General features: G+C 72.7%; 91 protein-coding genes and 2 tRNA genes (1 of these 93 running past the window's edge). 46 read left to right on the top strand and 47 right to left on the bottom strand.

All coding sequences use genetic code 11. From position 1 onward, the window contains the following. The 4 genes from ACFOSY_RS07115 to ACFOSY_RS07100 form a co-directional block, all read left to right on the top strand. A protein-coding gene (locus tag ACFOSY_RS07115) for a dynamin family protein (protein WP_394305875.1) crosses the window boundary here: on the top strand, positions 1–558 show its final stretch. Its footprint begins 1,053 nt before the window's first position; the window shows 558 of its 1,611 coding nt (coding positions 1,054–1,611); the start codon falls outside the window, past its left edge; it ends in the stop codon at positions 556–558. Positions 559–561: 3 nt separating this feature from the next. After that, complete coding sequence (locus ACFOSY_RS07110) at positions 562–2,388, top strand: GTP-binding protein (RefSeq protein WP_394305874.1); 1,827 nt, start codon at positions 562–564, stop codon at positions 2,386–2,388. A 296-nt stretch (positions 2,389–2,684) separates the two neighbouring features. After that, positions 2,685–3,239 carry a single-stranded DNA-binding protein gene (locus ACFOSY_RS07105; RefSeq protein ID WP_394305873.1) on the top strand — a complete coding sequence of 185 codons (555 nt, stop codon included), beginning with the start codon at positions 2,685–2,687 and terminating at the stop codon, positions 3,237–3,239. 279 nt (positions 3,240–3,518) lie between these two features. Beyond that, positions 3,519–4,940, top strand: coding sequence for a Cys-Gln thioester bond-forming surface protein (locus ACFOSY_RS07100; RefSeq protein WP_394305872.1), 1,422 nt, complete (start codon positions 3,519–3,521; stop codon positions 4,938–4,940). Positions 4,941–4,963: 23 nt separating this feature from the next. On the opposite strand, the gene ACFOSY_RS07095 is transcribed toward ACFOSY_RS07100, so the two are convergent. From ACFOSY_RS07095 to ACFOSY_RS07080, 4 genes are all read right to left on the bottom strand, one after another. Further along, complete coding sequence (locus ACFOSY_RS07095; protein WP_394305871.1) at positions 4,964–5,485, bottom strand: HAD domain-containing protein; 522 nt, start codon at positions 5,483–5,485, stop codon at positions 4,964–4,966. Between the two features lie 11 nt (positions 5,486–5,496). Then, positions 5,497–6,594, bottom strand: coding sequence for a cation diffusion facilitator family transporter (locus tag ACFOSY_RS07090; protein WP_394305870.1), 1,098 nt, complete (start codon positions 6,592–6,594; stop codon positions 5,497–5,499). A 131-nt stretch (positions 6,595–6,725) separates the two neighbouring features. Next, the gene (locus ACFOSY_RS07085; protein WP_394305869.1) at positions 6,726–7,268 is read right to left on the bottom strand and encodes a hypothetical protein; all 543 of its coding nucleotides are present in this window, start codon (positions 7,266–7,268) and stop codon (positions 6,726–6,728) included. Between the two features lie 88 nt (positions 7,269–7,356). Beyond that, positions 7,357–8,115, bottom strand: a complete 759-nt coding sequence (locus ACFOSY_RS07080) for a DUF6928 family protein (RefSeq protein ID WP_394305868.1) — start codon at positions 8,113–8,115, stop codon at positions 7,357–7,359. Between the two features lie 215 nt (positions 8,116–8,330). Between ACFOSY_RS07080 and ettA the strand changes: the two genes are divergently transcribed. From ettA to ACFOSY_RS07065, 3 genes are read left to right on the top strand one after another with little or no spacing between them, the layout of a single operon-like run. Beyond that, on the top strand, positions 8,331–9,995 hold the full coding sequence (gene ettA, locus ACFOSY_RS07075; RefSeq protein WP_394305867.1) for an energy-dependent translational throttle protein EttA: 1,665 nt from the start codon (positions 8,331–8,333) through the stop codon (positions 9,993–9,995). A gap of 4 nt (positions 9,996–9,999) precedes the next feature. Beyond that, entirely contained in the window at positions 10,000–10,425 is a 426-nt protein-coding gene (locus ACFOSY_RS07070) for an acyl-CoA thioesterase (RefSeq protein WP_006134697.1), read from the top strand. Then, the gene (locus tag ACFOSY_RS07065; RefSeq protein ID WP_394305866.1) at positions 10,422–11,087 is read left to right on the top strand and encodes a hypothetical protein; all 666 of its coding nucleotides are present in this window, start codon (positions 10,422–10,424) and stop codon (positions 11,085–11,087) included. Before ACFOSY_RS07070 ends, ACFOSY_RS07065 begins: the two co-directional genes overlap by 4 nt. 53 nt (positions 11,088–11,140) lie before the next feature. Here ACFOSY_RS07065 and ACFOSY_RS07060 read toward each other — a convergent pair whose 3' ends face one another. The 18 genes from ACFOSY_RS07060 to ACFOSY_RS06975 all read right to left on the bottom strand — a co-directional run bounded on the left by ACFOSY_RS07060 (position 11,141) and on the right by ACFOSY_RS06975 (position 38,679). Further along, positions 11,141–12,112: an ABC transporter ATP-binding protein gene (locus tag ACFOSY_RS07060; protein ID WP_394305865.1), complete on the bottom strand. Its 972-nt coding sequence runs from the start codon at positions 12,110–12,112 to the stop codon at positions 11,141–11,143. 97 nt (positions 12,113–12,209) lie between these two features. Then, entirely contained in the window at positions 12,210–14,963 is a 2,754-nt protein-coding gene (locus ACFOSY_RS07055; RefSeq protein WP_394305864.1) for an FtsX-like permease family protein, read from the bottom strand. A gap of 1 nt (position 14,964) precedes the next feature. Further along, positions 14,965–18,210 carry an FtsX-like permease family protein gene (locus ACFOSY_RS07050; RefSeq protein WP_394305863.1) on the bottom strand — a complete coding sequence of 1,082 codons (3,246 nt, stop codon included), beginning with the start codon at positions 18,208–18,210 and terminating at the stop codon, positions 14,965–14,967. Positions 18,211–18,475: 265 nt separating this feature from the next. Continuing rightward, the gene (locus ACFOSY_RS07045; protein ID WP_394306231.1) at positions 18,476–18,889 is read right to left on the bottom strand and encodes a globin; all 414 of its coding nucleotides are present in this window, start codon (positions 18,887–18,889) and stop codon (positions 18,476–18,478) included. 100 nt (positions 18,890–18,989) lie between these two features. Continuing rightward, positions 18,990–20,303, bottom strand: coding sequence for an FHA domain-containing protein (locus tag ACFOSY_RS07040; RefSeq protein ID WP_394305862.1), 1,314 nt, complete (start codon positions 20,301–20,303; stop codon positions 18,990–18,992). An 83-nt stretch (positions 20,304–20,386) separates the two neighbouring features. Next, positions 20,387–21,733, bottom strand: coding sequence for a vWA domain-containing protein (locus ACFOSY_RS07035; protein WP_394305861.1), 1,347 nt, complete (start codon positions 21,731–21,733; stop codon positions 20,387–20,389). 197 nt (positions 21,734–21,930) lie between these two features. Continuing rightward, positions 21,931–23,661: a protein phosphatase 2C domain-containing protein gene (locus tag ACFOSY_RS07030; protein WP_394305860.1), complete on the bottom strand. Its 1,731-nt coding sequence runs from the start codon at positions 23,659–23,661 to the stop codon at positions 21,931–21,933. A 3-nt stretch (positions 23,662–23,664) separates the two neighbouring features. Continuing rightward, on the bottom strand, positions 23,665–26,232 hold the full coding sequence (locus ACFOSY_RS07025; protein WP_394305859.1) for a serine/threonine-protein kinase: 2,568 nt from the start codon (positions 26,230–26,232) through the stop codon (positions 23,665–23,667). Between the two features lie 25 nt (positions 26,233–26,257). After that, the gene (locus ACFOSY_RS07020; RefSeq protein WP_394305858.1) at positions 26,258–27,604 is read right to left on the bottom strand and encodes a hypothetical protein; all 1,347 of its coding nucleotides are present in this window, start codon (positions 27,602–27,604) and stop codon (positions 26,258–26,260) included. Between the two features lie 63 nt (positions 27,605–27,667). Next, entirely contained in the window at positions 27,668–28,741 is a 1,074-nt protein-coding gene (locus ACFOSY_RS07015; protein ID WP_394305857.1) for a glutamate ABC transporter substrate-binding protein, read from the bottom strand. Between the two features lie 50 nt (positions 28,742–28,791). After that, the gene (locus ACFOSY_RS07010) at positions 28,792–30,243 is read right to left on the bottom strand and encodes a hypothetical protein (RefSeq protein WP_394305856.1); all 1,452 of its coding nucleotides are present in this window, start codon (positions 30,241–30,243) and stop codon (positions 28,792–28,794) included. 372 nt (positions 30,244–30,615) lie between these two features. Continuing rightward, entirely contained in the window at positions 30,616–31,584 is a 969-nt protein-coding gene (locus ACFOSY_RS07005; protein ID WP_394305855.1) for an N-acetylglucosamine kinase, read from the bottom strand. After that, the gene (locus ACFOSY_RS07000) at positions 31,575–32,831 is read right to left on the bottom strand and encodes a 6-phospho-beta-glucosidase (RefSeq protein WP_394305854.1); all 1,257 of its coding nucleotides are present in this window, start codon (positions 32,829–32,831) and stop codon (positions 31,575–31,577) included. Before ACFOSY_RS07000 ends, ACFOSY_RS07005 begins: the two co-directional genes overlap by 10 nt. Positions 32,832–32,836: 5 nt before the next feature. Beyond that, positions 32,837–33,682: a carbohydrate ABC transporter permease gene (locus tag ACFOSY_RS06995; protein ID WP_394305853.1), complete on the bottom strand. Its 846-nt coding sequence runs from the start codon at positions 33,680–33,682 to the stop codon at positions 32,837–32,839. Next, positions 33,679–34,626 carry a carbohydrate ABC transporter permease gene (locus ACFOSY_RS06990; protein ID WP_394305852.1) on the bottom strand — a complete coding sequence of 316 codons (948 nt, stop codon included), beginning with the start codon at positions 34,624–34,626 and terminating at the stop codon, positions 33,679–33,681. The genes ACFOSY_RS06995 and ACFOSY_RS06990 overlap by 4 nt, the downstream gene beginning before the upstream one ends. A gap of 4 nt (positions 34,627–34,630) precedes the next feature. Beyond that, on the bottom strand, positions 34,631–35,968 hold the full coding sequence (locus tag ACFOSY_RS06985; RefSeq protein ID WP_394305851.1) for an ABC transporter substrate-binding protein: 1,338 nt from the start codon (positions 35,966–35,968) through the stop codon (positions 34,631–34,633). A gap of 50 nt (positions 35,969–36,018) precedes the next feature. Further along, positions 36,019–37,233: an ROK family transcriptional regulator gene (locus ACFOSY_RS06980; protein ID WP_394305850.1), complete on the bottom strand. Its 1,215-nt coding sequence runs from the start codon at positions 37,231–37,233 to the stop codon at positions 36,019–36,021. A 360-nt stretch (positions 37,234–37,593) separates the two neighbouring features. Then, a complete protein-coding gene (locus tag ACFOSY_RS06975) occupies positions 37,594–38,679 on the bottom strand; it encodes a mechanosensitive ion channel family protein (protein WP_394305849.1) in 1,086 nt (361 codons plus the stop codon). 313 nt (positions 38,680–38,992) lie between these two features. Here ACFOSY_RS06975 and ACFOSY_RS06970 point away from each other — a divergent pair, with 313 nt between their 5' ends. After that, entirely contained in the window at positions 38,993–39,529 is a 537-nt protein-coding gene (locus ACFOSY_RS06970) for an HNH endonuclease (RefSeq protein ID WP_006133642.1), read from the top strand. 48 nt (positions 39,530–39,577) lie between these two features. On the opposite strand, the gene ACFOSY_RS06965 is transcribed toward ACFOSY_RS06970, so the two are convergent. Both ACFOSY_RS06965 and ACFOSY_RS06960 read right to left on the bottom strand, forming a co-directional pair. Next, positions 39,578–39,733: a hypothetical protein gene (locus ACFOSY_RS06965; protein WP_394305848.1), complete on the bottom strand. Its 156-nt coding sequence runs from the start codon at positions 39,731–39,733 to the stop codon at positions 39,578–39,580. Positions 39,734–39,782: 49 nt separating this feature from the next. Beyond that, entirely contained in the window at positions 39,783–42,659 is a 2,877-nt protein-coding gene (locus ACFOSY_RS06960) for a beta-N-acetylglucosaminidase domain-containing protein (RefSeq protein WP_394305847.1), read from the bottom strand. 267 nt (positions 42,660–42,926) lie between these two features. Between ACFOSY_RS06960 and ACFOSY_RS06955 the strand changes: the two genes are divergently transcribed. The 3 genes from ACFOSY_RS06955 to ACFOSY_RS06945 all read left to right on the top strand — a co-directional run bounded on the left by ACFOSY_RS06955 (position 42,927) and on the right by ACFOSY_RS06945 (position 45,673). Next, complete coding sequence (locus ACFOSY_RS06955; protein WP_394305846.1) at positions 42,927–43,223, top strand: hypothetical protein; 297 nt, start codon at positions 42,927–42,929, stop codon at positions 43,221–43,223. Position 43,224: 1 nt separating this feature from the next. After that, complete coding sequence (gene malQ, locus ACFOSY_RS06950; protein ID WP_394305845.1) at positions 43,225–45,306, top strand: 4-alpha-glucanotransferase; 2,082 nt, start codon at positions 43,225–43,227, stop codon at positions 45,304–45,306. Positions 45,307–45,397: 91 nt separating this feature from the next. After that, a complete protein-coding gene (locus ACFOSY_RS06945) occupies positions 45,398–45,673 on the top strand; it encodes a hypothetical protein (protein WP_394305844.1) in 276 nt (91 codons plus the stop codon). 97 nt (positions 45,674–45,770) lie between these two features. Here the strand turns inward: ACFOSY_RS06945 and ACFOSY_RS06940 are convergent, their stop codons facing one another. Both ACFOSY_RS06940 and pepN (ACFOSY_RS06935) read right to left on the bottom strand, forming a co-directional pair. Then, a complete protein-coding gene (locus tag ACFOSY_RS06940) occupies positions 45,771–46,283 on the bottom strand; it encodes a MarR family winged helix-turn-helix transcriptional regulator (protein ID WP_394305843.1) in 513 nt (170 codons plus the stop codon). Positions 46,284–46,355: 72 nt separating this feature from the next. Further along, the gene (pepN, locus tag ACFOSY_RS06935; protein ID WP_394305842.1) at positions 46,356–48,938 is read right to left on the bottom strand and encodes an aminopeptidase N; all 2,583 of its coding nucleotides are present in this window, start codon (positions 48,936–48,938) and stop codon (positions 46,356–46,358) included. A gap of 172 nt (positions 48,939–49,110) precedes the next feature. On the opposite strand from pepN (ACFOSY_RS06935), the gene ACFOSY_RS06930 reads away from it, so the two are divergent. Together ACFOSY_RS06930 and ACFOSY_RS06925 are read left to right on the top strand one after the other, a co-directional pair. After that, the gene (locus ACFOSY_RS06930) at positions 49,111–49,341 is read left to right on the top strand and encodes a ribbon-helix-helix domain-containing protein (protein ID WP_394305841.1); all 231 of its coding nucleotides are present in this window, start codon (positions 49,111–49,113) and stop codon (positions 49,339–49,341) included. Beyond that, positions 49,328–49,675 carry a type II toxin-antitoxin system PemK/MazF family toxin gene (locus ACFOSY_RS06925; RefSeq protein WP_394305840.1) on the top strand — a complete coding sequence of 116 codons (348 nt, stop codon included), beginning with the start codon at positions 49,328–49,330 and terminating at the stop codon, positions 49,673–49,675. Before ACFOSY_RS06930 ends, ACFOSY_RS06925 begins: the two co-directional genes overlap by 14 nt. A gap of 73 nt (positions 49,676–49,748) precedes the next feature. On the opposite strand, the gene ACFOSY_RS06920 is transcribed toward ACFOSY_RS06925, so the two are convergent. Then, the gene (locus ACFOSY_RS06920) at positions 49,749–50,765 is read right to left on the bottom strand and encodes an aspartate-semialdehyde dehydrogenase (protein WP_394305839.1); all 1,017 of its coding nucleotides are present in this window, start codon (positions 50,763–50,765) and stop codon (positions 49,749–49,751) included. A 333-nt stretch (positions 50,766–51,098) separates the two neighbouring features. On the opposite strand from ACFOSY_RS06920, the gene ACFOSY_RS06915 reads away from it, so the two are divergent. Further along, positions 51,099–51,632 (top strand): RNA polymerase sigma factor, encoded by a 534-nt coding sequence (locus ACFOSY_RS06915; RefSeq protein WP_394305838.1) that lies wholly within the window; start codon positions 51,099–51,101, stop codon positions 51,630–51,632. Position 51,633: 1 nt separating this feature from the next. Continuing rightward, positions 51,634–52,446: a hypothetical protein gene (locus ACFOSY_RS06910; protein WP_394305837.1), complete on the top strand. Its 813-nt coding sequence runs from the start codon at positions 51,634–51,636 to the stop codon at positions 52,444–52,446. Between the two features lie 67 nt (positions 52,447–52,513). Here the strand turns inward: ACFOSY_RS06910 and ACFOSY_RS06905 are convergent, their stop codons facing one another. After that, positions 52,514–55,828 (bottom strand): S8 family serine peptidase, encoded by a 3,315-nt coding sequence (locus ACFOSY_RS06905; RefSeq protein ID WP_394305836.1) that lies wholly within the window; start codon positions 55,826–55,828, stop codon positions 52,514–52,516. Between the two features lie 292 nt (positions 55,829–56,120). On the opposite strand from ACFOSY_RS06905, the gene ACFOSY_RS06900 reads away from it, so the two are divergent. Together ACFOSY_RS06900 and ACFOSY_RS06895 are read left to right on the top strand one after the other, a co-directional pair. Then, positions 56,121–56,579 carry an NUDIX hydrolase gene (locus ACFOSY_RS06900; RefSeq protein WP_394305835.1) on the top strand — a complete coding sequence of 153 codons (459 nt, stop codon included), beginning with the start codon at positions 56,121–56,123 and terminating at the stop codon, positions 56,577–56,579. A gap of 122 nt (positions 56,580–56,701) precedes the next feature. Next, complete coding sequence (locus ACFOSY_RS06895; protein ID WP_394305834.1) at positions 56,702–57,859, top strand: serine hydrolase domain-containing protein; 1,158 nt, start codon at positions 56,702–56,704, stop codon at positions 57,857–57,859. Between the two features lie 75 nt (positions 57,860–57,934). Here ACFOSY_RS06895 and ACFOSY_RS06890 read toward each other — a convergent pair whose 3' ends face one another. Together ACFOSY_RS06890 and pepN (ACFOSY_RS06885) are read right to left on the bottom strand one after the other, a co-directional pair. Beyond that, positions 57,935–58,987, bottom strand: a complete 1,053-nt coding sequence (locus ACFOSY_RS06890) for a hypothetical protein (RefSeq protein WP_394305833.1) — start codon at positions 58,985–58,987, stop codon at positions 57,935–57,937. A 352-nt stretch (positions 58,988–59,339) separates the two neighbouring features. After that, complete coding sequence (pepN, locus tag ACFOSY_RS06885) at positions 59,340–61,916, bottom strand: aminopeptidase N (protein ID WP_394305832.1); 2,577 nt, start codon at positions 61,914–61,916, stop codon at positions 59,340–59,342. Positions 61,917–62,052: 136 nt separating this feature from the next. On the opposite strand from pepN (ACFOSY_RS06885), the gene ACFOSY_RS06880 reads away from it, so the two are divergent. Then, on the top strand, positions 62,053–62,700 hold the full coding sequence (locus ACFOSY_RS06880; RefSeq protein ID WP_394305831.1) for a mycothiol-dependent nitroreductase Rv2466c family protein: 648 nt from the start codon (positions 62,053–62,055) through the stop codon (positions 62,698–62,700). Between the two features lie 6 nt (positions 62,701–62,706). On the opposite strand, the gene ACFOSY_RS06875 is transcribed toward ACFOSY_RS06880, so the two are convergent. From ACFOSY_RS06875 to ACFOSY_RS06835, 9 genes are all read right to left on the bottom strand, one after another. Then, positions 62,707–62,949, bottom strand: coding sequence for a hypothetical protein (locus tag ACFOSY_RS06875; protein WP_394305830.1), 243 nt, complete (start codon positions 62,947–62,949; stop codon positions 62,707–62,709). A 103-nt stretch (positions 62,950–63,052) separates the two neighbouring features. Next, a complete protein-coding gene (locus ACFOSY_RS06870) occupies positions 63,053–64,441 on the bottom strand; it encodes an amino acid permease (RefSeq protein ID WP_394305829.1) in 1,389 nt (462 codons plus the stop codon). A 123-nt stretch (positions 64,442–64,564) separates the two neighbouring features. Further along, the gene (locus ACFOSY_RS06865; protein ID WP_394305828.1) at positions 64,565–65,461 is read right to left on the bottom strand and encodes a TauD/TfdA dioxygenase family protein; all 897 of its coding nucleotides are present in this window, start codon (positions 65,459–65,461) and stop codon (positions 64,565–64,567) included. A 44-nt stretch (positions 65,462–65,505) separates the two neighbouring features. Beyond that, positions 65,506–66,846 (bottom strand): LLM class flavin-dependent oxidoreductase, encoded by a 1,341-nt coding sequence (locus ACFOSY_RS06860; RefSeq protein ID WP_394305827.1) that lies wholly within the window; start codon positions 66,844–66,846, stop codon positions 65,506–65,508. Positions 66,847–66,937: 91 nt separating this feature from the next. Further along, complete coding sequence (locus ACFOSY_RS06855; RefSeq protein ID WP_394305826.1) at positions 66,938–67,681, bottom strand: ABC transporter ATP-binding protein; 744 nt, start codon at positions 67,679–67,681, stop codon at positions 66,938–66,940. Continuing rightward, positions 67,657–68,553 carry an ABC transporter permease gene (locus tag ACFOSY_RS06850; RefSeq protein ID WP_394305825.1) on the bottom strand — a complete coding sequence of 299 codons (897 nt, stop codon included), beginning with the start codon at positions 68,551–68,553 and terminating at the stop codon, positions 67,657–67,659. Before ACFOSY_RS06850 ends, ACFOSY_RS06855 begins: the two co-directional genes overlap by 25 nt. Further along, positions 68,550–69,614 (bottom strand): ABC transporter substrate-binding protein, encoded by a 1,065-nt coding sequence (locus ACFOSY_RS06845; protein ID WP_394305824.1) that lies wholly within the window; start codon positions 69,612–69,614, stop codon positions 68,550–68,552. The genes ACFOSY_RS06850 and ACFOSY_RS06845 overlap by 4 nt, the downstream gene beginning before the upstream one ends. Positions 69,615–69,836: 222 nt before the next feature. Continuing rightward, positions 69,837–71,045 (bottom strand): ROK family protein, encoded by a 1,209-nt coding sequence (locus tag ACFOSY_RS06840; protein ID WP_394305823.1) that lies wholly within the window; start codon positions 71,043–71,045, stop codon positions 69,837–69,839. Between the two features lie 81 nt (positions 71,046–71,126). Continuing rightward, positions 71,127–71,210, bottom strand: a complete 84-nt coding sequence (locus ACFOSY_RS06835; protein ID WP_350328531.1) for a putative leader peptide — start codon at positions 71,208–71,210, stop codon at positions 71,127–71,129. 300 nt (positions 71,211–71,510) lie between these two features. On the opposite strand from ACFOSY_RS06835, the gene ACFOSY_RS06830 reads away from it, so the two are divergent. After that, positions 71,511–72,095, top strand: coding sequence for a biotin transporter BioY (locus ACFOSY_RS06830; protein ID WP_394305822.1), 585 nt, complete (start codon positions 71,511–71,513; stop codon positions 72,093–72,095). 92 nt (positions 72,096–72,187) lie between these two features. On the opposite strand, the gene ACFOSY_RS06825 is transcribed toward ACFOSY_RS06830, so the two are convergent. Beyond that, complete coding sequence (locus ACFOSY_RS06825) at positions 72,188–73,654, bottom strand: amino acid permease (RefSeq protein WP_394305821.1); 1,467 nt, start codon at positions 73,652–73,654, stop codon at positions 72,188–72,190. A gap of 205 nt (positions 73,655–73,859) precedes the next feature. Between ACFOSY_RS06825 and ACFOSY_RS06820 the strand changes: the two genes are divergently transcribed. Both ACFOSY_RS06820 and ACFOSY_RS06815 read left to right on the top strand, forming a co-directional pair. Next, a complete protein-coding gene (locus ACFOSY_RS06820) occupies positions 73,860–74,345 on the top strand; it encodes a ribose-5-phosphate isomerase (protein ID WP_394305820.1) in 486 nt (161 codons plus the stop codon). Between the two features lie 38 nt (positions 74,346–74,383). After that, the gene (locus tag ACFOSY_RS06815; RefSeq protein ID WP_394305819.1) at positions 74,384–75,205 is read left to right on the top strand and encodes an Fpg/Nei family DNA glycosylase; all 822 of its coding nucleotides are present in this window, start codon (positions 74,384–74,386) and stop codon (positions 75,203–75,205) included. 416 nt (positions 75,206–75,621) lie between these two features. On the opposite strand, the gene ACFOSY_RS06810 is transcribed toward ACFOSY_RS06815, so the two are convergent. Continuing rightward, positions 75,622–76,872 (bottom strand): GNAT family N-acetyltransferase, encoded by a 1,251-nt coding sequence (locus tag ACFOSY_RS06810; protein WP_394305818.1) that lies wholly within the window; start codon positions 76,870–76,872, stop codon positions 75,622–75,624. A gap of 164 nt (positions 76,873–77,036) precedes the next feature. Here ACFOSY_RS06810 and ACFOSY_RS06805 point away from each other — a divergent pair, with 164 nt between their 5' ends. Together ACFOSY_RS06805 and ACFOSY_RS06800 are read left to right on the top strand one after the other, a co-directional pair. Beyond that, entirely contained in the window at positions 77,037–78,215 is a 1,179-nt protein-coding gene (locus tag ACFOSY_RS06805; RefSeq protein ID WP_033276863.1) for a PP2C family protein-serine/threonine phosphatase, read from the top strand. A 41-nt stretch (positions 78,216–78,256) separates the two neighbouring features. Beyond that, complete coding sequence (locus ACFOSY_RS06800; RefSeq protein WP_394306230.1) at positions 78,257–78,700, top strand: HD domain-containing protein; 444 nt, start codon at positions 78,257–78,259, stop codon at positions 78,698–78,700. Here ACFOSY_RS06800 and ACFOSY_RS06795 read toward each other — a convergent pair. Beyond that, positions 78,697–79,884 (bottom strand): acyltransferase family protein, encoded by a 1,188-nt coding sequence (locus ACFOSY_RS06795; protein ID WP_394305817.1) that lies wholly within the window; start codon positions 79,882–79,884, stop codon positions 78,697–78,699. The genes ACFOSY_RS06800 and ACFOSY_RS06795 overlap by 4 nt on opposite strands. Before the next feature lie 635 nt (positions 79,885–80,519). Between ACFOSY_RS06795 and ACFOSY_RS06790 the strand changes: the two genes are divergently transcribed. Beyond that, entirely contained in the window at positions 80,520–80,714 is a 195-nt protein-coding gene (locus ACFOSY_RS06790; RefSeq protein ID WP_006133597.1) for a hypothetical protein, read from the top strand. Positions 80,715–80,789: 75 nt separating this feature from the next. Here ACFOSY_RS06790 and ACFOSY_RS06785 read toward each other — a convergent pair. Further along, positions 80,790–80,863, bottom strand: a tRNA-Gly gene (locus ACFOSY_RS06785). Positions 80,864–81,028: 165 nt separating this feature from the next. Here ACFOSY_RS06785 and ACFOSY_RS06780 point away from each other — a divergent pair. From ACFOSY_RS06780 to clpX, 5 genes are all read left to right on the top strand, one after another. Continuing rightward, positions 81,029–81,105, top strand: a tRNA-Pro gene (locus ACFOSY_RS06780). Positions 81,106–81,269: 164 nt separating this feature from the next. Then, positions 81,270–82,664 carry a trigger factor gene (gene tig, locus ACFOSY_RS06775; protein ID WP_394305816.1) on the top strand — a complete coding sequence of 465 codons (1,395 nt, stop codon included), beginning with the start codon at positions 81,270–81,272 and terminating at the stop codon, positions 82,662–82,664. A gap of 300 nt (positions 82,665–82,964) precedes the next feature. Continuing rightward, on the top strand, positions 82,965–83,570 hold the full coding sequence (locus ACFOSY_RS06770; RefSeq protein WP_189905509.1) for an ATP-dependent Clp protease proteolytic subunit: 606 nt from the start codon (positions 82,965–82,967) through the stop codon (positions 83,568–83,570). Between the two features lie 109 nt (positions 83,571–83,679). Beyond that, a complete protein-coding gene (locus ACFOSY_RS06765) occupies positions 83,680–84,387 on the top strand; it encodes an ATP-dependent Clp protease proteolytic subunit (RefSeq protein WP_394305815.1) in 708 nt (235 codons plus the stop codon). 182 nt (positions 84,388–84,569) lie between these two features. Then, positions 84,570–85,856 (top strand): ATP-dependent Clp protease ATP-binding subunit ClpX, encoded by a 1,287-nt coding sequence (gene clpX / locus ACFOSY_RS06760; RefSeq protein WP_006133586.1) that lies wholly within the window; start codon positions 84,570–84,572, stop codon positions 85,854–85,856. 66 nt (positions 85,857–85,922) lie between these two features. On the opposite strand, the gene ACFOSY_RS06755 is transcribed toward clpX, so the two are convergent. Then, positions 85,923–86,864 (bottom strand): hypothetical protein, encoded by a 942-nt coding sequence (locus ACFOSY_RS06755; RefSeq protein WP_394305814.1) that lies wholly within the window; start codon positions 86,862–86,864, stop codon positions 85,923–85,925. Positions 86,865–86,901: 37 nt separating this feature from the next. After that, complete coding sequence (locus tag ACFOSY_RS06750) at positions 86,902–87,930, bottom strand: hypothetical protein (protein ID WP_394305813.1); 1,029 nt, start codon at positions 87,928–87,930, stop codon at positions 86,902–86,904. Positions 87,931–88,066: 136 nt separating this feature from the next. Between ACFOSY_RS06750 and ACFOSY_RS06745 the strand changes: the two genes are divergently transcribed. The 13 genes from ACFOSY_RS06745 (at position 88,067) to ACFOSY_RS06685 (ending at position 105,463) form a co-directional block, all read left to right on the top strand. Next, the gene (locus tag ACFOSY_RS06745) at positions 88,067–90,691 is read left to right on the top strand and encodes a valine--tRNA ligase (protein ID WP_394305812.1); all 2,625 of its coding nucleotides are present in this window, start codon (positions 88,067–88,069) and stop codon (positions 90,689–90,691) included. Between the two features lie 154 nt (positions 90,692–90,845). Continuing rightward, complete coding sequence (locus ACFOSY_RS06740) at positions 90,846–91,898, top strand: acyltransferase (protein WP_394305811.1); 1,053 nt, start codon at positions 90,846–90,848, stop codon at positions 91,896–91,898. A 54-nt stretch (positions 91,899–91,952) separates the two neighbouring features. Continuing rightward, complete coding sequence (gene folC / locus ACFOSY_RS06735; protein WP_394305810.1) at positions 91,953–93,473, top strand: bifunctional tetrahydrofolate synthase/dihydrofolate synthase; 1,521 nt, start codon at positions 91,953–91,955, stop codon at positions 93,471–93,473. Between the two features lie 6 nt (positions 93,474–93,479). Further along, positions 93,480–93,830: a DUF4233 domain-containing protein gene (locus tag ACFOSY_RS06730; protein WP_394305809.1), complete on the top strand. Its 351-nt coding sequence runs from the start codon at positions 93,480–93,482 to the stop codon at positions 93,828–93,830. Between the two features lie 64 nt (positions 93,831–93,894). Continuing rightward, complete coding sequence (ndk, locus tag ACFOSY_RS06725; protein ID WP_189406143.1) at positions 93,895–94,308, top strand: nucleoside-diphosphate kinase; 414 nt, start codon at positions 93,895–93,897, stop codon at positions 94,306–94,308. 437 nt (positions 94,309–94,745) lie between these two features. Beyond that, the gene (locus ACFOSY_RS06720) at positions 94,746–95,765 is read left to right on the top strand and encodes a rod shape-determining protein (protein ID WP_006133575.1); all 1,020 of its coding nucleotides are present in this window, start codon (positions 94,746–94,748) and stop codon (positions 95,763–95,765) included. Positions 95,766–95,932: 167 nt separating this feature from the next. Next, positions 95,933–96,874, top strand: a complete 942-nt coding sequence (gene mreC, locus ACFOSY_RS06715; RefSeq protein ID WP_225655712.1) for a rod shape-determining protein MreC — start codon at positions 95,933–95,935, stop codon at positions 96,872–96,874. A gap of 13 nt (positions 96,875–96,887) precedes the next feature. Next, positions 96,888–97,556, top strand: coding sequence for a rod shape-determining protein MreD (mreD, locus tag ACFOSY_RS06710; RefSeq protein ID WP_394305808.1), 669 nt, complete (start codon positions 96,888–96,890; stop codon positions 97,554–97,556). A 114-nt stretch (positions 97,557–97,670) separates the two neighbouring features. Then, positions 97,671–100,001, top strand: a complete 2,331-nt coding sequence (mrdA, locus tag ACFOSY_RS06705) for a penicillin-binding protein 2 (RefSeq protein WP_394305807.1) — start codon at positions 97,671–97,673, stop codon at positions 99,999–100,001. Continuing rightward, the gene (gene rodA / locus ACFOSY_RS06700; protein ID WP_006135402.1) at positions 99,998–101,200 is read left to right on the top strand and encodes a rod shape-determining protein RodA; all 1,203 of its coding nucleotides are present in this window, start codon (positions 99,998–100,000) and stop codon (positions 101,198–101,200) included. The genes mrdA and rodA overlap by 4 nt, the downstream gene beginning before the upstream one ends. Positions 101,201–101,272: 72 nt before the next feature. After that, positions 101,273–102,856 (top strand): CYTH and CHAD domain-containing protein, encoded by a 1,584-nt coding sequence (locus tag ACFOSY_RS06695; protein WP_394305806.1) that lies wholly within the window; start codon positions 101,273–101,275, stop codon positions 102,854–102,856. A gap of 102 nt (positions 102,857–102,958) precedes the next feature. Further along, positions 102,959–104,938 (top strand): TIGR03960 family B12-binding radical SAM protein, encoded by a 1,980-nt coding sequence (locus ACFOSY_RS06690; RefSeq protein WP_394305805.1) that lies wholly within the window; start codon positions 102,959–102,961, stop codon positions 104,936–104,938. Positions 104,939–105,046: 108 nt separating this feature from the next. Then, entirely contained in the window at positions 105,047–105,463 is a 417-nt protein-coding gene (locus ACFOSY_RS06685) for a hypothetical protein (RefSeq protein ID WP_394305804.1), read from the top strand. A gap of 19 nt (positions 105,464–105,482) precedes the next feature. On the opposite strand, the gene ACFOSY_RS06680 is transcribed toward ACFOSY_RS06685, so the two are convergent. Beyond that, complete coding sequence (locus tag ACFOSY_RS06680) at positions 105,483–107,102, bottom strand: recombinase family protein (RefSeq protein ID WP_394305803.1); 1,620 nt, start codon at positions 107,100–107,102, stop codon at positions 105,483–105,485. Positions 107,103–107,239: 137 nt separating this feature from the next. After that, positions 107,240–108,061 (bottom strand): hypothetical protein, encoded by an 822-nt coding sequence (locus ACFOSY_RS06675; protein ID WP_394305802.1) that lies wholly within the window; start codon positions 108,059–108,061, stop codon positions 107,240–107,242. 264 nt (positions 108,062–108,325) lie between these two features. On the opposite strand from ACFOSY_RS06675, the gene ACFOSY_RS06670 reads away from it, so the two are divergent. From ACFOSY_RS06670 to ACFOSY_RS06655, 4 genes are all read left to right on the top strand, one after another. Continuing rightward, the gene (locus ACFOSY_RS06670) at positions 108,326–109,354 is read left to right on the top strand and encodes a hypothetical protein (RefSeq protein ID WP_394305801.1); all 1,029 of its coding nucleotides are present in this window, start codon (positions 108,326–108,328) and stop codon (positions 109,352–109,354) included. Between the two features lie 210 nt (positions 109,355–109,564). Beyond that, positions 109,565–110,353, top strand: coding sequence for a TIGR03936 family radical SAM-associated protein (locus ACFOSY_RS06665; RefSeq protein WP_006135407.1), 789 nt, complete (start codon positions 109,565–109,567; stop codon positions 110,351–110,353). A 261-nt stretch (positions 110,354–110,614) separates the two neighbouring features. Next, the gene (locus tag ACFOSY_RS06660; RefSeq protein ID WP_394305800.1) at positions 110,615–114,796 is read left to right on the top strand and encodes an Rne/Rng family ribonuclease; all 4,182 of its coding nucleotides are present in this window, start codon (positions 110,615–110,617) and stop codon (positions 114,794–114,796) included. 81 nt (positions 114,797–114,877) lie between these two features. Next, positions 114,878–115,343 (top strand): phosphocholine cytidylyltransferase family protein (locus ACFOSY_RS06655; protein WP_394305799.1); only part of this gene is annotated, 466 nt, incomplete at its 3' end.

Here is a 115,343-nt window from a genome sequence, read left to right as displayed (position 1 = left end):
CTCAAGCGGTGGCGCGCCTTCCCCCTCGACTGCACCCCGGGCGAGCTGCTCGACACGCTCGTGGAGAGCCTCAGCGCGCTCCTGCTGTGCGCCGTCGCCGCCGCCGACGAACGCGTCGACGAGACCTGGCGGCGCGAGCCCGCGGCCGACGCGCCCGAGCTGGCCGCCCGCGACAGCGCCCCGGAGAGCGTCGAGCACCGCATCGGCCTCGCCGTACGGCGCTGGCGGCGCGAGCTGGAGGAACTCGCCGAGGAGGAGGTGCGCGAGCTGGAGCGCTCCGTCGCCCCCGATCCCGAGACGGTCACCGCCCTCGTCGCCACGGTCCTGCTCGGCGGCCGCCGCGCCCGGACCGCCGGGGAGACCCTCGCCGAGCGGATCGGCGCCCACGGCGCGCTGCGCCTGCGCGACCGCGGCGGACGGCTCCTCGTCGCCCACGTCGACCGCATCATGCACGCCGAACGCGAACGCCGGCTCGCCCCGATCGACACGCTCGAGGTGCACGCGGAACCCCAGCCGGAACTCATCGCCGCGTTGTCCGTACTGCAGAAGGAGAGGTGACCGGTGACCGCCGTCACTGACCAGGACCACACCGAGCACCCCGAGCACCCCGAGCACAGCGACGCTTCCGAGCGCCCCGACCGCCCGGACACCCCCGGCGCCTGGGACGACGGGCTGATCGCGCGCCGGGTGAACGGCACCGCGGGCGGCGCCGCAGGGAGCGCGCCGAGGGAGGAGCAGCCCGCCGTGGCGGAACCCCGCGCCTCCACCCCGCAGAAGGTGGTCCCCCTGTCGTACGACCCGCGGCTCGCCTCACGTCTGGACGCGCTGCGCGAGCTGGTCGGGCTCTCCCGCGCCCGGCTGGACAACCGCACCCTCTCCCAGGCCGGACGCGTGCTCGACGAGGCCTCCGCGCGGCGCCGGCTCTCCGGGCAGCACACCGTCGTCGCCATCGCGGGCGCGACCGGCAGCGGCAAGTCGCAGCTGTTCAACACGCTGGCCGGGGTGCCGATCTCCGAGACGGGCGTCCGGCGTCCCACCACCGCCGCGCCCATCGCGTGCAGCTGGAGCGACGGCGCGGCGAGCCTCATCGAACGCCTCGGCATCCCGCCCCGGCTGCGCCGCCGCCCCCTCCAGGCCATGACGGACGCCGACGAACGGCTGCGCGGGCTCGTCCTCGTCGACCTGCCCGACCACGACTCGGCGGCGGTGGAGCACCGCGAGCAGGTGGACCGGGTGCTGGGGCTGGTCGACGCGGTGATCTGGGTCGTCGACCCGGAGAAGTACGCCGACGCCATGCTGCACGAGCGCTACCTGCGGCCCATGGCGGCCCACGCGGAGGTCATGTTCGTCGTCCTCAACCAGATCGACCGGCTGCCCGGCGACGCCGCCGAACAGGTCCTCGACGACCTGCGGCGGCTCCTCGACGAGGACGGCATCGTGCTGGGGGAGTACGGCGAACCCGGTACGACCGTGCTCGCCCTGTCGGCGCTCACCGGGGACGGGGTGGGCGACCTGCGCGAGGCGCTCGCCCGGTTCGTGGCCGAGCGCGGCGCGCCCGCCCGCCGGATCTCCGCCGACGTCGACATCGCCGCCGCCCGTCTGTGGCCCGCGTACGCGACGCGCCGGCGCACCGGGCTGAGCGAGGAGGCGCGCGAGGAGTTCTCCGACCGGCTCGCGGACGCCGTCGGGGCCACCGCGGCGGGCGAGGCGGCCGAACGCGCCTGGCTGCGCAACGCCAACCGCGCCTGCGGAACGCCCTGGCTGCGGCTGTGGCGCTGGTGTCAGGCGCGGCGCGAGCCGACCACCGGCAGGGTGACGCTCGGCGGCCGGCCCGATGAGGAGGTCACCGCGCGGCAGCGCGTGGAGCAGGCGGTCCGCACGGTCGCCGACCGGGCCTCCGCCGGGCTGCCCGCGCCCTGGGCGCAGGCGGTGCGGGAGGCGGCGGTGCGCGGGTCGCAGGGGCTGCCGGAAGCGCTCGACGAACTCGCCGTACGGGCCGGACTGCCGCCGGGGCGGCCGCCGCGGCCGGGGTGGTGGCCGGTGGCCGTGCTCGCCCAGGCGCTCATGACGATCCTTCAGTTCGTGGGCGGGCTGTGGCTGCTCGGGCAGATCGTCGGCGTCATGGCGCCGAACCTGGGCGTGCCGGTGCTGCTGATGGTCATCGGCATCGTGGGCGGGCCGCTCGTCGAGTGGAGCTGCCGGATGGCCGCGCGCGGGCCCGCCCGCAGGTACGGGCTGGACGCGGAGAGACGGCTGCGGGAGGCGGCGGCGGGGTGCGGGCGCGCCCGCGTGCTGGATCCGGTGGCGGCGGAGCTGCTGCGGTACCGGGAGGTGCGGGAGCAGTACGGGCGTGTGGTGGGGGTGGGAACGGGGGGCGGAGGGCGCTGAGGCGCGCTGCGCGGTTGTGGTGGGGGACCGGGGACCGGGGACCGGGGGCCGGGGGAGGGGGGAGGAAGCGGCAGGTCACTCGTTCGGGTGGCGGGGTTTTCCACAGAGTGGGGGCGGTCCACAGGGCTCGGCGGGGTCCGGCCCGGCGGAGGCAGTCTGACTGCGCGGTGACCACGGAGCGCGAGGCGGTCCGCGGTCACCGCGCCAGACGGCAGCCGTACGGGACGGGCCCGTACGCGTATCCGCCCGGCGCCGGCGCGACAGCCGGCGGGGTCCGGGCCAGGGAGGGAAACGCGATGAACGAGACGATGGTGTGCGTGGTGGGCAACGTGGCGACGCGGCCCGTGTACCGGGAGACGGTCTCCGGACCCTCGGCGAGGTTCCGGATCGCGGTCACCGCGCGCTACTGGGACCGGGAGAGGAACAGCTGGGCCGACGGCCACACCAACTTCTTCACGGTGTGGGCCAACCGGCAGCTCGCCACCAACGCCGCGGCGTCCCTGTCGGTGGGCGAACCGGTGATCGTGCAGGGGCGGTTGAAGGTGCGGACGGAGACGCGGGACGGGCAGCCCGAGTGGATGTCGGCGGACATCGACGCGGTGTCCGTCGGGCACGACCTCGCCCGCGGCACGACCGCCTTCCGCCGCACGCCGCGCCCGGAGACGAGCCCCGCGCCGGACCGCGCGGAATCGGCGCCGGATCGTGCGGAGACCGCGCTGGTCCGCGCGGAACCCGCCTGGGAGACGGACCGGGCACCGTCACCGCCGGCGGACGGGGCGGGCAACGGCGCGACCGGCGCTCCCGGCGGCGACGCGAGCCAACTGCTGCCCGAGGCAGCCATGGTGACGTGACATCAGGGGCGGCGGTCCTCGCCCCGATGGCTGTCCGAACCGAGGCTTATCGGCGGATGCGTGCCGAACAATCCCGCGTGGATTTGTCGATAAGCCCTGTTCAGCGGTGTCACGGCGATAACGATTCCGATTCGGATCACCGCTGCGACGCGATCACCGGCAAGCGCTGTCCGACGGCTCCTTAGGATGCCGGGCATGGCTCCGGGGTGCTCGGGGCCTGAAAATTCTGCTGGTGGGACCGGCCCCCCACGTAACGGGTCCTGCTCGGAAGGGAATTCGGTGTCTGTTTCGTTTTCCGCGCGGCGCCTGCGCGGACGTGGGTCGGCCCGCCTCGCGGCGGGGACGCTGGTGACGGGGCTCGTCGCCACCACCGTGCTCGCCGGTGCCGGAACGGCCTCCGCGGACGACCCCGGGACGATGCCGCAGCAGCACGGAGCAGCCGCGACGATCGACGGGCTCAAGACCTACGGCGCGGCCGTCATCCACGGGCCCGCGGGTGACACGCAGGTGTCGGCGGGGCTGTTCGAGATGTCCGTCGAGGGCGGCGGCATGCTCCAGACGTACTGCGTCGACATCCACACCCCCACCCAGCAGGACGCCAAGTACCACGAGACCTCCTGGAGCGGCACCTCGCTCGGCACGAACAAGGACGCCGGGCGCATCCTCTGGATCCTCGAGCACTCCTACCCGCAGGTGAACGACCTGGCGGAGCTCGCCGAGAAGGCGGACGTCCAGGGCCAGCTCACCGAGCAGGACGCGGCGGCCGGCACGCAGGTGGCGATATGGCGTCACTCCGACGGTGTGGACGTCGAGGCGCTCGACCCGCAGGCCGAGCAGCTCGCCGACTACCTCGGGAAGAAGGCGCGCGACACGGCGGAGCCCGAGGCGTCGCTCACCCTGGACCCTCCGGTCGTCGCCGGCCGCCCGGGCGAGCGGCTGGGCCCGGTCACCGTCCGCACCGACGCGCGGAGCGTGACGGTGTCTCCGCCCGCCGACGCGGCCACCTCCGGCGTACGGATCGTGGACGCCAAGGGCCGGCCCGTCACCACCGCCGGCAACGGCAGCAAGCTGTACGTCGAGGTCCCTCAGGACGCGGAGGCGGGCACCGCCCAGCTGACCGTGCAGGCGGCGACGAGCGTGCCGGTCGGTCGTGCCTTCGTCTCCGAGAGCCGGAGCCAGACCCAGATCCTGGCCGGGTCCAGCGAGTCGACCGTCTCCGCGACGGCCGTCGTCGGCTGGGCGGGGACCGGCGCGATACCGGCGGTCTCGGCCCGCGAGAACTGCGCCTCGGGCGCGGTGGACGTCACGGTCGCCAACGAGGGCGACGCCGCGTTCGCCTTCGAGCTGGCGGGGGCCGAGTACACGGTGGAGGCGGGCAGCTCCCACACGGTGACGGTCCCGCTGAACGAGGACCAGCCGTACGACTTCACCGTCGAGGGGCCGGACGGCTTCCAGCAGCGGTTCACCGGGATGCTGGACTGCCGGACGCGGGCCGCCGAGACGGGCACGACGACGCAGACCCTCACGGGCCCGTCCCCGACCCCGCTGTCCGCCCCGGTCACGGACACCAACCTCGCCGAGACCGGCGCCTCGAGCGCCACTCCGTGGATCACCGGTACGGCGATCGCGCTGGTCGTCCTCGGCGGCGCGGGCCTGGTCTTCACCCGCAGGCGGCAGGACGCCTCCGGCGACAACGGCTGACGGACGGAGAAGGGCTCACGTCCCTATGAGGGGCGACCGAGGGCGCCTAGCCACTCCGTGAGGGTGCGGAAGTCGGAGTCCTGGAGCCCCCTGGCCGGGTCGACGCGGTGGAGCAGCGCCGGCCCGGGGTGGGCGGCGTCGACCCACTGACGGTCCACGGCGCCGATCTCGTCGTCGACCCAGACGAACGGCCGGCCGTCGGCCCACGCGACGAGGGGCCGCGTCTTCCAGTGCAGACCTCGCGGCCCACGGCCCTCCTCGCTTTCCCCCGGCAGCCCCAGCACAGGAAGCCGCGGCAGCCCGACGCGCGGCGCGACGACCTCGTTCGCCTCCTCCCCCCAGGTGGTGGCCCACACGAGCGAACAGCCCAGGTCCAGCAGACGGGCGCCGATCCCGGGGTCGAGCCGGGCGAGCAGCGGGTTGCCGTCGTCGTCGGAGGCCGCCGGGGGAGGGGGGTACGGCGATCCGAACGGGATCAGGGGGCCGTCGACGTCGAGAAAGAGGAGAGGACGCAGGGGACGCTGACGCTCAGTGGCCGCGGTCATGGTGCGGCACCCTACTGGGGCGACGGCGAGGCGGAGACCGGGGACGGCGAGGCCCGTACCGACTCCGGGGCGTGGTGGTGGAGGGCGGCGTGGGGGTCGCCTTCGACGGCGGTGTGGTCCGTGTGGACGGTGGCGGCGGACAGACGGGGGACCGCGTGGAGGAGGGCGTGTTCGGCGGCGACGGCGATGCGGTGCGCCTCGACGACGGTCAGCCGCGCGTCGACGACGATGTCGGCCTCGGCGCGCAGGACGTGCCCTATCCACCGCATCCGCACCTGCCCGGTGCTGCGGACGCCGTCGACGCCGCGCAGCGTGGCGTGGGCCGTGGCGACGAGTTCCGGGTCGACGGAGTCCATCAGGCGCCGGTACACCTCGCGGGCGGCGTCCTTGAGGACCATCAGGATGGCCAGGGTGATGAGCAGCCCGACGACGGGATCGGCGGCATGCCATCCGAGGGCGGTGCCGCCCGCGCCCAGCAGGACGGCCAGGGAGGTGAAGCCGTCGGTGCGGGCGTGCAGGCCGTCGGCGACCAGGGCGGCGGAGCCGATACGGCGGCCGGTGCGGATGCGGTACCGGGCCACCCACTCGTTGCCGACGAAGCCGGCCAGCGCGGCGCCGGACACGGCCCACAGGTGGGTGACCTCGCGGGGATGCAGGAGGCGGTCGACGGCCGTCCAGGCGGCCAGGACGGCGGAGGCGGCGATGGTGACGACGATGAGGACGCCCGCCAGGTCCTCGGCCCGGCCGTAGCCGTAGGTGTAGCGACGGTTGGCCGCCCGGCGGCCGAGGAGGAACGCGATGCCCAGCGGGACGGCGGTCAGCGCGTCGGCCGCGTTGTGCACGGTGTCACCGAGCAGGGCCACCGACCCGGACAGGGCGACGATCACGGCCTGGACGACGGCGGTGACCCCGAGGACGACCAGCGAGATCCACAGCGTGCGCATGCCCTCCCGGGAGGCCTCCATGACCGCGTCCACCTTGTCACCGGCCTCGTGACGGTGCGGCGTGAGGAGATGGACGAGCCGATGCCTCAGCCGCTTCAGCCGCCTCATCGGCTCCGTCCGCGCCGGCCGGTCATGGTCGTGGTGTGCGTGCCGCGTCCCGTCCATGCGGCCTACCGTGACAGACGGACCGCATTGCGGCTACAGCCGTCGTACACGGCCTGACCAGGTGCGATGCACTCGCAAGAGTCGCGCGGGTGCAGTTGCACAGCGATCATCACCATCAGGCTCCCCGACGCTCACTCCCCATACGCGAGATCCCTGCCGCCGCTGGCCTTGATCAGCCAGGACAGCGAACCGCTGCCGAACGGCCAACCGGTGGTGGCCACCTCGACCCAGCCGCTGCCCGGCTCATCCGCCCCCGCGTCCCACCACCACCAACTGCGGTCGTCGCCCATGCCCTCCTCCGTTGGATCGAAGTAGTAGAGCCAACCTGAGAGCGTCCAAGGTCCTTGACTGAAGTCCGCCTTCTGCTCGGGGGACATCGCCCGCCACTTCCGGAGCCATGCCTCGGAGTCGAAAGACTCGCCGGTCCCCGACTCCGCGCGCTCCGGGGCACACCGCTGCACGAACCACGCCGGCAGCAGTTGCGGCCACCGCTCGAAGGCGGGCCAGTCATCCGTCCGCTCGACCACTGACGTCAGCACGGCGCGGGCATCCGCGATGACCCGTGCCGGATTCTCGGCGGTGAACCGGACCCGCACGAGAAACGGTCTGAGCCGACTGTCATCAGATCCGGGACCGGACCGAAGACGTCGAAGCTCGCCCTTGATGATCTCCATGACGCAGCAGTGTGAACTGTCTCCGCATTCGGCACACCTGGATTTGTCGGCTCTGCCATGGCGGGACGCTCCCTTGTGGGCTCGTGAGCTAAAGGCCCTCTCGCTCGATCAGCGAGCCGTCGGGCCCGATCGTGTACACGTGTGGCGGTTCCATGGCGTCCACCGCCCTTCGCAGCTGTGCTTCCCGCTCCGCGGGGTCAGGGCCGTGCGAGTCCCGGACGTGGAAGCCGTGCAGGCGGATGGAGTCCGCGTCGACGTCGTCCGGCTCGGGGCGGCCCTCCTGGACGAAGCCGCACAGCGCTCGCAGTGCGTCTTCGCCCAGTTCCAGAGGGTGGAACGGCAGCGGGTACGTCTCTTCGTCCTCGTCCGGCCAGGGGATGACGTCGGCCGGGCGGTCTCCGGCCCAGTAGGGAAGCTCGAAGGGGAGCGGTTCGCCGATGTTCTCGATGATGCCGCTGTCCGGAGACAGGCTCAGGGAACGGACAAGACGCCCGTCCTCCCACACGGCGAATGCCAGCCAGTCGACGACGCTGTGCATGGCGTGCAGGACGAGCCGTCGGCCGGCGCTTGCCGCAACGAGGTGTTCGGGAAGCTGGGAGGGGGCATCGATCATCACTCCCTGATCACCGATGACGTCCACGCCGGGCCAGCTGGCCGCGTACGTCATCCCCTCCGGGGGGTACACGCCGTCCCAGAGCGTCGAGCCCTCGCCCTCCTCGATCTGCCGGCCTGGGTGGAGCCGCCGCAGCATCGCGACGGTCCGGTCAAGGTCCGCAGCCCCCACGCGTCGCAGCGCCCCCGGCACGTCTCCGTCGGCGTACACCAGCAGCCCCGTCTTGGCTCCCACAACAGTCCTCCCCCGAACGTCGCCCTCGATGGCGGACGCACCGTAGCGCCACGCACTGACAACGAAGACGGACCGTGACAGCCGAGCTGGAGCCGCTGTCCGCGAAACCCCAGGTCAGGGCATCCTGGCCTAACGCGTTTCCTCCGAGGGGTGGCGGTGCGGCAAGATGGGGTGTATCTGCCCACGCCTGATTTCAAGCTGCCGGACGGTTTCTCTTGGCTGAGTACATCTACACCATGCGCAAGGCGCGCAAAGCGCACGGCGACAAGGTGATCCTCGACGACGTCACCCTGAGCTTCCTGCCCGGGGCGAAGATCGGTGTCGTCGGGCCGAACGGCGCCGGTAAGTCGACGGTTCTGAAGATCATGGCGGGGCTGGAGCAGCCGTCCAACGGTGACGCCTTCCTCAGTCCCGGTTACACCGTGGGCATCCTGCTCCAGGAGCCCCCGCTGAACGAGGACAAGACCGTCCTGGAGAACGTCCAGGAGGGTGTCGCCGAGGTCAAGGGCAAGCTCGACCGGTTCAACGAGATCGCCGAGCAGATGGCCACCGACTACTCCGACGCGCTGCTCGAGGAGATGGGCAAGCTCCAGGAGGAGCTGGACCACGCCAACGCATGGGACCTCGACGCCCAGCTGGAGCAGGCCATGGACGCGCTGGGCTGCCCGCCCGGCGACTGGCCGGTCGCCAACCTCTCCGGTGGCGAGAAGCGCCGCGTGGCGCTGTGCAAGCTGCTCCTCGAGGCGCCCGACCTGCTGCTGCTCGACGAGCCCACCAACCACCTCGACGCCGAGTCGGTGAACTGGCTGGAGCAGCACCTCGCCAAGTACGAGGGCACCGTCGTGGCCGTCACCCACGACCGGTACTTCCTGGACAACGTCGCCGGCTGGATCTGCGAGGTCGACCGCGGCCGCCTGCACGGCTACGAGGGCAACTACTCCAAGTACCTCGAGACCAAGGCCGCCCGCCTCAAGGTCGAGGGCCAGAAGGACGCCAAGCGGCAGAAGCGGCTCAAGGACGAGCTGGAGTGGGTGCGGTCCAACGCCAAGGGACGGCAGGCCAAGTCCAAGGCGCGTCTCGCCCGCTACGAGGAGATGGCCGCCGAGGCCGACAAGATGCGGAAGCTGGACTTCGAGGAGATCCAGATCCCGCCGGGCCCGCGCCTGGGCAACGTCGTCGTGGAGGTCAACAACCTCACCAAGGGCTTCGGCGAGAAGCTCCTCATCGACGACCTCAGCTTCACCCTCCCGCGCAACGGCATCGTCGGCATCATCGGCCCGAACGGCGCCGGCAAGACCACGCTGTTCAAGATGATCCAGGGCATCGAGGAGCCCGACTCCGGATCCATCAAGGTCGGCGACACCGTCAAGATCTCCTACGTCGACCAGAGCCGCGAGAACATCGACCCGAAGAAGACGCTGTGGGCGGTCGTCTCCGACGAGCTCGACTACATCAACGTCGGCCAGGTCGAGATGCCGTCGCGGGCGTACGTCTCCGCGTTCGGGTTCAAGGGCCCGGACCAGCAGAAGCCGGCCGGTGTGCTCTCCGGCGGTGAGCGCAACCGCCTCAACCTCGCGCTCACCCTCAAGCAGGGCGGCAACCTGCTGCTCCTCGACGAGCCGACCAACGACCTCGACGTCGAGACGCTGTCCTCCCTGGAGAACGCGCTGCTGGAGTTCCCCGGCTGCGCCGTGGTCGTCTCCCACGACCGGTGGTTCCTCGACCGCGTGGCCACGCACATCCTGGCCTACGAGGGCGACTCCAAGTGGTTCTGGTTCGAGGGCAACTTCGAGTCGTACGAGAAGAACAAGATCGAGCGGCTGGGCCCGGACGCCGCGCGTCCGCACCGCGCCACCTACAAGAAGCTGACCCGAGGCTGATCTCTTGCGGCACATCTACCGCTGCCCGCTGCGCTGGGCGGACATGGACGCGTACGGCCACGTCAACAACGTGGTGTTCCTCCGCTACCTGGAGGAGGCCCGTATCGACTTCCTGTTCCGCCCGGAGAAGGACTTCAAGCAGGGGTCCGTGGTGGCGCGCCACGAGATCGACTACAAGCGGCAGCTCGTGCACCGGCACCACCCGGTCGACATCGAGCTGTGGGTCACGGAGATCAGGGCGGCGTCCTTCACCCTCACCTACGAGGTGAAGGACGACGACCTGGTCTACGTCCGCGCGTCGACGGTCATCGTGCCGTTCGACTTCGAGGCGCAGCGTCCCCGGCGGCTCACGGCGGAGGAGCGTGAGTTCCTCCAGGAGTACACGGACGACGCCACCGCCGGTGACAAGGAGGAGGCCGTCGCCGCATGACGGTGCTCCACCTCGCCGACGAGGGGGAGGCCGCGGATCTCGCGGCCTTCCTGTCCCGGCTGCTGCACTACGACCGCGGCGCCGCCGTCCGCCTCCAGGCGGCCGGCACGGCGCTCGCGGTGTTCGGCCGTCCCCCCTCGTTCGAGGTGCTGGCGATCCGCGCCGTGCGGCTGGCGAAGCCGTACGAGAACGGGCTCGACGTCACGCTCGACGTGACCGTGTCCGCCGGTGAGCTGCTGGAGTCGGTGGACGAGACCGCCGCCACCGCGGCCGTGCCGGCGGCGGTCACCGGGCCGCCGTGGGCCGGGGTGCTCCCGCCGCGCGGCGGCTGGCACCCGGAGCCCGGTCTGCCGGAGCCCGAGCGGCTGCGCCGGCTCGTCTCCGCCTCGGTCGCCGAATTCCGCTCCCGCACCGAGCAGTTGGCGCCCGAGCGGCGCACACGGGCCGAACTCGACCGGATCGGGCGGGAGATATGGTCCCGCACGGTCGCCGACACCGGGCTGCCGGTGCGCGCCGTGCACGCCGCCCAGTCGCTCGGCTTCCTGCGGGGCGACGACCAGGCCCTGGTCTCGTCCGGGTCGTGGCTGCGGCTGCGGACGCCCTACGGGTCGGTCGCGGTACGGCGGGCGGGCACGGGCGCCCTCGGACTCACCGTCCGCTGAGGCTCCGGACGCCGTACGTCCGGGCTCCGTGCGCCCCGACGCCGTGCGTCTGCCTACTCGTGCCCGCTGTCGTCCGGGCGGACCGCGATGTGGTCGGGTTCCAGTTCCAGGGCCACGCGGTCGCGCATGCCCAGGGCGTCGGTGTACTCGGCGGGGAGCTGGAGGCGGCCCGCGCGGTCCAGCATCGCGTACTCGCGGGCGACGACCTTCTCATCGCCGGTGGCCGCGTCCACCTCGCTGCGGCGCAGCACCTCCGTCGACGTGCGGCCGTCGCGGATGGCGACCGTGCGCCTGACCTCGCTCGCCACCGTCTGGTCGTGCGTGACGATCACGACGGTCGTGCCGAGCCGCTCGTTGGCCGTGCGGAACGCGGCGAAGATCTGCTCCCCGGTGTGCGAGTCCAGCTCACCGGTCGGTTCGTCCGCGAGCAGCAGCGCCGGGTCGCCCGCGAGGGCCACGGCGATGGCGACCCGCTGCTGCTGGCCGCCGGACATCTCGTGCGGGCGCCGGTCCCGGCAGTCCGCCACCTCCAGCAGCTCCAGCAGTTCCAGCGCGCGTTCGGCGCGGGCCCGGCGCGCGGACCGGGAGCGTCCGCCGCGGCGGCCGGTCAGCTGCATCGGGAGCGCCACGTTCTGCGCCGACGTCAGATACGGCAGCAGATTGCGGGAGGTCTGCTGCCAGACGAAGCCGACGACCTCACGGCGGTAGGCGAGACGGTCCCGCGCGGACATCGTCAGCAGGTCGCGGCCCGCCACCCGGGCCGCGCCGGCCGTGGGCGTGTCCAGCCCGGCCAGGATGTTCATCAACGTCGACTTGCCGCTGCCGGACGCGCCCACCAGCGCCATCAGCTCGCCCTCCCGCACCAGCAGGTCGAGCCCCTGGAGCGCCTGCACCTCCACGCCGTCCGCGGTGAACACGCGGACCAGACGGTCGCAGGTGACGAGCGCGTCATGGCCGTACGCGGGCCGGTCCTTGCGGGCCGCGACCCGCTCGGTCAGGTCGGCCAGGGTCGGGTCCGAGGTCATCGGGAGCCTCCTGCGGGGAGAGGTCGACGCGTCACAGAAGCGGTTACGGTCACGGGCACAGGCGCGGTCGGTGACGGCGGGGGCAGCACTGACGCGTTCATCGCGCGTCCCCCGCCCGCAGTTCGCGCACCGCGCCGCTGCGCCCCGTCCACCAGGCCTGGGCCGCCGCGACGCCGACGGTCAGGGCGACCACCGCCAGCGCCGGCACCAGCAGGGAGAGCTGGTCGGCGCGCAGCAGCGCGCGTCCCGCGGCCGGCGCCCCGGTGGAGACGGCGACGGTCGTCAGGTCGATGCCGGGTGACAGCAGCCGGATGGCCGCCCAGGCGGTGAGGACGCCGCCGACCGCGGCGAGCAGCGCCTGCGGCAGCGACTCCAGGATCAGCAGCCGCCTGCCCTGGGCGCGGGTGAGGCCCATGGTGCGCAGGCGGGCCAGCAGCGCGGTCCGTTCCGGTGCGGCGCGCAGCAGGGTCAGCAGCAGGGAGAGCGTGGCGTAGGCGGCGCCCGCGGCGACGGCGGCGGCGTAGACGCGCTCGGCGCCGGTTTGCAGCGGGGACTCGACGGTGGCGTCGATCACGGCCGACCTGAGCCGGACCTGCGCGTCACCGCCCGCGGCCTTCTTCAGCGCCGCCGCGTCCGGGTGGTCGCCGGTGACCAGCAGCCCGGTGGGCGGTTTCAGGCCGGCGCGCAGGGCGGAGCCGTCCACCACCAGGAAGTCGTCCGCGCCGAGCGCCGGCGTCCAGGTGCGCACCGCCACGATCCGCGCGGTGAACGAGTCGCCGTCCTCCATGATCACCGGGAACGGGTCCTCGCCGAGCCGTTCGGCCAGGGCGGGGGAGCCCAGCGCGGGCACCGCGTCCTTCCCGGAGGCCTTCAGCGTGTCCGCGTCGAAGGCGCCCTCGTCCATGCGGCCGCTCAGCTTTGCGTACGGGTCCGGTTCGACCCCGGCCAGCGACACCCGCATGCTCCCGGCGAGCGCCGAGTAGGACACCTTCACGGGGGTGACGTCCTCGACGCCGGGGGCGCGCCGGACCCGTTCCTCGGCGTCCGTGCGCCGTGGGTCGAGGTTGTCGGCGCGGGCGTCGGCGCCGACGGCGAACACCGACGCGCGTTCCCGGGCGTCGGCCACCCCGGCGAGGACCGAGCCGCCGAACGCGGCGGTGGTCAGCGCGGTCAGCAGCGCGAGCAGCGGCAGCACCGTGGAACCGCCCGCGCGTCCCGCCCGGGCCAGCGACAGCGGGCCGACCACGCCCCGCATCCGCCGCGCCGGGCGGGCCAGCCCGCGCAGCGGCAGCGGGTACAGGCGCACCAGCAGCAGCGCGGCGATCACGGCCACCAGCACGGGCGCCAGGGACACCAGTTCGTCCCCGGTGGGGTCGCCCTCGGCGGAGGTGCCGCGCGTGCGCAGCGTCAGCACCGCGCCCGCCGCCACGACCAGCAGCGTCACCTCGGTGACCAGGCGGCGCTTGGACGGGCGGGCCCGTACGACGTCCTCGCGGCCGGTGTGCACCCCCACCGCGCGGTGGACGGCCACCGCGCGCAGCGGCAGGGCGGCCAGGGCGATCAGGGCGACGGCGCCCGCCGCGGCGGCGGACTGCGCCGGCCGTCCGGTGCCGACGGCGAGCCGGGCCGCCAGCAGGCCGAGGGCGGCGGCCGGCACGGCGACCACCGCCGTCTCCGCCAGCAGCCGTCCCGCCAGTCCGCGCAGCGAGGCGCCGCGGGCGCGCAGCAGGGTGAGTTCGGCGCGGCGCCGCTCGGCGGCGAGGCCGCCCGCCATGCACAGCACCAGGGCCGCGACCGTTCCGGTGCCGAAGGCGGCGACGGCGACGAGGGGGCCGACGGCCGACCACAGTCCGTCGTACTCGCCGAGCACGGCGTCGAGTTCGGTGGTCACGTCCAGGTGCGGCGAGACGGCCGTGGTCGCCCGCTCCAGCAGCGGCCCGCCCTCCAGGGAGGCGACGGCCGACGTCAGCCGCTCCAGGTCACGGCCGTGAAGGACGGAGAGGTCGGGGGCCAGCGTCCAGTACCGGGCGGGCGCCCCCGGGACGCTCAGCAGCGCCGGGCCCGCGTCCGGCGCCAGCAGCAGGGCGCCGGCCCAGTACTGGCTGGGCACCGGGCCCTGGGTGACCATGAGGTTCGGCCTGCTCAGGCCGGGGAGCGCGGACCAGTACGGCCCGTCCGGCTCGCGGGGGACGACCAGGCCGGTGACGCGCACGGCGAGCGGGTCGCCCTCCGCGCGGGGGAAGTGGACGACCGAGCCCACCCGGATGTGCAGCGCCTTGGCCGTCTCGGCGGTGACGGCGGCCTCCAGGGCGGAGACATCCGGGCCGGGACCGTCCGGGGCCTTCGGCAGCCGGCCCTCCGCGAGCCGGGAGTGGCCGGCGACCCCGCCCTGGGCGACCAGGTGGAACACCGGGGCCAGCCCGTCCGGCTGGGACAGGTACGGGTCGGGGGCCTTGAGAGTCCGGGTGGTGCGCACCCCGGCCGACGACTGCTCCCGGTCCAGCGGCAGCGCGCGGCCCGGCAGCGCGAGCAGCTTCGCGTACGGGCCCTCCACCGCCTCGCGGGTCAGCTGCTCCTCCCACGGTCCGTCGCTGAGGTACACGTCGGCGTCCGACGTCTGGAACTGGACGGTGGTGCGGGCGGGCCCGGCGGTCTCCAGCGCCCGGCGCATGCCCTGCTCGTCGTACCGGTCCAGCGCGGGCGGCAGCGCGGCGGCGAGGAACGCGGTCACCGCGACCAGCAGCGCGAGCGCCGCCGCGGCGCCCGGCGCGGTCCGCAGCCGGGTGCGCACCCAGGGCACGGTCACCCGCGAGGCGGCCGTCCGCGGCCGCCCGGAGGGGCGTACGGTCACGTCACTCACCTCCCCGGTCGCGCAGCGAGGACACCGCGTCGACCCTGCGCAGGGCCAGGACGGCCGTGATCACGAGCGGGACGGCGGCCACCGCGGCCAGCAGCGCCGCCACCCGCAGCGGCGGCAGCACCACCAGCACCCCGGGCAGCGGGCGGGTGGCGTCGGCGGTCAGCATGACCAGCGGGATCACCGCCCGGGCCAGCACCGCGCCGAGCAGCACGCCCACCGCGAGCGCCGTCCCCACCAGCACCCCGTGCTCGGCGAGCACCACCCGGGCCAGCCGGCGCCGGGACGCGCCCAGCGCGCGGAGCACCCCGAACTCGGCGGACCGCTCCCGCAGCGACCCGGCCGCGCTCACCGCGAAGCCGACCGCCGTCAGGGCGGCCGCGGCGAAGGCCGCGGCGGCGAAGGCGTTGCCGGGGCCGGCGCCGAACGGGTCGTCGCGCAGCCCGGCCGCGATCTCGTCGCGCACCACCACCCGGGACGGGTCGATGTCGGGCCAGTTCCGCAGGGCCGCCGCGGCCCGCGCGGACGCGCCCGGCGCGGTGGTCAGCCACCACTCGTCGGGCAGCACGGCCGCGCTCTCGACGCCCTGGAGCGCGCGGTTGACGGAGGCCAGGTCGAGCAGGAGGGCGCCGCCGTCGTCGTCCGCCCCGTCCGACGGCACGGTGGGCAGCCCCCGCACCGCGCGGACGATCCGCACCGGGACGCTGCCGCCGCCCAGCTGCACGCTCAGCCGCTGCCCGACCCGCGCGCCGGTGGACTCCAGGTACCGGTCCGTCGCCACGCCTTCGACCACGGGCACCGGCGGCTGCGGCACGCGCAGGTCCAGCGTGAGCGTCGTGGGCAGCCACGCCATGTCCGGCGGAACGGGCGTGGCGGTGAAGTCGACGGTGGCGGGGGCCCCGGCGGCCATCCGCGGCCGTGCGGCGTCGTCGTCGCCGGTGTCCGGGCCGGAGCCCACGAGCGTCGGCCGCCAGCGGGCCGCCAGCGGCAGGGAGCGGTCCCGGCCCGCCGTGTCCGTGGCGGTCAGCGCGGTGACGGCGAGCCGGCTCCGCCCGCCCTGCCCCACCGGCTGCGGCAGGTCCACGTGGAAGCCGGTCAGCGTCAGCGGTCCCGCCGGGCCCCCGGCGACGGCCGCGAGGTCGACGGCGAGACCGTGCGGCCGCCCGTCCTGGGGCAGCTCGCCGAACCCGAGCGGGTACGGGGTGCCGTGGGCGTCCTCCACGGTGGCGGTCACGTCGGCGGTGGCGGCGGCGTCCGTGCCGCGCAGGGACGCGGTCAGCGCGAGCCGCGCGGTGCCCGCCGGGATCCGGACGCCCGTCGTGGCGCCCTTCGGGGCCAGCCCGGACAGCGCCGTGCGCACCGGGACGTCCGCCAGGTCCGGGCGCATCAGCAGGGCGCCGGCCATCTCCTCGGTGTCCAGCGCCAGCACCGTCGCCTGCCGTCCGCCGGACAGCGACACGCTCGTGCGGAAGGCGGGGGAGGCCGTGCGGACGCCGGGGACGGCCGCGTAGGCGGCGCCTCGTCCCGGGCCGTCGGTGCCGTGGGACAGGACGCGCACCTGGGTGCCGGCCCGGAAGTCCGCCTGGTCGTCCTGCGAGCGTTCCCACGAGGAGCCCTGCCCGACCGCCAGCATGCCCAGCGCCACGGCCAGCACCAGCAGCAGGACCGGCCCGGCTCCGCGCATCGGGCGGCGGCTGAGCTGCCACCCGGCCAGCGCCCCCGGCAGCCCTCGGCTGCGGGCCGCCCGCCGTTCCGCGAGCCGGGCCGGCAGCGGCAGCAGCCGCAGGGTGAGCACCGTGCCGGCGAGCAGCGCCAGCGCCGGGGCGGCCACCAGCAGCGGATCGACGCCCAGGTCCTCGCCGACGGCCCCCGACGGCCGGCTGCTCAGCTGCCAGTACGCCACCCCCGCGACCACCAGCAGTCCCAGGTCCCCGCCCGCCCGCACCAGGCCGGGCAGCGGCTTGGCACGGCCGGAGGCGTACGGGGTGGCGAGCGCGGGGAGCGTGACGGCCAGCGCGCAGCCCAGCGCCACGCCCACCGACACCAGCCACACCGTGCCCTGCGAGGCGACCGAGGTGACGGAGGCGTCCAGGCGCAGCCCGATCCGGGCCAGCGCGCCCCGCCCGGCGAGCAGCCGGGTCAGCGGACCGGCCAGCAGCGGGGCGCACAGCGCGGCGGGCGTGGCCAGCAGCAGCGCCTCCAGGGCGGCGAACCGCGCCACCTGGGCGCGGGAGGCGCCGCGGGCCCGCAGCAGCCGGGTCTCCGCCGCGCGGTCGGCGGTCAGCAGCCGGGCCACCAGCAGCAGGGCGCACCCGGCGAGCAGGGCGAGCTGGAGAACCACGACGAGCAGCGTGGTGCGGGAGACGAACAGGGAGCGCTCGACGCGGTCCAGCGTGGCCGGCAGGTCCCCGGCGGCGGTCGCCGAGCCGTGCAGGGCCCGCGCGGAGGGAAGCGCGGTCAGGCCCTCCTTCATCGCGGTGCGCAGCGCGTCGATCCGGCCGGTGGTCATCCCGGAGAAGTCGGCCGAGGCCAGCCAGCCCACGGGCCCCGCGCTGACCCGCCCCTCGGTGAGCACGGCGGGGTCGGCGAGCAGCGGGCCGTACGTGGTGAAGTGGACGGTGACGATGCCGCGGCCGTCGAGCTCGTCGAGCTGCCAGTAGGGCGCGGACGTGTCGGCCGGCCGGTACAGGCCGGTGACGACGACCCGCGCCGCAGGGCCCTCCGTCCGGTTGTCCAGGGTGAGCCGGGCGCCCGGCCGCAGGCCCAGTTCACGGGCGGCGACCACGGGGAGGGCGACCTCGATCTCCGGTCCCGAGGGGCGCGCGGCGGGCATCCGGCCCTCGGTGAGGCGCACCTGGGTGCGGTCGAGCGCCGCGAAGTGCGTGAGGTCGGGCTCGTCGCCCTCGGCGCGCCGGTCCGCCGGACGCAGCGAGGCCGGCAGACCGTACGGGCCGGACCGGGCCAGGGTGCGCAGCGTCACCGGCAGGCCGTCGTAGGCCCGCTCGGCCCCCCGGCGCACGGCGGCGTCGGCGGCGGCCCGGCCGCCCTCGGGCAGCGACTCGGCCTTGACCAGAAGAGTGGTGGCCGCGGCGTCCCGGGGGTTGGTGAGCGCGTGCCGCAGGGCGCCGTCGCCGATGGTCGTGGAGTAGGCGGTGAGAGTGGCCAGGACGGCCGTGGTCAGCAGGACGGTGAGCAGCGCGGCGGCGAGCAGCGGACGGCGCGCCCGCGCGCGGGCCAGCACGAATCTCGCCGATCCCCCAGCGGCGTCCACCGCGACCCCCCGTGTTGTCCAGACCTCTCGGGGATGGTGTCAGAGGGACAACGCGGGAGGCACCGGTCGGAGTCCGCTTTTGACCTGATCGTGATCGCAATGCGGAGTCGCGTGCTCGGAATGTGACGCTCGCGTGATCCCGGCCGCTCGGGGCCGCTCGGGGCCGGTCAGGGCCGGTCGGGTCCAGTCGCTGCCGGTCGGGGCCGGTGCGGGCCCCTCAGTCCGGTCAGTCCGGTCAGTCCGGGGAGTTGACCATGGAGGCCGCCGCGTAGGTCAGGTACTTCCAGAGGGTCTGCTCGTGCTCCTCGGACAGGCCCAGTTCGTCCACGGCGTCCCGCATGTGCTTCAGCCACGCGTCGTGCGCCGCCCGGTCCACCTTGAACGGGACGTGCCGCATCCGCAGCCGCGGATGGCCACGGTTCTGGCTGTAGGTGGTCGGACCGCCCCAGTACTGCATGAGGAACAGCGTCAGCCGCTCCTCGGCCGGGCCCAGATCCTCCTCCGGGTACATGGGCCGCAGCAGCGGGTCCTCGGCCACACCTTGGTAGAAACGGTGGACGAGCCGGCGGAAGGTGTCCTCCCCGCCGACCTGCTCGTAGAAGGTCTGCTCCTGAAGCGTGCCGCGCCGAATCTCTGTCACGCCGTCCATGGTCTCAGACGCCACGGCGTACGACTCAAGGCCTAGGACCGGCCTCCGGGCGGCGGTGCGGGCCGCGGCGCGGACGCCGCGGCCTGCCGATCGCCGGTGCTCAGCCCCGGCGGATGGTGATCGTCGTCCAGGCGCCCACGTGGACCCGGTCGCCGTCCTGCAGCGGGACCGGGACGAACGGCTGGATCGGCTCCTCGGAGCCGTTGACCGTCGTGCCGTTCGTCGAGTTCTGGTCGACGACCGCCCAGCTGCCGTCCGGCTGCTGCACCAGCACCGCGTGCTGGTGCGAGACGCCCGGGTCCTCCGGCGGGGTGGACAGATCGATGTCGGGGGTGTCGCCGGTGGAGTGCCGGCGGCGGCCGATGGTGATCTGGTTGCCGGTGAGCGTGCGCTGCTGCTCGGGCGAGTACGCGGGCAGGTTCAGACCCGCGGCCTCGGGGCCGGAGCGCTGCATCATCGCCATGAAGTACTCGCGGTCCGGACCGATCGTCGCGGTCCAGGTGGCCGGGCCCTGCTGCTGCCGCGGCTGCTGCGGGAAGCCGCCGGGTCCGGGCGGCGCCTGGGTGCCGCCCTGCTGCGGGTAGCCGTAACCGCCGTGCCCGCCGGGGCCGTTCGGACCACCGGGACCACCGGGACCACCGGGACCACCGGGACCGCCGTGCCCACCGGGACCGCCCGGGCCGCCGGGTCCGCCGGTCGGCGGGGAGATCACCCAGTCGTCGTCACCGCCGCCGTACGACGGGCCGCCGCCCTGCGGCGGACGGCCGGTCTCCTGCGGGAAGCCGGGCGGGGCCGGGGGACCGGAGTGGAAGCCCTGCGGGGCGCCGGGGCCGTTCGGACCGCCGGGGCCACCGGGACCGCCCGGACCGCCGCGGCCGGGCGGGGGCGGCGGGGGCGGGACAGGGCGCGAGGGGTCGCCGCCGAAGCCGGGCGGGCCCGGCGGGATCGGCTCGGCGGGCCGGTTCACCTGCGAGGGGCGCGAGCTCTGGTAGTCGAACCCGTCGCCGCCGCCGTACGACGGAGGGGGCGGCTGCTGCCCGAAGGGGCCGCCGGGACCACCAGGGCCGCCGCCGGGGTGACCCGGGCCGGGGGCCGGCGGGCGCGGGGCGGCCGGGGTGTACGAGGTCGCCGTGTTGGTGAGGAAGTTCCAGCGGCACTCCTCGCAGAACGGCGCACCGCCCTCACGCGGCGTGCGGCACTGCGGGCACAGCTCCGGCTGCGCGCCGGGGCCGCCGTAGCCGCCGCCAGGACCGCCCGGGGCGCCGCCCGGGGCGCCGGGCGGCGGGAAGCCGTAGCCGGCACCGGGCGCCGGCGGCGGGGGAGGAGGTGGAGGCACGGCACCCGCCATGCGGTGACCGCACACCTCGCACCAGTCGTCGGAACCCGACTGGTGTCCGTTCGGGCAGGTCGGCATGTCGGCGCTTCCCCCTCTCCTTTTCCGGTCGGTTCCGACCGGATTTCTCCAACCCCGAGGGGCCAGGCTCGCTTACTTGCAGATCATTTCTTTACACGAACAGTCTTGGTCGACCGTGTCTCGAGTGTCATCTCGTCGGCCTCCTCGACCTTCGCCTTCAGTCGCACAGTACCGGTCGCGGCGTCGACGACGTCCACCACCTTCGCAAGCAGTTTCGCAGTATCGGCGTTGCCGGAGGCACTCGCGAGCTGAACGGCTCGGCCCAGCTTGGCCGTTGCTCCGTCCATATCTCCCACTTTGCGCAGATCCAACCCTTCCTGGATGACTTCCGCCAGTTCGGCCTGGCCCGTGTAGTGGGCGACCTGAGGGTTGATCGACGTCGACGCGGCCAGGTCGTCCGTCCACACCGCCCGCACCAGCCCCTGCGCGCCCAGGTTCTGCACGCTGCCGTCGGGGTGCGGAATGACAAGCGACACCCGTGCCGCGAGCATCTCCTGGCCCACGGCGGCGGGCGGCACCTCCACGCAGAGGTGGTAGTCACGGGACTCGTCGCCCCAGGAACCGAGCGGGTAGTCGCCCGCGCGCGGGCCCGCCTCGGTGCGCCGGCCGGTCAGCTCCTCGACCGTCGGCGCGACCTGCTTGACGAACGTCACGGTGGCGCCGGCCGGGGTCCACAGACGCAGCGAGACGTCCGCGACCTCCTTGCCCATCGCCGTCTCCATCATCCGCGTGAAGTCGGCGGCGAGCCCGGCCGGGTCGGCGACGATGTCGGCGGTGCCGAGCAGGGCCGAGGCGATGCCTGTGACTTCTTTCACTTCCCAGTCGGTGCCCACGCCGCGGGCGTCGCAGGTGAACCGTCCGGCGCAGGCGTCCAGCGCGGCCCTCAGGTCCTCCGGCGACTCGTGCTCGTTGCGGCCGTCGGTCAGCAGGATGCCGTGTCGGATCGCCACGTCCGCCGACGCCAGCAGCCGGTCGGCGCGGCGCAGCCAGGTCCCGATCGCCGTGCCGCCGCCCGCGCTCAGTTTCCGCAGCGCCTGCTTGGCCTGCTCCCGGGTGTCCGGCCCGGCCACCGCGAGCCGCCCCTGGCCCGGGTACACCTCCCGCGCCAGATGGGTGCCGGCGACCACCGCGAAGTGCACGCCGTCGCGCAGGGTGTCGATCGCGGCGGCCGTGGCGTCCCGCGCGTTGCGCATCTTCGTCGGCGGGTAGTCCATCGAGCCCGAGCAGTCGACCATGAGGACCACCGCCGCGGAGGGGCCCTCGCCGGGCGAGTACAGGTGCGGCGCCGCCACCGCGCTGCCGATGGTGCCGCCGCCGGTCGCCGTGACCGTCACCACCGCGTTGACCTCGCGGCCGCCCTCCGGCAGGTACTCGTTCTGGTACACGTCCACCGAGAACTGCGGCACGTTCGATTTCGAGAAAATGGCCATGCCTGGTTCGCTCCCCCTCCGGTGCCCCGACGGCGCGGGGCGACGACGTCTTCACGGACCGGTCCCCTCCGGTCCGTTGAAGCTTCCCCGTGCGAGGCCGGCCGTACGCGGCACGCGGCCGCGGCACACGCCTGCGTGTGTGTCCGCGTGCGGGTGCCGCATGCCCGCGTCCGGCGCGTGGTGCGCGGTTCGCGGCCTCAGGCCGATCCTGCCCCCTGAATGACGGCCGGGAACGGCACCAGCGCCACTGTTACGTTGTCGTGGCCGCCGCCGTCGAGGGCGTGACCGACCAGCACGCGGGCGGCGTGCAGGGGGCGCGCGGCGGCGTCGACGGGCACCGCCTCGGCCATCTCGTCCGCGGACTCGGCGTAGTTCCACAGGCCGTCCGTGCAGACCACGACCACGCCGGGGCGGTCCGGTTTGAACGCCGCCGTGTGCGGCTCCAGTTCGTACGCGTCCGCGCCCAGCCAGCCGGTGATCGCGTGCGCGCGGTGGTCGGCGTACGCCTCGGCCTCGCCCATCAGGCCCGCCGCGACCATCTGCGCGGCCCACGAGTCGTCCTCGGTCAGCCGCGCCGGCGGGGCGGACCGGTCCACCGGGATCCAGTACGCCCGGCTGTCGCCGACCCAGCCGACGACCAGCAGACCCGCGGTCACCACCGCACTGACGATCGTGCACGCGGGCGCGTTCTGCTGCGGGGCGTGCTCGCGGGCCTCCGCGGGCTGCTCGTCCGCCAGGGCGTTGACCGCCTCGGAGGCGGCGAGGATCGCCTCGTGCATCGCCTGCTGCGGGTGCGTCCCGCGGGGCAGGGCGTCGAGCAGGGACGCGTTCGCCGCGCGGGAGGCGGCGAGTGACGCCTCGTCGGGGCGGGTCGCCGAGGAGACGCCGTCACAGACGACCGCCACGGACACGGGGGTGCCGTCCGGCAGCGCGGTCGTGCCGACGGCGAAGGCGTCCTCGTTGCGGTGGTGCCGCAGACCGCGGTCGCTGACCGCGGCGAGGGGGCCGCATTCCTGTTCCATGTGGTCCCGTTCGCGCGGCTGGGCGTGGCCGCAGTTCTCGCAGTAACCGTCGTCGTCCACCCGCCCGGCCCGGCACGCCACACAGACGGCGGACACCGGCCCGCCCCCCTGCGCGGGCGCCTCGGCGGCGTCGGCGGCATCGGCGGCGACACGGGGATCGGGGGCCTGAAGGGTGTAGCCGTCGGCCTGGGCGGGCTGCTGGGCGGGCACTTCCGGCTGCGCCGGCCGGTCGAAACGGACGCCGGTGGAGGGCGCGCCCTGGGGGGCCGTCGGGGCGGACGCGGGCTGCGGGGGCGCGGGCTGCGCGGGCGCGCCCGGGGGGACATGCGGAGCGGGAGGCGCGGGAGGGGCTGTCGGCGGGGCGCCGGGCGCGGAGGTGCCCGGGGCTGGGGTGTGTGGGGCGGATGCCGCACGGTACGGGCCGGCTGCACCCGGGTGCGCGGGGAGGCCGGTTGACGGGGCGTCGGCCGGCCGCCGGGCACCTGCGTCCCCGGACGGGACGGCGCCCGGCGCGTTGCCGGCGGGCGCGGCGTGCGGAGCGGTTGCCGCAGGGTGTGGGCCGGCTGCGCCCAGGTGTGCGGGGGTGCCGCCCGGCGCGGGGGCGTGCGGGCCCGGCCCCGCAGGGGTGGTGCCCGGCGCCGGCACCCCCGGGGCTCCGACTGCGGGTGGGGCGGTCGGGGGTGGTGGGGCCGCGGGTCCCTGGGCTCGGGGGCCGGGGTGGGTGGAGGACGGCCACGGGGTCTGGGGTGGCACCCCGGTCATGGTGAGCGTCGGTTCGTCCACCGGTCGTGCCGGCACGACCGACAAGTCGTATCCGCACGCGCCGCAGAAACGATCACCCGACTCGAGGGGTTCCTCGCAGCTCGGGCATTTCGACAGCGCGGCCTGCTGGGGCATCTGCGACATCAACTACACCCACGTCCGGGGGCGGTAACGATTGGCACGTTCCACCAGGTCGATCCTCTCCTCGCCGCTGCGCGCCAGCCGGGCCAGCGTGCGGTACGAGCGCTCCAGGCCGAAGCGCAGCCCACGCTCGTCCAGGCCGCTGCCGAGCAGCGTCCGCCCCCCGGCGGCGGGAGGAGCGGAACCCTGGCCCCCGGAGAGTACCCAGTCCAGTCCGCGGCCGAGGACCTCCGCCGCCAACAGCTCGCGGCGCGCCGGGTCCAGACCGTACGACTCCAGCGCCTCGACCTGGCCCGCGGCGGCCGTCAGGTCGTCCAGGAGCGGCGCGTCACCCGCTGTGGCCGTACGCCCCCGCAGCCGCGCCCGGACCGCCGCCACCCGGGCGGCGGTGTAGTGGATGGAGGACTCGGGCACCGACTCCAGCGTCCGCACGGCGCCGTGCCGGTCGCCGGCCGCCAGCCGCACCCGGGCCAGCCCGAACGCGGCGCTGACATGGCTCGGGTCGGTGGACCACACCAGGCGGTAGTACTCGGCCGCGTTGTCCAGCTGGCCCAGCACCTCCGCGCACAGCCCCAGCGCCAGCTTCGGCGCGATCTCGCCGGGGAAGGCGTCGTAGATCGCGTCGAAGGCGAGCGCCGCGCCCTCGTGGTCGCCGGTGACGAGCGCGGCCACGCCCCGGTACCAGACCACCCGCCAGTCGTCCGGGTCCGCGGCCTCCAGCGCGCTCAGCGCCTCCAGCGCGGTCCCCCACTCGCCCGTCTCCAGCCGCGCCCGCACCTCACGCAGGCGCGTCTCGGTCGACGGGTCGGGCGCGGCGGCCAGCGCGTGGATCAGCTCGGCGGGCGCGGACGTCAGCAGACCGGCGAGGAAACCCGCGTTGGGGTCGGTGGGCTGGACGTGCGGGACGGGCAGCGCGAGGGCGGCCGTGGGGCAGTCCACGGGCCGGACCAGGGCGGCGGGGGAGTGGGGCGTCACGGGCGCAGGAACCGGCACGCCCTTACGGGTCCGGGTGCGGCGGGCGCCCAGGCGGGACACGTCACCGTCCAGTTCCGGGAACAACTCCGTGTCCGTCACCCGCAGTTCCGGACCGAACAGCGTCGACAGCGCCGGGCGCGCCTGCCCCGACTGGAGCGACACGACCTCCCGCAGCACGCCCGTCAGCTGCTCGGCCATCTCCTGCGCGGAGGCGAACCGGCGCGCCGGGTCCGGGTCCGTGGCCCGCACCAGCAGCCGGTAGAACGACTCGTAACTCCGGAACACCTCGATGGTGTCCGGGTCCGGCAGGGAGTCCGCGTAGACGTTGGTGTAGCCCTGGAAGTCGAACGTGAGGACCGCCAGCGTGCGGGCGACCGTGTACAGGTCGGACGCCACCGACGGGCCGGCCTCGGCGACCTCCGGCGCCTGGTAGCCGACCGTGCCGTAGATCGCCGACTCGTCGTCGTCCATGCGGCGCACCGCGCCCATGTCGATCAGCTTCAGCTGGTCCTCGGTCTGGATCGCGTTGTCGACCTTGAAGTCGCAGTACAGCAGGTTGCGGCTGTGCAGATGCCCGAGCGCCTCCAGCGCCTCGATGCCGTACGCGCACGCCTGCTCCACCGGCAGCGGGTCGCGCCTGCCCTCCGGCGTACGGCGGGCGTTGGCGATCTCCTTCAGCGACTTGCCGCCGACGTACTCCATGACGATGTAGCCGTCGAGGGAGCCGGTGCGCTGGTCGAGGTGCTCCACGAAGTTGTAGATCCGCACGATGTTGGCGTGCTCGATCTCCGCGAGGAAGCGGCGCTCGGAGATGGCCGCCGCCATCGCGTCCTGGTCGCCCGTGTCGAGCAGGCCCTTGAGGACCACCCAGCGGTCGGACACCGCGCGGTCCACGGCCAGGTAGATCCAGCCGAGCCCGCCGTGCGCCAGACAGCCGACCACCTCGTACTGGCCGTGCACCACGTCACCGGGACGCAGCTTCGGCACGAACGAGTACGGGTGACCGCACTTGGTGCAGAAGCCCTCCGTGCGGCCCGGCCGGCCGTTGCGCGCCCGGCCCACCGGCGCCCCGCAGTCCGACCGCGAGCAGTAGCGCTTGCGCTCCGGCACCTCCGGGTCGTCCAGCACCATCCGCCGCGGATCGGGCCGCGGGATCGGCGGCACCTGCACCAGCCCCACGCCCAGCCGGCCCCGCCCCGAACTGCCCGCGCCGGAGCCGGAGCTGCGTACCGACACCGAACGGCCCGCCGCCGTCCGGCCGGACAGCGAACGGGACAGCCGCCCGGAGACGGAGCGGCGGGACTTCGAGGACTGGGACGACGTGCGGGAGCTGCGGCTGCTTCGGCCGCTGCCGGCGCGCGCGCCCGTCGAGCGTTCGCCCGAGCCGTGCGAGTCGCGGCCGCCCGCCGTGATGCCCGTCGGGGGTGACGCCACCAGTCCCGTCGGCGACACCACGGGCGCCAGACCGCACGTGTCGCAGTACAGCTCGCCCCCGCCGACGTCGTCGTACGTGCCGTCGCAGTCGGGGCGCTGACACGCGGACCGTTCCTGCGCGGGCGTCGCGGGCGCCGCCGGTCCCTGTGTTCCCGGTTCGCTCATGCTCCAGCCGCCTCCCCCTCGTCGCTCATGCCCCCGGCCCCCTGTGCCCGTCCGGCCCGGCCCCCTGACCCGGCACCCTCGGCGAGGCGCCCAGCAGCTCCGCCACCGCCTGCTGGTAGCGCAGCACCGTCTGCTCGGCCGCGCGCAGGTCGCACGGCGCGCTCCACAGCATGCGGCGCGCCTTCTCGTACCGCTCCACCAGCAGCGGGTCCTCGGCCAGACCGTGCCGGGACACCTTCGCCTTGTACGCGTCCAGCCGCCCGCGCAGTTCCGCACGCACCGCCAGCGGCGCCGTCACCGCCGTCAACGACTCGCGGGCACGCAGCAGTTCGTCCTCCGCCTTCTGCTCCAGCGACTCCAGCAGCGGGGACAGCCGGTGCCACTGGGCGTGCCTGCGGTACTCCGCCGCCGTCGACAGCTGCTCCTGCAGCGCCGTCGGCGGGCCGCTGACCACCGGCACCTCCGTCGCCGCGATCTTCGCCAGCACCTCGCCGCGCGCGGTGCGCGCCTCGGCGAGGGTGCGGTCGGCGCGGGAGAGCACGTCGCGGAGGCGGACGATGCGCTTCTCCGCGTCCTGACGGACCGCCAGCACCGCGTCGATCTCGCGCCGCACGTCCTCCAGGGCGCGGGCCTCACGGTCGTAGACGGTGGTGTCGGGCTTCCCGCCGCCCGGCGCGGAACTGCCCTCCGCCGGCTTCCAGAACGCCAGCGGGTCCGACACCACCTGCTCGCGCAGCTTCGTCAGCGTGCGGGTGATCCGCTCCAGGTCGTCGCCCGCCGGATGCTCGCCCGGACGCACCCCGACCGAGTGCGCCAGCCTGCTCGTGCGGTGCAGCTCCGCCGACAGTAAATCGATCCGGGCGGGCAGCGCGGACCACACCGCGTCCGCCGCGACCACCATGTCCAGCGAGGACGCGTACAGCTCGTTCATACGGTCGACGAGGGAGGAGAGCGAGTAGCGCTCGCTGAGCACACCCGGACCGGCCTGACCGCCGTGCAGCGTCGGCGCGTTGGCCGTCGCGGCGGCGCTGCCGGCCACCGTCACCGGCTCGCCGCGCAGCAGCTCCGTCAGCTCCACCAGGTCCTCGCGGCTGGACCAGCGGCGGCGGGCGCGGATCTCCCGCGCGGTGCGCAACACGTCCGTGTACGCGTCGAAGTAGGTCCACAGCAGCGTGATCGCCGCCTCCGTGGACGTCCACCGCTCGGCGGTGACGCCGGTGAGCCGGGCGCCCTCCAGCAGTCGTCGGCCCGCGTGGTCCTGCAGGGCGAGGAGCGAGGTCTCGATCGCCTCGTGCTCCGCGCCGAGCCGCGCCAGCGCACGGTCCACCTCGTCCCGGTCCATCACCGGCCCGGCGGGATCCGTGTCGGCCATCGATCACCTCTCGCTGCGGGGAAGGGGGGGGTAGGAATCGGGGGAGTGGGGGTGGGGTCGCGGTCAGCTTCGGCGCAGGTACTCCGGGGTCGGGGGCCTTGACGCGGACGGGTCGTCGTCCATCGTGGCGGACAGCCATTTCGTGTACGAGGCCTCCCAGCCGGTCGCGGTGTCCTGCCGGAAGTCCACGAGGATCTGGTTGACCCGGCGCACCAGGTCGTCCGCGTCCTTCTTCATCGCCACGCCGTAGTACTCGGTCGTGAACGCCTCGCCCTTGAGCTCCACCGTCGGATCCTGCGCGGCCTGACTCGCCGCGAGGGCGCCGTCGTTGACGACCGCGTCCACCTCGCCGAGCTGGAGCCGCACCAGGCAGTCCAGCTGGTTGGGCACGGTGGTGGAGATGTCCGTCGACGCCGGAAGGTCGCCGTTCCTCCGGTCCTCCTCCAGCTTCGCGTACGCCGTCGAACCCTTCGCCGTGCAGACCTTGCGGTTCGCGAGCGTCTCGTCGTACCCCTCGATCGGGGAGGACTTCGGCGCCAGCACCTGCTGGCCCGTCCTGAAGTACGGCGCGGAGAACGCCACGTCCTCCAGGCGCGAGCAGTTGATCGTCATCGTGCGGACCACCAGGTCCACCCGGCCGTCCTGGATCGCCGGGATGCGCTGGTCGGTCGGGATCGCCTTGAACTGGACGGCGTCCGGGTCGCCGAGGATGTCCTCCGCGATGCGGTGCACCAGGTCGATGTCGAAGCCCTCGAGACGGCCGCTCTCGCCGCCGTTCGGGTCGCGATAGCCCCAGCGGTAGCTGTTCTGGTCCACGCCCACGATCAGCTTGCGCTTCTCTCCGGGGCGGGCCTTGATCGCCGCGATGGTGGGGCCGTCGGCCCGGGACGGGGCGAGGGTCTGCTTCTCGGGGGCCTCGCAGTCGTCGGCGGCGCGGGCGGTGTCGGCGGTGGTGGCGGTGGCGGTCAGGGCTTGGGTGGTGCGGGTGGCGGCCGGCTTGTCGCCGGCCCGCTGTGAGGCCACCGAGCCCGTGCAGGTCAGGGACAGGGCGAACACCAGTGCCAGGGCGCAGGCCGCTGCCATCGCGCCCACTCCGCCCCAGCCCTTCAGGCGGGCCCGCAGGTGTCGTGCGTGCATCGTCATGGCCCCCTTCGGCTTCGTCGTCCCCTTCGGCGTCCGCTGCTTCGTCATCGGTACTCCGACAGCCTGCGGCCGATGCCCAGCACCGCGCCCGCCGCGCCCAGCACGGCGAGGACCGCCGCGCCCGTCGGCAGGCCCGTCAGCGCGTCCCGGCCGTCGCCGGCCGCCGACGCGAACTCCGCCTCCTCGTGCGCCAGCGCCGTCGCCAGGTTCTTGTCGACGGCGTCGAAGCACTCGCCCGTGGCGTCCTTGGCGCCGATCACCAGGTCCAGCGCCTGCTGGTAGTTGCCGTTCTCGTCCTGCTCGCGGGCGGCCGCGTGCCGCTTCTTCCACTCCGTCATGTTGCCCACCGCGGCGGTCACCGGCTTCGCTCCGGTGTCGTCGTCCGCGAGACGCTGGGCGTGGGCGAGGCCCTTGGCGAGCGCGTCGATGTCACGCGTGAAGTCGTAGTCGTAGGCGTCGAGGGTCTTGTCGCCGACCTTCGTGGTCTCCGCGCCGCGCGCCACGAGAGTCAGGTTCTCGTTGCCGCGGGCCTTGAGCGAGGCGATGCGGGCGTCGTGGAGCACGGCGAGGGACTGCACGCCGTGGTCGTACGAGTCGTTCAGGTGGTCGCGGGCGAGGGCGTGGCCGGCGGTGAGCCAGAGGAGGACGACGGCGGTCGCCGTCGTCGCCGTCACCAGGCCGTGGTTGAGGACGCGGTTCGTGCGGAGGTACGTGCGACGCTGGACCCAGGCGAGGGCGGCGAGCGTCGCCAGACCCAGGGCGATGGCGGGCCAGGGGTACGGGGTCGCGTCCGCGTAGTCCGCGCGGAGACGCTGGTTCTCCTTGGTGTAGAGGTCCTGCGCGGCCGGCAGCATCTCCTGCTGCATCTTCTCGTTCGCGTAGCGCAGGTAGGCGCCGCCCACGGGGTATCCCTGACGGTTGTAGGTGCGGGCGCGCTCGACCAGGCCCTTGTACTCGGGGAGCAGGCGGTTGAGCTTCGTGATGGTGCGGGTGGAAGGGGAGTTGGGGGCCGCGTTGGCCGCGGCGTTGACCAGCTTCGCGGCGGCGGTCGCGATGTCACGCTCGTAGCGGTCGCGGGTGGCGGCGGACTCCTGGCCGCCGGCGAGGAAGCCGCTGCTGGCCGCGGTGTTCGCGTCCGCGAGGGAGCGGTAGATGTCCGCGGCGTCCGAGGTGAGGGGCTGGCTGCTGGTGAGGACCGCGTCGGCGGCGGTCGCGCGGTCGGTCATCTGCCAGGCGGTGACCGCGCCGAACGCGACCACGAGGGCGGCCAGGAGCGCGCCGATGATGCGGAGGCGGCCGGGTTCCGTGGTGGCGGCGTGGCGGAGCTGGTCGATGCCTTCGGCGAAGGCTGTGCGGCGGGGGGTGGGGGGTGAGGCGCTGTTCCGGGTGTCGGGTGCCGTGGGGGCGGTGGCGGGTGCGGCGGGGGCCGGTGTCGTGGGCTGGGGTGGGATTGCCGGCAGTGTTGGTGGCGCGCCTGTGTTCGGTGTGTGTGTCATCTGACCTCCCCCATGGTCATCCTCCGCGGCAAGTATCGCCGTCGGGCGCGACATCCGCACCGGCCTTGACACGATCTTGATCACTTTGCCGTGTGGTGGCCGGAAGTTCCGGCCGCCGCACCCCACCCTGCCCAGGAACACGCCCGGGAAATCCGTTCGGTTCCGGGAGGTTGTGCCCGGCGGCAGTGGGGTGCGTGGCTCCCTCGTGGGGGGTGCGCGCCGCGCCTACGGGGGGTGGGGGGTCGGGGCCGCGGCGGGGGTGCCCGTCCTCGGTCTGGCGCGATTGTGTTCCTTGCATGGTGCAGGGCGCGGACGCGCCGGCCGCTGCGGGCGGGCACCCCCACCCCGTCCCCTTCCCGCCGTACGCGGCACTCAGCTGTAGTGCGCGCGCACGCGTGCGTGTGCCTCCGGTGGGGCCGCCACGTCGTCCAGGCCGAGGAGGGCCGCTCCCAGGACCGGGCGCGCCGTGACGACATGGGGTACGGCCTTGGGAGCTGTGGTCGCGAGGCGGGTGCGGATGCCTTCGGTGAGGAGGGGGTGGTCCGCCGCGAGGACGCTGCCTCCGAGGAGGACCGGGGTTTCCTCGTCGAGGAGGTCCAGGCGCGTGAGGGCCACGGTGGCCATCGTGACGATCTCGGTGGCCTGTTGGTCGATGATGCCGCGGGCCGTTCGGTCGCCCTCGGCCGCCGTGGCGAAGAGGACCGGCGTCGCCTCGTGACGGCGGTGGAGCGGGATGCGGTTGAGGTGCAGGGCCTCGATCAGGGCGGGCATGTCGGGCACGCCGAAGTGGGCGGGGAGGGTGGTCGCCAGGGCCGTCGGTTCACCCCGGCCGTCCGCCGCGCGTGCCGCGTGCCACAGGGCCTCCTCGGCCAGGGCCCAGCCGCCGCCCCAGTCGCCCGAGAAGCGGCCCAGCGCGGGGAAGCGTGCCGTACGGCCGTCCGGGCGCATCCCTACGCAGTTGATGCCCGCGCCGCACACGACGGCGACCCCCCGGGGTTCCTCGACTCCGGCGCGGAGGATGGCGAACGTGTCGTTGCGGACCGTGACCGTGTCCGACCAGGCGCGGGAGGCGAGGGCCGCGGTGAGTTGCTCCTCTTCGACGGGGAGGTCCGCGTTGGCCAGGCAGGCCGAGAGGTGGGTGACCTTCGGGGTGCCTGCCGATTGGAGGGCTTCTGTGATGGGTGTGGTGAGGGTCGCCATTGCTTTGGCCAGGCCTTCTGCGGGTGGGCGGAAGCCGCCTCCTCTGGCCGTGGACAGCACCGTGCCGTCGGGGGCGATCACCGCCACGTCCGTCTTGCTGTTGCCCGCGTCGACGGCGAGGACGGCTGCGGTCAGGCCCACGTGAGGTGCTCCCGGTTGTGCCCGATCAGGGTGTCGGTCAGGCGGTCGGCGTACTCGTACTGGCCGATCAGGGGGTGGGCGAGCAGGGCGCGGAAGACTCGGTCCCGGCCGCCGTGCAGGGCTGCCTCCAGGGCCAGGTTCTCGTAGGCGGTGACGTTGGCGATGAGGCCGCTGAAGAGGGGGTTGAGGGGTTGCACGGGGAGGGGGTTCGCTCCCTTCGGGGTGATTGCTGCGGGGACTTCGATGATCGCGTCGTCCGGGAGGAAGGGGAGGGTGCCGTTGTTGCGGGTGTTGACCACTTGGTGCTGCGAGCCCGCGTTGCGCAGGAGGGCTGCCGCCAGGTCCACCGCCGCTTCCGAGTAGTACGCCCCTCCACGCTTCGCCAGTAGGGCCGGTTTTTCGGCGAGGGTGGGGTCCGCGTAGAGGGTGAGCAGTTCCTGTTCCATGCGGGCCACTTCGGCCGCTCGGCTGGGTTTCGTTCGCTGTTCGCGGACCACCTCGTCGTGCGCGTAGAAGTAGCGGAGGTAGTACGAGGGGACCACGCCCAGGGTGGTGAGGAGGGGGAGGGGAAGGCGGAGGTCCGCGGCGATCGTTTCGCCGTGGTCGGCCAGGAGGCGGGGGAGGACGTTCTCGCCGCCCACGTGCACCGCCGTTTCCCAGGTGAGGTGGTTGAGGCCCACGTGGTCGAGCGCGACCTCTTCGGGCGCCACGTTCAGCAGGGCCGCGAACTTGCGCTGGAGGCCGATCGCCACGTTGCACAGGCCCAGCGCCTTGTGGCCGGCCTGGAGCAGGGCGCGGGTCACGATGCCCACGGGGTTGGTGAAGTCGATGATCCACGCGTCGGGGTTGGAGCGTCGGACCCGGTCGGCGATGTCCAGGACCACCGGGACCGTGCGCAGCGCCTTGGCCAGGCCGCCCGCGCCGGTGGTCTCCTGGCCCACGCAGCCGCAGTCGAGGGGCCACGTCTCGTCCTGGAGGCGCGCCGCCTGGCCGCCGACGCGGAGTTGCAGAAGAACCGCGTCGGCGCCGTCCACCGCCGCGTCCAGGTCGGTGGTGGTGGTGATGCGGCCCGGGTGGCCCAGGCGGTCGAAGATACGGCGGGACAGCGGGCCGATCAGGTCCAGGCGGTCGGTCGCCGGGTCGGTGAGGACCAGCTCCGTGACGGGCAGGACGTCCCTCAGCCGTGCGAAGCCGTCGATGAGTTCGGGGGTGTAGGTCGAGCCTCCGCCGACCACGGTGAGTTTCATGCGCGTTATCCCTTGACTCCGGTGAGGGTGACGCCCTCGACGAACGCCTTCTGTGCGAAGAAGAACACGAGGATGACGGGGGCCATGACCAGAACGGTCGCGGCCATGGTGAGGTTCCAGTCGGTGTGGTGGGCGCCCTTGAAGGACTCCAGGCCGTAGGAGAGGGTCCAGGCCGCCGGGTTCTCCGAGGCGTAGATCTGCGGGCCGAAGTAGTCGTTCCAGGCGTAGAAGAACTGGAAGAGGGCCACTGCGGCCACTGCGGGGCGGGACATCGGGAGGACGACGCGGAGGAGGGTGCGCAGTTCGCCGCAGCCGTCGACCCTCGCCGCGTCCAGGTACTCGTCCGGGATCGTGGTCAGGAACTGGCGCAGCAGGAAGATCGAGAAGGCGTCGCCGAAGGCCATGGGGATGATCAGGGGCCAGAGGGTGCCGGAGAGATCCAGCTGCTTCGCCCAGAACAGGTACATCGGGATGATCACTACCTGGGGCGGCAGCATCATCATCGCGATGACCAGCATCAGGGTCGTATTGCGGCCGCGGAAGCGGAACTTGGCGAGCGCGTACGCCACCGGGATCGACGAGACCACCGTGAGCAGGGTGCCGAGGCCGGCGTAGAGGAGGGTGTTGCGCCACCAGGTCAGAAAGCCGGGGGTGTTGAGGACTTCCGTGTAGTTGCCCCATTCCCAGGTGCGGGGGATCAGGGCGCGGGTGAGCGCCTGTTGGTCGCTCATCAGGGAGGTGAGGACCACGAAGACGAACGGAAGCGTGAAGAAGAGGGCCGCCGCGATGCCCAGGGAGTGGACGGCGATCCAGTGGAGGGCCGCTCGGCGGCGGGCGGTGTGGACGGTCATCGCGGGTCACCTGCCTGGACGAGTCCGCCCCGGCGCCTCATCAGCAGCGCGGTGAACGCCATGGCGAGGGCGAAGAGGACCAGCGCGACCACGCAGGCGGCGCCGTAGTCGAAACGCTGGAAGCCGAGGTTGTGGACGAGCTGGGGGAGGGTGAGCGTGGACTTGTCCGGGTAGCCCGGCTCGAACTGCTGGCCCGAGCCGCCGATCACCCCGGAGGCGACCTTCCCGGCGACGAGGGGCTGCGTGTAGTACTGCATCGTCTGGATGACGCCCGTGACCACGGCGAACATCACGATGGGCGAGATGTTCGGCAGGGTGACGTACCGGAAGCGCTGCCAGGACGAGGCGCCGTCCAGCTCGGCCGCCTCGTACTGCTCCTTCGGGACGTCGAGCAGGGCGGCCATGAAGATGACCATCAGGTCCCCGACGCCCCACACGGCGAGGGCGGTGAGCGCCGGCTTGGACCAGGTCGGGTCCGTGAACCAGCCCGGGGCCGGGAGGCCCAGGTCGTCGAGCACCGCGTTGACGGGGCCCGTGCCCGGGTTGAGGAGGAAGACGAACGCCAGGGTGGCGGCGACCGGCGGGGCGAGGTACGGGAGGTAGAAGAGGGTGCGGAAGACGCCCACGGAGGTTTTCAGTTGGGTGACCAGGAGGCCGATGCCCAGGCCGAACACGACACGGCAGGTGACCATGACGAGGACCAGCCAGAGCGTGTTGCGCAGGGCCGGCCAGAACAGCGGGTAGTCCTGGAAGACGTAGGTCCAGTTGTCCAGGCCCCGGAACGTGGGGGTGCCGAAGCCGTTGTACTTCATCAGGGAGAAGTACGCGGTGGACACCAGCGGGTAGGCGAAGAAGACGCCGAACCCGATGAGCCACGGGGCGAGGAAGGCCGCCGTCCGGAGCGCCGAGCGGCGGCGTTTCGCGCGGAGGGTGTGCCCGGACATCGGGCTACTTCGCCTGCTCGATGTCGCGGTCGATCTGCGCGGCGGTCTTCTCCAGGCCCGTTTTGAGGTCCTTCACCTTGCCGGACTCGTACTGGTAGCCGAAGTCCTGGAGCGTCGTCTGGTACGTCGAGCCGTTGACGGACGCGGGCGGGGTGTTGGACCCGGGGTGCCGGGCGATGTCCAGGAAGGTCGTGAAGGCCGGGTCCGTCTTCAGGTCGGGGGACTTCAGGGCCGCGAAGGTGGACGGCACGTTGTGGATGGCGTTGGCGAAGGAGACCACCGCCTCGGTGTCGGTCGTCATGTACTTCACCAGCTCCCACGCGGCGTTCTGCTTCTGGCTCCGCGGGGCGATGCCCATGATCGTGCCGGACAGGAAGCCCTTGCCGTACTCGTCGACCTCGTCGTCGGCGACGGGCAGCGGCGCCGTGCCGATCTCGAAGTCCACGCCGGCGTCCCGCACCATGCCCAGGCGCCACTCGCCGTCGAGCTGCATGGCCACCTGACCGGTGTGGAAGGGGTGTTCGGCGCCCCACTCGTCGCCGAAGGTGTTGCGGTACCGCTCCAGCTTCGCGAAGCCGCCGAGGTCGTCGACGAGCTTCTTCTGGTACGTGAACATCTCGGCGAACGCCGGGTCCTCGGCGACGTTCGACGAGCCGTCGGCGGCGAAGTAGGCGTGGTCCCACTGGGACATGTAGTGGTCGACCACCGTCTCGTAGCCGTGGTAGTTCGGCATGAAGCCCAGTTGGTCGTAGGTGTCGCCCTTGGGCTTCGTGAGCTTCTTCGCGACCTCGGCGAACTCGGTCCAGGTCTTGGGGGGTCGGGTGATGCCCGCCTTCTCGAAGGCGTCCTTGTTGTAGTAGAGGCCGTAGGCGTCGCCGAGCAGGGGGAGGGCGCAGCGGGTGCCCTCGAACTGGGTGTAGTCCAGCATCGGCTTCGGGATCGTCGCCTCGAGGTCCAGCTTCGACTTCTCGATGAACGGCTTCAGGTCGAGGAAGGCGCCCGAGGAGCAGAACGTGCCGACGTTCGACGTGGTGAAGGAGGAGACCACGTCAGGGCCGTTCGAACCGCCCGCGCGCAGGGCCTGGTTGAGCTTGTCGTCGTTGATGTTGCCGACGACCTTCACCGTGATGTTGGGGTGCGCCTTCTCGAAGCGGTCGACGACCTGCTGGACCGCCTTCACCTCGGAGGGCGCGCTCCAGCCGTGCCAGAAGGTGAGGGTCGTCCTCGCGTTCGGGTCGTCGGTGGCGCCGGAGTCGGACTGGCCGGTGCAGGCGGTGGTGAGCAGGGCGAGGGAGGCGGCGGTGGCCAGAGCGAACGTCGCTTTTCTGGATATTCCGGGCATGGCGAAGCTCCCTGAGGGGCGGGGTGGTGTGGGACGGAGGTGGGGCGGGGTCAGCGCGAGGTGTCGAAGACCTCGTCACGGGTGGCCGCGAGCGCGCTCTCCAGCGCTCCGCGCAGCACGGGGTGTTCACGGACGCCGGCCGGCACGAGCCGCGGCCGGGAGGCGGCCAGTTCCGCCAGCTCGCCCTGGACTAGTTCGCGCAGCGGCTCGCCGCCGGCGGTGAGGGCGGTGCCGCTCAGCACCACGAGCGCGGGGTCGAGGACGGCGACCAGGGAGGCCAGGCCGGTCGCCAGACGGGTGGCGTAGGTGCGCAGCAGCGTGCGGTGCGGTTCCTCGTCGGGGCGGGCCGCGGCGCGCTCGAGCAGCGCGGCCGCCACCTCCACGTACGGGCCCTGCGGGACGTCCTCGACGCCCAGCTCGCGGGCCAGCCGGGGCACCGCCTGGGCGCCGGCCAGCTCCTGGAAGCCGCCGCTGTTGGCCTTGGTGACCTGGCGGACCAGCGGGGTGCCGGGCACCGGCAGGAAGCCGACCTCGCCGGCGCCGCCGGTGAAGCCGCGGTGCAGCCGGCCGCCCAGCACCAGGGCGGCGCCCAGGCCCTCCTGGTTCCACAGCAGGACGAAGTCGCCGTGGTCGCGGGCCGCGCCGAGACGCTGCTCGGCGAGAGCGGCCAGGTTGACGTCGTTCTCGTACTCGCACGGCATCGGCAGCGCGGCCGCCAGCTCGTCCAGCAGCGTCGGGGAGTGCCAGCCGGGCAGGTGGGAGGCGTACCGCAGCCGGCCGGTGTTCGGGTCGAACGCGCCGGGAGTGCCGATCACCGCGCGGTGGACGTCCGCGCGGGTCAGCCCGGCCGCCTTCACCGCGCCGTCCAGGGCGTCGGTCACCTGTCGGACCACGGGCACGGCGGGGCGGCGGCCGGGGGTGGGCAGTTCGTGGTGGCCGACGGTACGGCCGGTGAGGTCGGCGACGGCCGCGCGGATCCGGTGCGGGTTCACGTCCAGCGCGGCGGCGTACGCGGCGGCCGGGTTCACGGCGTAGAGCTGGGCGTTGGGGCCCGGGCGGCCCTCGGTGGTGCCGGTGGCGAGGACCAGTCCGGCCGCCTCCAGACGGGCCAGGAGCTGGGAGGCGGTCGGCTTGGACAGCCCGGTGAGCTTGCCTATCCGGGTGCGGGACAGTGGGCCGTGCTCCAGCAGAAGGTCCAGGGCGGCCCGGTCGTTCATGGCGCGCAGGACGCGCGGGGTCCCCGGCGTGCCGGCTGTTCCTGCCATGAGCGTGCACCACCTGCCCTTCGTCGACTGCCCAGCCTCTCAGCGGACGGTCCGGGATTCCATCCCGGGGCTGTCTCAAGAGACTGTTAGGAAAGTTTCCTGTCGATGAGGAGGAAGGTAAGCCCGACGCGGAACAGGCGTCAAGGGTCAGCGCCCCTTGGGGGACCGGCGACCCCGTGCCCCACAGGGACGCGGAGGATGAGGCACCTCAGGGGCGCGGGGAACTGCGCGAGGGGGGGGCCGGGGGCGGAGCCCCCGAACCCACCCGCACCCGGCCGTGGGGGGGAAGCACCCCTCAGGGGCGCGGGGAACTGCGCGAACGGGGCCCGGGGGCGGAGCCCCCGAACCGCCGGCACGGGCCTACTTCGTGGTGTTGGCCCCCGGCAGGGGCGACGCCGCCATCGACTGCGGTGAGACGGAGCTGGCGTACGCGGACGGCGCGGCCATCCCGGCCGCGGGATCGGACGCCGGCGCGTCCTCCGTGGCCGTCGCACCCCCGACAATACGAATACCGTGCGCGTCGAACGCCCGCTTGATCCGCCACCGCAGCTCCCGCTCCACGGTCAGCGACTTCCCGGGCATGGTCTTCGCGGAGACCCGCACCACCATCGAGTCCAGCAGCACCGAGTCCAGGCCGAGCACCTCGACCGGGCTCCACAGGAGCTCGTTCCAGGGCTCCTCCTTGCTGGTCCGCTCGGCGACCTCGCTCAGCACGGTCTTGACCCGGTCCAGGTCCTCGTCGGAGCGGACCGTGACGTCCACGTTGGCGGTCGCCCAGCCCTGCGAGAGGTTCCCTATCCGCTTGACCTCCCCGTTGCGGACGTACCAGATCTCGCCGTCGGCGCCGCGCAGCTTCGTCACCCGCAGCCCGACCTCGATCACCTCGCCGGTGGCCACGCCCGCGTCGACGGTGTCGCCGACGCCGTACTGGTCCTCCAGGATCATGAAGACGCCGGAGAGGAAGTCCGTGACCAGGTTGCGGGCGCCGAAACCGATCGCCACACCGGCGACACCGGCCGACGCCAGCAGCGGCGCGAGGTTGATCTGGAAGGTGCCCAGCACCATCAGCGCGGCCGTGCCCATGATCAGGAAGGACGCCACCGAGCGCAGCACCGAGCCGATCGCCATGGAGCGCTGGCGGCGGCGCTCGGCGTTGACCAGCAGCCCCCCGAGCCCGCCGCCCTCCAGCGCCTGTCCGGTCCGGGACATGCGGTCGACCAGCTTGGTGATGGCCCGCCGCACGAGCACGCGCAGCACCGTCGCGATCACCAGGATCAGCAGCACCCGCAGCCCGATGGCGAGCCATGTCGACCAGTTCTCCTCGACCCAGCCGGCGGCGCTCGTGGCGCTCTCCTGGGCGTCCTGGAGCGACGGGACCCGTGGGGTCCCCGACTCCGCGGGGGTCGGTGAGGGGTCGGCGGCCGGCAGGGCGGCGGACAAGGACACGGCGGGTACCTCCAGGTGCACGACCGTCCCCGGTGCGGCCGTCAAGGCCTGCGAGATCACGAACAGGTCACCGGTGGGGACGGAACCACCACACTAACGGGGCATTGTGAGCGGATCGCCGGGATGTGTGAAGAAGAGACCGCGCTCACCCGCGCGTGAACAGGCCATGATCCTGGGGATGTATCGGGTGTGGTCGAAAACACTCCCAGCCCGTTACCGGGACATGGTGGCGCGTTCACCAGGCATGAGGGGAAACTGACTACGGATCGTCCCGGCGCGAGCCACGCGCCGCCGGCGTACAAGGAGGCCGTCCGTGCCGCATGTCCTGGTCCTCAACGCGTCGTACGAGCCGCTCGGCGTCGTACCGCTCCGCCGCGCGCTCGTGCTCGTCCTCGAGAACAAGGCAGTCTGCCTCGAGGAGACCGGCGCCTATCTGCACAGTGCGACCGTCACCGTCCCCGCACCCAGCGTGGTCCGGCTCAAGCGTTTCGTGCGGGTCCCCTACCGGGGGCCCGTCCCACTCACCCGCAGGGCGCTGTTCGCCCGTGACGGGGGCCGGTGCATGTACTGCGGTGGCGTCGCCACCAGCGTCGACCATGTCATCCCGCGCAGCCGCGGGGGCAAGCACGTCTGGGACAACGTGGTGGCGTCCTGCCGCCGCTGCAACCACGTGAAGGCCGACCGCCACCTCTTCGAACTGGGCTGGCGCCTGCGCCACAAGCCCGCCCCGCCGACGGGCCTGGCCTGGCGCATCATCGGCACGGGCCACCGGGACCCCCGCTGGCTGCCGTACCTCCAGCCGTACGGGGCCGACGACGCGCTGGCCCGTATCGACGGCATCTCGGCCTGACGGGGCCTCCCGGCGCCGGCCCCGTGAGGGCGGTGCCGGGAGGCCCCGTCAGGCGGCCACGCCCTTGTCGCGGAGCAGGGCCGTGTACGCCGCCTCGGCCGCGCGCCCCTCCAGGGTGCCCGGCGGGGTGTGACGCAGGAACGCCCCGGTGTCGCCGTGATGCGGGATCCGGCCGCCGTGCGCCGGCGCCCCGGCGATGCCCACGCGCCTCAGCCGGCCCCCGGACAGCTGACCGGCGCGTTCGCCGGCCCGATCAGTCCGCGACCGCGTACGCCTCCACCGACCACAGCGAGTACCCGTACCGGGTGGCCCGCTGCTCGCCCTGGACGCGGATGTGGCGGACGTCCGGCTCGTCCATGCGGAGCGTCTCCCGGCCGCCGCGGCTGTCGTGGACCTCCGCCGCCGTGCGCCAGGCGCGGCCGTCCGCGGAGACCTCGACGCGGTACGCCGAGGCGTGCGCGTCCTGCCAGTGCAGGTCGATTCTGCCCAGCCGCACCGGGCGGTCCAGCTCCGCCTGCCACCACGCGTCGTCCTCGGCCGGCGACGACCAGCGCGTGGCGGGGTCGCCGTCGTTGGCGGCGGAGGCCGGGAAGTCGGGCGTCTCGTCGGCCGAGGACCGGGCGCGGCCGGTGCGGGCCAGGTCGGGTCCGGCGACGGGCGGGACCGCGTCGACGGTCAGGGTGCGGGCCGCGCCGCCGAAGCCGAGCCGGACGTCGTAGGAGCGGGTGGGGGAGCCGGGCTTCACGGTCACCTCGACCGGCACCCGCACCGGCGTCCCGCGCGGCACGGACAGCGGCTCCTTCGGCACGCGTACGTCGACGCCCGCCGGCGCGTCCACGGTCAGCCGGTCCGTCACGTCCTCGGGACGGGCCGAGCCCAGGGTGACCGTCACCGTGCGGGTGCGGCCGATGTCGGCGTCGGCGCGGCCGTCGGGCAGCTCCACCACGGCGTCCGGCACGTCGGCGAACCACGGCACCACGTGCCGTACCCGCTCCGGGTCCGCGCCCACAACCCGGACGGCGTCCACCGGCTGCCCGCCCGCGCGCATTTCGGTTGCGCCCTCCGTGGCCAGCGCGCCGATCCGCCGCCAGGCCCCGCCGTCCGTGCGCACCTCCACCGACCCCGTGGTGCCCGGGTCGGTCAGCACCGTCACCGTGTCCAGCACCCGGGCGCGCGGCAGCCGCAGCGTGCCGCCGTCGCTCCCGGCGGGCGCCTCGGCGATGCCCGCCCAGCTCTCGTACGCGGTGCGCGCCCGGTCCAGGAACGGGTCCAGCACGCCCTCCGCGACCGTCACCCGCGCCGAATGCAGCTCCGTGCGCAGCGCCTCGAGCCGCCGGTACGCGGCCCAGGCGTCCCCCGCGTCCCCGGCCCGCTGGGCGCGCAGCATGTCCAGGGCCGCCGTGCCGGCCTCGCCGTAGCGGGCGAGGTGCCCGGTCCAGGGGGTGATCTCGTCGGACAGGGAGGTGCCGGACAGCCGGCCGGGCAGCTCGCGCAGGTCGGTGAAGGCGGCGCGCAGCCGCTCCGCCGCCGTGTCACCGGCGCCGCGCGAGGCGGGCCACGTGCGCCAGAACTCCTCCAGCGGCGGCCGCAGATACGCCGAGTCCGTGCCGCCGAGCACCGAGGAGGCCGTGTTGCGGGCGAGGGCGGTCAGCGCCTTCTCGCGCCGGCCGTCGCCGCCGGCCAGGTCGGCGATCGCGGCCCGCCAGGACTCCTGGGGGCGGTACTCGCGCGGGTTCCAGGCGAAGTCGGCGGCGGTGAAGAGGGGGATGCGCGAGGCCTCGGGCTGTTCCATCGCGTTGGCGAGCAGCGCGGCCGACCCTGCGGCCACGGCGGGCTCCCGGCCCTGGTAGGGGCCGAGGAAGAGCCGCTCGGGGGCGTAGTCGTTGACGGGGTAGTTGTCCATCGTCACCAGCGGATGCGCGAACACCTCCCGCGCCTCGGCCAGCTGACGGCCCGTGATGGTGCGGGGCACCACGCCGACGCCGGTCCACGCCACCTCGACGCCGCCGTCCAGCTCCCGCGCCAGCGCCCGCCGGTACTCGGTCGAGCCGTCCTCGTAGTACTCGGTGGGCATCAGGGACAGCGCCGGCGCGTCCGGGTGCCGCAGCGCCAGGTGCCGGGCGACCGCGTTGGCCACGTGCGCGTGGGCGCGGGCGGCCGCCTCGGGTCCTGAGCCGAACCGTTCGGCGTCCGCCCCGCAGTGCCACTCGCTGTAGCTGACGTCCTGGAACTGCACCTGGAAGGCACGGAAGCCCAGCGCCCACATGGCGTCCAGCTTGCGGGTCAGCGCCCGCAGGTCGTCGTCGGAGGAGAAGCACATCGCCTGTCCTGGCGCGACCGCCCAGCCGAGGGTGACGTGGTTGCGCGCGGCCCGCTCGGCCAGCTCGCGGAACTCCGCGCGCCGCTCGGCCGGGTACGGCTCGCGCCAGCGGGCCTGCCTGTACAGGTCGTCGCCGGGCGCGTACAGGTAGCGGTTCAGCTTGGCGCGGCCCATGAAGTCGAGCTGGCCGAGCCGCTGCCGGTGCGTCCACGGGGTGCCGTAGAAGCCCTCGGTGACGCCGCGCACGGCGGTGGCGGGCCAGTCCCGTACGACGGCGGCGGCGAGCGTGCCGTCGGGACGGACCAGGCGGCGCAGGGTCTGCACGGCGTGGAACAGGCCGTCGCCGTCCGCCCCGGTCAGGGTTACGAAGCCGTCGCCGGAGGTGAGCGTGTAGCCGCCCGCCGGGAGGGCGTGCAGGGGGTCGGCGGAGGCGCGTGCATGGCCCGCGCGCACCACGAGCGCCCCGTCGGGCACCGGTGCGCCGGGGTCGGTGAACCGGTGCGCGCCGGCCTCCCGCAGGACGTCCTTCAGCGCCTCCAGGGCGTACGGATCCGCTCCCCGCTCCGCGACCACGGCGACCTCCTCGGTCACCCGGACCGGGGCGCCGTTCGCGCGCAGAGAATGCGGGCGCGGCCACACCGGCGGAACGCCCGCGGCGGCCACGTCCGCCGGGTCGGCGGCGGGCGACCGGGACGGATCCGGTGCGGGCGCGGCCGTCGCGACGGGGGCGGCGCCCAGGGATCCGGCGAGCACGGCGAGTGCGAGTGCGGCCCTCCGCGCGGTCGCCGTTCTGCCACGCCACAGCTGCACGAGGCCCCTCCTGAATCCCCCGGGACCGGCCGGCCTACGACCGGCGGCCGTGTCCATTCCGTTACCGAGACGCCCCGAGCCCACCACTCCTGGAGTGAACGTGTCAATCAGAGGGGGTGTTGTGGCGCATTTGTCCCCCTGGGGAGTGAGAGTGCGGGGAGAGAATGTGACCAGGTTCACGTTGCACGTCTTTGTGCGTCTGCGCTCGCGTCCACTGGGTAGGGCTGCGAGATGACCCGCACGCCCGGCTCGACGAGGAGGCCCTTGGTGACCGCAGCGGCATACGTCTTCCCCCCGCTCCTGTCCAAACCCGTGGCGGAGCACTCCGCGCCCGAGGCGGAGCACTCCGCCCACGACCCGCACGACTGCTTCCTCGGCGCCGAGGGCACCGGCGCCGAGGCGCCTCTGACCAGCGAACCCCCGCTGCCCGACGCGGAACCCCTGACCAGCGAACCGCCGCTCGCCGACGCCACCCCGCTGACCAGCGAGTCCGACACCTTCTCCGACCCCTCGGACGCCGCGGGACTCGACTCCTTCCCGGCCCAGTACCGCCCGGAGCCCTAGCGTGACCGCGCCACGGCCGGACGGGACGCCCTCCGAGGCGCTGTCCCGGCTCGCCGCCCTGCACGGCGTCGCCACCTCCTACCAACCCTCCCCGGACACGACGGTCGCGGCCTCCGCCACCGCCGTCACCCGCGCGCTGGCCGCCCTCGGCGTCGACGCGTCCACCGACGAGGCCGCCCGCGCCGCCCTGGCCCTGCGCGAACAGGAGATCGCCGAGCGGCTGCTGCCGCCCACCGTCGTCGGCCGGGGCGCCCGCCCGCCCGAGGCGCTCGCCGCGCTGCCCGCCGGCACCCGGCTGGAGATCCGCACCGAGGACGGCGGAACGCACGCGTCCGCCGAGGACCTCCCATCCGGCGTGCACCTGCTCACCGCCACCGCCCCCGACGGCCGCACCGCCCGCGCCCACCTGATCGTCGCGCCGCCCCGGCTGCCCGCGGCCGAGGGCCGCTCGTACGGGCTGCTGGTGCAGCTGTACTCCCTGCTCTCCCGCCGCTCCTGGGGCATGGGCGACCTCGCCGACCTGGGTGAGCTGGCCGCCTGGGCCGGACGCGCGCTCGGCGCCGGGTTCGTCCAGGTGAACCCCCTGCACGCGGCCGTCCCCGGACCCCCGACCGACCCGTCCCCGTACCGCCCCTCCTCCCGCCGCTTCCCCGACCCCGTGCACCTGCGGGTCGAGGATGTGCCCGAGTTCGCGTACGTCGAGGACCGCGAGCGGCTGCACGCCCTGCTGGAGCGGGCGGCGCGGCTGCGGGAGGCGGTGCTCGGCAAGGGCGAGCTGATCGACCGGGACGCCGTCTGGGAGGCCAAGCGGGAGGCCCTCGAACTGGTGCGGACGGTGCCGCTCGGCCCCGGCCGCGCCGCCGCCCTGCACGCCTTCCGCGCCGAGCAGGGGCAGGCCCTGGAGGACCACGCCACCTGGTACGCGCTCGCCGAGGCGCACGGCCCCGACTGGCGCCGCTGGCCCGCCCCGCTGCGCGACCCCCGCTCGGCGGAGACCGCCCGCGCCCGCGAGGAGCTGCGGGAGCGCGTTGACTTCCACTCCTGGCTGGTCTGGCTCACCGACGCCCAGCTCACCGCCGCCCAGCGGGCCGCGCGGGAGGCCGGGATGCCGGTCGGGATCGTGCACGACCTGGCCGTCGGCGTGCATCCCACCGGCGCGGACGCCTGGGCGCAGCAGGACCACTTCGCGCCCGGCATGTCCGTCGGCGCGCCCCCGGACGCCTTCAACGCGCGCGGCCAGGACTGGGGGCTGCCGCCCTGGCGCCCCGACCGCCTCGCCGAGAGCGGGTACGCCCCCTTCCGCGACCTGCTGAGGGGCCTCTTCCGGTACGCGGGCGCCCTGCGCATCGACCATGTGATGGGCCTGTTCCGGCTCTGGTGGGTGCCCGAGGGCCGCCCGCCCACCGAGGGCACGTACGTCCGCTACGACGCCGAGGCCATGCTGGCGGTGCTGGTCCTGGAGGCGTCCCGCGCCGGGGCCCTGGTGATCGGCGAGGACCTCGGGACGGTCGAGCCCGGGGTGCGCGACGCGCTGCGCGACCGCGGGGTGTACGGCACGTCGGTGCTGTGGTTCGAGCGGGACTGGGAGGGCGACCGCCGCCCGCTGCCGCCGGAGCGCTGGCGCGCCGACTGCCTGGCCACGGCCACCACCCACGACCTGCCGTCCACCGCCGCCCGCCTCACCGGCGAGCACGTGGAGCTGCGGGACCGGCTGGGCCTGCTCACCCGCCCGCTCGCCGAGGAGCGGGCGGAGGCCGCGGCGGACGTGCGGGAGTGGCGGGAGCTGCTGGCAGGACTCGGCCTGCTGCCCGGCCCGGACCCCTCCCGGGAGGAGGCCGGGATCCAGGCGGTGTACCGCTACCTGCTGCGCACCCCCGCCCGCATGGTCGGGGTGTGGCTGCCGGACGGCGTCGGGGACCGGCGCCCGCAGAACCTGCCCGGCACCTGGGACCAGTACCCGAACTGGCGGCTGCCCGTCGCCGACGCCGAGGGGCGCCCGGTGTCCCTGGAGGACCTGGCGGCGTCCCCCCGGCTGCGCGCCCTGGCCGACGTGCTGCGCGCCGGCGCCCCGCCCGGCCCCTGACCGGCCGTTCCGCCCGGCCCCCGCCCGGCCCGCGCGCCCGTACGACACCCCGGGCGCGCGGCCCCCGACCGCGTTCGATACGTTGGGCACCGTGGACAAGAAGAACGCCCTGCGCGCCGGCGCCCTGGCAGCCGGTACGACGCTGATGATGCTGCTCATGTCGTCCCCCGCGCTCGCGCTCAACCGCGACGACGGCGACGACCCCGGCCCGGGCCTGAGCGTCATCGAGACGCTGGGCCTCTACGTCCTGCTCCCGGTCGGCCTCTTCGCGGTCATCGCCGGTCTTGTGATGGCGCTCGACAAGTCCCACCAGAAGAAGGACCCGACGAGTTCCAACATCCGGACCAAGGCGGAGTCCAACGCCTGACCCCGGACCCGCTCGCCCGAGCGGCCCGCACACGCTGTCCCGAAGGGCGCCGGCACCCCACCGGCGCCCTTCGGCGTGCCCGAGCGGGCCGGCGGGTTCATCGCTCGGTCGCGAGCAGCAACTCCCGCAGCAGGTCCGCGAGCTGCGCCGCCCGCTCCGGGCCCAGCGCGGCCAGCGCGCGCGACTGCTCGGCGGCGCCCGCGCCCACCGCCTCGTCGGCCAGCCGCAGCCCCTCCTCGGTCAGCGTGACCTGAAGCCCGCGCCGGTCGTGCGGGTCGGGGGAGCGGCGCAGCAGCCCCGCGCCCTCCAGCTTGTCGAGACGGCCCGTCATCCCGCCGGTGGTGAGCATCAGCCCGGCCGACAGCTGCCGGGGCGAGAGGGTGTACGGCTCCCCGGCGCGGCGCAGGGCGGCCAGGACGTCGAACTCGCCCCGGGAGATCCCGTACGGGGCGTACACCTGCTCGTGGCGGTCGCCCATGACGCGCGCGAGCCGGTGGATGCGCCCGAAGACCTCCATCCCGGCGGCGTCCAGATCGGGCCGCACCCGGGCCCACTGCTCGACGACCGCGTCGACGGCGTCCGCGCGGCGCGGCTCGGGGCGTGCGCTCATGGGGTGCCCTTCCTGGTCAGCGGCCGAGAAGGGGTGCCCGGCAGAACCGGGCGCCCCCTCGGAAACCGCGTGTTACGCGGAGGCCGACGCCGCCGCGTCCGCCGCCTGGGCGCGCAGGGCGCGCTCCACGCCCGCGCGGGACTCCGAGACCAGGCGGCGCAGGGCCGCGTTCGGCTCGGCGGAGGTCAGCCAGGCGTCCGTCCGGTCGAGGGTCTCGCCGGAGACCTGGACGCCCGGGTAGAGGCCGACCGCGATCTGCTGGGCCATCTCGTGCGAGCGGGACGCCCACACGTCCGCGAGCGCCTCGAAGTACTTCTCCGTGTACGGCGCCAGCAGCTCCCGCTGGTCGGTCTGCACGAAGCCGGCGATGACCGCCTCCTGCACCGCGTTCGGCAGCTTGTCGGACTCGACGACCGAGGCCCACGCCTCCGCCTTGGCCTCCTCCGTCGGGCGGGCCGCCCGCGCGGTGGCCGCGTGCCGCTCGCCCGCAGCGGTCCTGTCCCGCTCGTACTCGGCGGCGATCTCCGCCTCGTCGAACCGGCCCACCGCCGCCAGCCGCTGCACGAACGCCCAGCGCAGCTCGGTGTCGACGGCCAGGCCCTCCACGGTCCGCGTGCCGGCGAGCAGCGCCTCCAGCAGGTCCAGCTGCTCCGGGGTGCGGGCGGTCGCCGCGAAGGCGCGCGCCCACGCCAGCTGGTGGTCGCCGCCCGGCTCGGCGGACCGCAGGTGGGCCAGCGTGGCGTCGGTCCAGCGGGTCAGCAGGCTCTCGCGGGCGGCCGGGTCGGCGTACAGGTCGAGGGCGAGCTTCACCTGCCGGTGCAGCGACTGCACGACACCGATGTCGGACTCCTTGCCGACGCCCGACAGCACGAGCGAGAGGTAGTCGCGGGCGGGCAGCTCCGCGTCGCGGGTCATGTCCCAGGCGGAGGCCCAGCACAGCGCCCGCGGCAGCGACGACTCGAAGTCGCCCAGGTGCTCGGTGACGACGGCGAGGGACTGCTCGTCCAGGCGGACCTTGGCGTACGACAGGTCGTCGTCGTTGAGGAGGATCACCGCCGGGCGGCGCTTGCCCGCGAGCTGCGGCACGGCGGTCAGCTCGCCGTCGACGTCCAGCTCGACGCGCTCGCCGCGGACCAGCTTGCCGGTCGCCTCGTCCAGGTCGTACAGGCCGACGGCGATGCGGTGCGGGCGCAGGGTGGGCTCGCCCTTCGCGCCGGCCGGGAGCGCGGGGGCCTCCTGGCGGACGGCGAAGGAGGTGATGACGCCGGCGTCGTCCGTCTCGATCTCCGGGCGCAGGACGTTGATGCCGGCCGTCTCCAGCCACTGCTTCGACCACGCCTTCAGGTCACGCCCTGAGGTCTCCTCCAGGGCGCCCAGCAGGTCGGACAGGCGCGTGTTGCCGTACGCGTGGCGCTTGAAGTACGCCTGCACGCCCCGGAAGAACTCGTCCTCGCCGACGTAGGCGACGAGCTGCTTCAGCACGGAGGCGCCCTTGGCGTACGTGATGCCGTCGAAGTTGACGAGCACGTCGTCCAGGTCGCGGATGTCCGCCATGATCGGGTGCGTGGACGGCAGCTGGTCCTGGCGGTAGGCCCAGGTCTTCATCTGGTTCGCGAACGTCGTCCACGAGTGCGGCCACTTGGAGCCGGGCGCGTCGGCCTGGCAGGCGGCCTCGGCGAAGGTGGCGAACGACTCGTTCAGCCACAGGTCGTTCCACCACTCCATGGTGACCAGGTCGCCGAACCACATGTGGGCCAGCTCGTGCAGGATCGTGGCGGCCCGCACCTCGTACGCGGCGTCCGTCACCTTCGAACGGAACACGTACTGGTCGCGGATGGTGACCGCGCCCGCGTTCTCCATCGCGCCCGCGTTGAACTCGGGCACGAACAGCTGGTCGTACTTCTCGAACGGGTAGGCGTAGTCGAACTTCTCCTGGAACCAGTCGAAGCCCTGCCGGGTCACCTCGAAGATGGCGTCCGCGTCGAGGTACTCGGCGAGCGAGGGCCGGCAGTAGATGCCGAGCGGCACCGACCGGCCGTCCTTCTCGTACACGCTGTGCACCGAGTGGTACGGGCCGGCGATCAGCGCCGTGACGTACGTGGACAGGCGCGGGGTCGGCGCGAACTCCCACACGTTGTCCTTCGGCTCCGGCGTGGGGGAGTTGGAGATGACCGTCCAGCCCTCCGGCGCCCTCACCGTGAACCGGAACGTCGCCTTGAGGTCCGGCTGCTCGAAGGCGGCGAACACCCGGCGGGCGTCCGGCACCTCGAACTGCGTGTACAGGTACGCCTGGTCGTCCACCGGGTCGACGAAGCGGTGCAGGCCCTCACCCGTGTTGGTGTACGCGCAGTCGGCACTCACCCGCAGCACGTTGCGGCCCTGGAGCAGGCCGGGCAGGGCGATGCGCGAGTCCGCGAAGCGCTCGGCGGGGTCCAGCGACTCGCCGTTGAGGGTGATCTCGTGGACGGTGGGGGCCACCAGGTCGATGAAGGACTCCGCGCCGTCCTCGGCGACGTCGAAGCGCACCGTGGTCACGGACCGGTAGACGCCTCCCTCCTGCGCGCCGGAGAGATCCAGGTCGATCTCGTACGCGTCAACGGTCAGCAGCTTCGCCCGCTGCTGCGCCTCTTCGCGAGTCAGGTTTGTGCCAGGCACGCGGTCATCTCCTCGATATGTGTGGGTTGCGCCATCCTTCCACGCGAGATCGCCCCGACGCGATGAAGAAACCGCAGGCATGGGGATACCCCTCTGTGGCGGGGTTCCACCCGGTCACCGGCGTCGTCCAGCGGGTGGCCAAGGTGGTCATACTCGGAGTAGCATTCATCGTATGAAGATCAGTGTGAGCCTGCCGCAGGAGGATGTCGCCTTCGTCGACGAGTACGCCGCGCGCACCGACGCCGAGTCCAGGTCGGCCGTGATACACGCTGCGATCGAGCTGCTGCGCCAGGCGCAGCTCGTGCGGGAGTACACCGAGGCGTTCAACGAGTGGGACGCCGGGGAGGACGCCGGCCTCTGGGACCGGACGAGCGGGGACGGGATCGCCGATGAGGCGTGGTGACATTTACATGGTGGACCTGGAGCCGGCCAGGGGCAGCGAGGCGAACAAGATCCGCCCGGCCGTGATCGTGTCCAACGACGGTGCCAACGAGTCCGTCGAGCGGAACGGCCGGGGCGTCGTCAGCGTGGTGCCGCTGACGTCGAACACCACTCGGGTCCTGTCGTTCCAAGTCCTGCTGCGCGCGGACGAGAGCCGTCTGCCCAAGGACTCCAAGGCGCAGTGCGAGCAGGTACGCGCGGTCGCCCCCGACCGGCTGCTGCACCGGGTCGGCGCCGTCCCCCGGCAACGCATGGCCGACATCGACGTGGCCCTGCGCCGGCACCTGGCACTCTGACGCGCCCGGGCGCCGGAACGGCGAGAGGCGGGCGCCCCTGGGGACGCCCGCCTCTTCGTGTGTTCGTATGCCGTCAGGCGCTCAGTTCCCGCGCCACCAGCTCCGCGATCTGCACCGCGTTCAGGGCCGCGCCCTTGCGGAGGTTGTCGTTGGAGACGAACAGCGCCAGGCCGTTGTCCACCGTCTCGTCGCGGCGGATGCGGCCGACGTACGACGGGTCCTGGCCGGCGGCCTGGAGCGGGGTCGGGATGTCGGTGAGGACCACCCCGGGCGCCTCCGCGAGCAGCTCGGTCGCGCGCTCCGGGCTGATCGGGCGGGCGAACCGGGCGTTGATCTGGAGGGAGTGGCCGGAGAAGACCGGGACGCGCACGCAGGTGCCCGAGACCTTCAGCGCGGGGATGTCCAGGATCTTGCGCGACTCGTTGCGCAGCTTCTGCTCCTCGTCGGTCTCGTTCAGACCGTCGTCGACGAGGTTGCCCGCGAAGGGCAGCACGTTGAAGGCGATGGGGCGCTTGTAGACGCCGGGCTCGGGGAAGTCGACCGCCGCGCCGTCGTGCGTCAGCTTGTCGGCCTCGTCGACCACCTTCTGCGTCTGGCCGTGCAGCTCCGCGACGCCCGCGAGACCGGAACCGGACACCGCCTGGTACGTGGCGACGACCAGCGCCTCCAGGCCCGCCTCCGCGTGCAGCGGACGCAGCACCGGCATCGCGGCCATGGTCGTGCAGTTCGGGTTGGCGATGATGCCCTTGGGGCGGTTCGCGATCGCGTGCGGGTTGACCTCGGAGACGACGAGGGGGACCTCGGGGTCCTTGCGCCAGGCGGAGGAGTTGTCGATCACCACGGCGCCCTGCGAGGCGACCTTCTCGGCCAGCGCCTTCGAGGTCGCGCCGCCCGCGGAGAACAGCACGATGTCCAGGCCGCTGTAGTCGGCGGCGGACGCGTCCTCCACCGTCACGCCGTCCAGCTCCGTCCCCGCCGAACGGGCCGAGGCGAACAGGCGCAGCTCCGTGACCGGGAAGTTCCGCTCCTTGAGGATCCTGCGCATGACCGTGCCCACCTGACCGGTGGCTCCGACGATTCCGACCCTCACGGCGACTCCCTACTACGTCTCTCGCGTACCTGATGTGCCTGGACGGGGCCCTTCCATCATGCGGCCGACCACGCCCCGGCTGTCCAATTCTTTGCCCCGACCGCCCGCACAGTGGGACGAACCGCCTCCGGGCACCGGTTGCGGACCTTCGGCCGCGACCTGCCTGAGCTGCAGGAATTCCCCCCGCGGGGGCCGTCGGCCGCAAGGACCCCTGCCCGGACCGCCCCCGTCCACACGAAGTGTGACGTACGCCTCCGCGACGCCCCGCGGATCCGTCCGAACGTTCCGGGCGCCCGCCGCGTCGTAGAGGAAACAGGGTGAGGGGGGTGAGCGGTGCTGCGCGGAAGAACCCGGCGCGGCCGCGGGCCGTACGCCGTCGGCGACGACCCGCTGGACGCGGCGCAGGAGCGCCGGGTGCGGGCGGTGCTCGCACTCGGGGGAGTGCCGCAGGCGGACCTGCCGGACGGGGTGCAGCAGGTCCGTCTGCGGCTGCTGGAACGCGCCGCGAGCGGCAGGGAGGCGCCCCGGGACGTCTCGGCGTGGGCGGCGGTCGTCGCCTCCAACCTCGCCATGGACTGGCACCGGGCCAAACGGCGGCAGGAACGGCTCGGGGAGCGGCTGGCCGCGCTCAGACCCGCGCAGGCCCCGTCCGGCGAGGAGACCAGCGTGCTCTCGCTGGCCGTCGCACGGGGCCTGGACGCGCTGCCCGACACGCAGCGCCAGGTCGTCGTGCTGCGCTTCTACGCCGACCTGCCGGTCCGCTCCATCGCCGAGCAGCTCGGCGTCCCGGAGGGCACGGTCAAGAGCAGGCTGCACACGGCGGTACGGGCCCTGCGCGCCCGCCTGCACGAGGACGAGGTGGTGTGACGTGACCGCCCACGACAACAGCGGGGACCGGGACCCGTTCCGGGAGGACGCCGGACGCGAAAGCCCTCCGCACGACGCCCTCGCCGCCGCCCTGTTCGACGAGCCGTCGCCCGAGGGGGCGCGGGAGGACGCCGCGTTCCTGGTGGCGCGCGACGCCGCGCTCGCCGACCTCGCCGTGCTCCAGGAGCAGCTCACGCTGATCGGGGACGCGCTGGCGGGGCGAGAGGAGGCCGCTCCGGCCGCCGGGGAGCGGCCCGAGGAGACCCGGGCGGCCGGCCCGCGCCCCGCACGGACCACGCCCGCCACGCCGCTCCGGCGACGGTCCCGGTACCGGCCGCTGACGGTGGCCCTCGGCGGGCTCGCCGCGGCTGCCGCCGCCGGGCTCGTCCTCGGCCTGGGCTGGCTCGTGACGCAGAACGGCGGCGCGACGGCCGACTCCGCGTCCCGGGGCGGCGCCGCGGCGGACGCCAAGGAGGAGACGGGCGCCCCCGCCTTCGGCACCCCCCGCTACCTGGCGTGCGCGCGCCTCGTCGCCGAGGGCCGGGTGACACGGCTGGAGGAGGTGCCGGGCACCGGCGGCGTACAGCGGGTCACGCTGCGGGCGAGCCGGTACTACAAGGGGGACGGGCCGGTGACGTTCCTCCGGGACGACGCCGAGGAGGTGCCGCTTCGCCCCGGCGACCAGGTGCTGGTCGCCCTGTCCGCAGGGCTCGCCCACCCGGACCGGATGGCCGTGGGCGAGGCGGACATCGCCCCCGTGAGGGCCGGGATCGTCGCCGCGCTGCCCGCCTCGCGGACCGTGGGCTGCGGCTGAGCACGCGGAAGGGGCGGGCGCCCGTACGGACGCCCGCCCCTCGTGTGCGGCCTGTGGACCGGTCCCGCTACGGGACGACCTTCTCGATCGCCACGTTGCCGACGCCCGCGACCGTGCCGCGCGCGTTCACCAGCTGCACGCGGCCGAAGAACGCGCGTCCCTCGGGAGCCGCGGCGGCGACGGTGACCTCGCCGGAGACGGTGGCCTTGGCGCCCGTGCCCAGCTTCACCGGCGCGGAACCGTCGACGGTGACGGTGCCGAGCGTGGGGGAGAAGAACACGTCCAGGTAGTCGTACTCCGTCGTGCCGGCCGGGACCGCGTAGCCGACCACCTCGATCGTGTACGTGCCGGCCTTCGGGGCGGCGAGGGAGACGGACTCCTCCGAGTCGCCGTCCGCGGACTGCGCGACCTGCGCGCCGGCCGCGTCGTACACGGTCAGGTCCAGGTCGGCGGCGGTGTCGGAGACGTTGCCGATCGACACGTCCAGCGACGCGGCGCCCTCGGGCACCTCGACGGTGGTGGTGTGGACGTCGCCCGAGGCGATCGACGGGCGGGTGGTCTTCGACGAGCCGAGCGGCCCGCCGACCAGCTTGCCGTCGATGGCGGCGGCCTCGTTGGTCACCGTCCAGTCGACGGCGGCCGGGGTGCCGACCTTCGCCTCGGGCACCGTGACGGTCTCCGGGTCGAAGGCCGCGCCGAGCACGGCGACGTCCAGCTTGTAGGGGTTGTCGAGCAGCGGCGAGGTGCGCCGGGCCTCGACCTCGATCTCCCACACGCCCGGCTGCGGGTCCGGGTACGACCGCACGTCGGGGCGGCAGCCGTTGCCGTCGTTGTAGTTGTTGTAGCAGTCCGGCGTCGAGGTGCTGTCGGACGGGACACCGTACGGGTGGATGGCGATGAACCGGGTCTGGCTGCCGTCCTTCAGCCCGCTCATCGCGACCTCCAGCGTCTTCGCGCCCTCGGGCACGGTGACGAAGTAGGAGGTGGTGTCGTTGCGCTGGGCGGTGCCCTTCACCGAGTGGGTGTAGTTCAGCGGGGTGGAGACCACCACGGTGGTGAGGATCTGCCGGTCCACGCCCTCGGTGCGCGGGTCGTCGACCTCGAGGATCGCGCTCTTCACGCCCGCGGAACGGGACTGCGCCTGGACCTTGACGGTCACCGGCTTGTTCAGCGGCAGCCAGACCCTGTCGTCGCCGAGGATGCGGAAGGTGCGGTCCGCGTTGTTGGCGAGGTCCAGCTCGTGGCGGACGGCGCGGTCCGGGCCGGACGTACGGGTGACGGTGATGTCGTACGTCTTCTTCTGGCCGGCCTTCAGGCCGCCCTCACGGTCGTACAGGCCCGTGCCGTAGCCGGGGGTCTTCAGGAACTGGTCGATCGCGGTGTCGACCGGCGCCTTCACCGTGTACTCGTGCGCGGTGGCGCCGTCACGGATCGCCTTCCAGGCGTCCACGACGTCGATGAGACCGGCGCCCTCCTCGTAGGCCTGCACGCCCTTGATGTGCCGGGCGGTGGAGGTGAGGGCGGTGCGCAGCGTCGCCGGGGTGAGCTCGACGTGCTTCTGCTTCGCGGCGGACAGCAGCAGCGCGGAGGCGCCGGCGGCCTGCGGGGAGGCCATCGAGGTGCCCTGGAGCATGCCGTAGCCGGCCGGCAGGTCGTAGCCCGCCTCGGCGACCGGGGCGCCCGGCATCCAGGTCTGGATGGTGTTGATCGCCGCGCCGGGCGCGGTCAGGGTCGGCGTGAAGCCGCCGTCCTCACGCGGGCCGCGCGAGGAGAACGGCATCATGGCGTACTCGGTCTTGACCTCGGAGCCGTAGTTGGCGGCCCAGGTCTCCTTGGAGACGGACGCGCCGACGGAGATGACCTTGTCGGCCAGACCGGGGTCGCCGATGGTGTTGGCGCCGGGGCCGGAGTTGCCCGCGGAGATCACCAGCTGGACGCCGTAGGTGTCGATCAGGCGGGTGTACAGCTCGGCGCGGGCGTTGTTGCCGTCGTTGAGTGCCGGCAGGCCGCCGATGGACATGTTGACGATGTCGACACCGCGCTCGGTGACGAGGTCGATCATGCCCTCGGTGAGCGCCACGTTGGTGCAGCCGCCGGACCAGGTGCAGGCGCGCGAGGAGACGATCTTCGCGCCGGGGGCGGCGCCGTCCATCCGGCCGCCGAACAGGCCGTTGGCGGCGGTGATGCCGGCGACGTGGGTGCCGTGCTCGGACTCGATGACGCCGATGTTGACGAAGTCGGCCTTCTTGCCGGTCCAGTCGCCGCCGTAGGGGTCCATCGGGACGTCCTTGCGGATCTCCACGACGAACGGCTGGCGCTCGGCGACGTCGGTCTTCGGGTCGTCGGTGCCGAAGTACCCGACCTGGAAGCCGTCCTTGTACGGCTTCATCGGGGTGTCGTCGGCGAAGTCCTGGTTGTTGTTCAGGTCGACGCGGACCGTGCCGGCGGCCGGGTCGTAGAGCACGCCCCACACGTCGGTGGTGTCGCCGTCGCGGTTGGCGTCACCGGCCGCGTCGCCGCCCGCGGTGTACGACTCGCGGAACAGGCTGACCTGGTAGGAGCCCTGCGGGGCCTTCCAGGTGGCGCCGCCGTAGGTGAAGGCCGGGCCGGAGACCGCGTTGACCATGGGGCGCCAGGTCTGGTCGCCGTCCACGATCGGGTCGGTCGCGGTCACCCAGTCGACGATCTTGCGCTCGCCGGTGGTCGTCCTCTGCAGCGCGGGGTGGCCGAGGTCGACGCCGGAGTCGAGGATGCCGATGGTGACGCCGCGGCCGTCCGCCTTCGGGTTCTTCTTCACGAAGTCCACGGCGCCCGTCTCGAAGGACGGGTTGTACGGGTTCTTCGGGGGCGTCCCGCGGTCCGGCGCGGGGTACTTCCTGGCGCCGGCGCCCTTGCCCTCGGCGGCCTTCGTGGTGTCGGCGGCCGGGGTCGGGTCGTCGAGCAGGATCTCCTCGCGCAGGTCGACGCCGTGCACGGAGGAGAGCTTGGCGGCGGCGGCGATGGCCGCGTCCGCCTTGCCGGTGGGCACGGTGGCGCGGACGTAGCCGAGCTTGTCGTCGAGGCGGCCGACCGAGGCGCCCTTGACGTCCTCGATCTCCTCGGTGACCTGGGCGGTCTTCCCGGGGGCCGTCGCGATCATCATGGTGACGTGCTTGGCGCCCTCGGCCTTGGCGTCGGCGAGGAGTTCCGCGTCGTGCGAACCGAGCTTGTCGGGGGCGGACTTGACGTCCGCGTCGGCCGGGGCGGCGGCCGGGCCGTCGGCGGCGAGGGCCAGCGGGACGGGCCCGGCGGCGGAGAGCGCGGCGACGAGACCGGCGGCGACGGCTATGCGGGCCGCGCGTCTGGTGCCCGATATGGGGGCGCGCTGCGGGGAGTTGGTCATCGGCATCCCTTGAAAGGAGCGAACGAACGGGAGCGGCCAGGGGTGAACGTTCCTGGACGCCGGGATCCGGAATGCACTACCGGACGATCGATGAGCTTCGCGTAAAGGGCCGGTGTTGGCGAGAGTTGGCCGGAAGGCCGGGAGAGGTGTGGGGAAAACCCCCGGTGCCCGTATGGGGGGATCGCGCCTGAAGCGGACAAGTCCGTCATGCTCATGCAGGGTGGGTGTCCACAGTGCGGACCGCCCGAATACGCCCCTGTGCGTCCCCGGTCGCGTGGGTTACCGTCCGGCGATGCGACGGACGTTGAGGGTGGCGGCCTACGCCGTGGTGGTGCGCGACGGACAGCTTCTCCTCGCCCGGTCACGGGACGAGAACGGCGTGCCCGAGTGGGTGCTGCCGGGCGGCGGCATGGAGCACGGCGAGGATCCTTACGACACCGTGCGGCGCGAACTGGAGGAGGAGACCGGCCATCTCGTCGAGGTCACCGGGTTCCTCGGGGTCGACTCCAGGCGCCGCACCCTCGCCGGCCGTTTCCGCCGCCCGGTCGACCACCACGCCCTGCGGCTGATCTACGAGGCCCGGGTCGCCGGCGGCGAGCTGCGCCACGAGATCGGCGGCTCCACCGAACTCGCCGCCTGGCAGCCCCTTGACGCCGTCCCCGGCCTGGTCCGCATCGACCTGATCGACACCGCCCTGCGGCTGTGGCGCGAACGGCCCGCCGAGGGGCACCTGGAGGCCGCCCTGGGATGACACCGGCGCACCCGTGCACAACGGCCGGAACTCGATCAACCGGCACGAGTCGTGGCAACCCCGCCGCCACCCGGCGCGGTCCCTCCCCGCGACCGGGCACCACGAACAGGGGAGGAACGAGCATGCGGAAGCGGATGCGGACGACGGCGGTGGCAGCGGTGGCGGTGGCCCTCTCGGCGGCCCTGGCGGCCCCCGCGGTGGCGGCGGCACCGGGCGCGGACCGTACCGGGGACACCGGCGACCACGCGGCGGCCGCACGGGCCGTGCGGGCCACGGTCCAGGGCGGGGTGCCCGGCGTGACGCTGCGCGCGGAGGACCGGCGCGGCGTCTGGAGCACCACCGCCGGGGTGGGGAACCTGCGCACGGAGCGCCCGCGCTCGACGCACGACCGCTACCGGGTCGGCAGTATCACCAAGACCTTCGTGGCCACGGTGCTGCTCCAGCTGGAGGCCGAGGGCACGCTGTCGCTGGACGACACCGTCGACTCCTGGCTGCCCGGCCTGGTCACCGGAAGCGGCCACGACGGCACCCGGATCACCCTGCGGCAGCTGCTGAACCACACCAGCGGCATCTTCAACTACACGGCCGACGAGGACTTCGGCCGCACCTACTTCCTCAAGGAGGGCTTCCTCGAGCACCGTTACGACACCCTTGCCCCCGAGGAGCTGGTGCGCGTCGCGACGTCCCACAAGCCGGACTTCGAGCCCGGCGCCGGATGGAACTACTCCAACACCAACTACGTGCTGGCGGGCATGGTGATCGAGAAGGCCACCGGCCGCCCCTACGGCGAGGAGATCCGCCGGCGCGTCATCGCGCCGCTGCACCTCACCGGCACCTCCGTCCCCGGCACCCGCACCGGTGTGCCCGGACCCAGCAGCCGCGCCTACGGCAAGCTCACCCTGGACGGCAGCGGTCCGGTCCTCGACGTCACCCGGCTCAACCCGTCCATGGCCTCCTCGGCCGGCGAGATGATCTCCGACTCCCAGGATCTCAACCGCTTCTACCGCGCCCTGCTCACCGGACGGCTGCTGCCCAGGACGCAGCTGAACGAGATGACCGACACGGTGACCGTGGACGGCACCCACGCCTACGGGCTGGGCCTGATGCGGACCGAGCTGAGCTGCGGGGTGACCGTCTGGGGCCACGGCGGCGGCATCCACGGCTCCACGTCCGACGCCGTCACCACCCGCGACGGGCGGCACTCCCTGGCGCTCAACTTCAACGGCGACTGGTCCGGGAACACCGAGACGGTGATCGACGCGGAGTACTGCGGCGACTGACGCGCGGACGGCCGCCGGGGCACGCTCCCGTCCCCGGCGGCCCCTCCGCCCCCCGCGGCGCGCCGAACCGCCGCACTAGCGGGGCAGCACGACGACGTACGCCGCCGGGTCGCGGTCCGCCGACGCCATCAGCGCCGTGCGGACCACCGCCGCCTGCTGCTCCGCCGCGTCCCGCAGCTTGCGGGGCGTGATGTGCACGACCGTGATGCCGAGCCGCTCCAGGTGCTCGCGCTTGCGGGCGTGCTCCACCCACTCGGCGTCGTCCTCCGGCCGCCCGCCCGGCCGGGGCGCGCGGGTGTCCAGCTCCACCGCCACCGCCTGCTCGGGCCAGTACGCGTCCAGGCCGCCGAGGTGCGGGCCGCCGGGCAGCCGCAGGTCCACGTTCCAGCACGGGTCCGGCAGCCCGTACTCGCGGACCAGCCGGTACAGCCGGGACTCCGCGAGCGCCCGCCCCTCGGCCAGCAGCGAGTCCACCGCGTCCACCACGTGCGGGCGGTTCAGCAGCTTCGCCGCGGTCAGCTCCCGTACCACCGCCGCCGGTTCGCAGTGCCCGCCGCGCACCGCCTCCGTCAGCAGCCGGCGCACCACGACCGCGTCCTTCAGGCCCGCCACCGCGTCGGCCAGCGCCCGCGGGACCGGGGCGACGGGCAGCCCCGTCACCTGCTCCGCGACCGGCAGCGCGGCGGCCCGCACGATCCGGGCGCAGCCCGTCGACCGCAGCCGGCGCAGCCGCGGCACCAGCACGTCGAACGTCTCCTGGGACGGCAGCGGGGGAGCGGAGGTGAAGCCGTGCAGGGTCAGCGCGGCCAGACCGGTGATCATCGCCTCGCCGTAGGGGGAGGCGGGCGGCGCGTCCCCGTCCGGCTGCGCGGGCACGCCCACGGTCCGCTCCCGCGCCGCGTACAGCAGCACCGCGTGCAGCCGCTCCTCACTGGTCGGCGGACCCGGGTGCAGCAGGACCACGCCGGGCAGCAGCTGCTGCCAGGGCCCGCCGGGACGGCACTGCTCTCCGGCCTCCGCGGCGGAGACGCCGTGCGCCCTGAGTTGCGTGTGGGTCAGCACGCGGCGGCCGGTGCCGGCGGAGAGGTGGTGCAGGGGGCGCGGGGAGAGCGGGATGTTGTGGTTCATGACCGGCAATTTCCCGCCTCCGGCCGCCCTCCGAACCCCTGTTACACGCCCGTCGACGAACCCGGACAACCCCGCACTAAAGGACGCCTGTTCGGATACCGAAACCCCCTGGTCCGTTCGGGTGAGGGGCCGGGGTTACGGGCTGCATGCCCGCGTTCGGTAACGACGCCCATTCAGCCCCTCACCGACCACCCGGCCCCTCCGGCGTTCACCCGCACCACCCGGCCCCTCCGGCGTTCGCCCGCACCACCCGGCCCCTCCGGCGTCATCCGCACCACCCAGCCCCTCCGGCGTTTGAGGAGCGGGGTCCGGGGCAGAGCCCCGGCCGGTGAGGACAGCCGCGCTGCCAGCTTCAGCCCGCCGCGGCGTCACACGCCTGCCCCCGCAACGCGCGAGCAAGATCATCGCGCGCCTCGAGCACCAGCCGCCGCAACGCAGGCGCCGCGCCCTCATGAGCGGCGAGCCACGCGTCGGTCGCGTCCAGGGTCCCCTGGGAGTCCTCGTAGGACGGGAACAGCCCCCGGACCACGTCCATCCCGATCTGGATCGACCGCTCCGTCCACACCCGCTCGATCGCCGCGAAGTACTTCTCCGCGTACGGCGCGAGCAACTCCCGCTGGGACGCCTGGGCGAAGCCCGCGATCGTCGCCTCCACCAGCGCGTTGGACAGCGCGTCCGACTCCACGACCTGCGCCCAGCACTGCGCCTTGACCGCCGCCGAGGGGCGCGCCGCCAGACAGCGGACGTGGTGACGGCGGCCGGAGGCGGTGTCGTCCCGCGCCAGCTCCTCGTCCAGCCGCTTCTCGTCGGCCGCCCCGTGCGCGGCCAGCGGCTCCAGGAACGCCCAGCGCAGCTCCTGGTCCACCTCCAGACCGGGCAGCGTCTCCGTCCCGTCCAACAGCGAGGCCAGCAGCTCGAAGTCCCCCGGGGCGCACGCGACCCGGGCGAAGAAGCGCGCCCACGCCAGCTGCTGCTCGCTGCCCTCGCCGGCCGCCCGCAGCTGCTCCGCCGCGCCCTCGGCGAGCCGCAGCCCGGCCTCCTCGCGGCGCTCGGGGGCGGTGTAGTGCACGGCCGCCGACTCCGCCCAGGCGTGCAGCATCTGGAGCACGCCGATGTCGGTCTCCCGGCCCGCGAACCGCAGCACCAGGGCGATGAAGTCCCGGGCGGGCAGCAGCGCGTCGCGCGTCATGTTCCACAGCGCGGACCAGCACAGCGCGCGGGCCAGCGGGTCGGTGAGGTCGCCCAGGGCCGCCCGGAGCGTGGCCAGCGAGGTGTCGTCGAAGCGCGTCTTGCAGTACGTCAGGTCCTCGTCGTTGACCAGCACCAGCTCCGGCGCGTCCGCGCCCGCCAGCTCCGCCACGACCGTGCGCGGCCCCTCGACGTCCGTCTCGGCCCGCGCGTACCGCTTCAGGGCGCCGGACGCGTCACGCCGGTACAGGCCCACCGCGACCCGGTGCGGGCGCAGTTCGGGGTGCGACTCGGCCGCCTCCTGCACCACGGCCAGCTCGTCCACCGTGCCGTCCTCGCGCAGCAGCACCTGCGGGGTGAGGGAGTTGACCCCGGCGGTCTCCAGCCACGCCCGGGACCACGCGGCCATGTCCCGCCCGCTGGTCTCCTCGAGCACCGACAGCAGGTCGCCGAGGCGCGTGTTGCCGTACGCGTGCCGCTTGAAGTAGCGCCGGGCGCCCTCCAGGAACGCGTCCTGGCCGACGTACGCCACCAGCTGCTTGAGCACCGAGGCGCCCTTGGCGTAGGTGATGCCGTCGAAGTTGAGCTTGGCGTCCTGGAGGTCGCGGATGTCCGCGGTGATCGGGTGCGTGGAGGGCAGCTGGTCCGCGCGGTACGCCCACGCCTTGCGGCGGTTGGCGAAGGTGATCCAGCCGTCGGTGAAGCGGGTCGCGCCGACCAGCGCGAACGCGCCCATGAAGTCCGCGAAGGACTCCTTCAGCCACAGGTCGTCCCACCACTCCATGGTGACCAGGTCGCCGAACCACATGTGCGCCATCTCGTGCAGGATGACGTTGGCGCGGCCCTCGTACGACGCCCGTGTCACCTTGCCCCGGAAGATGAACTCCTCCCGGAAGGTCACCATCCCCGGGTTCTCCATCGCGCCCAGGTTGTACTCGGGCACGAACGCCTGGTCGTACTTGCCGAACGGGTACGGGTAGTCGACGTGGTCGTGGAAGAAGTCCAGGCCCTGCTTGGTCACCAGGAAGACGTCGTCGGCGTCGAAGTGCGGGGCGAGACCCTTGCGGCACATCGCGCCGAGCGGGATCTCCAGCCGGGTGCCGTCCTCGAAGACCCGCTCGTAGGAGTCGGTCACGTAGTGGTACGGGCCGGCCACCACGCACGTGATGTACGTCGAGATCGGCTTGGTCTCCGCGAACCGCCACACCCCGTCGGTGAGTTCACCGGCCCCGTTGCTCCACACCGTCCAGCCCTCGGGCGCGCGCACCTCGAAGCGGTACGGGGCCTTGAGGTCGGGCTGCTCGAAGTTGGCGAAGACCCGGCGGGAGTCGGCCGGCTCGTACTGGGTGTAGAGGTACACCTCGCCGTCCTCGGGGTCGACGAAGCGGTGCATGCCCTCGCCGGTGCGGGAGTACGCGCACTGCGCGTCCACGACGAGCTCGTTGTCGGCGGCCAGGTCCTCCAGGAGGATGCGGCTGCCGTCGAAGACCTGACCCGGGTCGAGGTCCCGGCCGTTCAGGGACACCGCCGTCACGCTCGGCGCGATCAGGTCGGCGAAGCTGCTCGCCCCGGGCTCGGCGCAGCGGAACCGCACGGTGGTGACCGACCGGAAGGTGCGCGGGCCGTCGCCGTCGTGCTCGCCGGTCGCGGACCGCAGGTCCAGGGACACCTCGTACCCGTCGACGGACAGCAGCGCTGCCCGCTCCCGGGCCTCGTCACGGGTCAGGTTCTCACCGGGCACGGGCGGACTCCTCAGCGTCGTCGACAGGGATGGACAGCCCCGATCCTGCCATGTGCTCCTGACGCGGGTCAGCCGGGAATGGCCGGGACGGCCCCCGGCGTTGCCTCTACGGAACACTGCCTTCACGAGGAGCGACATGTCGGACAAGTCTCCCGCCACGCCCGTCGACTTCTGGTTCGACCCGCTGTGCCCCTGGGCCTGGATGACCTCCCGGTGGGTGCTGGAGGTGCAGAAGCAGCGGGACCTGGACGTGCGCTGGCACCTGATGAGCCTCGCCGTCCTCAACGAGGACAAGCTGGACGAGCTGCCCGCGGAGTACCGCGAGATGCTCGAGGTGAAGGCCTGGGGCCCGGTCCGGGTGGTCATCGCGGCGCAGGAGGAGCACGGGCCCGAGGTGCTCGGCGACCTCTACACCGCGCTCGGCACCCGTATCCACAACAAGGGCGAGGGCCCGGGCAAGGAGACGGTCGCGGCGGCGCTGAAGGACGTGGGGCTGCCCGACTCCCTCATGGAGCACTGGGACGACACCCCGTACGAGCCGCAGCTGCGCGCCTCCCACAAGGAGGGCATCGACAAGGTGGGCCAGGAGGTCGGCACCCCGGTGATCGCGGTTCCCGGCCCCGACGGCAAGGAGATCGCCTTCTTCGGCCCGGTCGTCACCCCCGCCCCGCAGGGCGAGGAGGCCGTCCGCCTCTGGGACGGCACCCTCGCGGTGGCCTCCGTCCCGGGCTTTTACGAGATCAAGCGCACCCGCACCAAGGGCCCGGACTTCAGCAACCTGTGACGGACGTCAGTCCAGCACGGGCGCCTTGATCGGCTCGGCGAACGGCTTCTTGTTGAAGCCCGTGCGCAGGTTGCGGCACTGCTTGCCGGTGTCGGGGTCCAGGACGTTCACGCAGAGCCAGAACTCCCCGACCCCGTTGCGGCCGAGCCGTTCCTTGAGCCAGTCCTCCTCCTTCCTGGTCAGCTGTCGGTGCTGCTGGTCGCTGCCACAGGTCCAGCAGTAGTCCTTCTTCGTCCGCTGTGTCGCCATTGCGCAACGATGACCCGGAATGCCGCACACCGGAAGCCCCCGCGAGTCATGTCCTCGCGGGGGCTTATCTCTTTTCCGCCTGCCGGGTGAACGGTGCGCCGGCTCAGCGGCCGGCGCGGGCGCGGGTGCGCTGCCAGGCGTAGCCCACCGCGGCCAGCGCCAGCGTCATCGCTCCCGTGGAGTAGAGCTGCACCCGTGTGTCCGGTTCCCTCGCCATGAGGACGAAGACCGTCACCATGCCGGCCAGGGCCACCCAGGTCAGCCAGGGGAACGCCCACATCCGGACGGCGAGCCGTTCCGGCGTCTCGCGCTCCAGGCGGCGGCGCAGCCGCAGCTGGGAGACGGCGATGAAGATCCAGACGACCAGGATCACCGCGCCGATCATGTTCAGCAGCCAGGCGAAGACGTCGTCCGGCCGCCAGTAGCTGAGCAGCACGCACAGGAAGCCGAAGACGGAGGACACCAGCACGGCGGCGCGCGGCACCCCGCCCGACACCCGGCCCAGCCACGCCGGGCCCTGGCCGCGCTCCACCAGCGAGTATCCGATGCGGGAGGCGCCGTAGATGTTGGCGTTCATCGCCGACAGCAGCGCCACCAGCACGACGACGTTCATCAGCTGGCCGGCGCCCGGGATGCCCAGCCGGTCCAGGGCGGCGACGTAGGGGCCGTCCTCCACCACCTGCGGGGAGTCCCACGGCACGAGCGCGACGACGACCGCCATCGAGCCGACGTAGAAGAGGGCGATCCGCCACATCGCGGTGCGCACCGCGCGGGCCACGCCGCGGACCGGGTTCTCGGACTCCGCCGCCGCGATGGTCACCGTCTCCAGGCCGCCGTACGCGAACACCGACGCGAGCAGACCGATGACCAGGCCCTCGCCGCCGTTGGGCAGCAGTTCGGTGAGGTTCGAGCCGCCCGGCGAGTCGGTGCCGGGCAGCACACCGGCCAGCGCCAGCACGCCGAGCACCAGGAACAGGGAGATCGCGCCGACCTTCAGCGCGGCGAACCAGAACTCGAACTCGCCGAAGTTCTTCACCGCGGCGAGGTTGGTCCCGCAGAACACCACCATGAACAGCGCCACCCACGCCCACTCGGGCGTGCCCGGCAGCCACCCGTGGACGATCTGCGCGGCGCCGATGCCCTCCAGGCCGACCGCGGTGCACAGCAGCACCCAGAACGCCCAGCCGGCGGTGAACCCGGCCCAGGGGCCGATGGCCCGCTCGGCGTGCGAGGAGAAGGACCCGGAGGAGGGATACGCGGCCGACATCTCGCCCAGCATCCGCATCACCAGCATGACCAGCAGGCCGGAGAGGGCGTAGGCGATCACGATGGAGGGGCCCGCGGCGGCGATGCCCGCGCCGGAGCCGACGAACAGCCCGGCGCCGATCACCCCGCCGAGGGCGATCATCGACAGGTGACGCTGCTTGAGACCGTGCGAGAGGGAGACGCCGTCGGTGTCCGTGGGCGTCTCGACCGGAGTGGTGGAGGGCATGGGCGCGGCTCGTCCAATGTGGGGGGAGAAGACAAAACGCCGCCCAGTCTGGGCGTCCTCCCCGGACGGGCGAGGAGGACGCCCAGCATGTGGACACGCCCCGTACGGAGGGTGGCAGTCCGTTTACGCGGCGACCGTCGTGTAGTGCGAGGCGTCCCCCTCGATCGCGTAGGACTCCTTGCCGTCGACGCCGACCGGGATGTCACCGGCGACGGTCACCCGGTGCAGCCGGCGCGGCAGACCGTCGTAGTTGTCGACGGCGTAGTGCTGGGTGATGCGGTTGTCGAACAGCACCAGCTGGTTGGGCGACCAGCGCCAGCGCACCAGGTTCTCCGGCCGGGTCACGTACGCCTGGAGCAGGTCGAGGACCTTGCGGGACTCGCCCTTCGACAGTCCCACGATCCGCTGCGCGAACCCGCCGATGAACAGCCCGCGCTCGCCGGTCAGCGGGTGGACGCGCACCACGGGGTGGACGGTGCGGTACGTGATGGAGGTGAACCGGGCGCGGCGGGCCGCCTCCGTCTCGTCGATCGCCTCCTCCGGGACGGCGTAGTCGTAGTCGTTGGTGTGCTCGGCCCACAGGGTGTCGGCGAGCCGCCGCAGCGGCTCGGGCAGGTCCCGGTAGGCGGCGGCCGCGTTCGCGATCAGGGTCTCGCCGCCGTAGGGCGGGATCGTGATGCTGCGCAGGGTGCTGGCCTGCGGCGGGTTGAGGACGAAGGTGACGTCCGTGTGCCAGTTGTTGGCGGCGCGCCCGCCCTCGCTGTCGACCGGCAGCACGTTGGGGGCGCCGTCCACGGCGGGCACCGTCGGATGGGCGCCGGTGATGTCGCCGAAGTGCCGGGCGAACGCCTGCTGACCCGCGTCGTCAAGGTTCACGTCGTCGAAGAGGAGGGTCTTGTGGGTGTTCAGCGCCTCCCGCAGCGCGGCGACGGTCGCGTCGTCCAGCGGCCGGGAGATGTCGACGCCGGAGACGCGGGCGCCGATGTTCGCGGTGACCTTGGTGATCTCGAGGTCGGCCATGAGGGGTGTCCTTTCGGGGTCGTGCCGGGTCGGGTCGGAAAGGGTCAGACGAGGGCGGGTACGCCGGTGACGTGCTGGTTGGCGGGGCGGGGCAGGCCGTAGCGCTCGCGCAGGGTCTGCCGGGGGCCGTACTCGGTGCGGAACAGGCCGCGGGCGCGCAGCAGGGGGACGACCTGGTCGACGAAGGTCTCCAGGCCGGACGGCAGCACGGCGGGCATGATGTTGAAGCCGTCGGCGGCGCCCTCGGCGAACCACCGGCCGATGGTGTCGGCGACCTGCTCGGGCGTGCCGGCGAAGGTCAGGTGCCCGCGCCCGCCGCCCAGCCGCGCGATGAGCCGCCGCACGGTGAGCCGCTCGCGCCGGGCCAGCTCCACGATCAGCGTGTAGCGGCTCTTGGCGCCCTCGATCTCGTCCTCCGACGGCAGCTTCTCGGGCAGCTCGGCGTCCAGGGCGAGCGTGCCCGGGTCGAGGCGCAGCAGCTCCTCCAGCCGGCGCACCCCGTGCTCAGGCACGATGTGCTCGTCCAGCACCTGCTCCAGCCGCCGCGCCTCGGCCTCGGTGGAGCCGACCACGGGCACGATGCCGGGCAGCACCTTCACATGGTCCGGGTCGCGCCCGGCCGCCGCCGTACGGGCCTTGAGGTCGGCGTAGAAGGACTGCGCGTCGGCCAGGGTCTGCTGGGCGGTGAACACGGCCTCCGCGTACCGCGCGGCGAACCGCTTGCCGTCCTCCGACGACCCGGCCTGCACCAGCAGCGGATACCCCTGCGGGGTACGCGGCACGTTGAGCGCGCCCTCGACCCGGAAGTACGTTCCCCGGTGGCGCGGCGGATGGATCTTGGCGTCGTCGCCCCACACCCCGGCCGCCTTGTCGGCGACGACGGTGTCGTCCTCCCAGCTGTCCCACAGCAGCCGCGCGACGTCCAGGAACTCGGCGGCGCGCGCGTACCGTTCGGCGTGCGCGGGCTCGGCGTCCAGACCGAAGTTGCGGGCGGCCTCGGCGCCGGCGGTGGTGACGATGTTCCAGCCGGCCCGGCCCTTGCTGACGATGTCCAGCGAGGCGAACTTCCGGGCCAGGTTGTAGGGCGAGTTGTACGACGTGGACGCCGTCGCGATCAGCCCGATGTGCTCGGTCGCGGTCGCCAGGGCGGTGAGCAGGGTGAGCGGCTCCAGTGCCCCGGCGGGACGCTGGGCGACGGTGTTCCACAGCTGGGGCCCGTCGGCGAGGAACAGCGAGTCGAAGGTCCCCCGTTCGGCGATCCGGGCCAGCCGTACGTAGTGGTCCAGGTCGACATGGGCGTAGGGGTCGCTCTCGGGCAGCCGCCAGGAGGCCTCGTGGTGACCGGTGTTCATGAGGAAGGCGTTGAGGTGGAGCTGTCTGGGCATGGGAAATCCTCTGTCTGAGCAGGGGGTTACGTTTTCCGCGCCGGGCGGCTTGAGATCTTTGAGCCCGTCCGGCGTTCGAGGACGAGACCCGTCAGGGCCGGAGCGGGGGTCCGGGGGCGGCAGCCCCCGTGTCGGTCACGCCGAGCGCGTGAAGCAACTCCGCCCGGTACTCCCCGTGGGAACCCGCCTCACGCTCGACCGCCAGGTCCACTTCGATCCGCCCCCGCGACAGCACCAGCACCCGGTCCGCGAGGACGATCGCCTCGTCCACGTCGTGGGTGACCAGCAGCACCGACGGCCGATGCCGCTCCCACAACTGCCGCAGCAGCCCGTGCATCTTGATGCGTGTCAACGCGTCCAGCGCCCCGAACGGCTCGTCCGCGAGCAGCAGTTCCGGCTCCCGCACCAGGGACCGGGCCAGGGCGGCCCGCTGCGCCTCGCCGCCCGACAGCTCGCTCGGCCAGGCGCGTTCCCGGCCGGCGAGGCCGACCTCGGCGAGCGCGGCCCGGCCGCGTTCCTCGGCGTCCTTGCCGTCCAGGCCCAGCAGCACATTGGGCAGGACGCGGCGCCAGGGCAGCAGCCTGGAGTCCTGGAAGACCACCGACACCCGCTCGGGCGCGGTCAGGGTGCCGCTGCCCGCCACCCCGTGGTCGATGCCCGCGATCGCGCGCAGCAGGGTGCTCTTGCCGGAGCCGCTGTGCCCGAGCAGCGCGGTGAACTGGCCGGGGGGCAGGTCCAGGTCGAGGCCGTCGAGCACCGTGCGCCCCTCGAAGGACCGGGTCAGGCCGCGCAGCCGTACGGCCGGCCGGGTCAGCTGCTGAGTGTGCGGCGCCATGACAGCACCCTCCGTTCGATCGCGCGGACGGCGGTGTCGGAGACCAGGCCGAAGAGGCCGTACACGACGAGACCGACGAGGATCACGTCCGTCCGGCCGTAGTTCTGCGCCTGGAACATCATGTAGCCGAGTCCGCTGGTGGCGTTGATCTGTTCGAGGACGACCAGGCCCAGCCAGGACCCGGTGACGCCGAGCCGCAGCCCGACGAAGAAGCCGGGAAGCGCGCCCGGCACGACGACCTGCCGGACGAACGCGGACCGGGACAGGCCCTGCACCTCCGCCAGCTCCACGAAGCGGTGGTCGATGCCCGACAGCGCGGCGTGGGTGTTCAGGTAGATCGGGATGTAGACGACGATGGCGATGATCGCGATCTTGAAGGTCTCGCCGATGCCCAGCCAGAGGATGAACAGCGGGATGAGACCCAGCGTGGGCACCGCGCGGTTGAGCTGCACGCTGCCGTCGATCAGCGCCTCGCCGATCCGGCTGAGCCCGGAGGCCAGCGCCAGCACGACGCCCGCGGTCAGGCCGATCGCGAACCCGGCCCCGGCGCGCCGCAGCGAGGTGAGGACGTCGTTCGGCAGGGTGCCCTCGGTCCACAGCCGGATCCCGGTCTCCACCACGGTCCAGGGCGCGGGGATCGCGCCGGGGTCCAGCTGTCCGGCGGCGGAGGCGGCGGCCCACAGCGCCAGCACGAGCAGGGGGCCGGCGATCCGGCCGGCGGGCAGCCGCCTGCCCGGGGACAGCCGCCGTCGTCGCCGTACCTGGTGCTCCTCCTCGACGGCGGGCGGCGCGGTCGAGGCAGCGGTCTCGGCCGGGGTCTCGGCCGAGGTCTTGGTCGTGGTTCCGGTCGGGGTCGTGGTCACGGCGGTCACCTCCGGTACTCCGCGGGCACGGCCCGCGCGGCGAGCGGTTCGAAGCGCCGGTCGAAGAGGGCGCCGACGTCGAACTCCTTCACGTAGCCGCCCTCCGCGAGCAGATCGGCGGTCTCCTGCTCCCACGCGATCGCCTCGTCCCAACGCGGCGGGAAGTACGGCTTGTTGGCGAGGGCGGTGACGGACTCGGCCTGGGCGGGTGTGAGGTTCTGCCGCTTGACGTAGTACTCCCTGTTCCACACGTCCGGGTGCTCGTACTGCCACACCGCGCCCCGGGCCCAGTACGGGATGTACGCGGCGACCGCGGCGGCCTTCGCCCGGTCGGCGAGCACCTCGGCCGGCGCCCACAGCAGGTTGAGCAGGTCCACCACGTCGGTCGGGATGGTGCGGGCGCCCTTCGACCCGTACTGCTCGAGATAGGCGGGGGCCTGGCTGATGCCGAGCGGGGCGATGTCCACCTGCCCGGACTGAAGGGCGGTGAAGAACTGGTTGCTGGTCAGCGGGACCAGCTCGGCGTCGTCGTGGTCCAGGCCGGCTTTCTTGAGAGCGCGCAGCAGCACCACGCCCTGCGCCTGGCCCTGGGAGAAGGCCAGCCGCCGGCCCTTGAAGTCGGCGACCGTGCGGATGTCGCTGCCCGGCTTCGTGGCGAAAAGGTAATTGGGCTTGCGGGTCACGTTGATGGCGACGATCCGCGCGTCGAAGCCCTGGTAGAAGGCCTGGATGGGCGGGATTCCCGCATTGTTGGCCAGGTCCAGGGACCCCGCGCGGAAGGCGTTGATGACGTCCGGGCCGGCCCCGATGTTCAGCCAGTCGGCCACCTCGAAGGGCAGGTCGTCGAGGCCGGCCAGCTTCAGCTGGATCTCCTGGAACCCCTCGAACGAGGAGATCTTCAGGCGGGTCCCCGGCGGAACCTTCCGGGCCAGCGGGGCCTTCAGCGCGGCCTCGTCGGCCGCGGCCCCGGCCTCGGCGCAGCCGCTCAGGCCGGCCGCGGCGGCGGTGACGCCGAGCAGGGAGGTGAGGAAGAGACGCCGGTCGAGGCCGGGCGCCGGTGGTGCGGGCATGAGAAAACTCCCGGGGAAGGGAAAAGCGCACAGAAGAGTGCGCGGGGACGGAAAGGCAGGCTGGATTACCGGGCCGGAAATGCCCGGAGGAAAAAGCGCGCGAGAGAGGAGGGACGCCGCGGACGACCGCGCGTCAACGTGTCAGCAACAGAGGGTGCGACAGGTCATGACCAGCATGTTCCTTGTCCCTGAGGAGGGCTGTCAATATTCCGAGTTTCTGAATTAAATACGCTGTGGTGACACGCTCAGCGGGTCCCGGTAGAGCACGTCGAGAGCGACCGCTCCCCCCGCGACGGCCAGCACGGATTCCGGGAAACTTGTCGGTGTCACCGTGGCCGCCCGCGCCGGATCCAGCTCGCCGCGCAGCGCCGCGAGACAGTCCGGCCGGTGGATGACGCCGATCTCGGTGACGATCACGCTCTCCGGGTTGAGGACGTCCGTCAGCAGCCCCACCGCGCGCCCCACCATGCGGGCCCGCTCCCGCAGCAGCCGCGCCGCCACCGGATGCCCGGCCGCCGCCGCGTCGACCACGTGCAGCGGATCGCGCCCGTCGCACACGCCGGCCTCACGGGCCCGGCGGCACAGGGTGCGCTCGCTCAACTCGGCCTGGAGGCAGCCGGTCCGGCCGCACGCGCACGGCTCGACGCCGCCCGCCAGCGGCAGATGGGCGATCGCGCCCGCCTGGGACCTGGGCCCGTGGTGCACCTCGTCGTGGGTGGCGAAGGCCGCGTCGACGATGTTCCCGGCGAACAGGTGCAGCGCGCTCCGGCCGCCCCGCGCCGCCGGCCCGAACAGCCGCTCCGCGTCCGCCAACGCCCGCGCGTGTCCGTCCACATGGACCGGCAGCCCGGTACGGGCGCGCAGCACCGTACGCGCCGGGACGTCCCGCCAGCCCAGCAGCGGATGGTCGACGACCGTGCCGGCCGCGCGGTCCACCCAGCCGCCGGCCGCGAAGCCGACCCCGAGCGGCCGCCGCTCCGGCACCCGCCCCAGCAGTTCCGCGAGACCGCCGGCGGCCCGCTCCAGCACCCGCGCCGGCTCGGTGTCCGGGTGCCGCAGCCGCCGTTCGGCCACCACCCGGCCGCGCAGATCGAGCAGCGCCACCGTGGTGTACGGCACCGCCACATGCACCCCGCCGACCACCAGCCGCGACCGGTCGACGTCGAGGGGCAGGTGCGGCCGTCCCACGCCGCCCGAGCGGCGCGGCGCCGAAGCCTCCCGCAGCAGGCCGAGTTCGGCCAGGCGGGCGCAGTGGTCGGTCACGGAGGCGGGCGACAGGCCGGTGAGCCGCGCGATGGTGCTGCGCGCCACCGGACCGTGCTCCAGCACGCACCGCAGCACGGTGCGGGCGCTGGTGCGCCGCCGGTCGGGGTCGGCGGCACGCGCCGGGCGGGCGGGGGAGTGGGGCGGGGGTGCCACGGTACGAAGCATGGGGAACTTCCTCGGGAACGGGTCCGACACTGCGCCGTCGTACGGGAGTCGAGGCGCGCCGGATCCGCTCCGTCCGCCTCGTCAGAGGAGGCGACAGGCAGCCGCGCCCACGCGTCGCAGATCGACGTGGCGACGCGAGGTGAAGTTCCGGGACTGGGCGACCATGGCCCGAAGCTAGCAAACGGCCTCGCCGGCTGCCCAGACCGTGACCGACGGGCGAGACGGCACACGCGCACACCGCCGCCCCTGTTGGCGGATCCCTACAGCCGCGTCCCGCCGGTCCGTGTCGCCGACACCACGTCACCTCAGTGACCCGTGTCACCTCGCGCGAGGTGTGACACCGTTCCTTTGTCCGGAGCCCACCAACTCCCTGTTCGAGCCTTTGTCGAGCGCTGCTGGTGATCGGCGCGGGGACGCCGGTATAGCGTCGCCGTGTTCCCCCTTGCCCTCACTCCGGGAGTCCTCATGAGCACCGCCACCGTCACCACCGCCCGGCCCGGACAGGTCCTCGCCGACCTCGTCCCCGCCTCCCGCGTCCGGGACGCGGCCCTCGTGCTCGGCGGCGCCGCGCTCACCGGTCTCGCCGCCCAGATCGCGGTGCCCGTGCCCGGCTCCCCGGTGCCGGTGACCGGCCAGACCTTCGCGGCGCTGCTCGTCGGCACCACCCTCGGCGCCCGCCGCGGCTTCGCGTCCCTCGCGGTGTACGCGCTGGTGGGCATGGCGGGCGTGCCGTGGTTCGCGGAGGGCAAGTCCGGCATGGGCATGCCGTCGTTCGGCTACATCCTCGGCATGCTGCTGGCGTCCGTCGTCGTGGGCGCGCTCGCCCGCCGCGGCGCCGACCGCTCCGCCTGGCGTATGGCCGGCACCATGGTGCTGGGCTCGGCGATCATCTACGCCGTCGGCGTGCCGTACCTCGCGCTGGCGACCGGCATGTCCGCCTCGGCCGCGATCGCCGCCGGCCTGACCCCGTTCCTCATCGGTGACGCGCTCAAGGCGGCGCTCGCGATGGGTCTGCTGCCCACCGCCTGGAAGCTCGTCGACAAGCGCTGACGCCTTCCCTCACACGCCGAAGGGCTCGGCGGGCGCCGTATCAGCGCCCGCCGAGCCCTTCTGTCGTGCCTGTTCCCTTTGGGGGAAGCGGGTCAGCCCGCCTTCACCTCGTCGTGGTCCACGGCGACGCCCCGCCGGCCGGCCAGCCGGTGCCGGACCAGGGAGATCGCCAGCACCACGGCCGCGACCAGCATCGTCAGCAGCACCGTGGACCGGCCGTCGTGCTCGGTGTCGGTGAGCATGTAGACCAGCACGAAGACGATGAAGCCGATGCTCAGCCACGTCAGGTACGGGTACAGCCACATCCGGACGATCAGCTTCTCCGGCGCCTCCGCCTGGATGATCTTCCGCATCCGCAGCTGCGAGAAGCAGATCACCAGCCACACCAGCAGCGCGACCGCGCCGGAGGAGTTGACCAGGAACAGGAAGACGGAGTCGGGGAACTTGTAGTTGAAGAAGACGGCGACGAAGCCGAACACGACCGAGACGAGGATCGCGGTCCGCGGCACGCCCCGGTGGGTGGTCCGGGCGAACGCCTTCGGCGCGTCCCCGCGCTCACCGAGCGAGAACGCCATCCGGGAGGCCGTGTAGAGCCCGGAGTTCAGGCAGGACAGCACCGACGTCAGCACGATGAAGTTCATGATCTGGCCGGCGTGCGCGATGCCGAGCGAGTCCAGCGCGGCGACGTACGAGCCGTCCTCGGCGATGGACTTGCTGTCCCAGGGCAGCAGGCAGACCACGACGAGGATCGAGCCGAGGTAGAAGACGCCGATCCGCCAGATGATGCTGTTGGTCGCCTTGGTGACGGCGCGCTGCGGGTCCTCCGACTCGCCGGCCGCCAGGGTGGCGATCTCGCTGCCCATGAAGGAGAACACCACCAGCAGGATGCCGGTGAGGATGGCGCCCGCGCCGTTGGGCAGGAAGCCGCCGTGACCGGTCAGGTTGGACAGGCCCGCCTGGTCGCTGTCGGCGCCGGGCAGCAGGCCGAACACGGCCAGCCCGCCGACGACGATGAACGCCGCGATGGCGACGACCTTGATGCCGGCGAACCAGAACTCGAACTCGCCGTAGGAGCCGACCGACACCAGGTTGGTCGCGGTCAGCACCACCATCACGATGAGCGCCCAGCCCCACTGGGGCACGGCGGGTATCCATCCTTCGAGGATCGCGGCGCCCGCGGTGGCCTCCACGGCGAGCACGACGACCCAGAAGAACCAGTACAGCCAGCCGATGGTGAATCCGGCCCAGGGTCCGAGGGCGCGGTCGGCGTGCGCGGAGAAGGAGCCGGAGGTCGGGTTCGCCGCGGACATCTCACCGAGCATCCGCATCACCAGCACCACGAGCGTGCCGACGAGCGCGTACGACAGGAGGATGCCGGGGCCGGCGGTGGCGATGCCGGTGCTGGATCCGACGAAGAGTCCGGCGCCGATGACACCGCCGATGGCGATCATCGACAGGTGCCGGTTCTTGAGACCGGCCTGGAGCCCGGAGCCCGTGGGCGGGCGTCCGGGGCCCTCGGGGCCGTGGGGGGCCTCGGTGAGGGTCGGCTGCGACGTCATGTGGGGTCTTCCTTATGTGCCGGTTGAGCGGAACTCGTACGAGCGGTGCACGAGCTGAACCAGTGAAACGGAGGCGTACTTTCTCAGGAACCTTTGGTTTCCAATCGTTACCCGAGCTTTGCCTCAGGTCCTGTGGGTTGGCTCACACTTTTCGTACGGCCCACCCCGCGCCGCTTCCCCGTGCGGCCCGTGTCACACTCGACGCATGCGCGTGTATCTCGGCTCCGACCATGCGGGCTACGAACTGAAGAACCACCTCGTCGAGTGGCTCAAGGAGGCGGGGCACGAACCCGTCGACTGCGGCCCGCACATCTACGACGCCCAGGACGACTACCCGCCGTTCTGCCTCCGCGCCGCGGAGCGGACCGCCGCGGACCCCGGCTCCCTCGGCATCGTGATCGGCGGCTCCGGCAACGGCGAGCAGATCGCCGCCAACAAGGTCGAGGGCGTACGGGCCGCCCTGGCCTGGAGCGAGCAGACCGCCGCCCTCGGCCGCGAGCACAACGACGCCAACGTGGTGGCCGTCGGCGCGCGCATGCACAGCCAGGACGAGGCGACGAAGTTCGTCGAGATCTTCCTCAACACCCCGTTCTCGGGTGACGAGCGTCACATTCGCCGGATCGACATGCTCTCCGCCTACGAGACCACCGGCGACCTCCCCCCGATCCCCGCGCACCACCCGCAGCAGTAGGGACCGGGTAACAGGCAGCGAAGCGAGCGAGGGGGACCGTGCCCGAGGGACACACCATCCACCGGCTGGCCGAGGACTACGCCCAGGCCTTCCGGGCGGACCCCGCCCTGCGCGTCACCAGCCCCCAGGGCAAGTTCAGCGACGCCGCGGCCCTCCTCGACCGCACCCCGCTGCGCACCACCGACGCCCACGGCAAGCACCTCTTCCTGGGCTTCGGCGACCCCGGGCACCCGGAGTGGGTGCACATCCACCTCGGCCTGTTCGGCAAGGTCACCTTCGGCCCCGCCCCGGCGCCGCCGCCCACCGACACCGTGCGGCTGCGCCTGGCCGGCGCCACCGCGTACGTCGACCTGCGCGGCCCCACCACCTGCGCGCTCATCACGGAGCCCGAGAAGCGGGCGGTGCACGACCGGCTCGGCCCCGACCCGCTCCGGCCCGACGCCGACCCCGAGCGCGCGTACCGCAGGATCAGCCGCAGCCGCACGACGATCGCCGCGCTCCTCATGGACCAGAAGGTCGTCGCCGGCGTGGGCAACGTCTACCGCGCCGAGGTGCTCTTCCGGCACGGCATCGACCCCTACCGGGCCGGGAAGGACCTCACCCGCGCCGAGTGGGACGCCGTCTGGGACGACCTGGTGGTCCTGATGCGCGAAGGCGTCCGCGCCAACCGCATCGACACCGTCCGCCCCGAACACACCCCCGAGGCCATGGGCCGCCCGCCCCGCGTCGACGACCACGGCGGCGAGGTCTACGTCTACCGCCGCGCGAACCGCCCCTGCCACATCTGCGGCACCGACATCCGCACGGCCCCCCTCGCCGCCCGCAACCTCTTCTGGTGCCCGACCTGCCAGCGGGCCTGACCCGGACCGACGCGCCGGGCCCGAGACCCCGGCCGACGTGCCGGGGCCTTGGCCCCTGACCGACGCGCCCAGGTCCCCGACCCCGCTCACGGGTCCGGGCCCGCCTTCCGGCCCTGGCCGGCGTGCTCGGTCCCCTGACCCCGGCCGCATGCCGGGCCTCCGCCCCCGGCTCACGCGTCCAGGCCACCGAGACCTGGCTGCGTGCCGGGGCTTCCGATCCGGCCTCGGGTCCGGGCCCTTGCCCCGGCTGACGTGCGGGGCCTCGGACCCGGCTCACGGGTCCAGGCACACACCTCCGCCGATGTGTCGGAGCCCGCGGCCTCGGCCGACGCCATCAGGCCGCTGACCCCGGGCCCTGGCCCCGGCGCACGCGCCGGAACCGTGGCCCCGGACTTCGTCCGGCTGTCCGCCGCCGGTCAGAAGCCGTGGGGCAGCCACGGGGCCGGGTCGCTGCCGAAGGCCGACGTCGCCTCGGCCAGCGCGCCGGGGCGCAGTTCGCGTACCCGGCCGGCCGCCGCCAGTGCGGTCAGGCTCACCCCGCCCAGGTAGGCGGCGCCCAGTTCCCGGGCCGACAGGGCGAGGTCGGCCGGGTCGCGGGTGGGTTCGCAGGTCGCGCCCTTGGCGTCCCCGCTCAGCCGCCGGCGGCCCTCGTTCCACGGGCAGAAGGCGTCCTCCACCTCCAGCACCACGTCCACCGGCGTCCGGTAGGTGCGCGCCGCGAGCGCCGCGCCCACCTCCACCGGCCGCACGTACAGCGCGTCCCGCAGCGCCGGGCGGCAGCGGCGTACGTCCCTCACCAGGTACTGCCAGGCGTCGTCCACCGGCCGTCCCCGCGCCAGCAGCGACGACGTCAGGTCCAGGTCGAACAGGAACCGCCACAGCGCCGCCCCCGCCGCCGGGTCCAGCGCCTCCAGGGCGCTCAGCGTCACCTGTCCGTTCGGTCCCTCCGGCCCCCAGGACGGCTTCACCCGGAACCGCGCGTACCCCACCGTCGCGCCGTCCCGCTCGGCGACCACGCACTGGAGCGCCGACGCCCCGCCCCGCGTGCTCTCCGGGTCGAGCAGCCCGAGCCGCTCCCAGCCGGGCCGGCGCGCGAGCATCCCGGGACGCCCAGGCACCAGCCGGGCGTAGACCGCCTCGCACGCGTCCAGCGCCTCGGCCGGGTCCGCGTACCGCAGGCGTACGTCGTCCGTACCGTCCGGCACCGTCAGACCGGCGCGCACGGTGTCGATCTCCGCGTCCAGCTGGAAGGTGGCCGCTCCGTAGCCGAACCGGCCGTAGATCGCTGGCTCCGACGCCGTCAGCACCGCCAGCGGCTCGCCCCAGGAACGTATGTCGTCCAGCTGCCGGCGCATCATCGAGGTCAGCAGCCCGCGCCGCCGGTGCGTGGCGGCCACGCTCACCATCGTCACGCCCGCGGCCGGCACCGACGCCCCGCCGGGCACGGTCAGCCGGAAGGAGAAGGCGCCCGCCGACGCCACGCACCGGTCACCGTCCCAGGCGGCCAGAAAACGGCCGAACTCCGTCAGGTCACGCCACAGTTGACGCTCCTCCTCGGCCTCCGGCGGCCCGCCGAAGGCCCGCAGCAGGGTCCCGTACGCGCTGTCCCACTCGTCCGGCAGCAGGCTGCGCAGCTCGGGCGCCGGGCCCGTGTGATCGTCGACCATGGCCCATGCCTACCAGGCTCCCGGCAATCCGGGCGAGGCAATTTCCGCCGCCCGCACCCGGGACGCCCCCGCGTGAAGTTCACTGTGAGTCCGGCCCCCGTCAGGGGGGACAAGCTGGACCTCCCGTGCCAAGCGGCCGGTTGGATGGATAGGGTCCCGAACTGATGGCAGCAGGACGAGAGCGGCGCGCGGCGGCCGAGACGTTCACGGCCCGGTTGAAGAAGCAGTGGCACCGGGCCCGCGTCGGCGTGCGCCGGGCCGCCGTCGACTACTTCCGCGGCGACGGCTCGGACTGGATCGCGCTCGCCGGACTGCTCCTCACCGTCCCGCTGATCGCCGCCGGCACCCTCGCCAACTCCGTGTGGTGCTCGCCGGCCGCCCTGTGCATCCCGATCGTCGCGGGCGGCCTGCTGCTGCGCCCGGCCAGCCTGCTCGGGCTGTACGCGGCAGCGGCCACCGCGCTGATCGTGGAGGCCGTGCAACTCGGCCCCTACACCGAGGGCGTGGCCCGGGTCACCCCCGGCGTGGTCCTGGTCGTCGCCGCCTGCGGCTTCTTCGGGCTGCTCGTCGCCCAGTTCCGCAGCCGGGTCGGCGTGCCCTGGCGGCGCGGCGGCACCATGCTCTTCGACCTGCGCGAACGCATCCGCGTGCAGAGCAAGCTGCCCAAACTGCCGACGGGCTGGCACCGGGAGATGGCGCTGCGCCCGGCGGGCGGCCAGTCCTTCTCCGGCGACTTCGTGGTCGCGGCCCGCACCAACGGCGGACGCACCCTGGAGGTCGTCCTCACCGACGTCTCCGGCAAGGGCATGGACGCCGGCTCGCGCGCCCTGCTGCTGTCCGGCGCCTTCGGCGGCCTCCTCGGCAGCCTGCCCCCGCACGACTTCCTCCCGGCCGCCAACGGCTATCTGCTCCGCCAGGACTGGGACGAGGGCTTCGCCACCTCCATCCACCTGGTCCTCGACCTGGACTCCGGCGACTACGAGCTCTACTCCGCCGGACACCCGCCGGGCCTCCAGCTCAGCGCGGGCAGCGGCCGCTGGGAGGAGAAGGCCGCCGACGGCCCCCTGCTGGGCGTGTACGACGGCGCCCAGTTCGACCCGGTGAAGGGCTCGCTGCGCCCCGGCGACGTGCTGATGCTGTTCACGGACGGCCTGGTGGAGACCTCCGACCGGGACATGGTCGAGGGCATCGACCGGCTCACCGGCGAGGCCGACCGCTATGTCGCCGGCGGCTTCCACGGCGCCGCCTGGCACCTCATCGAGGCCGTCGCCAAGGACGTCAACGACGACCGGGCGCTGCTGCTGATCTGCCGCGAGGGCCCCACCGCGGCCGCGGCCCGCTGAACCGCGCCGGGCACACTGGACGCGTGAACCCGACACCGCTCATGGACCTGGCCGAGGTCGAGGCCACCGCCCGCGCCGCGCACGCCGGCCAGACCGACAAGGCCGGCCGCCCCTACGCCGAGCACCTGCGCGCGGTCGCCGACGGCGTACGGCTGCGCGGCGGCGACGACGAGCAGATCGCGGCGGCCTGGCTGCACGACGCCGTGGAGGACGACAAGCTGAGCCACGCCTGGCTGGAGGAGGCGGCGCTCACCCGGCGCACCAAGGACATCGTGCTCGCCGTGACCAAGCGGCCCGGCGAGCCGCCCGAGGACTACGCGGCCCGCGTCCTGGCCACCCCGGGCGCGCTGCTGGTGAAGGAGGCGGACCTGGCGCACAACGCCGACCCGGCCCGCCTCGCCGTCCTCGACGACGCCACGCGCACCCGGCTGACCGCCAAGTACGCGCGGATGCGCGCCCTTCTGGGCCTGGACACCGGGAGCTAGACCGAGACCTTCTCGCCGGGCGCCCGCACCTCCGCGGGCCGGTGCTGCTCACGGACCCGGGCCGCCTCGCCCGCGTCCCGCCGGAACGCCCAGTCCATGCGCGGCTCCACCACACAGCGCAGCGCCCGCCGCACCGGCCGGGTGCACAGCAGCGTCACGGCGGCGGCCGCGAACACGGTGAGGCCGAGCACGCCGAGCGGCTCGTGCAGCGCGGGCAGGTCGTAGAAGTCCGTGTAGTTGCCCGCGCGCACCAGGAAGGCGTGCAGCAGATAGCCGTAGATGGTGCCCGCGCCGAGGGAGGTGAACCACATGCGGCGGCGCGGCACCCAGGCGAGGAAGCAGACGGTCATGACCAGCGAGCAGCCGAGCGTGGCCCACACCATGACCGGGCCGGTCCACCAGGCCGTGCCCAACTCCTGGGCGGAGTCGCTGTGGTACAGCCAGCCGAGCCGCATGTACGGCATCGTCGCCCAGGCCGCGACCGCCGCCGCGACGAACACCGGCACGGACGCCACCCGCACCGAGCGGCGCTTGACCATCCGGAAGTGCTCGGGCCGCAGGGTCAGGCCCAGCACGAAGAAGGGGAGGAACTGAAGCACCCGCTGGAGCTCCAGGTCGTCGCCGATCTGCGGGCACACCGAGCCCAGCGCGGCGAGCACCAGCGACAGGGCCAGCGGGTGCCTGACCGTCTTCCACAGCGGCGTGGTCAGCCGCCACACGAACAGCGCGCAGAGGAACCACAGGTGGTAGGTGGGGTCCAGCAGCGTGATCCCGTGCTCCGGCTCGTCGTTGCCGTAGCGCTGGAAGAGGGAGTACGCGGTCTCGAAGACCACGTAGGGGACGACGACCCCGGTGATCAGCCGCTGGACGTGCTTGGGGCGCAGGTCGAAGCCGCGGGAGAAGTAGCCGGAGACGAGGATGAACGCCGGCATGTGGAACGTGTAGACGACGCGGTAGGCGGTCTCGACCGCCCCGTCGTCCAGCAGCTGCCCCCAGGCGTGGCCGACGGCCACCAGCACGATCGCCAGGTACTTGGCGTTGTCGAAGAAGGCGTCGCGCTGTCTGCCTCCCGGCGCGGTCCGGGAGCCCTCCGGGGAGCGCGGGGCCGGCACTCCGTTCGCCGGCGTCTGCACCGGGGGGAGCGGCGTCCTGCTGTTGCCGTACGGTCGCTGCGAGTTCGTCACTGGCCCTCCCGGCGGTGGAACGGGGAGGCGATCGGGGAGCTCGCTGCGCTTGCGGGGGACGAGGCAGCGTGGAACATCTCAGGCACCCTAGCGTTGTCCTCGGGAATCCGTAAAACGCCCGACGTCATTCCTGGTTATCGCGTGATGCGTGCGTTCGAGTACCCCGGAATCGGTAATACGCGCATGCCGTAGATGTGAGGGGCAACACTCGTGAAGAGATGCCCTGTTACCCCTCACACACGCCGTTTTTGTCAGGACTATTCCGGATCAATCCGGTCATGAGGGCGGTCGGCGACTCCGGTGGCATGTCCGTCCCGCGGGGCGGAACACCGGCAATTCGAATTATCCGCGAACACGTTGTGAGGGTGCGGAGAAGGGGGTGTCCGTAAGTCGCGCGTAAGGTCGCGGAAAGCCGCCCGATTACCCGCCCGGGTGTTCTCTCGAATTGCCGTACGACAAACAGGTGTTGGAACTTCGCGGCCGGTGCGGCGGAGGCGGAGGCGCGGGCCCGGGATGGACGATGTGTCAGCCGCCGGTTAGGCCGGGCGTGTTGGTGGCACGATGGTTCTGGCGGGGTGCGCGGGGATGCGTCGCCCGGGCCGGCGAAGCCGAACCGACCAAGGGTGTGATCAGTTGTGGCCATTTCACTGTCAGTGGTGCTGCTGTTGGCGATCATCCTGGTGGTGCTGCTGAGAGGTGGCTCCATCAAGGCCGGGCCGGCGATCGTCGCCGTCCTCTTCGGCTTCTTCCTCGCCTCGACGGGCATGGCCGACGACATCCAGCGCTTCCTGGACTCGATAGCGGAGATGATCAACTCGATCAGCTTCTGACCCCGCCCACGACGGAGCCCCCACCGACACGCCTCAGGGCCGGCCCGGAGATCTCCGGACCGGCCCTGAGCCATCTGGAGCGGGCGACGGGAATCGAACCCGCGTAGCCAGTTTGGAAGACTGGGGCTCTACCATTGAGCTACGCCCGCACGGTGCGCGCCGCGGGTCTGTGACCGCGGCACCGACAGGCATCGTAGCGGGTCGTACGCCCTCGCCGCACACCCCGTGTCCGGCCGGCCGCCGGGAGCCACCCCGCGCAGGTAAAGGCGGCGGCCCTTCCGCCCGCGTGCATGTACCCTACGGATCGCACCAGACGGGGTGTGGCGCAGCTTGGTAGCGCGTCCGCTTTGGGAGCGGAAGGCCGTGGGTTCAAATCCCGCCACCCCGACCAGCCACCTGCTCACCATCCGTGATCGCCTTTTGGGTGCCGCAGCCGCTGCCGTTACTATGCAAGCTGCACGCCCGTGTGTCTCTGAAAGTCCTCCGGGCGGCGAATCGGCCGGACCGCTCTGGTCCCGGCAGAACCCGAGAAGTCAGCCACAAGGAGACCGAACCGTGAAGAGCGCCGTGGAGACCCTGAACCCGACCCGGGTTCGGCTCACTGTCGAGGTGCCCTTCGAGGAGCTCAAGGACAGCCTCGACGCGGCGTACAAGAAGATCAACCAGCAGGTCACGGTGAAGGGCTTCCGCAAGGGCAAGGTCCCGGCCCGGGTCATCGACCAGCGCTTCGGCCGTGGTGCGGTCCTGGAGGAGGCGGTCAACGACGCCCTCCCGAAGTTCTACACCGACGCCGTGAACGAGGCGGAGCTGAGCCCGCTGGGCCAGCCCGAGGTCGACATCACGGAGCTGAAGGACGGCGAGACGCTGAACTTCACCGCCGAGGTCGACATCCGCCCGGCCATCGAGATCCCGGACTACTCCGGCATCGAGGTCGAGGTCGACGCCGTCGAGGTCACCGACGAGGACGTGGACAAGTCGGTGGAGCAGCTCCGTGAGCGCTTCGCCTCCACGACCCCGGTCGAGCGCGCCGCCGAGGACGGCGACGTGGTCACCATCGACCTGGAGGCCAAGGTCGACGGAGAGGTCCTCGAGGACGGCGTCGCCGGCGGCGTCTCGTACACCATCGGCTCCGGTGAGCTGCTGGACGGCATCGACGACGCCGTGAAGGGCCTGGAGGCCGGTGGCGAGGCCACCTTCACCTCCGAGCTGAAGGGCGGCTCGGCGGCCGGCAAGGAGGCCGAGGTCACCGTCAAGGTCACCCAGGTCGCCAAGCGTGAGCTGCCCGAGCTGGACGACGACTTCGCCCAGCTCGCCTCCGAGTTCGACACCCTCGAGGAGCTGAAGGCGGACAGCCGCAAGCGCCTGGAGAACATGAAGCAGTACGACCAGGCCACGCAGGCGCAGGAGCGCGTCCTGGACAAGCTGCTCGAGCTGGTCGAGGTCCCCGTCCCCGAGAAGCTGCTCGAGGACGAGATCAACACCCGTAAGCACAACCTCGAGCACCACCAGCTGGGCCAGATGGGCCTGGACCTCGCGAAGTACCTGGAGATCCAGGGCAAGACCGAGGAGGAGTTCGAGAACGAGACCCGCGAGGCCGCGATCAAGGGCATCAAGACCCAGTTCGTGCTCGACGAGCTCGTGAAGCAGGAGAAGCTCAACGTCAACCAGGAGGAGCTCACCGAGCACCTCATGCGGCGTGCGGCCTCCTCCGGCATGTCCCCCGACCAGTTCGCCCAGGCCGTCGTCGAGCAGGGCCAGGTCCCGCTGCTCGTCGGTGAGGTCGCCCGCGGCAAGGCGCTGGCCGTCGTGGTCGAGAAGGCCACGGTCAAGGACACCAACGGCGAGACCGTCGACCTCGAGGACGACGAGGACGAGGCCACCGAGGCCGAGACCTCCGAGACCGCCGAGGCCACCGCCGACGAGACGGCCGAGGAGAAGACCGAGGGCTGAGCCCCGGCAAGGTGATCGACCGAGAAGGCCCCGGGGCGCGAACCCCGGGGCCTTCTCGACACCAGGGGGCGGGACGCCGCCCACAGGCGCGGGGAACCGCGCGACCGGCCCCCACGCCCCCGCACCGGACTACGCCCCCGGCGAACACTCCCATCTCCGGGATTCCCCGAAGGGACCCGCGCGTTAGGGTCCATGAATACCAGGGCAGTGGAGTCTCCGATACGGCTCCCGCCCCGCAGGGAACACGTGAGACGGCCCGGCGCCGTCGTAAGACGAGCAGGTGGATACGTGACGAATCTGATGCCTTCAGCCGCCGGCGAGCCTTCCATCGGTGGTGGCCTCGGCGACCAGGTCTACAACCGGCTGCTCGGCGAGCGGATCATCTTCCTCGGCCAGCCGGTCGACGACGACATCGCGAACAAGATCACCGCACAGCTGCTGCTCCTTGCCTCGGACCCCGACAAGGACATCTACCTCTACATCAACAGCCCCGGCGGTTCGATCACGGCCGGCATGGCGATCTACGACACCATGCAGTACATCAAGAACGACGTGGTGACGATCGCCATGGGTCTCGCGGCGTCCATGGGGCAGTTCCTGCTCAGCGCGGGCACGCCCGGCAAGCGCTTCGCGCTGCCCAACGCGGAGATCCTGATCCACCAGCCCTCCGCGGGCCTCGCCGGCTCCGCCTCGGACATCAAGATCCACGCCGAGCGGCTGCTGCACACCAAGCGCCGCATGGCCGAGCTCACCGCCCAGCACACGGGCCAGACGATCGAGCAGATCACCCGTGACTCGGACCGTGACCGCTGGTTCGACGCCTTCGAGGCCAAGGAGTACGGCCTCATCGACGACGTGATCGCCACGGCCGCCGGCATGCCGGGCGGCGGCGGCACCGGGGCCTGAGCGGGCCCCGCGAGGCTCCAGGAGCCCCGCAGGACCCCGCCCGGGCCCGTGAGAGCCCGGGGACCCCAGCAGCCCCGGCCGACCGCCTCAGCCCCTTTCAGGAGACACCGTGAACGCATTCCCCGGCAGCGGGATCTACGACCGTATGCAGGCCGTGCAGGAGATGACCGGCTCGCAGGGCCGCTACACCGGTCCGCAGGCCGAGTCCCGTTACGTCATCCCGCGCTTCGTCGAGCGCACCTCCCAGGGCATCCGCGAGTACGACCCGTACGCGAAGCTCTTCGAGGAGCGTGTGATCTTCCTCGGCGTGCAGATCGACGACGCCTCCGCCAACGACGTCATGGCGCAGCTGCTGTGCCTGGAGTCGATGGACCCCGACCGGGACATCTCGGTCTACATCAACAGCCCCGGCGGCTCCTTCACCGCGCTCACCGCGATCTACGACACGATGCAGTACGTGAAGCCGGACATCCAGACGGTGTGCATGGGCCAGGCGGCCTCCGCCGCCGCCGTCCTGCTCGCCGCCGGCACGCCCGGCAAGCGCATGGCGCTGCCGAACGCCCGGGTGCTGATCCACCAGCCGTACAGCGAGACCGGCCGCGGTCAGGTCTCCGACCTGGAGATCGCCGCCAACGAGATCCTCCGCATGCGTACGCAGCTGGAGGAGATGCTGGCCAAGCACTCCACCCGTCCGATCGAGAAGATCCGCGAGGACATCGAGCGCGACAAGATCCTCACGGCCGAGGACGCGCTGGAGTACGGCCTGATCGACCAGATCATCACCACCCGGAAGATGGACAACTCCAGCCTGCGCTGAGGCGCTGCTGGGGTGTAACGTCTGCCGCCCCTTGGCACGGTTTGGCACGGTCCACGTCAAAGTGAACCGTGCCAAGGGGGGCCCGAACGGGGGGCCAGGCAAGGTACCGTCGACATAAGGCAGCACCAGGAGCCGCCGGACATGGACGTCCGGTCGTCTCCCAGGCGAAGGGGAAGCACACCGTGGCACGCATCGGTGACGGCGGCGATCTGCTCAAGTGCTCGTTCTGCGGCAAGAGCCAGAAGCAGGTCAAGAAGCTCATCGCAGGGCCCGGTGTGTACATCTGCGACGAGTGCATCGACCTCTGCAACGAGATCATCGAGGAGGAGCTCGCCGAGACCAGCGAGGTCCGCTGGGAGGAGCTCCCCAAGCCCCGCGAGATCTACGAGTTCCTCGAGGGGTACGTGGTGGGCCAGGAGGCGGCCAAGAAGGCGCTCTCCGTGGCGGTCTACAACCACTACAAGCGCGTCCAGGCCGGGGAGAACGGCGGCGCCCAGGGCCGTGACGACGCCATCGAGCTGGCGAAGTCCAACATCCTGCTGCTGGGCCCCACGGGCTCGGGCAAGACGCTGCTGGCGCAGACCCTCGCCCGCATGCTGAACGTCCCGTTCGCGATCGCCGACGCCACGGCGCTCACCGAGGCCGGCTACGTCGGCGAGGACGTCGAGAACATCCTGCTCAAGCTGATCCAGGCGGCCGACTACGACGTCAAGAAGGCCGAGACCGGGATCATCTACATCGACGAGATCGACAAGGTCGCCCGAAAGAGCGAAAACCCGTCGATCACCCGGGACGTGAGCGGCGAGGGCGTGCAGCAGGCGCTGCTGAAGATCCTCGAGGGCACCACCGCCTCGGTCCCGCCGCAGGGCGGCCGCAAGCACCCGCACCAGGAGTTCATCCAGATCGACACGACGAACGTGCTGTTCATCGTGGGCGGCGCCTTCGCCGGACTGGAGAAGATCATCGAGGGCCGGGCGGGCGCCAAGGGCATCGGCTTCGGCGCGACGATCATCTCCAAGCAGGAGCGGGAGGCCAAGGACCAGTTCGAGGAGGTCATGCCGGAGGACCTGGTCAAGTTCGGCATGATCCCCGAGTTCATCGGCCGGCTCCCCGTCATCACCAGCGTGCACAACCTCGACCGCGAGGCGCTGCTCCAGATCCTCGTCGAGCCGCGCAACGCGCTGGTGAAGCAGTACCAGCGCCTGTTCGAACTCGACGGTGTGGAGCTGGACTTCGAGCGTGAGGCGCTGGAGGCCATCGCCGACCAGGCGATCCTGCGCCAGACCGGCGCCCGCGGCCTGCGCGCCATCATGGAGGAGGTCCTCCAGGGCGTGATGTACGAGGTGCCGTCCCGCAAGGACGTCGCGCGGGTGGTCATCACCGCGGACGTGGTGCTCTCCAACGTCAACCCGACGCTCATCCCGCGCGACTCGCGCGGCCGCGGCTCGGGCGAGCAGAAGACGGCCTAGCCTTCCGAACAGACGGAAAGGGCGTCCGGCGCATCGCGCCGGACGCCCTTTCCGCTTGTTCGGGCCCTACTTGGCGACCCGGACCTCCTTGCGCACGTCGGCGGCGAGTCCCGCGGACTCGTCGAGCGAGTACGTCTTCGCGGTGGCGGTCGGCTCGACCACGGCGACCGTGCTGTAGTCGGCCCACACGCACATGAACGTCGTCTGTTCCTTCTTGGTGACCGGGTGCGTGGTCTCGGCCTCCTGGCACTTCATCACGGCGCCGTCCAGCCCGTCGGGCGACACCGACTTCGGGTCGCCGACCAGCGTGACCTTCTCGTCGTCGGTGTTCTTCTGCATCTGCGTGAACATGACGTCGAGGGCCTTCTCCGGGTCCTCGACCTTGCCGTAGACGCCGAAGTAGGTGATGTTCTCCGCGGTCTGGAGCTTCGCCAGGTCGGACGGGTCCTCGGGGTCCAGCTTCGTGAGGTCGGTGGTGGAGTAGACGGCACCGACCGAGGTGGCGTCGCTGACCCCGGCCTGCGCCAGATCCTTGGCGTCGCTGGAGCTGGCCTTCTCCTCCTGCGCCGGGCCCTGACGGTCGTACTCGTCGGAGAGGATGGACGAGGGCGCGGACAGCTTGTGCGGGCCGTCGTCCTCCAGGCCGCCGGCGCCACCGCCGCCGCCGATCAGGAAGTAGGCGCCCACACCGATGGCCGCGACGACCGCGACCGCGCCGACGATGATCGCCGCCTTCTTGCCGCCGCCTCCGCCGGACGCCGGCGGCTGGGGCGGCATGCCGTACTGCGGCTGCTGGCCGTAGGGCGGCTGCTGCGGCGGGACGCCTGGCTGTCCGGGCTGCTGCGGGTAGCCGTAGCCGGGCTGACCCGGCGGGGGCGCCTGCTGGGGGTAGCCGTAGCCGGGCTGGGGCGGGGTCTGGGGCGGCTGTCCGTACGGTCCCGGCTGCTGGCTGTACGGACCGGGCTGCTGCGGCTGCCCGCCGTACGGGCCCGGCTGGTTGAAGCTCATGACTGGGTTCCCCCTCGTGGTCGCTGCTGCGGTGCCGTCAGGCCTTGACGCGGATCTGCTCGCGGAGCTTGGTGGTGATGTCCACCGCCGTGTCCTTGTCGACCCCCGTGCCGGAGTTGTCGCCGGGCGAGGCCATGCCGACCGTGCTGTGGTCCGCCCAGGCGCAGAACCAGTCCGTCGACTCCTTCTTGGTGAGCGAGTTGACGCTCTTCGTCGACTGGCACTTCGCCACCGTACCGGCGATCTCGACCTCCTCGGGCTCGCCGACCAGTTCGGCGTTCTGCATGCCGCCGGTGTTCTCCGTGGAGCTCTTCTCCACCTGCTCCTGGATGTTGGCGAAGAACTCGTCCAGCGTCTTCTGCGGGTCGGCGATCTCGCCGTAGCCGCCCACCATGGTGATGCCCTTGGCGGTCAGCAGTTCGGAGCGGTCGGGGAAGTCGCCCGCGGTGCTGGGGTCGGCCGGGTCGTAGTTCCCGAAGTCGGCGGTGGACCACTGGCCGAGGATGGCGGTGCCGTTCTTCACCCCGCTCTTCTCCATGTCCTTCGCGGTGTCCGAGTCGCTCTCCTCGGAGGGGTCGCCGAACCGCTGGTACTCGTCCAGCACGGTCTTCGGCACGGTCAGCTTGTGCGGGCCGTCGTCCGTGAGGCCGGCCGCGCTGCTCCCCCCGTCGCCGCCGAGGAGGAAGTAGGCGCCGACGCCGATGGCCGTGACGACCGCGACGGCGCCGACGACGATCGCGGCCACCTTGCCGCCGCCACCGCGGGAGGCGGGGGGCTGGGGCGGCATGCCGTACTGCGGCTGGCCGTACGGTGCCTGCCCGTACGGCGGCTGGCCGTAAGCGGGCTGCTGGCCGTAGGGCGGCTGCTGCGGCGGGACGCCCGGCTGCCCCGGCTGTCCGGGCTGCTGCGGGTAGCCGTAGCCGGGCTGGGCCGGCGGGGGCGCCTGCTGGGGGTAGCCGTAACCGGGCTGCGGGGTCGGCGGCTGTCCCCCGTACGGGCCCTGCTGTCCGTACGGACCGGGCTGCTGGGGCTGCCCGCCGTACGGGCCCGGCTGCTGGTGACTCATGACTCGGTTCCCCTCGAGACGCTCAACTTCTGTTGACATCCTGGCTCAAAGGCAACGACTCCAGACCGCCGGGGGTCGCACCGTTACAAAGGAAACGCGTTTCGGGACACCCCCGTGACGGCTCTAAACTGACCCCGTGACCGACAACGCTCAGCAGCAGCCACCAGCGCCCACGACCGAACTGCCGACCCAGTACGCGCCGGCCGACGTAGAGGGGCCGCTGTACGAGCGCTGGGTGGAGCGGGGCTACTTCGAGGCGGACGCGAAGAGCGACAAGCCGCCGTACACCGTCGTCATCCCCCCGCCGAACGTCACCGGCAGCCTGCACCTGGGCCACGCCTTCGAGCACACGCTGATCGACGCCCTCACCCGCCGCAAGCGCATGCAGGGCTTCGAGACGCTGTGGCAGCCCGGCATGGACCACGCCGGCATCGCCACGCAGAACGTCGTCGAGCGTGAGCTGGGCAAGGAGGGCAAGTCCCGCCACGACCTGGGCCGCGAGGCGTTCGTCGAGCGCGTCTGGAAGTGGAAGGCGGAGTCCGGCGGCCAGATCAGCGGCCAGATGCGCCGCCTCGGCGACGGCGTCGCCTGGACGCGTGAGCGCTTCACCATGGACGAGGGCCTGTCCAAGGCCGTCCAGACGATCTTCAAGCGGCTCTACGACGACGAGCTGATCTACCGCGCCGAGCGCATCATCAACTGGTGCCCGCGCTGTCTGACCGCGATCTCCGACATCGAGGTCGAGTACCAGGACGACGACGGCGAGCTCGTCTCCATGACGTACGGCGAGGGGGACGACACCATCGTCGTCGCCACGACCCGCGCGGAGACGATGCTCGGCGACACGGCCGTCGCCGTCCACCCCGAGGACGAGCGCTACAAGCACCTCGTCGGCAAGCTGATCAAGCTGCCGCTGACCGACCGCTCCATCCCGGTCGTCGCCGACGAGCACGTCGACCCCGAGTTCGGCACCGGCGCCGTCAAGGTGACGCCCGCGCACGACCCGAACGACTTCGAGATCGGGCAGCGCCACGACCTGCCGTCCATCACCGTGATGGACGAGCACGCCGTCATCACCTCGCACGGCCCCTTCCAGGGCCTGGACCGGCTCGAGGCCCGCTCCGCCATCGTCGCCGCGCTGCGCGCCGAGGGCCGGATCGTCGCCGAGAAGCGTCCCTACGTCCACTCCGTCGGCCACTGCTCGCGCTGCAAGACCACCATCGAGCCGCGTCTTTCCATGCAGTGGTGGGTCAAGGTCGGCCCGCTCGCCAAGGCCGCGGGCGACGCCGTCCGCGACGGCCGGGTGAAGATCCACCCGCAGGAGATGGAGAAGCGCTACTTCGACTGGGTCGACAACCTGCACGACTGGTGCATCTCGCGGCAGTTGTGGTGGGGCCACCGCATCCCCGTCTGGTACGGCCCGGACGGCGAGGTCGTCTGCGTCGGCCCCGACGAGGAGCCTCCGAGCGGCGAGGGCTGGCGCCAGGACTCCGACGTCCTCGACACCTGGTTCTCCTCCGGCCTGTGGCCGTTCTCCACGCTCGGCTGGCCCGAGCAGACCGAGTCGCTCGCGAAGTTCTACCCGAACTCCGTCCTGGTCACCGGCTACGACATCCTCTTCTTCTGGGTCGCCCGGATGATGATGTTCGGCCTCTACGCCATGGACGGCACCCCGCCGTTCCACACCATCGCCCTGCACGGCATGGTCCGTGACCAGAACGGCAAGAAGATGTCCAAGTCCTTCGGGAACGTGGTCAACCCGCTGGACTGGATGGACAAGTACGGCTCCGACGCCCTCCGCTTCACCCTGGCGCGCGGCGCCAACCCCGGCGTCGACGTCCCGATCGGCGAGGACTGGGTCCAGGGCTCGCGGAACTTCGCCAACAAGATCTGGAACGCCACGCGCTTCGCGCTGATGAACGGCGCCACGGTCGAGGGCCCGCTGCCGGACGCCTCGCGGATGTCGTCCACCGACCGGTGGATCCTCTCCCGCCTCAACTCGGTGGTCGCCGAGGTCGACGCGTACTACGAGGACTACCAGTTCGCGAAGCTGTCGGACACGCTGTTCCACTTCGCCTGGGACGAGGTCTTCGACTGGTACGTCGAGCTGTCCAAGACGACGTTCCAGGCGGGCGGCGAGCCGGCCGAGGTCTCCCAGCGCGTCCTCGGCGAGGTCCTCGACGTCACGCTGCGGCTGCTGCACCCGGTGGTCCCGTTCGTCACCGAGACGCTGTGGACGACGCTGACCGGCGGTGAGTCCGTGGTCGTCGCGGACTGGCCGGCCGACAGCGGCTTCCGCGACGAGGCCGCCGAGCGGGAGATCGAGACGCTCCAGTCGGTCATCACCGAGGTCCGCCGCTTCCGCGCCGACCAGGGCCTCCAGCCCGGCCAGCGGGTCCCCGCCCGGCTGACGCTGGAGGGCACCGCCCTCGCCGCGCACGAGCCGGCCGTCCGCCAGCTGCTGCGTCTCCAGCCGGAGGGCGACTCCTTCACGGCCACCGCGACCCTGCCGGTCGCCGGTGTCGAGGTCGCGCTGGACCTGTCCGGCGTGATCGACGTCGCCGCCGAGCGCAAGCGGCTCGCCAAGGACCTCGCCGCCGCCGAGAAGGAGAAGGCCCAGGCGACGGCGAAGCTCGGCAACGAGGCGTTCCTGGCCAAGGCCCCGGACCACGTCGTCGACAAGATCCGCACGCGGCTCGCCAAGGCGGACGAGGACATCGTCCGCATCCGCACCCAGCTGGAGCGGCTGCCCCAGGCCTGACCCAGGCCTGACCCAGGGCCCGCGACCCGCACGGCCCCCGACCGGTACGTTCCGGCCGGGGGCCGTTCACGTCGTGGTGGGGACCTTGTAACCCGGAAGAGGGAACCTGCGGACTCGCCCGCCGCACGACCCCGCCGCCAGGAGCGCCCCGCCGATGTCCTCCCCCGTGACCCCCGCCGCCGCGCCGGCCGCCGAGCCGCACGCGCCGGACCGCACCGCAGGCCGGGAGCGGCGGTACGACATCGACCTGCTGCGCGTGCTGTGCACCGCCGCCGTCGTGCTGGTGCACGCCTCCGCCGAGTTCATCGACGCGGGCCACGACACCACCGGCATCCTCGGCGACACGGCCGGCCGGTTCGCGGTGCCGGTGTTCTTCGCCATGGCCGGCTGGGCCGCGCTGTCCGGCGCGCCCGTGGGCGACGAGCGCCGGCTGCTGACCCGGCTCGGCCGGATCCTGCGCCCGATGGCCGTGTGGACCGCCCTGTACCTGCTGTGCGCCTACCTGACCGGCGGCCCGGGCGCCGGCCCGGCCGAGGAGGGGCTGCGGGCCCTGTTCGGGTCCGTCGAGGCCGCCTTCCACCTCTGGTACCTGTACGCCTACGTGCCGCTGCTCCTGCTGCTCGGCGTCGTGGTGCTGGTGGTGCGGCGGCGCACCCTGCCCACCCGCGCCCTGGCGCTGCTCGCCGCCCTCACCCTCGCCCCCGCGCTCGCCGGGGACGTGCGGGAGATCACCGGCTGGTCGCCGCCCGACTGGGGCTGGTCGGTGCCGCTGTCCACGGTGGTGTACGCGGTGGCCGGCGCCGCCCTGCTGGCCGCCCCGCGCCTCGGGCCGCGGGCGCTGTGGGCCGCGGGCGCGGCCGTCGCGTTCACCGGCCTCGCCGTGTACCAGCTCACGGTGCGCCACCCCGCCGCGTACGGCGGCGTGGCCGTGGCCGCCGTGACCTTCGCGGTGATCGGCGCGGTGGCCGGGATCCGGGTGCCGGAGCGGGCGCGGCCGCTGGTGGCGCGGCTGTCGGACGCGTCGTTCGGGACGTACCTGGTGCATCTGATGTGGGTGCGGCTGCTGGTGGGGCCGGTCGCCGGGCGGCTGCCGGACGGGCCCTGGGCGCCGGCCGCGCTGGCCGTGACCGCGGTGGCGGCGGCCGCGCTGTCCTTCGCCGTGAGCGTGCTGTGGGGGCGGCCGGGCTGGCGGAAGTGGCTCGGCTGACCCCGCGCCGGGGTGTGCGGGGGACCACCCGCGCCGCTCCGTAGACTGGGGAGCGTGAGCGAGCGCCCAGATTCAGCAGGTCCCGACCCGGACGACACCTTCGAGGAGTTCGCGGAGCTCGTGGAGGAGGAGACCCGCCGCGACCCCGACCTCGCGGTGATCGAGGCCGGCAGCCGTACGCTGCGCACCCAGGGCGGCCCGCCGCAGGCGGGCGTCCCGGGCCGTCCCGCCGACCCCGAGGTCGACAAGGCCCTGCGCGAGGTGGAGGCCGAGCTCGCCACCCGCTGGGGCGAGACCAAGCTCGAGCCGTCGGTGGACCGCATCTCCGCCCTGATGGACGTCCTGGGCGAGCCGCAGCGCTCCTACCCCTCGATCCACATCACCGGCACCAACGGCAAGACTTCCACCGCCCGCATGATCGAGGCGCTGCTCGGCGCCTTCGACCTGCGCACCGGCCGCTACACGTCCCCGCACGTCCAGTCGGTCACCGAGCGGATCAGCCTCGACGGCGCGCCCGTCTCCGCCGAGCGGTTCGTGGAGACCTACCAGGACGTCAAGCCGTACGTGGAGATGGTCGACGCCGCGCAGGAGTACCGGCTGTCCTTCTTCGAGGTGCTGACCGGCATGGCGTACGCCGCCTTCGCCGACGCGCCCGTGGACGTGGCCGTCGTCGAGGTCGGCATGGGCGGCACCTGGGACGCGACGAACGTCATCGACGCCGGCGTCGCCGTGGTGACGCCGATCGACCTGGACCACACCGACCGGCTCGGCGGCTCGCCCGCGGAGATCGCCGGTGAGAAGGCCGGCGTGATCAAGCAGCGGGCGACGGTCGTCATGGCGCAGCAGCCGGTGGACGCGGCGCAGGTGCTGCTGAAGAAGGCCGTCGAGCTGGACGCCACCGTGGCCCGCGAGGGCCTGGAGTTCGGCGTCCTGGACCGGCAGGTCGCCGTCGGCGGCCAGTTGATGACGCTGCGCGGACTGGGCGGCGAGTACACCGAGGTGTTCCTGCCGCTGCACGGCGCCCACCAGGCGCACAACGCGGCGGTCGCCCTCGCGGCCGTCGAGGCGTTCTTCGGCGTCGGCGCCCAGCGCGCCCAGCCGCTCGACATCGAGACCGTACGGCGGGCGTTCGCCTCCGTCGCCTCGCCGGGCCGGCTGGAGATCGTGCGCCGTTCGCCGACCGTGCTGCTGGACGCCGCGCACAACCCGGCGGGCGCGCGGGCGGCGGCCGCCGCGATCGGCGAGGCCTTCGAGTTCAGCCGCCTGATCGGCGTGGTCGGCGCGAGCGGCGACAAGAACGTGCGCGAACTGCTGGAGGCGTTCGAGCCGGTCTTCGCCGAGGTCGTCGTCACCCAGAACACCAGCCACCGCGCGATGGACGCGGACGCGCTGGCCGCGATCGCCGTGGAGGTGTTCGGGGAGGACCGCGTGCAGGTCGAGCCGCGGCTGCCGGACGCCCTGGAGGCCGCGATCACGCTGGCCGAGGAGGAGGGCGAGTTCGCCGGCGGCGGTGTCCTCGTCACCGGTTCCGTCATCACGGTCGGCGAGGCCCGGCTGCTCCTGGGGAAGGGCTGACATCCGTTGCGTACGCTCTGTTCTTCGACGCTGATCGGCGAGTTCTTCGTCATCGGGTTCGCCGGCCTGGTCGCGATGAAGCAGCCCGACCTGTCGACCGGCACGGTGTGGACGGTCTGCGGCATCGCGATGTTCCTGTCCGTGGCGCTGTGCGGGATGGTCGGCCGGCCGGGCGGGGTGGCCCTCGGATGGGCGCTGCAGCTCGCGCTGATCGCCTCCGGCGTGTTCGTCCCGATGATGTTCTTCATGGGCGCGGTCTTCGCGCTGCTGTGGTGGACGTCGGTGCACTTCGGGCGAAAGGTGGACGAGGCGAAGGCCCGTTTCGCCGCACAGGCGCAGCAGGCCGACACTGCGTGACGGACCGTCCGACACGCCCGGTAACCTCGGTGCCCCGCACCGTTTGACCCACAAGGAGCCCTCAGTGAGCCAGCGCACCCTCGTCCTCCTCAAGCCCGACGCCGTCCGTCGTGGCCTGACCGGCGAGATCATCAGCCGCATCGAGCGCAAGGCCGGCTGGACGATCACCGCGCTGGAGCTGCGCACGCTGGACCAGGACACGCTGGAGCAGCACTACGGCGAGCACAAGGGCAAGCCGTTCTACGAGCCGCTCGTGGAGTTCATGGCGTCCGGCCCGGTCGTCGCGATGATCGTCGAGGGCGAGCGGGTCATCGAGGGCCTGCGCCAGCTCGCCGGGCCCACCGACCCGATCGCCGCCGCGCCCGGCTCGATCCGCGGTGACTACGGCGTGATCGTGCGGGAGAACCTGATCCACGCGTCCGACTCGGAGGAGTCCTCCGCACGCGAGATCAAGATCTTCTTCCCGGGCCGCGCCTGAGCGTTTTCCCACGCGCGCGCCGGTCGCTCCCGTGACCGGCGCGCACCCTCCCGGACGGGTCCGGACGGTGACCCGGCGCTGCCGCCCGGACACGCCGTGGCGTCGCCGCGCGCGGGCGTTCCGTCGCGACGAAATCCGCGCATAACGATCACGTCGCGGACCCGCCCCGGGTATTTGTCGTCCCTCGTATGGTCTGAGAGCTTTGCCCTCGGGCCTTTTCTGGCATATGCACGGCGTTCGGGGGAACGGATGCCCCCGTTGGCCCGTCTCCAAAGGCAGGGCGACGCGCCATCTGATGACAATGGCGAAGACCCTCGCACAGTGTGCGCGAAGGCACGTCTACCATGGACGCCATCGCGTCACCGCACCCACCTCGCCGACCTGAAAAGCCCTCAAAAGCTCGTGGGAAGGCCAGACGAATCCTGATGGGGAACTCAATGTCGTTCATCGGCCGTGACATGGCTGTCGACCTCGGGACCGCCAACACGCTGGTGTACGTCAGGGGTCGCGGAATCGTACTCAACGAGCCGTCCGTCGTCGCGATCAACACCAACACCGGTGGCATCCTCGCGGTCGGTGCCGAAGCGAAGAAGATGATCGGACGCACGCCGGGCAACATCGTCGCCGTGCGCCCCCTGAAGGACGGCGTCATCGCCGACTTCGAGATCACCGAGCGGATGCTCCGCTACTTCATCCTGAAGATCCACAAGCGGCGGTATCTGGCTCGCCCGCGGGTCGTCGTCTGCGTGCCCTCCGGCATCACGGGCGTCGAGCGCCGCGCCGTCATCGAGGCGTCGTCCCAGGCCGGCGCCCGCCAGGTGCACATCATCGAGGAGCCCATGGCCGCCGCCATCGGCTCCGGGCTCCCGGTCCACGAGGCCACGGGCAACATGGTGGTGGACATCGGCGGCGGCACCACGGAGGTCGCGGTCATCTCCCTCGGCGGCATCGTCACCGCCCAGTCCATCCGCGTCGCGGGCGACGAGCTGGACAACGCCATCATCCAGCACATCAAGAAGGAGTACTCGCTCCTGCTGGGTGAGCGGACGGCGGAACAGATCAAGATCACGATCGGTTCGGCGTACGACCTCGACACCGACGAGCACACCGAAATCCGCGGCCGGGACCTCGTCTCCGGGCTGCCGAAGACCGTGGTCATCTCCGCCGCCGAGGTGCGCAAGGCGATCGAGGAACCGGTCAACGCCATCGTGGACGCCGTCAAGACGACCCTCGACAAGTGTCCGCCCGAGCTGTCCGGCGACATCATGGACCGCGGCATCGTGCTGACCGGCGGCGGCGCCCTGCTGCGCGGCCTCGACGAGCGGCTGCGCCGGGAGACCGGCATGCCGATCCACATCGCCGAGGACCCCCTGGACAGCGTGGCGCTCGGCTCCGGCAAGTGCGTCGAGGAGTTCGAGGCCCTCCAGCAGGTGCTGGACGCCCAGCCCCGCCGATGACACACCGCCACGACTCCGCCGTACGGGACGTTCCCTCCCGTACGGCGGAGCGCTGGTGTCGAGGGGCGGCGCGGGCGGTGACGCCCCGAAGACCCCTCACGCGAACCCACACCTGAACAGACTTCACCTCATACCCGTTCTCGACGAGGAAGGCACGGCCGCCGCACGTGAGGGACACGAAAGAGAGCCGGCTGCTCCTGGTGCTGCTGATCGCCATCGCGTTCGCGCTGATCACGGTGGACATCCGCGGCGGGGAGGACTCACCGGTCGACGGTGCCCGCCAGGCGGCCGCGTCGGTCTTCGGCCCGATCGAGAACGGCGTGTCCAGCGCGGTCGACCCGATCGGCAACGCCGTCACCGCCGTCCGCGAGTCCGGCGACCGCCACGACCGGCTCGCCGCACTGGAGCGGGAGAACGCCGCCCTCAAGGCCGAACTCGGCAGCGACGACCGCGGCCGCAGCCGGCTCAAGCAGCTCGACAAACTCCTCGGCATCGCCGGCAAGGGCCAGTACGGCATCAAGGGCGCCCAGGTCATCGCCATAGGAGCCGCCCAGGGCTTCTCCTGGACCATCACCATCGACGCCGGCGCCGACGACGGCATCAAGCGCGACATGACCGTCCTCAACGGCGACGGCCTCGTCGGCCGCGTCACCACCGTCGGCCCCGGCACCGCCACCGTCCTCCTCGCCAGCGACCCCGACTTCACCGTCGGCACGCGCATGGAGTCCAGCGACGAACTCGGCTTCGCCTCCGGCCAGGGCGACCGCCCGCTGCGCGTCGAACTCCTCAACGGCAAGGCCGAGATCAAGAAGGGCGACCGGCTCGTCACCTTCGGCTCGCAGGCCGACAAGCCGTTCGTGCCCGGCGTCCCCGTCGGCGTCGTCTCCCGCGTCGACCCCTCCGGCGGCGACCTGACCCGCACCCTGTACGTCACGCCGTTCGTGAACTTCAGCAAGCTGGACGTGGTCGGCGTCGTCGTCCAGGCGCCCAAGAAGGACCCGCGCGACACCGTGCTCCCCAGGAAGCCCGAGCCGACCCCCACGCCGACCGTGACCGTGACCGTCACGCCCTCGGCGCCCGCCGACGGTCCCGACCAGCCAGAGCAGTAGGAGCTGTCACCCCATGCGCGTCAACCGGATCCTGCTCTCCAGCTCGCTGATCGTCGTCGCCCTCGTCGTCCAGGTGAGCGTCCTCGCCCGCCTCCACCTCCCCGGCGCCGTCCCCGACCTGCTGCTGCTCGTCGTCCTCGGACTCGCCCTCGTCTACGGCCACGTCGGCGGCGCCCTCGTCGGCTTCGCCGCCGGCCTCCTCGCCGACCTCGCGCCGCCCGCCGACCACGCCGCCGGCCGCTACGCCCTCGTGCTGTGCGTCATCGGCTACCTCGCCGGACTCGTCAAACCCGAGAGCGGGCAGGTGAAGACGGCGGCCGGACCGATGGTCGTGGTGGTCGCCGCCGCCGTCGGCTCCACCCTCCTCTACGCCGGCGTCGGCGCCCTCGTCGGGGACACCGCGGCCCGTCATGTCGGCCTCAGCGGCCTGCTGTTCACCGCCGCCCTGTACGACCTGCTGCTCGCGCCCTTCGTCGTGCCCGGCGTGATGGCACTGGCGCGGCGCGCCGAGAACGACCCCCTCGCCGAGACGAACTCCGCCAAGGCCGGCGACATCTCCTCCGGCTGGCTGTCCGGCGGCACCGGCCTGCGCATCGGCGGACAGCGAGGCGGCCTGCGGGTCAAGGCGGCCCGCGCCCGCTCGGCCCGCGCCGGACGCATCAAGGGGGTCAAGCGCCTGTGACCTCCCGAAACTTCACCGGTACGAGTGAACGCGGCTGGAACGCGCGTCCACCGGCCGGTCGTTCACCACTCGTCAGCCCACACCCGCACGCGCTCTGAGAGGGGAGGAAGCCGCGTGACCAACATCCCCGAGACCGGCCGCAGCCCCCGGGTCCAGATCCGGCTCGTCGTCATCCAGGTCCTCGTCATCTCCCTCCTCGGCACCCTCGGCGGGCGGCTGTGGTACCTCCAGATCCGCGAGGGCGACCAGTACGCCAAGGAGGCCTCCGGCAACCACGTGCAGCAGGTCGTCCAGCCCGCCGTGCGCGGCTCCATCCTGGACGCCCGCGGCGTGCCCCTCGCGGACAACGAGACGCGGCTCGTCGTCTCCGCCTCCCGCACGGAACTGATGAAGATGGACGACGACGGCAAGGCCGTCCTCACCAAGCTGGCCGGCGTCCTCGGCATGAAGCCCGAGGACGTCATGACCAAGGTCCGGCTGTGCAACGCCGAGACCCCCCAGCCCTGCTGGAACGGCTCGCCCTACCAGCCGATCCCCATCACCGACGAGGCCACCCCCCGCCAGGCCCTCCAGATCCGCGAGCGCGCCGAGGACTTCCCCGGCATCACCGCCGAACCCCAGGCCCTGCGCCGCTACCCCAGCCCCGGCAAGGCCAACACCGCCCAGGTCCTCGGCTACCTCTCCCCGGTCACCGACGAGGAGATCCAGCAGGCCCAGGACACCGACTCGCCCTACCTGCGCTCCGACATGGTCGGCCGCTCGGGTCTCGAGCGGCAGTACGACAAGCAGCTGCGCGGCAAGGCCGGCGTCACCCGCTACGAGGTCGACAAGCTCGGCCGCGTCCTCGGCCAGGCCAAGTCCGACCCCGCCGAGCCCGGCGCCAACCTCGTCACCAGCATCGACTCCCGCGTGCAGCGCATCGCCGAGTACCAGCTCAACGAGGCGATGAAGGAGGCCCGCAAGCAGCACGACCGCAACACCGGGCGCAACTACGAGGCCGACTCCGGCGCCGTCGTCGTCATGGAGGCCAAGACCGGCCGCGTCGTCGCCATGGCCTCCAACCCGACCTACGACCCCAACTCCTGGGTCGGCGGCATCTCCGCCAAGGACTACGCCGCGCTCACCGGCACCAAGTCCAACTACCCGCTGCTCAACCGCGCCATCCAGGGCCAGTCGGCGCCCGGCTCCATCTTCAAGGTGATCCCGACGGCCGCCGCCATCAGGGCCGGCTACTCCTTCGAGGGCCCCTACAACTGCTCCAGCTCGTACTCCATCGGCGGCCAGGTCTTCAAGAACTTCGAGTCGCAGAACCACGGCCCGATCAGCCTCGGCCGGGCGCTCGAGGTCTCCTGCGACACCGTCTTCTACGCCCTCTCCCACGAGGAGTGGAAGCGCGACGGCGGCAACAAGCCGAAGAAGAACGCCCACGACTGGTTCTACAAGACCGCCCACGAGTTCGGCCTCGGCAAGGAGACCGGCATCGACCTGCCCAACGAGGTCACCGGCCGCGTCCCCGACCGCCAGTGGAAGGCCGACTACTGGAAGGCCAACAAGGACGCCTGGTGCAAGTACGGCAAGAAGGGCGGCAGCTACGCCGAGCAGATCGCCTACGAGAACTGCCTCGAAGGCAACCGGCTGCGCGCCGGTGACTCGGTGAACTACTCCATCGGCCAGGGCGACACGCTCGTCACCCCCATCCAGATGGCCACCATCTACGCCGCCATCTCCAACGGCGGCACGCTGTACGACCCCACCGTCGGCAAGGCCGTCATCAGCCCCGACGGCAAGACCGTCACGGAAATCAAACCCAAGGCCCACGGCAAGCTGCCCACGTCGAAGAAGACGCTCAAGCAGATGGACGAAGCCCTCGAGGGAGTCGCCACCCGCGGTACGGCCGCGTGGCGGTTCGGGGGCTGGCCGCAGGACAAGATCCCGATGCACGCCAAGACCGGTACGGCCGAGGTGTACGGCAAGCAGACCACCTCGTGGTTCGCCACCTACACCAAGGACTACGCGATCGTCATGACGATCTCCCAGGGCGGTACCGGCTCCGGCGCCTCGGGCCCCGCCGTGCGCAACATCTACAACGCCCTCTACGGCGTGTCCGAGGACGGCGAGATCGACAACAAGAAGGCGCTGCTGCCCACGCCGCAGAAGACCCTCCCCAAGGTCCGCACGGACGGCACCATCGCCTCGCCGAAGACCGCCAAGGACTTCGCCAAGGAGTTCAACGCCTCGCCGTCCCCGGACGCCGAGGCCACGACCCCGCAGGGCGACGACCCGGCCGACCCGCAGCAGGCGGGCACCACCCCGTCCCCGGAGAACACCAACCGCGACACCCGCCGCAGGCGACGGCGCGGCGGCGGCCCGGGCCGCGGCGGCGGACACCCACGCGGCCGCGCACCCCGGCCGCGCGCGGCACGCCCGGAGAGGACGGCGTCATGACCGGCGGCGTCAACAGCTTCCAGGTCTCCGGGTACGGACCCGAGCGGGCCGGCTGGACCCGGGTGTTCGCCCGCGACGGCCTCGCCCGCCGGATGGACTGGACGATACTGCTCGCGGCGCTCGCCCTGTCCCTGCTCGGCTCGCTCCTGGTCTACTCGGCCACCCGCAACCGCACCGAGCTCAACCAGGGCGACCCGTACTACTTCCTGGTCCGCCACTGGCTCAACACCGGCATCGGCGTCGCCCTGATGATCGGCGCCATCTGGCTCGGCCACCGCGGGCTGCGCACGGCGGTGCCCCTGCTCTACGGCGCCTCGGTGTTCCTGATCCTGCTCGTGCTCACCCCGCTGGGCTCCACGATCAACGGCGCCCACTCCTGGATCCAGCTGCCCGGCGGCTTCTCCCTCCAGCCCTCGGAGTTCGTGAAGATCACGATCATCCTGGGCATGGCGATGCTGCTGGCGGCGAGGGTCGACGCGGGCGACAAGCCCTACCCCGACCACCGCACGGTGCTCCAGGCGCTCGGCCTCGCCGTCGTGCCCATGCTGATCGTGATGCTCATGCCCGACCTCGGGTCGGTCATGGTGATGGTCATCATCGTGCTCGGCGTGCTGCTCGCCTCCGGCGCCTCCAACCGGTGGATCTTCGGCCTGCTCGGCGCGGGCGCGGCCGGCGCGATCGCCGTCTGGCAGCTCGGCATCCTCGACGAGTACCAGATCAACCGCTTCGCCGCGTTCGCCAACCCGGAACTCGACCCGGCCGGCGTCGGCTACAACACCAACCAGGCCCGCATCGCCATCGGCTCCGGCGGACTGACCGGCTCCGGCCTCTTCCAGGGCTCCCAGACCACCGGCCAGTTCGTCCCCGAGCAGCAGACCGACTTCGTCTTCACCGTCGCCGGCGAGGAACTCGGCTTCGTGGGCGGCGCGCTGATCATCGGCCTGCTCGGCGTCATCCTCTGGCGCGCCTGCCGCATCGCCCGCGACACCACCGACCTGTACGGCACGGTCGTCGCGGCGGGCATCGTCTCCTGGTTCGCCTTCCAGACCTTCGAGAACATCGGCATGACCCTCGGCATCATGCCGGTCACCGGTCTGCCCCTGCCGTTCGTGTCCTACGGCGGCTCCTCGATGTTCGCGACCTGGCTCGCGGTGGGCCTGCTGCAATCCATCCGGATGCAACGCCCCATGTCCGCCTGACCCGGTCGTCGTACGTCACCGGTGCGGAGCGGCCCACTGCCGCTTCGCACCCACGGCGACTAGATTCGGTGCATGGCGGACACCAAGCGCGAGATCGAGCGGAAGTACGAGTCCGACGACGCCGCCCTGCCCGACCTGACCCGCGTCCGCGGCGTCGCGTCCGTGCGGGACCGGGGCGTCACCCACCTCGACGCCACCTACCACGACACCGCCGACCTGCGCCTCGCCGCGTCCTCCGTCACCCTGCGCCGCCGCACCGGAGGCGCCGACGCCGGCTGGCACCTCAAGTTCCCCGTCGCCCCCGGCGTGCGCGACGAGATCCGCGCCCCGCTCTCCGACACCCTCCCGGACGAACTCGCCGCCCTGCTCCGCTCCCGCGTCCGCGACCGGGACGTACGGCCCGTGGTCCGGCTGCGCTCCGACCGCGACGTCCGTCACCTCCTCGACGACCAGGACCGGCTGCTCGCCGAGGTGAGCGTCGACACCGTGCACGCCGAACGCCTCACCGGAGCAGGCGGCGAGGCGCGGTGGACCGAGATCGAGGTGGAACTCGCCGACGACGGCGACCCGGACTTCCTCGACAAGGTGGAGAAGCGGCTGAGGAAGGCGGGCGTACGGCCGTCGGCGTCCGCCTCGAAGCTGGCCCGCGCCCTCGCCGAGACCGACCCCCGAACCGAGTCGGCCTCCACATCCTCAGCACAGGAGGGCGTCCCCGGCACACCCCCCGCCACGGCCCCCGAGGCCGCCCCCCGGCACAAGCACCGCCCCCGCCCCGACGGCACCCCCGTCACCGCAGGCGACCACGTCCTCGCCTACGTCCGCGCCCAGCGCGACGCCCTCGTCGAGCTGGACCCCGCCGTACGGCAGGACGTCCCCGACGCCGTGCACCGCATGCGGGTCGCCACCCGCCGCCTGCGCAGCACCTTCCGCAGCTTCCGCAGCGTCCTCGACCGCACCGTCACCGACCCGGTCTCCGCCGACCTGAAGTGGCTCGCCACCGAACTGGGCGCCGACCGCGACCAGGAGGTCCTCGCCGAACGCCTCACCCAGGCCCTCGGCCGCCTCCCCGCCGACCAGGTCGCCGGCCCGGTCGCCGAGCGCCTCGCCGCCTGGTCCGAGGCCCGCCACAGGGGCGCCCACCACCAGCTCCTCGCCGTCCTCGACTCCCGCCGCCACCTCCGCCTGCTCGACACCCTCGACGCCCTGCTCGCCGACCCGCCCCTGCGCAAGAAGGCCGCCGCCCGCCCGGACAAGGTGCTCGCCAAGGCCGTCGCCAAGGACTTCGGCAAGCTCGCCGGGCTCGTGGAGCACGCCCTGGAACTGCCGCCCGGCACGGAACGCGACACCGCGCTGCACGAGGCGCGCAAGAAGACCAAGCGCACCCGGTACGCCGCCGAGACCGCCGCCCCCGCGCTCGGTGGGCCCGCCGAGGAGACGGTCCGCGACATGAAGGCGCTCCAGGGCCTCCTCGGCGACCACCAGGACAGCGTCATGGCCCGCCGCACCCTCCGTGAGCTGGCCGCGGTGGCGCACGCGGCGGGGGAGAGCGACTTCACCTACGGGGTGCTGCACGCCGGCGAGGCGCACCGCGCCCGGGTCGCCGAGGAGGCGCTCCCCGAGGCGTGGCGCTCGATCAGCCGGGAGTTCCCGTTCTGAGCGCCGTACGGGAGAACCCTCGGGGCGGGTTAGTCTGGATGGTCACCCGCCCCTGAGGCACCGGCCCGGGGGAACCGCAGTCACCACACGAAGGTTCGCGAGATGCCTGCCGAAGCCGCCGAGTCTGTGAAATCAGTGTTTCCGCAGCTCGAAGCTCTGCTCCCGCATGTGCAGAAGCCGATCCAGTACGTCGGCGGAGAGCTCAACTCCACGGTCAAGGACTGGGACTCCTGCGACGTCCGCTGGGCGCTCATGTACCCCGACGCCTACGAGGTCGGACTCCCCAACCAGGGCGTCATGATCCTCTACGAGGTCCTCAACGAACAGGACGGCGTCCTGGCCGAGCGCACCTACAGCGTCTGGCCGGACCTCGAGGCGCTGATGCGCGAGCACAGTGTGCCGCAGTTCACCGTCGACAGCCACCGCCCGGTGCGGGCCTTCGACGTGTTCGGCCTCAGCTTCTCCACGGAGCTGGGCTACACGAACATGCTCGCCGCGCTGGACCTGGCCGGCATCCCGCTGGAGGCCCGCGACCGCACGGACGACGACCCGATCGTCATGGCCGGCGGCCACGCGGCGTTCAACCCGGAGCCCATCGCCGACTTCATCGACTGCGCGATCATCGGTGACGGCGAACAGGCCGTGCTGGAGGTCACGCGGATCATCCGCGCCTGGAAGGAGGAGGGCCGCCCCGGCGGACGCGAGGAACTCCTCCTGCGCCTGGCGAAGACCGGCGGCGTGTACGTCCCCGGCTTCTACGACGTCGAGTACCTCCCCGACGGCCGTATCGCCCGCGTCGTGCCGAACCGCAGCGGCGTGCCGTGGCGTGTGTCCAAGCACACCGTCATGGACCTCGACGAGTGGCCCTACCCGAAGCAGCCCCTCGTGCCGCTCGCCGAGACCGTCCACGAGCGCATGTCCGTGGAGATCTTCCGCGGCTGCACCCGCGGCTGCCGCTTCTGCCAGGCCGGCATGATCACGCGCCCGGTGCGCGAGCGGTCCATCACCGGCATCGGCGAGATGGTCGACAAGGGCCTGAAGGCGACCGGCTTCGAAGAGGTCGGCCTGCTCTCCCTGTCCTCCGCCGACCACTCGGAGATCGGCGACATCGCCAAGGGCCTCGCGGACCGCTACGAGGAAGACAAGATCGGCCTCTCGCTGCCCTCCACCCGCGTCGACGCGTTCAACATCGACCTGGCGAACGAGCTGACCCGCAACGGCCGCCGCTCCGGCCTGACCTTCGCGCCCGAGGGCGGCTCGGAGCGCATCCGCAAGGTCATCAACAAGATGGTCTCCGAGGACGACCTGATCCGGACCGTCGCCACCGCCTACGGCAACGGCTGGCGCCAGGTGAAGCTGTACTTCATGTGCGGCCTGCCCACCGAGACCGACGACGACGTCCTCCAGATCGCCGACATGGCCACGCGCGTCATCGCCAAGGGCCGCGAGGTCTCCGGCTCCAACGACATCCGCTGCACGGTCTCCATCGGCGGTTTCGTGCCCAAGCCGCACACCCCGTTCCAGTGGGCGCCGCAGCTGTCCGCCGAGGAGACGGACGAGCGCCTGGCCAAGCTGCGCGACAAGATCCGCGGCGACAAGAAGTACGGCCGCTCCATCGGCTTCCGCTACCACGACGGCAAGCCCGGCATCGTCGAGGGCCTGCTCTCCCGCGGCGACCGCCGCACCGGCGCCGTCATCCGCGCGGTCTACGACGACGGCGGCCGCTTCGACGGCTGGCGCGAGCACTTCTCCTACGACCGCTGGATGCGGTGCGCGGAGAAGGCGCTGGCCCCGTTCGGCGTGGACGTCGACTGGTACACCACCCGCGAGCGCACCTACGAGGAGGTCCTCCCCTGGGACCACCTCGACTCGGGCCTGGACAAGGACTGGCTCTGGGAGGACTGGCAGGACGCCCTCGACGAGACCGAGGTCGAGGACTGCCGCTGGACCCCGTGCTTCGACTGCGGGGTGTGTCCTCAGATGGACACGGCCATACAAATTGGTCCGACCGGGAAGAAGCTACTTCCCCTGACGGTCAAGAACGCGGGTCCGGTGCCGGCCTCGGGCGGTCACACGCACTGAGGCGGGCAAGGCCTCGTCGGACGCTCTCCCGGCTCCCCGCATGCACGCTTTCGGCCATTCCACTTGCCCCGGGCACGATTCGCCCCCGACATCGCCACGATGAGAGACATGGTGACTTCGGGGGCGAGACGTGGCCGGCTCGGCGGTCTGGGGCAATGGTGGGGGATCCTTGCCGGTGCTCTGCTCATTGCCGCATGGATCAACGAAGCAGCGGGGCCGGTGGTGATCGCCGTACTGTCCGCGGCTGTGCTCCTATGGTCCTTCTTCCAGGCTCCTGTGACCTGCGGAGCCCCGGTGCGGGGACGGAACGACGGTTGCCGCAACAATGCGACGGGCCTGCTCATGGGCTGCCATATCCGCCAGCACCGATGGCAGAAGCTCAAGATGCTGATCCTTCGCCGTCAATTTCGGGCGTTCTGTTCCGGCTTGTTCTCGGACGGCAAGGCCACCCTGGTGACGCTGGCGGCGATCGGCAGCTTCCTGTCCGGGCTCGTGGCCTTCATCCCCGGCGTGGCCGTCAGTTGATCAAGCCGATGGCAGCGTCTCAGGACGCTTCGGCGAAGTCGTCCCGTTTCAGCAGCAGGCGACTTCGGACATCATCGGGAATCACCAACGTCAGGTGGACATGCGGGGCGCGGACGCCTTGCACCTTCGTGCGCTTGACCACGCACCTCACTCCTACCCGTAGCAGATCGGTCGCCATGGCCTCCATGCCGCCCTCCTCCCAGTGTTCGCGGAACGTCTTGCCGTTGTGCACTGCGACCCATCGGTCCTGCGTCGAGGCCGGGTCGACGGACTCCAACTGCTTGATCAGGTCGGCCAGCGTTCTCTCGGCCCGCTCCCGCGTGAAAGGCGTCGTCGTGAAGGGGCCTCCGGGCGCGAGGCCGGTCATGTAGTAGCCGATGGACTGCTCAAGGCGCTGCCGCTCGGCGCGGGCTGCAGCGCCCTGACGGTACTCGCGCGTCATGACCGGCTCGTCCCCGAGCACTCTCAGTACCTTCGCCACAAGCTGGGCGTAGATGTCATCAGGATGAGGTGCGCCGGGGCCTCCTGCCTTGCATCTGCCGCAGCGGAGGTACTGGTACGACCGTCCGCTGACCCGGGTCGTTTGCACGGTCATGTTGGAGTCACAGTCGTGACAGATCAGGACGCCCAAGAATTTCGTCGCTCCGCCGGGGCGCCGCGTGGGCTGGTTCTTCGCTCGGCGGTCGAGAGCTGCTTGCAGGGTTCGGAACTCACCCTCGGTGAAGATGGGGTCCGCCACGCGGATCGGTTCGGCGTCGCTGCCGAGAACGACCTTCGAACGACGCACGCCCCCGTTCTTGTCCTCTTCCACCCGGTACCCCATGAGCGCCGGGTTCCTGAGGCGCCGGAGCAAGGTGGAAGCGGTGAGGCCCGGTCCGCAGAGGCCGGCCCGTACAAGGACCTTGACCATGCGCCTGGCCGAGGCGGGCTTGGCCCTCGTGGCGGCGACGCGGCACCAGTGCAGTGCCCGGTACGCGTTCTTGTCGATCACGATGACGGCCCTGCCGTCTCCAGCCCCCGCGGTCTCGTATCCGTACGCAGGCTTGCCCACGAGCCAGTCACTCTGTGTCTTGGCGTACTCCCAGAGGCTGGCGACCCGGGTGCTCGTATTGGCGGCCTCGATCTCGGCGATGCCGCCGACGATGCCCGCCATGGTCTTTCCGGCCGCGGTGGTCAGGTCGATCGAGTCGTGCTTGGAGACCAAGTTCTTCCCGTACTTCAGGCACCAGTCGATCATGGTGCTGAGGTCGGTTAGTCGTCGTACGAAGCGGTCCAGCTTCCAGAAGAGGATCTCGTCGAACTCCGGCGCCCTGTTGTTGAGCCACTCGCCGAGCTCCTTGCGCTTCCACGGTGGCACCTTTGTGGCCGACACATTGAGGTCGCTCGCCACACCCACAACTCGGCAGCCACGGTCCAGCGCCAGCCTGCGGAGGTCGAGTTCCTGTCGGATGGGTGATGTGGTGGCCTCGGTGAGGACGGACAGCCGCACGGACAACAAAGCCCGTGGTGCGTCGTCGGGGAGGGCGGCCTCTGCCCTCCTCAGTTCTTCCAGGAGGGCTACGTCGGCCCTGCTCCACTCGGTCTGGACGTCATACCGCCTTCGATCGGTCGCACTCCGGCCCCTGATTCGTCTCCCCATGACGTCGACGCTAGCGAGTAGTGCCGTTTTCCAGACATGAGTTCAGATAAGCACCCACGAAAGTGTGGCGCGCGCGTGAACGGAGCGGCGGCCCCCCGACCAGGGGGCCGCCGCTCCGTGGTGTGCGGGGGTGGGGCCTACGGCACCTGGCGGCCGCCGTACGGGCGGACGCGGTGGCGGGGGCTGACCGTGCGGCGGGGTGGGCGGGTGAGGGTGATCTGGCGGACCAGCTGCTGGAAGCAGGCCAGGGCGGCGACGCCCGGGAGGGCCGCTGCCGCCGTGTCGGTGACGGTGCGGGGCGCCTGGGCCACGCACAGCAGGACCGCGACGGAGGAGAAGAGCAGGACGACGAACCAGGAGTGCAGGGCGCGCCGTTGGTGCAGGGCGGCGCGGAGGATGGAGAAGGAGCCGGCCAGCCAGGGGCCGTACACCAGGATGGGCCACCAGGACGAGGAGTCGCCGCTGCTGTGCGCGGTGGTGACGAGGAGCAGGGGCTCGTAGGTGACGACGCCGCTGAAGACGCTCACCATCGACACGGTGACCGCCGCCATCGCGGCGATGGCGTAGCTGGCGACGCGCAGGGCGTCGGGGCGCGGGCGCGGGGGCTTGCGGTGGGCGCGCGGTGCGGAGCGCAGGGGCGGCAGGCTGGCCGTGATCTCCTGGAGGTTGCCCATGGGGCTGCCGGCCGGGGGAGCGGTGACCGAGGTCTCCTCGCGTGGCGGGGGGACCGTGGGGGCGTACTCCTCGCGCGGTGGCGGCACGGTGGGGGCGGCGTACTCCTCGGCGCGGGCCTCCTGGAGGAGGTAGGCCAGTTCCTCGGCGGGGTCCCAGGGCGGCACGGCGGGGTCGACGGGCTCCGCGTAGACGGCTCCGGCCCGGTGCCGGCCGGTTCCCGTTTCGTAGTACGGGTCCGTCGCGTCGGCGTTGTGCCAGAGCGGGTCGTAGCGTTCATCATTCATGTCAAAATTGATTCATAGGGCCGGCGGAAGCACTCAACAGCCGTCGTGTGCAGTGCAGTTGGAGCGGACCTGACCTGCTTGCCTTCATACAGCGACTAACGGCGGCACTTTCACTTGGATGCGCGGCGAATGAGTGAACGGCCGTAGGGACAATGGGTTTGTCAAAGGCTCCGAATTTCCTTTTTTCGATGGGCCTTTCAGCATATGAAGAACCCGGAGGCGCTTGTTCGCATCCGTGGGGGCGTCCTGTGCGTCCTTGCCGGTATGGATCTGGAAAAGGGGTCGCGGGAGGAGCCGGGCGGTGAGGGGCGCCTCGTCGTCGCGCTCCGCATGCCGGTGCGGATCGTGGTGCTCGTGCTGGTGGTGCCGGTGCGGATGGTGTGGGACGCGCTGGTGGTCGCGGGGCGGTTCCTCGGCGACCGGGTGTTCCGTCCGGTGGGGCGTGCGCTGCTGTGGGTGGGGCGCGCGGTGCTGGTGTGGCCGTTCGTGGCGCTGTGGCGCTGGGTGCTGGTGCCGCTCTGGCGCTGGGTGCTCGTGCCGTTCGGGACGGCGCTGCGGTGGCTGGGCACGGTGCTGGTCGTCGTCCCGGCCGGGGCGCTGTACCGGTGGGTGCTGACGCCCCTCGGCCATGCGGCGGTGTGGTTCTACGCGCGCGTGCTGACACCGCTGGGGCACGGGCTCGCCGTGTGCGCCGCCGCCGTGCGGGACGCGCTGCTCTGGCTGGGGCGCGGGCTGTTCGTCGTGCCCGCGGTGTGGCTGTACCGGTGGGTGCTGACGCCGGTCGGGCACGCGCTGCTGTGGTGCGGCAGGGGGCTGGCGTGGCTGGGCTCGCTGCTGGTCACCGGGATCGGCACGGCCCTGTACTGGACGGTCCGCGTCCTGGTGGTGCTGCCCGCGTACGCCGTGTGGCGCTGGGTGCTGTCCCCGGTCGGCAGGGTGCTCGCGGCTGTCGCGCGGGAGGTCGGGGCCGCGTTCGGGCACGCCTGGCGGATCGCCGGGTACGTCTCGCTCGCCGTGGGCCGGGCCCTGGCCGCCGTCTTCCGGTGGACGGTCGTGGAGCCGGCCCGCTGGGTGTACCGGACGGTGCTCACCCCCGTCGGTCACGCCGTCCGTGCCGCGGTGCTCAGGCCCGTCGCCCAGGCCGCCCGGAGTGTGGGGCGCGTCACACGCGACGCGCTGCGTTCCGTGCGCGTGACCGCGCGCCAGGTCCGCCGGGACGTCCGGCGGGTTCTCGGCATGCCCGCGGGCCCGCCGGGTATCGGTACGCGGGAGAAACGTCCCGTCGGACGGTGACCCGGGCGTGCGGTACGGCCGCCCGGGAACTGCCGTCCCCGCGTGCACGTACCCTGAACAGGGACACGGCCCTGGTGCCCGACCGGGCCGCCGGGGTCGCACCCGTACGGCCGTACCCTGGAAGGGAAGGCGCCTGACGGCGCCCCCTTGCGACAAGGAGAAGATCCACTGGGCAAGCGACAGCCCGAAGGCCCGCCGCCCGCACCCGCGGTGCAGCGCATCCGACTGCGCTACACCAAGCGCGGCCGCCTCCGGTTCACCAGCCACCGTGACTTCCAGCGTGCCTTCGAGCGCGCGCTGCGCCGCGCCGAGGTGCCCATGGCGTACTCGGCCGGTTTCACGCCGCACCCGAAGGTGTCGTACGCCAATGCCGCACCCACCGGCACCGGCAGCGAGGCCGAGTACCTGGAGATCGCGCTCACCGAGCCGCGGGACCCCGAGCGGCTGAGGGCCCTGCTGGACGAGTCGATGCCCGCCGGGCTCGACATCGTCGAGGCCGTCGAGGCCCGCACCTCCGGGCTCGCCGACCGGCTCACGGCCTCCGTGTGGGAGCTGCGGCTGGACGGTGTCGCCCCCGAGGACGCCCGCCGCGCGGTGGACGCCTTCGAGGCGGCCGGGACCGTCGAGGTCCAGCGCCGCATGAAGAACGGCATCCGTACCTTCGACGCCCGCTCCGCGGTCGTCGCCCTCGAAACCGTCGAGGACGCGGCCGGGACGGACTCCTCGCCGGCTGATAGGCCGACCGACCGGCCCTGTGCGATACTGCGGCTGGTTGTTCGGCACGTGACGCCTGCCGTACGACCCGACGACGTCCTGTCCGGTCTCCGCGCCGTGGCCGACCTGGCGCCGCCGGTCCCCGTAGCGGTGACCAGGCTGGCGCAGGGGCTGTTCGATGAAGAGACCGGCACGGTGACCGACCCGCTCGCGCCCGACCGCGAGGCAGCAGCGACCGAGCCGCACACGGCCGCCGCCACTGCCGCCGCGACGGCGCCGGCGTAAGGAAGGTCCCGCGTAGGGACGGACGTCGTAAGCGCCGCCCTCGAACTCGGGAGCCACCTGGGTCGGGCAGCGCACCGACCAGAAGACTTTCGCCAGGCCGTACGCATTCGGCGTACGGAACCGGCGAGACAGGACACAGAGAGCTTCCGAGCGGCGCCCGCGCCCCGGACGGCGGCCACCGCGCACCGCGCGGGCCGCGGACGTCACCGGCATCGCCGGACCAGGCGCGGCGCCCGGGAGCCTGACGGGAGAAACGCCCGCATGCTCGAACCGACCGAGCCCATCGAGGGCTCCGAACCGAACACCCCCAGCGACACCCTGCCGCCGCGCAGGCGACGCAGGGCCGCGTCCCGCCCGGCGGGCCCGCCCGCCGCTGCTGAGGGCAGCACGGCGGAGACCGTCACGCCGGCCATACCGGCCACGGAGACGCCCGCCGAGGCGGCGGAGACGTCCCAGCCTGCCGAGGGCACGACCGACGCCCCGCAGGAGACCGAGGCCCCCGCGCCCCGGCGTCGCCGTGCGGTCCGCCGCGCGGCCGCGCCCGCCGGAGCGCCGGCGTCCGCGGAGGCCGCCGAGACCGTCGTACCGGCGGCGCAGACCGCGTCCGAGTCCGCCGCCCCGGCGCCCGAGCCGGTCGCCGACGTGACGGAGGACGCCGCTCCGCGCCGCACCCGGCGCCGTGCCACGCGCAGCGTGACCGCCCCGGCCGCCGAGACCCCGGCCGCCGCCGAGACCGCCGCGGCCCCCGAGACCCAGGCCGAGCCGGTCGCCGACGTGACGGAGGACGCCGCTCCGCGCCGCACCCGTCGTCGCGCGACGCGCAGCGTGACCGCCCCGGCGGCCGAGACGCCCACCGAGCCCAAGGCGGAGGAGCCCGCGGCCGAGGAGCCCGCTCCGGCCGCCGCCGAGGCGACTTCCGAGGCGACCCCCGAGCCCGCCGCCGACGCCGCCGGCACGACGGAGGAAGCAGCCCCGCGCCGCACCCGTCGCCGTGCCTCGCGGCGCGCGTCCGCGCCCGCCGGCGCTCCCGCCGCGGAGGCGACGGCCGAGGCCGTCGCGGCCGGGCGCGACGACGAGACCGAGCAGGCCGCCCCGACCGCCGAGGAGGCCCCGGTGACGGAGAACGACACGCAGGACGAGACCCCCGCCGAGACGCCCGCCGCGCAGACCCCCGAGGCCCCCGCCGAGGACGCCGGCCCGCGCCGCCGCCGGCGCGCCGTCCGCAAGGCCGCCGCCGGGTTCGCCGAGCCGGCGCGCCCCGCCCGCGCCGCCGGGGACGAGGACAAGGAGGGCGCCCCGCGCCGTCCCGCGCGTCCCGCCGTCGCCGTGTTCCAGCCGCCGGTGTTCACCGAGCCCCGCTTCCAGACCCCCGAGCGGGCCGCCGCCGAGGCCGCCGCCGGACTCACCGAGGCCCCGGAGCCGGAGGAGGGAACCGAGGAGCTCCCGGAGGAGCAGCCCGCCGCCTCCCGCCGCCGTCGCCGCCGCAAGGGCGCCTCCGACGAGACCGAGGCCACCGCCCCGGCCGCCGTCGAGGAGACCCCCGAGGCCGACGCCGAGGACGCCCCGGAGCAGACCGAGGACCGGACCGACGGCGCCGACGACACCGACGAGGGCGACGACCACGACGACACCGACGACACCGAGGCGTCCGGTTCGCGCCGCCGCCGTCGCCGTGGCGGCCGTCGTCGCCGGCGCGGCGAGTCCGCCGACGCCGACGGCGCCGAGCAGCAGGACGGCGAGGACACCGCCGAGCAGTCCGCCCAGGACGCCGAGGACACCGCCGAGCGGTCCGACGAGGACGCCGACGAGCGCGAGCGCGAGGAGCGCGAGGACAACGGCGGCTCCAGCAGCAGCCGTCGCCGCCGTCGCCGTCGCCGCCGCGCCGGGGACAGCGGCGGGGAGCCCGAGGCGTCCGCCGACGACCCCGAGCGCACCGTCGTCAAGGTCCGCGAGCCCCGGCCGAAGGCCGAGCCGTCCGACGAGGTGCAGTCCATCAAGGGCTCCACCCGCCTGGAGGCCAAGAAGCAGCGCCGCCGCGAGGGCCGCGAGCAGGGCCGCCGCCGCGTCCCGATCATCACCGAGGCCGAGTTCCTGGCCCGCCGCGAGGCCGTCGAGCGCGTCATGGTGGTCCGCCAGCACGGCGACCGCACGCAGATCGGCGTCCTCGAGGACGGCGTGCTCGTCGAGCACTACGTCAACAAGGAGCAGGCCACCTCGTACGTCGGCAACGTGTACCTGGGCAAGGTGCAGAACGTGCTGCCGTCGATGGAGGCCGCCTTCATCGACATCGGCAAGGGCCGCAACGCCGTGCTCTACGCCGGCGAGGTCAACTTCGAGGCGCTCGGCATGTCCGGCGGGCCGCGCCGCATCGAGTCCGCGCTGAAGTCCGGGCAGCCGGTGCTGGTCCAGGTCACCAAGGACCCGATCGGCCACAAGGGCGCCCGCCTCACCAGCCAGGTCTCGCTGCCCGGCCGTTACCTGGTCTACGTGCCCGAGGGTTCGATGACCGGCATCAGCCGCAAGCTGCCCGACACCGAGCGGTCCCGGCTGAAGACGATCCTGAAGAAGATCGTCCCCGAGGACGCGGGCGTCATCGTGCGCACCGCTGCCGAGGGCGCGAGCGAGGACGAGCTGCGCCGCGACGTCGAGCGGCTCCAGGCGCAGTGGGAGGAGATCAAGAAGAAGTCCAAGAACGGCGGCACCGCTCCGACGCTGCTGTACGGCGAGCCGGACATGACCGTCCGCGTCGTCCGGGACATCTTCAACGAGGACTTCTCCAAGGTCGTCGTCAGCGGCGACGAGGCCTGGGAGACCATCCACGGGTACGTCTCCCACGTCGCGCCCGACCTGGCCGAGCGGCTGTCCCGGTGGACCAGCGAGGTCGACGTCTTCGCCACGTACCGGATCGACGAGCAGCTCGCCAAGGCGCTGGACCGCAAGGTCTGGCTGCCCAGCGGCGGTTCGCTGGTGATCGACCGGACCGAGGCGATGGTCGTCATCGACGTCAACACCGGCAAGTTCACCGGTCAGGGCGGCAACCTCGAGGAGACGGTCACCAGGAACAACCTGGAGGCGGCCGAGGAGATCGTGCGCCAGCTGCGGCTGCGCGACCTCGGCGGCATCATCGTCATCGACTTCATCGACATGGTGCTGGAGTCCAACCGGGACCTGGTGCTGCGCCGCCTGCTGGAGTGCCTGGGCCGGGACCGCACCAAGCACCAGGTCGCCGAGGTGACCTCGCTGGGCCTGGTCCAGATGACCCGCAAGCGGGTCGGCCAGGGCCTGCTGGAGTCGTTCTCCGAGACCTGCGTCCACTGCAACGGCCGCGGTGTCATCGTCCACCTCGACCAGCCGTCCTCCGCGGGCGGCGGCAAGCGCCGCAAGCGGGCCCGGGCCGGCGCGGCGGACCAGCCGCACGAGCACGAGGCCGCCGTGGCGGAGACGCCGGAGCAGGAGGCCGAGGCCGAGTCGGAGACGCCGGCCGAGGTCGCCGCCGAGGTGGCCGAGCCGGCCGCGCTGCCGGCGCCCGAGTTCACCCCGGACGAGGAGCTGTACAGCAGCGCCGCCGAGGCGGAGGCCGCGGCCTCCCGTGGCCGTACGCGCCGCCGGGCGAGCCGCCGGGCGTCCGCGCCCGCGGGCTCCCCGGGGCGTGAGAGCGCACGGGGCGGCCGCAGGCAGGCCGAGGAGCGTGCCGAGGAGGCGCCCGCCGCCGAGGAGACGCCGGCCGTCCCCACGGCGCAGGACGTGACGGCCGCCGAGGAGGCGGAGCGTCCCGTGCAGCCCGAGACGGCCGCCGAGGCGCTGGCCGAGCCGGCCGCCGCCGAGGACGTCGTGGTGCCGCCGGCCGCCGAGGAGGCCGCTCCGCAGGGCCGTACCCGCCGCCGGGCCACCCGCAAGGTGTCCGCGCCGGCCGGTTCCCCGGCGGGCGCCGAGGCCGCGGTGGTGACCGTCGCCGAGCCCGCGAAGACGGAGGAGGCGCCGAAGGCCGAGGAGACCCCGGCCGAGGAGGCCGCTCCGGAGCCCGCGCCCGAGGCACAGGCCCCGGCGCGTCCGCGCCGTCGCGCGGTGCGCAAGCCGAGCACCTCGACCGCGTCCGAGGACACGGCCGTCGTGGTCCTGCCGTCCGCCCCGGCGGACGAGCGGAAGCCCGCCGAGGCCGAGGCCGTCGAGGCGTCGGAGCCCGCCGCCGAGCCGGTGGAGGGCGCCGAGGAGGCCGCTCCGGCCAAGAAGGCCGCCCGCAAGACGGCCAAGAAGGCCACGGCGAAGAAGGCCGCCACGAAGAAGACGACGACGGCCAAGAAGACCGCCGCCAAGAAGACGACGACGGCGGCGAAGAAGACCGCGGCCAAGAAGTCGACGGCGAAGAAGGCCACGACGAAGAAGACGGCGGCGGCCGAGCAGCAGGCGCCGTCCTCCGTCACGGCGGCGGCCGACGAGAGCTGACCTGCGTCTACGCTGTGTGGTCCTGTCCCTCGCGGGGCAGGGCCACACGCTTTTTCATGTCCCGTGAGGAGAACGACCGCGATGATAGGCCTCGTGCTCGCGGCCGGCGCCGGCCGGCGTCTGCGCCCGTACACCGACACGCTGCCCAAGGCCCTGGTGCCGGTGGGCGCGGAGGGCGACCCGGAGGCCGCGACGGTCCTGGACCTGACGCTCGGCAACTTCGCGGAGATCGGGCTGACGGAGGTGGGTGTCGTGGTCGGCTACCGCAAGGAGGCCGTGTACGCGCGCAAGGAGGCGCTGGAGGCGAAGTACGGGCTGAAGCTCACCCTCATCGACAACGACAAGGCGGAGGAGTGGAACAACGCCTACTCGCTGTGGTGCGCGCGGGACGCCCTGAAGGACGGGGTGATCCTCGCCAACGGCGACACGGTGCACCCGGTGTCGGTGGAGCGGACGCTGCTGGACGCGCGCGGTGACGGCGGGAAGATCATCCTCGCGCTGGACACGGTGAAGAAGCTCGCCGACGAGGAGATGAAGGTCGTCGTCG

Source organism: Streptomyces lusitanus (genome assembly GCF_042647945.1).
In the GTDB taxonomy this organism is placed as follows: domain Bacteria; phylum Actinomycetota; class Actinomycetes; order Streptomycetales; family Streptomycetaceae; genus Streptomyces; species Streptomyces pseudogriseolus.
The sequence above is the reverse complement of the archived record's forward strand: the minus strand, read 5'-3'. Positions and strand labels throughout refer to the sequence as shown.

What these genes read in the sequence shown, in the direction of transcription:
- ACFOSY_RS06845 (WP_394305824.1), bottom strand. Translation starts at nt 69,614, where the DNA reads ATGCCCGCACCACCGGCGCCCGGCCTCGACCGGCGTCTCTTCCTCACC.
- ACFOSY_RS06670 (WP_394305801.1), top strand. Translation starts at nt 108,326, where the DNA reads ATGGATCTGGAAAAGGGGTCGCGGGAGGAGCCGGGCGGTGAGGGGCGC.
- ACFOSY_RS06720 (WP_006133575.1), top strand. Translation starts at nt 94,746, where the DNA reads ATGTCGTTCATCGGCCGTGACATGGCTGTCGACCTCGGGACCGCCAAC.
- ACFOSY_RS07040 (WP_394305862.1), bottom strand. Translation starts at nt 20,303, where the DNA reads ATGCCGACCTGCCCGAACGGACACCAGTCGGGTTCCGACGACTGGTGC.
- ACFOSY_RS06890 (WP_394305833.1), bottom strand. Translation starts at nt 58,987, where the DNA reads ATGAACCACAACATCCCGCTCTCCCCGCGCCCCCTGCACCACCTCTCC.
- ACFOSY_RS06865 (WP_394305828.1), bottom strand. Translation starts at nt 65,461, where the DNA reads ATGGCCGACCTCGAGATCACCAAGGTCACCGCGAACATCGGCGCCCGC.
- ACFOSY_RS06990 (WP_394305852.1), bottom strand. Translation starts at nt 34,626, where the DNA reads ATGTCCGGGCACACCCTCCGCGCGAAACGCCGCCGCTCGGCGCTCCGG.
- ACFOSY_RS07030 (WP_394305860.1), bottom strand. Translation starts at nt 23,661, where the DNA reads ATGTCGCAGATGCCCCAGCAGGCCGCGCTGTCGAAATGCCCGAGCTGC.
- ACFOSY_RS06860 (WP_394305827.1), bottom strand. Translation starts at nt 66,846, where the DNA reads ATGCCCAGACAGCTCCACCTCAACGCCTTCCTCATGAACACCGGTCAC.
- ACFOSY_RS06770 (WP_189905509.1), top strand. Translation starts at nt 82,965, where the DNA reads ATGCCTTCAGCCGCCGGCGAGCCTTCCATCGGTGGTGGCCTCGGCGAC.
- ACFOSY_RS06685 (WP_394305804.1), top strand. Translation starts at nt 105,047, where the DNA reads ATGGTGACTTCGGGGGCGAGACGTGGCCGGCTCGGCGGTCTGGGGCAA.
- ACFOSY_RS06695 (WP_394305806.1), top strand. Translation starts at nt 101,273, where the DNA reads ATGGCGGACACCAAGCGCGAGATCGAGCGGAAGTACGAGTCCGACGAC.
- ACFOSY_RS06660 (WP_394305800.1), top strand. Translation starts at nt 110,615, where the DNA reads ATGCTCGAACCGACCGAGCCCATCGAGGGCTCCGAACCGAACACCCCC.
- ACFOSY_RS06940 (WP_394305843.1), bottom strand. Translation starts at nt 46,283, where the DNA reads ATGAGCGCACGCCCCGAGCCGCGCCGCGCGGACGCCGTCGACGCGGTC.
- ACFOSY_RS06875 (WP_394305830.1), bottom strand. Translation starts at nt 62,949, where the DNA reads ATGGCGACACAGCGGACGAAGAAGGACTACTGCTGGACCTGTGGCAGC.
- ACFOSY_RS06750 (WP_394305813.1), bottom strand. Translation starts at nt 87,930, where the DNA reads ATGAGTCACCAGCAGCCGGGCCCGTACGGCGGGCAGCCCCAGCAGCCC.
- ACFOSY_RS06930 (WP_394305841.1), top strand. Translation starts at nt 49,111, where the DNA reads ATGAAGATCAGTGTGAGCCTGCCGCAGGAGGATGTCGCCTTCGTCGAC.
- ACFOSY_RS07085 (WP_394305869.1), bottom strand. Translation starts at nt 7,268, where the DNA reads ATGGAGATCATCAAGGGCGAGCTTCGACGTCTTCGGTCCGGTCCCGGA.
- ACFOSY_RS06870 (WP_394305829.1), bottom strand. Translation starts at nt 64,441, where the DNA reads ATGCCCTCCACCACTCCGGTCGAGACGCCCACGGACACCGACGGCGTC.
- ACFOSY_RS06995 (WP_394305853.1), bottom strand. Translation starts at nt 33,682, where the DNA reads ATGACCGTCCACACCGCCCGCCGCCGAGCGGCCCTCCACTGGATCGCC.
- ACFOSY_RS06805 (WP_033276863.1), top strand. Translation starts at nt 77,037, where the DNA reads ATGGCAGCAGGACGAGAGCGGCGCGCGGCGGCCGAGACGTTCACGGCC.
- ACFOSY_RS06900 (WP_394305835.1), top strand. Translation starts at nt 56,121, where the DNA reads ATGCGACGGACGTTGAGGGTGGCGGCCTACGCCGTGGTGGTGCGCGAC.
- ACFOSY_RS06825 (WP_394305821.1), bottom strand. Translation starts at nt 73,654, where the DNA reads ATGACGTCGCAGCCGACCCTCACCGAGGCCCCCCACGGCCCCGAGGGC.
- ACFOSY_RS06925 (WP_394305840.1), top strand. Translation starts at nt 49,328, where the DNA reads ATGAGGCGTGGTGACATTTACATGGTGGACCTGGAGCCGGCCAGGGGC.
- ACFOSY_RS06830 (WP_394305822.1), top strand. Translation starts at nt 71,511, where the DNA reads ATGAGCACCGCCACCGTCACCACCGCCCGGCCCGGACAGGTCCTCGCC.
- ACFOSY_RS07020 (WP_394305858.1), bottom strand. Translation starts at nt 27,604, where the DNA reads ATGGCCGACACGGATCCCGCCGGGCCGGTGATGGACCGGGACGAGGTG.
- ACFOSY_RS07060 (WP_394305865.1), bottom strand. Translation starts at nt 12,112, where the DNA reads ATGACCTCGGACCCGACCCTGGCCGACCTGACCGAGCGGGTCGCGGCC.
- ACFOSY_RS07025 (WP_394305859.1), bottom strand. Translation starts at nt 26,232, where the DNA reads ATGAGCGAACCGGGAACACAGGGACCGGCGGCGCCCGCGACGCCCGCG.
- ACFOSY_RS07090 (WP_394305870.1), bottom strand. Translation starts at nt 6,594, where the DNA reads ATGGACGGGACGCGGCACGCACACCACGACCATGACCGGCCGGCGCGG.
- ACFOSY_RS06740 (WP_394305811.1), top strand. Translation starts at nt 90,846, where the DNA reads ATGTCCTCCCCCGTGACCCCCGCCGCCGCGCCGGCCGCCGAGCCGCAC.
- ACFOSY_RS06985 (WP_394305851.1), bottom strand. Translation starts at nt 35,968, where the DNA reads ATGCCCGGAATATCCAGAAAAGCGACGTTCGCTCTGGCCACCGCCGCC.
- ACFOSY_RS06820 (WP_394305820.1), top strand. Translation starts at nt 73,860, where the DNA reads ATGCGCGTGTATCTCGGCTCCGACCATGCGGGCTACGAACTGAAGAAC.
- ACFOSY_RS07065 (WP_394305866.1), top strand. Translation starts at nt 10,422, where the DNA reads ATGACGGTGCTCCACCTCGCCGACGAGGGGGAGGCCGCGGATCTCGCG.
- ACFOSY_RS06680 (WP_394305803.1), bottom strand. Translation starts at nt 107,102, where the DNA reads ATGGGGAGACGAATCAGGGGCCGGAGTGCGACCGATCGAAGGCGGTAT.
- ACFOSY_RS07035 (WP_394305861.1), bottom strand. Translation starts at nt 21,733, where the DNA reads ATGGCCATTTTCTCGAAATCGAACGTGCCGCAGTTCTCGGTGGACGTG.
- ACFOSY_RS07045 (WP_394306231.1), bottom strand. Translation starts at nt 18,889, where the DNA reads ATGGACGGCGTGACAGAGATTCGGCGCGGCACGCTTCAGGAGCAGACC.
- ACFOSY_RS07000 (WP_394305854.1), bottom strand. Translation starts at nt 32,831, where the DNA reads ATGAAACTCACCGTGGTCGGCGGAGGCTCGACCTACACCCCCGAACTC.
- ACFOSY_RS06905 (WP_394305836.1), bottom strand. Translation starts at nt 55,828, where the DNA reads ATGACCAACTCCCCGCAGCGCGCCCCCATATCGGGCACCAGACGCGCG.
- ACFOSY_RS07015 (WP_394305857.1), bottom strand. Translation starts at nt 28,741, where the DNA reads ATGCACGCACGACACCTGCGGGCCCGCCTGAAGGGCTGGGGCGGAGTG.
- rodA (WP_006135402.1), top strand. Translation starts at nt 99,998, where the DNA reads ATGACCGGCGGCGTCAACAGCTTCCAGGTCTCCGGGTACGGACCCGAG.
- ACFOSY_RS06855 (WP_394305826.1), bottom strand. Translation starts at nt 67,681, where the DNA reads ATGGCGCCGCACACTCAGCAGCTGACCCGGCCGGCCGTACGGCTGCGC.
- ACFOSY_RS06880 (WP_394305831.1), top strand. Translation starts at nt 62,053, where the DNA reads ATGTCGGACAAGTCTCCCGCCACGCCCGTCGACTTCTGGTTCGACCCG.
- ACFOSY_RS06980 (WP_394305850.1), bottom strand. Translation starts at nt 37,233, where the DNA reads ATGGCAGGAACAGCCGGCACGCCGGGGACCCCGCGCGTCCTGCGCGCC.
- ACFOSY_RS06895 (WP_394305834.1), top strand. Translation starts at nt 56,702, where the DNA reads ATGCGGAAGCGGATGCGGACGACGGCGGTGGCAGCGGTGGCGGTGGCC.
- ACFOSY_RS06810 (WP_394305818.1), bottom strand. Translation starts at nt 76,872, where the DNA reads ATGGTCGACGATCACACGGGCCCGGCGCCCGAGCTGCGCAGCCTGCTG.
- ACFOSY_RS06675 (WP_394305802.1), bottom strand. Translation starts at nt 108,061, where the DNA reads ATGAATGATGAACGCTACGACCCGCTCTGGCACAACGCCGACGCGACG.
- ACFOSY_RS06755 (WP_394305814.1), bottom strand. Translation starts at nt 86,864, where the DNA reads ATGAGCTTCAACCAGCCGGGCCCGTACGGCGGGCAGCCGCAGCAGCCC.
- ACFOSY_RS06800 (WP_394306230.1), top strand. Translation starts at nt 78,257, where the DNA reads ATGGACCTGGCCGAGGTCGAGGCCACCGCCCGCGCCGCGCACGCCGGC.
- ACFOSY_RS06840 (WP_394305823.1), bottom strand. Translation starts at nt 71,045, where the DNA reads ATGCTTCGTACCGTGGCACCCCCGCCCCACTCCCCCGCCCGCCCGGCG.
- ACFOSY_RS07010 (WP_394305856.1), bottom strand. Translation starts at nt 30,243, where the DNA reads ATGACACACACACCGAACACAGGCGCGCCACCAACACTGCCGGCAATC.
- ACFOSY_RS06835 (WP_350328531.1), bottom strand. Translation starts at nt 71,210, where the DNA reads ATGGTCGCCCAGTCCCGGAACTTCACCTCGCGTCGCCACGTCGATCTG.
- ACFOSY_RS07105 (WP_394305873.1), top strand. Translation starts at nt 2,685, where the DNA reads ATGAACGAGACGATGGTGTGCGTGGTGGGCAACGTGGCGACGCGGCCC.
- ACFOSY_RS06690 (WP_394305805.1), top strand. Translation starts at nt 102,959, where the DNA reads ATGCCTGCCGAAGCCGCCGAGTCTGTGAAATCAGTGTTTCCGCAGCTC.
- ACFOSY_RS07095 (WP_394305871.1), bottom strand. Translation starts at nt 5,485, where the DNA reads ATGACCGCGGCCACTGAGCGTCAGCGTCCCCTGCGTCCTCTCCTCTTT.
- mreD (WP_394305808.1), top strand. Translation starts at nt 96,888, where the DNA reads ATGCGCGTCAACCGGATCCTGCTCTCCAGCTCGCTGATCGTCGTCGCC.